The following is a 99512-nucleotide window of genomic DNA, read 5'->3' on the forward strand; positions in this document are numbered from 1 at the left end:
TCAGGGAGCGGCACTCACCCGTGGAAGTGCGCCCCGGGCAGACGCCCGCGCACTCCCAGCCGCTGATCCCCAACACCACGACGAGGGACACCATCTGGCTGCGCGGAGCCGCGGCGTTGCGGCACCGCTGCCGAGGAGTCGGGCGGCCGCACTCACCGACGAACAACCTCAATACGCGCTGGGCCCGTCACCCGCAAGGAGGGAGATGACAGGCCCTACGCTCAACCCGGGAGCGGCGAGTTCCCCGGGCCTACATTTGAGAGAGGGATCGCTCCCTGTCATGACGGACTCCACCGCGGCGAGCCCTCACCGGATCCCCGGACGAACGACGGGCCGGCTTCGATGGCGGCCCGGGCGGAACGGCCCGGGCCTATCGCGGGCATACGCCGCGCGTAAAGTCGGTCACGGAGGGTGTCACTGATCTCCGACAGTGACTTGATCTGCAAATGGCCGCCCCTGTCGATCAACCCGCGGTTGGCGGGGTTGCTGACCACGAGGCGGACCTTGACCCCGGTCGCGTGCTTGGCCGCCAAGGTGTCGTAGAGGCCGACGTCGTAGCGTGGCAGCGGCGGGCAGGTGCCGTTGAGGTCCTGATGGGAGATCTCGATGTGCTCGCCGGCGCTGCCGATCAGCGACCGCATCGCGCTCTCCTCGGGGTTGGCGATGTCGTAGCCGCGGTCCGCGTTGGTGTGGTCGTGCACGCCGATGCCTCAGGTGGTGACGGGTGCAGGGGACGGATCTGGCTGGTGGGCCGATGCCGGACCCGGATCCTGGATGCCGACAGCGAGGACGGCGACGTCACCTGGGTTTGCGGTGGCCGAGTCACCGGCGGCCACGTCCTTCTCCATGGTCGGTATGCACGCGGCACCCTTCGACGTGGCGAGCCAGACCTTCGTGGGATCGCCAGCGTTGCGGTAAGTCCAACTCCACAGCACATCAAGGTACTTGCCAGCCGATTGGGCGGCCGGGCCGCGGAGGGCGAGGTTCGACGTCTGACACCGGGTGCGGGGTGTCAAGGTAGTCGTCCTTCCAGTCGTTCCTGCCGCCGGCGATCACGCTCTGTCCGTCAACCACCAAGAGCTTGGAGTGGTTCCATGAGAACGAGGTCTTGGACGTGGTCATGGATGCGACATCGAGCGTGATGTCGTTGGCCGCGTCGCCGAGCTTGGCCGACAGTTCGTCGCGGTAGGCCGCCGGCATCACGTGGACGTGGTAGATGCACCGTAGGGCAGTGAAGCGAGCGAGGAGATGTCGACGGTACGGCGTGCCTTGGAGATGTTCTCGGCCATTCTGGCCAGAAGCCGACGGGTACCCGTGCGGTCGACGCAACCGGGGTCGCCCCAACAGACGGGAGTTTGCAGCAACCAGCCGCTCGGGTCATCGGCCGGGCCGTCTCGGCCGTTGCCGCTGGTGCGCTGCCATAGCCGGCCTTCCGTGCCGGCCGAGACGGTGCGCAGGGTCTGTTCAACGGCGTCCAGGTGCGGGGTGGGGAGGCGGCGTGCGCGGGAACGGTGGGAAGCGTGGCGAAGACGGCCGTGAGCGCAAGGGCGCAGGGCGTCAAACGACCAAGGTCGCACAGTTGTTGGCGGGCCAAGGATGGTTCCTCATCTTCCATGGATCTTCACAGACGGGCCGACCACAGAGTCGATCACCCATCGACACGAAGTTACTGTGCCCTCAAGGGACGGTTCGATCGTTGCTCCCCCTGGTCGTGCAGTATGGATATTTCCGCGGAATCCGCTGGCATTCGGCGTCAAGTGGCAGCAGCCGAGGCCCGGTCTTAGCGTGGTGGAATGATCGAGCTTTTATGCCTGACCAAGCGATACGGCGAGAAGGTGGCGGTCAATAATCTCACCTTCACCGTCCGACCAGGTGTGGTCACCGGCTTCCTCGGTCCCAACGGTGCTGGCAAGTCGACGACCATGCGGATGATGCTCGGGCTGGACCGGCCCACCTCGGGCGACGTCCGCATTGACGGCAAGCACTACGATCACCTCAAGGATCCGCTGAAGTATGTCGGTGCCCTGCTCGACGCCAAAGCGATGCACGGTGGACGCAGCGCCTACCATCACCTCCTCTGCCTGGCCCAGAGCAACGGCATTCCGAAGAGCCGGGTGAACGAGGTCCTGGACACCGTCGGTCTCACGACGGTCGCGAAGAAGAAGGCGAAGGGGTTCTCGCTCGGCATGGGGCAGCGGCTCGGTATTGCGGGCGCGCTGCTCGGCGACCCGCGGATCCTGATGTTCGACGAGCCGGTGAACGGCTTGGATCCCGAGGGCATCCACTGGATCCGTAACCTGATGAAGTCGCTGGCCGCTCAGGGCCGGACGGTGTTCGTGTCCAGTCACCTGATGAGCGAGATGGCGTTGACCGCGGACCACCTCGTCGTCATCGGGCAGGGGCAGCTCCTCGCCGACACGTCCATGGCCGAGTTCATCCAGCAGAACTCGCGGTCGTTCGTCCGAATCCGCACCCCACAGCGGGAGCTGCTGCTCGACGTGCTGCACGAGGCGGGGATCACCGTGGTCGAGTCGGGCGGAGAGGCGCTGGAAATCGGCGGCGCCGAGACCGAACGGATCGGCGAACTGGCCGCGAAGCACCGGATCGTCCTGCATGAGCTGAGCGTCCAGCAGGCCTCCCTGGAGGAGGCGTTCATGCGGCTGACCGCGGAGTCGGTGGAGTACCACGCACATCTCGAGACGCCCACCGGTCAGGAGCGGTGGGACGACGGCAAGGAGAGGAGCTGACCATGACGGTGATCCAGGTCGTGCGGTCCGAGTGGACCAAGATCCGTTCTGTTGCCTCGACGATGTGGACGCTCTCCCTCGCCTTGGTGATCACCATCGCTCTGGGCATGCTGATCGCGGCCCTGTCGAATCACGAGTTCGACAACATGAGCGACAAGGCCAGGCGCTCCTTCGATCCGACGTTCATCAGCTTCGCCGGGATGAGCCTGGGGCAGCTCGCGATGATCGTGTTCGGCGTCCTCGTGGTGTCGAACGAGTACAGCACCGGGATGATCCGTACGTCGCTGGCAGCCGTGCCGCGGCGTGGAATCCTCCTGTTCAGCAAGATCGCAGTCGCTGCCGGGCTCGCTCTCGTCGTCGGCACGATCACCACCTTTGTCGCCTTCTTCATGGGGCAGTCCATGCTGGGCTCGCACAGAGCGTCGATCGGTGACCCGCACGTCCTGCGCGCGGTCATCGGCGGCGGCCTCTACATGACCCTCATCGCGGTGTTCTCGATGGGGGTTGCCACCATGCTGCGCTCGTCGATGCTGTCGCTGGGCATCCTGATGCCGTTCTTCTTTCTGATCTCCAACATCCTGGGCAATGTCAGCGCGACCAAGAAGATCGGACGATTCCTCCCCGACCAGGCCGGCAGCAAAATCATGCAGGTGGTCACCCCGATCAGTGACGACACTCCGTACGGGCCGTGGGGCGGCCTCGGCATCATGGCTCTGTGGGTCCTCGCGGCGCTGGCGGGCGGGTACGCCGTGCTGAAGGAGCGAGACGCGTAGGAAGCCGGACCTGGACGGCTTCTTCGAGAGCCGCGTGAGAGCCGCCCCGTCCCGTCGCCGATACCGGCCTCGTCTCGCCACCCGTGGCGCCTCCCAGCCCCGGCGCGGCGATGGCGCTGAACGCCATGGGCAGGACCCGTAGCCTCCCTCGCGCCTGAAACGCCGGACTCGCGGCCCCTCGCCAGGACAGGTCAGGCGGGCCGGCCACATCCGCCCGGGGCAGCGCTCCCCCTGCGAAGCCTGAACACCGGCTTCCTGGAAGGTGTAGGGAATACCCACATTGCCCCTCGTGGCGAAGTCGGCACACTGGAACCCGGATCAGGCACCGGATCTTCGTTGAGCCGACTACCCGACCGAGGGCGCCGTGATGCTCCTGGCCTCTGGCTGCGTCCTGTACGGATGGTTCCCTCGTCAGCGGGGCGGCGCTCGATATGTACCGACGCCGGTCAATGCTGTCTCGCGAAAGGCCACTCATGTTCTCGGGGAACGGCCGTCATCGTCGGCCCGGCCAGGCTCAGGACATCCCCGTCGCGGCTGAAGCGACCGGCTCTGTCACCACCACCCCGCACATCGAGGCCGGCGGAACCGGCCCGGTCGGCGGAACCGCAGAGGACCGGGGTGCCGGGACGTCCTCGTTGTCGGCCCGTCAGCTGACCGTCACAGTCGAGCGCGGCAACGGCCGAAGACGAACACTGCTGAACAACGTGAGCTTCGCGGTGCCGAGGAAAACCCTGATCGCAGTCGTCGGCCCTTCCGGGTGCGGAAAGACCACCTTGCTCCATGCTCTGACGGGCAATCAGGCACACGTCAGGGGCGAGGTGCTCTACGAGAACCAGAACCTCCGTGAGCGATTCGCGGAACTGCGCCGGCACATTGGACTCGTCCCTCAGCACGACATTCTGCACCCACAGCTCACGGTGCGGTCCGCGCTCCGGTACGCGGCCGAGTTGCGCTTCCCTCGCGAGACGGAGCCGGTGGAACGCCACCGACGGATTGACGAAGTGCTGACTCAGCTCAGACTCGACCCGCACGCCGACCAGCGCATCACCGCGCTCTCCGGCGGGCAGCGCAAACGCGCCTCGGTCGCGGTGGAACTCCTGACCAAGCCCTCGCTCATCTTCCTGGACGAACCAACCTCCGGCCTGGATCCGGGCATGGACCGTGATGTCATGGAGCTGCTGAGGGGACTCGCGGACGGCGGCCGGACCGTGCTGGTGGTCACCCACTCGGTCGGCGGGTTGGAGCTGTGCGACAAGGTGCTCGTCTTGGCGCCTGGCGGATCCCTGGCCTACTTCGGTCCCCCGGACGAGGCACTCAACTTCTTCGGGCAGGCGACATGGGCCGACGTGTTCTTCGCCTTCGAACAGCGCCGTGACCACGACTGGTCCCGCACGTGGCACGAGCACGAGCAACTCGTTGCTGCTCAAGCTGCCCCACCGCACGCGACGACCACGACGCCCGAGGCCGTCGCCATGGCGGGACTGCCCAAGCCGCCTCACTGGACGGCTCAGCTGTCCGGGCTGATCCGTCGGCAACTGGCGGTGATGACCTCCGATCGGAGGCTGATGGGCCTGATGATCCTGCTACCCCTTGTCCTGGGCCTGGCCAGCACCGTCATACCCGCGGACTTCGGCCTTCGCAGGGCACCTGACGGCACATCGAACCCCGAGGCCGGCACGATCCTCGCTTCCCTAGCCATCAGCGTCTGCTTCATGGGAGCCGCGAGCTCCGTCCGTGAACTGGTCAAGGAACGGGCGATCTATGAGCGGGAGCGAGCCGTAGGTCTCTCCAGATCCGCCTACCTCATATCGAAGATCACTGTTCTGGGCCTGCTCTCGGGCTTCCAAGGAATCGTTCTCTGCCTGCTTGGTTTCCTACCGCGGGAAATACCGCCCCGGGGAATCGTTCTGACGGGCACCCCGATCGTCGAGATGACCTTCGTCATGGCAGCGCTCGCGTTCACCTCGATGATGTGTGGCCTGGTCATCTCGTCGCTGGCGAGAAATGCCGAGAGCACCATGCCCCTGCTGGTCCTGTTCTCCGTGCTCCAATATCTGTTCTCGGGTGTCACATTCCGTCTCTTTCACAATCCCGGCGTCGAACAGGTGGCTTGGCTGGCGCCATCGCGCTGGGCCATCGCATCGGAGGGAGTGACGGTCGATCTCGGACAGTTGCTCGGTCCGATGGACAAGTCGGCACCTTCAGCCACCGACCCTCTATGGCATCACGCGCTCGACCAGTGGCTCACCGACATGTGTGTGCTCCTCGGCATAGCACTGGCCTGCTACCTGGTCACGCTCCGGCTCCTGCACCGGCACGAACCGCCTGCCACACGCAATCGCTGAGCGATGGGTTCGCCGGATACCGGCAGCGCGCCCGTGAGCGGTCGAAAAGTGTTAGCTCCGACCTCCGCCCCCGTCCCTCAACGTTATGATCAGAGCTCACGGTCACCGTGGCACTCACCCATCGTCTGGGGAGATGCCAGCACTCTCGCAACCATCGCGATTTCTTCTTTCACCCGCATAAGCCGATGAAGTTCCACCGCATCCAGTCTGATTATTTTCTCAATAGAATCCGGTGAAAGCCCTAACGACTCAAGCTCGGAGTACGAGCTTCGTCTGTAGCGCAGCATGTAGATCTCACCCTCCACTTGCCGGTAGGCCTGGCGCGCCAGAAGGCGGGGATGAGACACAAGTAACCACTGGTCCCGATGATGTGCAGGAAGTAGGTCCCACAGCCATCTGATCGCCGTTCTTTCCCAGTCGGGAAGGGTTGGCCTCATAACTTCCGCGGGCCATGGCGACAAGCTTTGATTTCCATCAATTCCTAGCATGCAGGGCCTCCGAAGATACGCCGTTGGTATCTTGATCAAGCATGCATGATCTAAACTCTGGCCGCTCGCCACCCACTCGACCGCGTGATGGTCGGCCTGCTGCGCGAACGACAACACGTCACCCCTGCGGGTGAATATTTCGGCGTCAGGTGCCGCAAAGGGGTACCTAAGACAGGATTCCCACTCGCGCGATTGGAAGAGCGTGAAGATGATGAAACGTGCCAGGGCGACTGTTGTCGCAGCTGCAGCCGCCATCGCGATGTCTATGACGACGAATGCGTCAGCCTCGACGAACTTCTTTCTGCTTCGAACTGAGGCGCGATTTGCGCCACCCATGGCGTTCATCCCGTCTCCTGCCATCACGTATGACATGAGCCTGGTGCCGGCATCCTCGTACATCCAGGTCAAGGAGTTCGCCGAAAACGCTTCGACCGTCGTCGGACTGCGGGTTCGGGGCTTAAAACCGAACCACACATACGGGGCACACGTGCACACGAAACCATGCGGTGCCCGTCCTGACGACTCCGGCCCCCATTACCAGAGTCAACTTGACCCGCACCAGCCCTCCGTCGATCCCGCTTATGCGAATGGGAAGAACGAAGTCTGGCTAGACTTCAAGACCGATCGTAATGGGAAAGCCAGCGCCGTCTCGCGGCACAACTGGCGTTTCCGGTTCGGGGGGACGGGGTCTGTGGTGATCCACGAGCACGGGACCGCTACCGGTCCTGGTGAAGCGGGCACGGCCGGCGCACGGGTGGCCTGCTTCACTGTTGCTTTCGGTTGATCCCTGGCCTGAACGCAACGCCGGTGCGCATACGGGCGGCGGCGTCACGGTAAGTTGGTCACCGTGACGCCGCCGTGGTACACATGGAAGATCAAAATGCGAAGACAGGCCCGGTGGACTTCTGCAGTTCGCAGGAATTTGTGAAGGTCTTCTCGTATGAGACCTTCTTGCCCCGCCACCAGCCTTGGGCAGTTACCGTCACAGGCTTGTACAGCTTGTAGCAGATGCCAGTTGGATTGACGTTGAGTTTCTCAAAATCCCCTGCTACCGACTTCAGCGTCGCACAGGCTTCGCGGGCCTGCGCATGCCAGACGCTCCACGTGGGATAACAACCCAACAGGACCGTCCTGTCCGGCGGCGGCGTGGGCTTACGGTCGGACTGAACCTGCGTCAACACCAGAACGGTGACAGGAGCGCTTTTCACGTCGCCGGTGGATGACTCGTCAGCCACGGCAGAGGCCGGCGGCAGCAGGGCAGAAATTACCGCAGCGGCTGAGGCGACAGAAATCGCATAGGTGCGCATATAAAGTGTTCCTCCTCACGGAATCAAATCATGGACCGTGCTTCCCCAAAGCCTCGCATCGGGAGGAAACGTACATCTACGAGAGCTGCACGCTCTCTGTGCATGACGGTGAGCGATCCAAACGAGTGAGAGACTCTGGCCTCGCCACTTTTACGTTCTTGATGACGGGGCCGACGCGCAAATGATTTCCGACTGAAGCAGTCGATACGCCGTGAGCGTTCAGAGAGGAACGCCACGTAATAGCGATCGCCACGAACGTGACGTGCTCGCCGATTGATCGTTGACTGGTGTGCGTCGCGTACGCAAGGCGCGGGTCGGGCTGACCCACCTCCCCAGCCCGGCCCGCGTGCGGTCATGGCACCCCTCACCGGGCGACCCGCCAGGCCTCTGCGGCGGCTACGGAGCCGCGATGCCAATCGGGTGACATCCGGCGTCATACACCCCTTCGGAAAGACTCTTCCGTGTGGGACGAGGTGTGCTTGGAACCCTCCTTCCTCCGCAGGGTCCCGTACTCTCTCACTTCGCGGTCAGGGGAGTACGGGACCCATGGGCCGTACTCACGCAGCTCGCTTGCCCGAAAGCTGTCACGCGGTGGCGTGGTGAAGAGACTCAAAGCCCGGTTGACGGTGCGTCGCGTGAAGGCGACGCGACAGCCGCCCTGGGCTCGAATGTGTTCACTCATCCGTTCCTCACCTGTCCGTTCCTCACCCATTTGTTCCTCCCCATCGGTCGGTGACGGAAATGCCGCCGTATGCCGTCGGGACGGACGATCACCTCGTCGTGGCGGTGGTGTGTCCTCGTACGGCTCTGGGCTGTTGCGTCCGGCCCGGAGCCGCGATATCGCCGTTCGTCCCCCGCATGTTCCGGAGTCGTTGCGACGGCCGACGGCACGGTCGTATGACCATCAGCTCCTCCGCCGTCCAGAGCTTCCGCCACACAAAAGCGCCTCTCCGTGGACTGACTGGGCTGAATGGAGCAGGCGCACTCTCGGACGGGTGGCCTTGAGATAGCTCAGGCGGCGAGCGTCATAATATGCCTATTTAAAGGGACTTTATGAGTAAGTTCCCGACTTTCAGGAGGTTATGTTGTACGACAACGGTTCGCAGCTTGCGGTGACCGGAGCTGGTGCGTCCGTTCTGGGCATGACGTTCGGCCTGGGCTGGTTCACACTCCTCGCGGCGATTCTGGTAGTGAGCGGCTTACTGGGGCTGACTGCCCTCCAGAGCTGGCACAGGCAGCACTGATAGGGGTGGCGGGGTCGTCATGAGGCTGAAGCGTTCAGGATGTCGTACGAACCGGTACAGACGGCCACAGCAGGTGGATTCAACAGGGCGTACGAGTCCGTCCAACTGCCCGCAACGGCCGCCCGAGGCAAAGGTCGCGGCATCTGGAATGTGCGGCCCATTCGTCTGTGTTGCCGACCTCGCCACTCTCCGCACGCCTCAGGCCGCGGCCGGTTTGTTCCAGTCGCGGCCTGAGGCCGCCTACGGCAACCGCGTTATGCGCGCGGCTCGTTTATGAGGGTGGTTCGGATGTCACGCGTACAAAGCGAATCTGGAACGGCCATGACACGGCATCCAGGTTTATACCTGACTATTTCTGGCTTATGGCTGTGCTTGTTCGCAGCGTTCATCTGGTCGATTGAGCCGGAGGTACAGCGGGCCTTCACACAGTCCAAGGGGATCGGACTGACAGTCGTAGCCAGCGGCTTGTTCATCGGCTACTTCTGGCTCAATGGCCTCAAAGACCTGGTGTACACCATCACTTTCCATCGTCACCGGGACCGGCTGCTACCGCAAGTCTCCGCCACCTCGCGGGAGTCCGGCGACTGGCCGCAGACGATTCTGGTGTACTGCACCTGCGACGACTTCGGTGCGGAGTCGCTGGAGGCGTCCATGCGGCAGGATGCGCCGGGAGTACGAACGGTGATCCTGGACGACTCGAAGACCGACGCCTACCGCCGCGAGGTGGATGCCTTCGCGGCAGCGCATGGCCTGGAAGTGATCCGACGCGGTGATCGTACCGGTTTCAAAGCGGGGAACCTCAACAACTTCCTACGCCACACGGACTTTGACTACTTTGTCATTCTGGACAGTGACGAGATTATCCCCCCGGATTTCGTTGCCCGCTGCCTGGACTACTTCGAGCACTACTCGAACGCGGGTATTGTGCAGGCCAATCACGTGGCCACTCGGAACAACAACACCTTCATGAAGCGCTTCTATCCCGGGGTGGCCACGCACTGGCTTGCCTACCAGTCTGTCAAGAACCGGTATGGGTTCCTCTCCTTGCTCGGCCACGGCGCCATGGTCAGCGCTGCCTGCTACCGGGCGACCGGCGGGTTCCCGCACCTGGTGGCCGAAGACCTTTGCTTCAGTATTGAAGCCCGCTCAGCCGGCTACCTGACCGTGTTCGCACCGGATATCGTCTGCGAGGAGGAGTTCCCGGTCTCCTACCTGGCGTTCAAGCAGCGTCACAACAAGTGGACCCAGGGCAACATGGAGTTCATCAAGAAGTACACGCGGCGGATCATGTTCAGTCCGATGCGGTGGTTCGAAAAGCTGGACATCTTCCTGTTCACGTACAGCCTGCCGCTGACCAGCCTGTTCAGCCTCTACGTTGTCATCAACGTAATGGTGCTGCCTGCGGTCGGCTACTCGGTGCGTTGGCCGCTGTGGATGCTGGTCCCGACGGTGGCTTTCATTCTCGCTCCGATGCTCAACGACATCCTCAGCCTCCGCAAAACCATGCGCGCCGACCGACTCGGGTCCTATCTGTTCCACTCGGCACTGCTGTTCGGCTCGATGTTCTTCACCGGCCTCCGCGCATCCTTCAAATCATTGTTCGGCTCGTCGGTCTTTCTGGTCACCCCCAAACAGGGCACTCGACTCACCTGGCGTCAGGCCCTGCGTTCCAACTGGCAGGACCTGCTGTTCGCTTTGGCACTCACCGGGGCCTGTTTGTGGTTCACTCACAGTGTTCTTCCGGTGCTGCTCATCGTAGGGCCTGCCGCTACCGCGTTGTATCTCGCACGGATGCACATGCGCGGCCCGCAGAAAGCAGGGGCTGGTCAGTGATCCGCATCCGCATTCCCCGACCGGGGCGCACTGCGCGGGCGCTACTCGTGGCAATGGCTGGACTGGCCCTTGCAACAGGGCTGGCTTTGGGCGGCTACACCGCCTGGCTGGTGTGGAGCCACAGCCCCCAGCCCAGCCTGCGTGAGCAGGTACGCACCGACCGGATCGAGCACGCCCTGATCCACAGCTCGCTCAGCCCCTCTCCGAAAAGCAGCACGGATGCCGACGCAGTGATGCGCATCCCTGTCCTCGGCAAGCATTGGATCTATCCCGTCTACAACGGCACTACGGATAAACAATTGGCCAAGGGGCTGGGCCACTACAGCGGCACTGCCGGCCCCGGCGAAATCGGCAATTTCGCTGTGGCCGGACATCGCTCTTCGATGTCGGGGTTCGAGCCCTTCGCCGACCTCCCTGACCGTGTCGGACCGGGTGACCAGATCATCGTGACGGCCCCGACCGGCCGCTACACCTACACCGTCACGAGCACTGAGCATGTCTCCCCCGACGCAGACTGGGTCCTCCGTCCCGACCAGGGCCACGGCTCCGACCCGAGGGACCGCTTGATCACTCTCACGACCTGCACACCTCGGTATGGGAGCACCGGCCGCTTCATCGTCTATGGCCGGCTCACCTCGCACCGGGTACCGAAGTGACATCGGCCCGGTCGACATCTTATCGATATATCGATGAACGGCGCCGTCACGATCCCCTGCACGGAAGACCGCGTGAGCAGGCTGAACGACCGCTGAAGCGCCGCACCGGCGTACGCCTTCAGACCCCGGGCATCAGCGAAGCTTCTCCGGTCTCGTTCCCGGCCTCGGCCAGGGCGCGGACACCGGCCTTCACGTTCGGCCCGGAAAGCCAGCGCATCAACACCATGGCGTAGAGCGGATCAGGTAAATCGATCGGCTAACGAGAATGCCGACTGTCACACGGCTGTATGCAGTGCTTCCAGAACTTGGCGTGGGCCGGGATCCTGACAGCGGCGGCGCTTGTGATCGCTGTGCCGTCGTGTGCGTTGCTGTCCCTGTTCTGTAACCTTCCAAGCTATTTTCTTCGGAGCTGTCGGCTCTGAGCGAAACTGTATCGTCAGACGCGCTGCCCGCGGCATCTCCGCTCTGGCGCTGCGGGCAGCTTGGACGCCCCCCCATCAGCGGCGCATTGGGCGGACGGGAACGCTCGTCCTCGTCGGCTCCCGCGGCTTGGAAGTCTTTGAGCTTTCCGCGGCGATACTCCCGGCAGGCATGGCACCGGATGAAGCACACCGGTGACTCATCGCACCAGTTGAAGGACACCGGTGACTCGCAGGCTCAGCGAGGTGGAGGTGACCAGCGTGATCGCGGTCTCGTCTTCAGGGCCCCGCTGTGCTGATCCCGCGTCCGGCGTTGGGGCCGCGGCGGCGGTGCCCGGTGAAACCCCGACGACATCTGAGGGCTACTCCGGATCCCGAGCTTCGTTCCGCCGGGCACCGCGGTCACCGTAGCGCTGTACAGGTGTGGCTGATAAGCGGGAAGGACCGTGTGCCTTCGTTCGAGTGTGGGCCTGCCTGGCTGACGGAGACTCTCCGCATGTGCGGCGGCTCAGCATCTGTCGCCACACCCATCGTCGCGATGTCCCGGCCCGGTCCGCTGTCTCCGCCCTGTCGGCTTCTGGCCCACGGCTTCGGCCGGGGGCTGAAACGCAGCCGCCCACTCCATGAGTATCCCCTCGCAGGTCCATGTGTCCGAGGGCGATGGGAGGTGTCCTGTGGCGGGACGGGGACCGGCCGTGGACGGGGTTCGGGCCTCGAAGCACAGGAGGGTGTGGATCGGGTGCCAGGCTCTGTCTCGTCGTCTGGATCGGACCGCCAGACGACGCCGTCCGGGTGGTGAAGGACGGCCGTGGCATCGTCGGGTGTCGGTGGCTGTGCGTTGCCCCGGACGTAGACCGCCCGGAGTCCCAGGTTGCGCGGCCGCGTCAGGGCCCGTGCACGGTTCGCGGCGTGCACGAGTACCCGGACTCGTGACGGCTCCCCTTCCTCCGGCAGGCGGAGTCGGCTGTGGACGGGGCAGCGATAACGCGACCACCACGTCGCCGTTCGGAAGCTTGACGAATCCCCCACCGGCCATGCCGGTGTGCTCTCTCTTCATGGGACTGTGTGTCGGCGACAGATTCTGCCCAAGCGTTCGAATGCGTTCGACACGGCCCTGAAGCACTGGACTGTGGGTCCCGGACGTCCTGGCTGGCCGCTGTGGGCATCCGGCACGCCGGGAAGCGACGAGACCTGAGTGGCAGCGTCAGCTCGCCGAGAGCCTCTTCCCGACAGGGGAGGTGGCCTCGCTGCGCTCGGCGTCCGCCACGGGTGGCGCGCTGCATCATTCGGTGACCGAGGGGGCGGCGCACTTCCTCACCTGACGGGCGGCCGGGCCCCGCGAACGATCAGGTGCCCGCACGGACGCGGAACCCGACAGAACCCGATCGGAGCGCGTTTGCCGGCCGGAACCTGAGGGCCATCGTGTCGCCGACACCACTCCGGAAGAGGTGACACACATAACATATGCGGCTTTCCGCGTGCCGAGTGAGCCGTTCGCGGGTCCAAAGGGGCATACAGGCTTCTCGCCGACCAGGCAGAACCCACCAGAGACTTTCCCGCCTGCAAGGCAGGGTTCACCCCAACACCCCGTGAGGGAACAGATCGAAATGACCACGCTCAAGGCACCACCCACAATTCCGGGCGTCCAGACCTCAACCAGCTCCTGGTGCCCTGACTGCGACGGCCACCCCAGTGAGCGTATCGCCGTCTTCCCCGCGGGAAGCACGCGCGCCGGCCTGATGGCCGACCAGGCCGCCGCCGCCCATGGTCATGGCGCCCACGTCCACTTCGTGCCACGCGGCGACCTGTTCGCCGTCGTCGTGCCGGTCGCTGCGGCGCAGTGAGCCTATTCGGCGGTGCCTTTCGAGGATGAGGGCTGCTTGTCCTGATCACCAGGTCCCGGGTACAACTTTTTCCCCCGAAGGCGCATCCTGAAGAGTGACGGACATCAACCCATTCGCCGATGGAGGCGAATATGACATGTTTGCTCACTTACGACACTGGTACCGGCGAACCGCTGCCACAGCACTGACCGCTGTTCTCATGGGCGGAGCGTCAGCAGGCGCCACCTGGGCTGTGACGGCGACACGAGCACCGGAAGGGCTCCGTACCTGCACTGTGAGCGACCTCTATGTGTCGATGGGCCGCAAGGAAGGCGCGGCGGGTTCGGTGTACTGGCCGATCCAGTTCACCAACACCTCCACCACCAGCTGCGGCCTGCGCGGGTATCCCGGTGTCAGTGTGCTCGACACCGCACACCATCAGATCGGCCCGGCTGCTTCCCACTCCGGACGCCGCTATGCGCTCGTCACCGTCGCCCCAGGTCACACCGCTACCTCGGTCATTCGAACGGCCAACGGCCCCATCGGCGGGCCTTGTCTGCCCATCGGAACGTACCTGAGGGTCTATCCGCCAGCCTCCTATCGTGCAGTCCTCGTCCCCGCTCAATGGACGCTCTGCTCCCGCCTCTTCGAGGTGGGTCCGGTCGGCACCCAGGGCGCCATCTGACGACCGGCACCAGCCGACGTTCCCGAGCGGACGGGGTGCACCGTGTCCAGCAGCGTGGTCCGTCCGAACCCGGCAGCCGTCCTCGCCACGGAGCCAGGTCGCGCCGCATAGGACGCACGGCGCGGGCGACCCGCCGCGGTTCAGGATCCCTTACCCCTTCGCCGTCCCCGCGGACTGGGCCGGGCGAGAGGGCGTCGGTCTGTGTCCGTTCCTTCCAGCGGTGGGTCCCAAGACCACCAGCAATCGTCGTCCCGCACGGCAGCGGCCATCTGTCTGAGCTTCGCAAGGACAAGCCGACAGTCGACGGCCGCGTCATGCGGGCCGCCGAGCGGCTGGCTGCGGTAGGCCGCCTGCTTGACTGACCACAGCCCTCGCCACACGGCGTAGGGCATCATTGCGTCCTCCCACCGGCAGCGAGCCAACCACTCCTCAGCCGCCCTGTGGTCGCCATGATGGCGGATCAGTTCGCGCCGGAAGACAGCGCGGGCGAAGGCAGCGTCGTACGACACCAGCGTGCGACCGTGGAGCACATCGGAAAGGACAGGCAGCAGCTCCCCGAAGGCAGCAGCCCCGGCTACGCGTTCCCGCGTGATGCCGTGCATCTCCAGTGCCGCGGGCTCGATGGCGGCGCGGGGCTGCAGGTACTCGTCTAAGACCACGGTCTCGTCCCGGTTCATCGCGGCAATCTGCACCGCAAAGGCGTTGTCAAGACCCGTGGTCTCCACATCGACCACCAGCAGCGAGTCGTCAGTGAGCAGATGACGGGCCCAACGTGTAACCTCCGCACGCTCGCGTGGCCAGGACGAGGGCCGCCGCATGGCGCGGATCGCGTCATCCAGACTGGCGTGCCCTTCCCGGATGGCCAGCACTCGCCACACAGCTGCCGCGTCACCATCCGGCTCGGCGCTCACGGTACCCAGATACCGGCCGGCACCGTAGGCGGCCCAGATGAGCCGGTCAGCGCCGGCGGGGCGGACGAACTGCACCTCGTGCTCATCCACACGACGGGTGAACAGGTCCTCCTGCCCGTCCGGCTCCACGAGGGTCACCGTGCTCCCCTTCCCCGGCCGGCCCGGCCGTGCCATGGATGATCAGAGAAACTGTACGACCGGACAGTGGGGAATCGTGGTCCAGGACACGGCGGTTCGGGGAAAGCCGAGCCCTGACACGAAGGCACAGCGGCGGAATCGGCGAAGCGGTACCTTCCTGGTCCACTGTCACCAGGACGTCCGGGGCCCCGGCACGGGCTGCAACGCATGCGAACAAGTCGCAGCGCCTGTCGGAGACAACCAGCAACTCGCGTTCACGCCTTGGACGGCTGCACGCTGATGCCCTGGCTGAGCCGATGACGTGCTCCCCCGCCCCTTCGCCGGGGACAGCTGCAGGCCAAAGTCGGCCAGGCCGCTTGTCACTTGAGCCAGTGCGCTGCGAGCGGCGTGGGGCGCGAGTCCGAGATGGTGTGTGGCGGCTGCGACCGCAGCCTCTACGTCTCCATAGATCATGAGGAGCTCGATGAGCCGGGCGGTGCCGGTACCGACCTGGAACTGCTCGTTGATCTGTGGGGCGTGTATCAGCGCTATGTCGGTGTTGTACAGCAGCACAGGCATCTCCGCCCCGGCGAGAGTGAGGTCGACAGCCTGTGTGTACTGGTCCGCCGCAGCGGTCAGGCGCTGCGGAAAGCCGGAGACTTTCAGCTGGGTCAGGCCTCGCGAGGCCGCTGTGCGGAGTGCTTCCAGGGCGTATAGGTAGCGGGACAGCCAGGGGCGCTCCTGATGAGCGATGCGCAGAATCGGTGTGGGGACGGCGCCGGCGAGACAGCCCGGGCAGCCGGAGCCGGGCGCTCGTCTAGAGGCGGACCATGTGGCGGTCAGGTTTGCGAGGCCATCGGTTACGACGCCGAGGGGCCTGCCCTGAGGGGTGGTGCTGGCCTGGCCGTCGGCACGGATGAAGAGCCGCTGGTGCGGGCCGCCACAGGCGTGGGCACCACCCAGGGCACATAAGTCAGCCAACCGGATCATCGGGTGGAGCAGTGCGGGAGGGAACACGCCGTGCCGGTGGGCCTGGTCCGCGTGAGCCAGAAAGGTGAAAAAGTCGTTCTCGCTGGTGATCCGTGCGAAAGTCGGACCGGTTGTCTCGAGGTAAGGGGTGAGGATGTACTCCTGCACCTTCACGACGAAGATGTCCCCCACCACAAGCTCGTCGCCGGGAGCACTCAGCGAGCCCGTGCAGGGAGCGACGATGGCTTCACCGGTTCCCGTCGGAGTGTCGGAGGAAGGGGAGAATAGCGCGGTACCTTCGTCGCACAGATCACTGTCGAGGATGGCAGGCAGTAGATCGGCCGACTCGGCGATGATGGTCCGCATGGGCGGGCCGCCATAAGGAACCGTGCGGGCGCCTGAATTGCCACACCCCCAGGCGCTTAAGTGACATAAGATGCATCGCACTCTTACCACCTATAGATACTCGAACCTTTGGGTGTATTCCGCCTCCACACAATTGCGCACGCAGTGCGACGGCGGTGCAACCGCAGCCGCGAGGGGTGGAGTGAACTCCGGCTTCCCCGAGTGGCCGCTGATCGAGGGACAGCGGCCAGGTGTGACGAACGACGCGCTGGACCCGATGTGCGCGATGTCACGCTCAACCCGCTGGGCAGATAGCCCAGTTGGCGACCGGTCCACGCTGATTCACCCCTCGGCAGGGTTGCGAAGCGACTGCTGCCCGAGAGGGCTCGGCGATCTTCTCGTGGCCGGTTGCGATTCTCCTCCCTTGCTTCAACCGATTGAAGCACCGTTCCACCACATGGCGCGCTTGCGGATCCGCTGGCCGAAGGCCGAGACCCACCGTCGCACCCGGCCGTGATCGGCCATCGCATCCCGGACACCGACTGCACCTCAGGTCCTTTGTCCGCTGCATGGCGCGGTGCGGTGCGGTGCGGTCGCCACCGGCAACGACGCCGACGCCGGGATGCCGGCACCGGCAAAGCGGCCGTCCCCCGGCATCGACCAGTCGTTCCCCGTCGGCGTCAGCCAGGACGGCCACGGCTTGAGCCGAACCACTCCGCAGCCGAGCCAGGCGTGCCGACGTCCGGTGCACGCCGTCACTGTGAGGGGCGGCGCTCACGCGTGGCGAACCTCCACATACCTATGGCACGGGTCACATGTGAGCGCTCCAGCGTAACGCCCCGCTTTTTACCGCGTCGTAGAGACGGCCAATGCGTACGGCGGTCGCACATGGAAGGAACACACAATGTCTGACGTCGGCATGAGCCCTGCCACACTGCTGGCCACGCTGCTGCTGGCTCAGCGCGCGGCAGAGGCGGCGGAGACGGGGGTCCAGCGAGACCTTCTCGAGGCGGTGCTCGCGGCACAGCCCGAGGACACCGAACGCCTGGGCACGCAAGCGAAAGACGTGAGCCTGGATCTCGCCACCCGGTATGTGCTCGTCGCCGTTCACGTCGTGGAAGCGAGAGCGGAGCGCTCCTCCGCGTGGGCAGCGGCGTACGCACAGCGGCACCACGGCTTGACCACACGCCGAGGGGACTGGCTGATCTTCGTGCTTCCCGGCGACGCCCCCCAGGCAGCAGCTGACCGCGTCGTGACGGAGCTGAGCCGCGCCATCGGCCACCCGGTCACCGCCGGCGCGGCCGGCCCGATAAGGTCACTCCATACCGTGGGTGACGCCTACCGCGAGGCCCTCTACTGCGCAAGGGTATTGCTCGCGCTCGAAAGGAACGGTGACGCGGCCGCAGTCGAGCAGTTGGGGTTTGTTGGATTACTGGCCCGAGAAAAACCCGCCCTCGAACCCTTCATCGAAGCGATGATAGGGCCTCTCCTCAGCTATGACGCGCGCCGAGGGACGGCGCTACGGGCCACCTTGCAGGCATACCTGGACAGCGGGCAAAAACTCAGCCGGACTGCGACGAACCTGCATATCCACATCAACACCGCTGCTCAGCGGCTGAGTCGGATCACTGCGATTCTCGGCCCCGGCTGGCAGGAGCCGCAGCGCCTGCTCGATATCCATGTGGCCCTGAGACTTCATCAAACGCGGCAGGCGATGGTCTCCCATCAGTTCCCTCCCCCGTGATCCGACTGTCACAAAGACGCCTCGTGTGGGCCCGGGCCCACACGAATCGGGTGCGACCATCCCGGTCCGGCGGACGGAGCCGGCAGTTGCCTGGTAGGTGGCGGAGGTCTGCCAGGCCCTGTGACCTCCGGACAGTGCGCTACATCTTCTCCCCACCGACATGGAGCCACGATCCGGGACTCCGACGGATGTCGGGCCATACTTGAGCCCGTACGGCCCTCAGCGCTTCGGCTGGGCAGGTGCCGCTTTTGCTCGGCCCGGGGGGCAGCAGACGCCAAATTGTCCAGTCGGATTGAAGGTGGATCAGATCGGTTCCGGCTTCCCATAATCCGCCTACTCTCCTTAATTCAGGAAACCAGCTCCAGGTCCTTCGCCCGACAGGCGCCGGCAGTGCAAGATGCCTAAGCACTGACCTGCTGTTTCACAAGCATGATGCAGCATTGGACAGGAGGAGATGAAGCAGTGGTGGAACAGGAAAAGCCCGTCGAAGAGCTGGCGTACGCTCTCGCGCAGGCCCTGGACGAGTGGAGCGAGTGCCTTAAAGAGGTGATGGAGGGAGCGGGGCCCTCCCGGTCCGGGCTCGTCACCCGCCTGTGGAACGCGGACCCGAAGATCGACAACCCTCTCATCGGCCACTGGCTGCTCGGCCGAGATCAACTCCTCGGCGAGAGCAAGAGACAGCGCCGCCTGCCGACCGTCCAGGACACCGCCCGAATCGTGGAAGCCTTCCGGGACTACCCGTTGGCCCAACGCCGGCGAATGATGGGAATCGCCAAGCGGATCGAATTCCACAGGGCACAGTTACACAAGATCGAGGGCCAGCAATGGCGAAGCGCGGTCGTCACCGTACTCAAAGCCCCGGCACAGCTCGGTGCGCCGGTGCCGGCCGACGCGGCGTTCCCGCCGGAGTCCGAACCCCAACCGCCCCTCGCCTCTGAGGCCATGCCGATGCAGGCCCCTACGCCGCCCTTGACCACCACCCACGCCGTAGCGAGCGCGGACGGTGTGCAGCCCGCAAGCGGCCCGACCACCTCGCCGCCGGCCGCGGAACCTCCTGCTCTCGCTGCATCCAGTTCATCGAGGCGCACGACCGTGCTCATGGTGGCCATCGGCCTGCTGGTCGCCCTGCGCTTCGCTGCGAGGGGACGGTCCGGATCAACCGACCCAAACGAAGCCCGTGCTTTCCTCTGACCGAGGTCGGTCCGACTGACGACCCGTTGGACAAGTGCCTGTTCCGTCGGCGTGCCGCTGAGCGCGAACGCCGACGGCACAGATGTTGACCGCCCGGACGAGCCGTTGACGTCCGGGGTCCCCTTGGCGTCCGCCCGCGCTTGCAGCACGGCACACCCGCTCGGGTCAACTGGCCAGGGATGGGCCGACTCCCGCACGACCAGCGGCGTCACCGAGCCCTCACCCGTCCGGGGCACCTGAGCGTCACCCCCAAGAAGGCGTGATTCTCTGGTTTCCAAACGTCCTCCCGGAGCGGATCCGGTCTCTGGCGACGTATCCACCGCGCGCGGACAAGAAAGAGGAACGGAGACACAAGAGAGGAAGATCGGGAAATGCAGAATGAGAACGTCCAGATGAAGGACCAGAGAGCACCTTTCGATCAGCCTTTAAGGCTAGACAGGCGGCTGGTATCCATCCCCTGCTCGAGTCGGTTTTCGCGCCTGTACATGAAGAGGAGTTGGTTGAGCTGAGTACGGAGTCGGCATGGTGGATGCGGCGGTTGACACGCCGTCGAGGGGCGACCATGAGTAGCGCGGGGGCCGCCCGGCGGCAGCCGTCCCGGCCAGGGACAGCACCGTGACTCCCGGGAAGCACTCTGGGGCACCCGGCGGCGGCGAAGCACGGGGGCAACACCCGGGCAGTGCTCAAGGGCCGGAGGAAGCCTCCTCCAAGCCACAGAAGCATCGCTCGCTGTGGAAGGAACTGCCTGTCCTGATCGGCGTCGCGCTGGTCCTGGCGCTGCTCATCAAGACATTTCTGCTGCAGGCGTTCTTGATCCCATCGGCCTCGATGCAGAACACACTGCAGGTGGGTGACCGCGTCCTGGTCGACAAGCTGACCCCGTGGTTCGGCTCCGAGCCCGAGCGTGGCGAGGTGGTGGTCTTCCACGACCCGGACCACTGGCTGGCCGGCGAGCCGACGCCTCAGCCTGGCCCTGTGCAGAAGGTCCTCGGCTGGATCGGTCTGATGCCGTCGGCGGACGAGAAGGACCTCATCAAACGCGTGATCGGTGTCGGCGGGGACACCGTCGCGTGCAAGGGCGTGGGCCCACTGCTGGTCAACGGCCGTGCGCTGAACGAGCCGTATGTGTACGCCGGTGACACGCCGTGTACGTTCGACAACCTGGGAGGCCAGTTCGAGGTGAAGGTCCCCAAGGGCTACATCTGGGTGATGGGCGATCACCGGCAGGACTCGAGCGACTCCCGGTACAACCAGTCCGACGTCCACCATGGGATGATCCCCCTGAACAAGGTCATCGGCCATGCCGTCGTCGTCGCCTGGCCGGTCAACCGCTGGAACACCCTGCCGATCCCGGACACCTTCAACCAGCGTATGAGCAGCCTGTCCGGCGCATCGCCCCGGGGGCCGACCGCACGGCAGGCAACCGGCGTCGGCGCGGCACCCCGCGGCCTCAATGCTCCGGAGAAAGCGACTGCGCCGACGGGTGGGGGGCGCTGACGTCACGAACGTCCGGTCCGAACCGCGCACATATGTACGCACACGGTCCAGGGAAGACACCCCCGCCGTGGCGCGGATGATCGCGGTACACCGGTGCGCTTCCCGCCTCGTGACGTCCTCAGTTCACCGCCCCGCCCGTGCACGGGGCACCCACCTCGGGTGTCTGCTTGCCCCCGACGTACCTCTCGAAGAATCGGTCGACGCCAGGGTCACTCGCGCTCGTCACCGTTCGCTGGTGGCCCCACGCGGTGAGCATGATGGGGTCGTTCTGGTTCTCGTACGGGCTCATCATCGTGTAGGGCGTCTTCTTCACCTTTGCCGCCAGCGCGTTCACATCGGCCTGCTTGGCCTTGCTGTTGTACGTGATCCAGACCGCGCCGTGCTCGAGCGAGTGCACGGCGGTCTCGTTCCTCACGGGCTTGGTGTAGACATCGCCGTCGCAGTTCAGCCATACCGGGTTGTGCGGGCCGCCGACCGGGGGATCGGTCGGGTACGTGACAGTTCCGGTGACGTGATTGCGGGCCAAGGGACCCGACCAAGTCCTCACACCATCATCGCCGGTGACAAATCCCCCGGACGTCTTGATGCTGTCCGCCGCTGCGGCGGGGGGGCCGGAGTGCGGCTGCGGGGTACCCTGCGCGCGTTGTTGCTGATCCCTCACAGGTTGCAGCGAAGGCGTCTGCGACGCGAACTGGCGGGCGGACGCGTTCGTCGCAACGATTAGCATAAATCCTGCAGAAACGGACGTGGCAATGGCTCCGGCCCGCAGCACCCAATTCCACCCCAATACCAGTTCTCCACACTGCTTCATATGACGTACCATCGCTTCATCCTTCTTACATGCCAGATTAACCTGGGCGACCCCATTGCCACATGGAGACTCCAGGGATTGTTTGAGAATACTCGATGCATCACGCACAATCGAAATAGCACGATAATTCATCTATCGCCGTTTCAATACCCATGCCTTGAGTCCGGCCTGCCGGAGGTGGAAGGCCATGTCACTCGGCGTTGATGGAGGATGAGCGGCGTATGAGGCCGTGCGCCCTGCAGCCTTTCAACAGCAGCGGTTCGGCAAGATACGAGCCGCTCTGTCCGGTGACCCAGGTGGTCAGCGCCGACTTGGTCGTGGCGCTTCCCTTCTGATGGTTTGTTGCCGGGTTCCTGGTGTGCATGGTGATGCGCAGGTCGCGGCCAACGGGCCATGGCAGAATCCGGGCATGGGTGCTATGGCACATGGCAACGATTTACTGCCGGCCGGGTCCCGGATATTCGTGCCTGGTCGGATCCGCGCTCGCCCGCCGCTTGACAGCCGACGGCTACAAAGTGGTCACCGCGGGGCCGGGACAGGCTGCACCTCCGTGATGCGGCGAGAACGGCGGCGTATCCGCGCGGCGTGCGCCCGGACGCGGTGGTGCTGGCCGCCGCGTAAGTGGGCGGCATCATGGCCAACAGCAGGTATCCGGTGCAGTTCCTCGAGGACAGCCTGCGCATTCAGCTGAGCGTGATCCCCGGTGCACACGCTGCGGGGCCGCCGAATGCTTTTCCTGGGATCCTCCTGCAGCTACTCCAAGCATGCTCCCCAGCCCATCCGCGAGGACGACCTGCTGACGGGCCCGCTGGAGCCGACGAACGAACCGCACGCGCTCGCCAAAATCGCCGGGATCGCGCCAGATGCAGTCCTACCGGCGGCAGTACGGCGCGTCCTACATCGCCGCCATGCCGACAAACCTCTACGGCCGGGTGACAACCTCGATCTGGAGACCTCGCACGTCCTGCCGGCCCTGATCCGCCGCTTCCACGCGGCCAAGAGCAACGGGGCGGACGAGGTGGTGCTGTGGAGCAGCGGCACGCCGCGCCGAGAGTTCCTCCACGCCGACGACCTCGCAGCAGCTGCACGGTCCTGCTGCGCCGCTACGACGCCGATGAGTCGGTCAACGTGGGCTGCGGCCAGGATCTGACCATCCGCGAACTTGCCGAGACGGTGCGGGATGTCGTCGGCAGGCCGCCGCACGTAGCCGTGGAGCCCCCGCCACGCACAATCGGCGGTCAAAGACGACTCGTAACCGACCGGCCCCGCCCTCGCGCGGAAGCGAGCACAGCCAAACCACCGGCCGGCGAGCGGCCTCTCTTCAAGGGGACGCGAACACCGCCCGGCGAGTGCTCTCGACCAGGCCCCGTCGTACGGTCCGGCGCATGGTGCGCGAACGCGGCGGATATACGCAGGTCTTTTGCCAGGTCGACCGTCCCGGCGGGCTCTGCGTGCCGGTCGTGATGCCCGTTCGCACCAGCATGGGCGAGCGCAGCCGTGTCTCGCCATCCCGTTGGACGCGCGGAACCGCGGTCGGGTGGGCAGTCACAGGTATGGGTCGACCGTCACATTGTTCGTTACCGAAGGCTTGAGCAACGCCACGTCACGCAATGCCGAGGTGAGGGGGCCAGCCTGGAACCGGGATCTGATCACTGCCGAAGTTCAGCAGCCGCCATCCAGGCTCGACGTCGTACTGCATCAGCAGCGGCACCGAGGTGACCGTCGCGTCCAAGCCAACGGCACCGGCGGCCGGAATCGACAGCAGCCTGACAAGCATCACATCAGGGGCCACGAACTCCGGGTTGGCCTTCACCCCCCAGGAATCCTGGTCGATGACCGGCGATGCGGTGTGCATGACCTGTGTGCGTACGAAGCATGTCCAGAGCTCATGGTCGACCTCGTCCTCGGCGAATGCCTCGGCCACCGCGTCCGGGTCGTAGCCGCCGACGCGCCCCTGCTCCAGAAGTGGCATCAACCAGGCCTGAGACCAGCAGCGACGCAATGTCGGATGTGTCAGGCGCCATGTGGCCCGCATGTCCTGGTCGATCCAGTACGTTTTCGCGAACGCCCAAGCCGCGTTCATCACCGGCACTTGCGTCACGTACATCGCGTAGTTGTGGTACATCTCATCGTTCTCTCGGCCCAGAGTCCTGCCCCCATACCTGGGCCGGGATACACGCCCCGTCGGTTCCAGGAAGAGGCGACCTCTCGGCAGGTGAATCCATTGGGCAGGCCGAGGCGATGTCCACGACAGCGGCGCGGACTGCCTCTTCGGCGGCGGATGGTCGCACACAGGTCCGTCATGACGCCGCCGGCCGGTCGAGTGGAACCGTGGATGCGGACGCGCGCGGCCCGGCCCTTGCCTGGCAACGACAGGAGAGCACGACCGGCCCTGCCGGTTCCCGTTGCTCACGGGAAGACCAGGGCTGCGGCGACGCACGCACAACACCCCACGACGCTGAGCGACTTCTTCGTGGCGCCCAGCGTCCCGGCCCAGCTCGTCTGCTTCGCTCATGAGCGGCCGCCCCCTCTGCCCGTCAAACCGCTGTGCCGGCCGTTGATGCTACCTACCGTGTCGCTCGGGTACACCCTGGGTCAGCTACCGTCACTCGGTCGAGCCACTTAGCGAACATCATCGGGGACGGCAATCCATAAAGCGAAGGCCTCGACCGGTACTTGGCGATGTGCAGGCGACCACCGCGCCGACAGACACCCGCGACGCCTGGCAGGTCCCCGCGGGAGCACTCGCCGAAACGATCCGGCGTCTCACCCGGCACCGGGCCGCCCGCCGAACCGATGCTCAGCGGGTGCCGGCCGCGACCAGAACGGATTGCTCCTCGGTCCGGCGAGTGCGCTGATGGGTACACGGGCAGAGCCATCTGCAGGGGCGCCTGCCGGGGCCACACCGCACCGCCGCGACAATGACACCTGCGAGGTCGGTCATCGTTCCGACACGATCATCCAGGGTGGGGCCTTTCGTGCCGGCGCACTGCTCGTGGTAGCCCGCGCGGCACGGGTGGCACATGCCGCGTTCACATGTACACCAACGATAAAAGCCGTTGGGGTGGGCGTCTTCAATACGACGGAGTGCGGGCGTCCAGGCGTGTGAGCGCACCCATGCGGCCTCTTCCTGGCTCATCGGCGAAGGCGCGCCCAATGGGACGGCGTCAAGAAAGCCGGTGATCGAAGTACTGAAGGATCGCAGCCACGTGGTCATGTCTTCTCCGAGGCAGGCGGTAGGCCGAATCGGCGATCAGGCTAGAGCGTCGACGGCCTTTCCGCGTGAAGGCGGAAGGAGAGGAATACCATGCATGAAGTTACAACTATGCGTCTGATCCTCGCCGTACGGACAAGGTTTGCCGCGAGATGGTGGCAAGAACCGAACACATGCCGCCCCCTCATGGGTGAATCGCAGGCACACACATGAGAGGCCACACACCCTCCGCTGACCCGCTTCCATGCAGCTGATGGAACGGCGGGGCGGGAAGGTTCGACCCACCGGTGCAGTCGGCAAACCATGGGTGGCAATAGGGCCGAATTTATTACGCCTATTGAGGGATTTGTCATCATATGTCCTCCATCGCACCCTCCTTCTATGTGAGCGCCGAAACGCTGCCGGGCTGGGCGCGGCCCATCGCGAGTCAGGGCACCTACGTCAGACCAAGGAGTAGTGATGCACCCCCTACCGCCTCGCTGCCGACAGCTCCCCGGCTCAGGCCGGAGCAACGGGGCTGCGTGTGTGTGCGCACCGGCTCATCACCCCGTCACCGGTCTGGCGGACATGCGGCCCACGACAACACGGTGTTCCCTTCGACGAGAGTGAAGGACCGCCGACGACCGGCGGGGGTCTCGCGGTTACGGACCCCGTCGACGCGCGATCCGGCCCGCGGCCACAACGGTACGTATCTCTGAAGGAAAGCCAATGAACATTGTTGTCATGGGACAGGGCTACGTCGGCCTCCCTCTGGCCATGGCTGCCGTCGAGGCGGGCCACCACGTGATCGGCTTCGAGGTCGATGAGCACCGCTGCGAGCAGCTGCACTCCGGTGCCTCCTACATCGGAGACGTCTCCGACAAGACGCTCCAGGCAGCGCTGAAGTCCGGCCGGTATCAGCCAACGGGCGACGAACAGCGTCTGGCCGGCTTCGACGTCGCGGTCATCGCTGTACCCACACCACTGAAGGAGCGGCTGCCGGACCTCAGTGCCGTCCGGCTGGCCACAGAGACGCTGGCGCGGTACGTGCGCCGTGGCGTCACCGTCATCCTGGAATCCACGACCCACCCAGGGACGACCCGCCAGGTCGTGCTGCCACTCCTCGAAGTCCGCTCCCGGCTCCGGGCCGGGATCAGCTTCCATCTCGGATTCAGCCCGGAGCGCATCGACCCGGGCAACGAGCAGTGGACGTTCGCCAACACCCCGAAGATCGTTTCCGGGCTCACCGAGGAATGCCGCGAACGGGTGCGGGAGTTCTACGCCGGCATCACGCAGGATGTGATCCTGTCGAACAGTCTCGAAGAGGCCGAGTTGGCCAAGGTGTTCGAGAACACCTTTCGGCACGTCAACATCGCGCTGGTCAACGAGTTCGCCCGGGTGGCCCATACCCTGGGCGTGGACGTCTGGCACACCCTCGACCTGGCCGACTCGAAGCCGTTCGGGTTCACGAGGTTTACGCCCGGCCCCGGCGTCGGCGGTCACTGCCTGCCGGTCGATCCGGTGTTCCTGAGCCATCACGTCAGGACGAAATACGGAGAGCCGTTCCGGCTGGTCGAGCTCGCCCAGGACATCAACGAGGCACAGCCGGGCTATGTGGTCAGCCGCCTCCAGGACGCTCTCAACACTCGGCATGGCAAGGCGCTCAAAGACGCCCGCGTCCTGGCCCTCGGGCTCGCCTACAAGCCCGGCGTCGCCGACGCACGCCAGTCACCCGCCGTCCAGGTCGTCACGGAGCTGAAACGGAAGGGCGCTCATGTCGACGCCGTGGACCCCCACGTCACCGGCACGGTCCACGGCCTGTTCACCCCTCTGCCCTACCAGGACTACGACGCCGTCGTGCTGCTCACCGCGCACAAGCAATTCGACCTCGCCCAGATCGCCGCGGAGGCGCCCTACGTGCTCGACACGCGGGGTGTCATGCCGGAGGCCCCACATGTCGAGCGGCTCTGAGAGCCTGATCAACCAGGAGAGACCATGTACAACGGATTAGCTCATACGGGTATCGGGGCAATGGTGCTGACCTTCGCCGCCGCGGCGATGAGCGCTGCCGGGGCCGTGCTGCGCTTCTTCTTCTGGAACGGCCAGGGATGACCCTGACGGTCGCCGTCCTCATCCCCGCGCACAACGAAGAAGCGACGATCGGGGAGCTGGTCCGGGCTGTCCTGGACCAGCCCTACCCCATCTCCCAACTCATCGTGGTCGCCGACTCGTGCTCGGATCGCACTGCCGAGGTCGCCCGCGAGGCGGGGGCCACACTCGTGCTGGAGACGACGTTCAAAGACAAGGCGAGCAATCAGAACGCCGCGCTTCCCCACGTCACCGCTGAAGTGATCGTCGGCTTCGACGGCGACTCCCGGCCCGAGCCGGACTGCATCAGCCTCATGCTGGCCGACCTCGAAAAGGGCTACGACGCCACGTGCTCGTCGATCCTTCCGATCCAGGAGACCGGCTTTTTCATCGAAGCACGACGTTTCGCCTACAGCCTCGGCAGCCAGTGGTGGCGGCTCTCCCAGCGGCGGGTTGGCCGCATCCAGGTGCTCACGGGCGCCTCGTACGCCTTCCGTACCGAGGTCGTACGGGCCGTCGGAGGCTTTCCCAACGGCCTGATCAGCGCCGACATGGACATCACCTGGAAGCTGCACGAGCACGGCTACAAAACCTGGTACACGGACAAGGCGCTGACCCTCACCGTCGACCCGGCGACATGGAAGGAGTACAAGGCGCAGATGCCGCGCTGGGCGGCCGGTTACTTCCAGAACGTCGCGCGCTACCGGCGCTTGATGTTGAACTGGCGCTCGCTGCTTGTCGTGGGAACCGCCCTGTTCGACCTGGTGACGCTGTGGTGGTGGGCCTTCGTCGTCATGTACAACCTCGTCACTTGGCAGCACCTGTCCATGTTCCATTACATGGGCTACTGGTTCTTGGCTCACAGTGCGCTGACCATGTACCTGGTCTCACGAGTCGTGGGCTGGAAGAAGGCCTTGCTCGGGTTCGCGCCCTACACGATTTTGAACTTCTACAACAAGTATCTCTACAGCAGGTCGATGCTCCGCGAGTGGCTCCTCGGCAGACACTACGCCTGCGTGGACGAGGAAACCGAGGCACTCACTCCACAGGGATGGCGTTCTCACAGGGAACTTGGCAACGGCGACTTGATCGCGGCGTACGACGCCGCGACCGATACGCTCAACTGGGAGCCTGCGACGTTCACCCGCTATGACGTCGCCGAGCAGTTGGTCGCGGTCGAGCAACTGTCGTGCAGCCAGCGGCTGACCGAGAAACACCGGATGCTCGTGTGGACCGAACAGGACGGCATCCACGTGAGGTCGGCCAAGGACGCCGGCAAGGAATGCAAGGTGCCACTCGCGGCGCCCTGGTCACTGCGGCGACTCGAAGGACCGGGCGAGAGTCTGGCGGCGTTGCTCGGATGGTTCACCAGCCGGGGCCGATTCGACGACGGCAAAGCCGTCATCAATCCCTCCGGGACAGCGGACACGCACAAGGCCCGGTCGATCCGCGATCTGCTTGACACCGCCGGCGCCGAATGGCGTGAGCTGTGCCCTGAATCCGTTGGGGCGCCGTCGGTGTCCGGCCCGCATGCGCAGTCCGAGTACGTGGTCAACGGTGCCGTCGCCCGATGGCTCAGCACCGTCGCGCAGACCGGAACCCTGACCTACGATGTCGTCTTCGGCTGGCCCCAAGCCGAGTGCCGTGCGCTCCTGGAGGCGCTGGCCGACAGCTCCGGCACGCGGCAGCACGACAACGGGTTCGGCTTCGTCCGGAGGGATCGCGCCGAGGCGGAGATGCTCCAGTGTCTCGCGATCCGGTGCGGCTTGCATGCCAAGGTCCGGCTGCGCCGGAGCGACGGGGCCTGGCTGACGCACGTCAACACCAATCGCTGGGTGCGCCTGCGCCCGGAGAGCCCCAACGAATCCCTCTCCCTTCCCCGCGAGACGTACGTCGGAATCGTGTGGTGTCCGACGGTCCGCACGGGATTCTGGCTGGCCCGCCGCAACGGCATGCCGTTCATCACGGGCAACTCCTGGACCGGACGCACCGGCAGGAAGACCGTCATCACCCCGATGTCCCCCCGCCGCCGCTTCGTCCTAGGACAACTGGGCACCATGGCAGGCGCCATCGCGGCCGCAGCGGGCGGATGGCTCGGCAACACGATCCTGTTGGCGACGGGCGGAGTCGCAGCCATCGGAATCCCCATGTCTATGATCTGTTGGCGCACCGACGGAACACAGTGTGAGTCCGATGCACTGCCTCTGCCGGAGATCGTCAGCAATGCCTGCGGCCCCGTCCCCGTCGACAAGTGATCCGTGTCGTGTGCGCACGGGCGTGTCGTCGGCCGGAGCCGGCGGGTAGCTGCTGTACGGTGTCGGCGTCCTTCATGGCCTTGGTTCCCTCTTGAAGGTCCGCGTGGGCTTTCCCAGCGCACAGGTGAACCTGGGCATTTTCGTCGATCCGAAAAGCAGGATGACCGCGATCGCCACGATCAGCAGGCGCCGGGGCTCCAACCCGTTACGGTGCTTCTCCCCTGTCCATTCTCTTCGCTGGAGTGCAGTACGGCTGAGGGCGCGCGGATGACGACAACGGACCACCGGGCCACACCCTCCTCCGACCAGCACCAGCACCAGGCCGAACCGCCTCGTCCTGATTCCTCACGTGGCGGCTACAGGTCACCGCGACGCCAACGCAGCTCGCTGCGGAAAACGCTCGGTATCGCGCTGTCCCTCGCGATACTCGGCGTGTCCGGAATGGGCTGGTTCTACCTGAGGCTGAGCGGCAGCATCGGCACCTTCGACGGGGCAGGTCTGTCCCACATTCGCCCCGACGCCGTCTCCGCCGGGGGTGAGAACGTCCTGATCATCGGCTCTGACGCGCGCAACGACGGGAACAGCGCGCTGGGCGGCGGCAGCAAGGACGACAGCGGTCGTTCCGACACCACCTTCCTGCTCCACATCCATGCCGACCACCGGCACGCGACAGCGGTGTCGATTCCTCGGGACACCCTGGTCACCGTGCCGCCGTGCAGACTGCCCGACGGCACGTGGACGAAACGCCAGGTCGACGTCATGTTCAATTCGGCCTTCTCTGTCGGAGAGACGATGTCCGGCAATCCGGCCTGCACCCAGAACACGGTGGAGAAGCTCACCGGACTGCGCGTCGACCACACCGTGGTGCTCGACTTCAAGGGCTTCGCGGCACTGACGGACGTGGTGGGCGGTGTGCGGGTGTGCCTGCCGAAGAACATCTACGAGAGAGACCTCGACCCCAACCGCTCCACTCGGGGCAAGCTGTTGTTCAAGAAAGGTGCCCAGGTCGTCTCCGGGGAGAAGGCGCTGAGCTATGTGCGCATCCGGCATGGCATCGGTGACAGCTCGGACTTGGGGCGCATCAGGCGTCAGCAGGCCTTCGTCGCCAGCCTCGTGAGAAAGATCCGGCATCAGGGGCTGACACCGGCCAGTCTGCTGCCCCTCGCGGAGGCCGCGACGAAGTCGATGACCGTCGACCCGGGTCTGGGGACCGCGGACAAACTCATCTCGTTCGTCATGTCGCTGAAAGACATCGACCTGCACAACATCAAGTTCGTGACCGTACCCTGGCGTTATGACGGGCCGCGCGTCGCGATCGTCCAACCGGACGCCAACGAGTTGTGGGCCGCCCTCAAGGCCGATCACACCATCGACGGTGCCGATGCCAGTGGCGCGCATGCCGCGATGACACCGTTCGCACATGCCCAGTCGAATGGCACCAAGGGCAACGGCATCAGCGTCGCGGTCCACAACGGCACCACCGTCTCCGGCCTGGCCCGAAGCGTCGCGATGACGCTCACCGAGCACGGCTTCAATGTCATCAACGTCGCGAACGCCGACCGTCAGGACCATGCCACCACAGTGATCCGGTATGGCCGGGGCCTGCGGAACGAGGCGCAGACGATCGCCGGGCTCTTCCCCAACGCCCTACTCGAACCGGTCCGCACGTCAGGGATCGACGTGATCCTGGGCCGGTCCTACGGCGCCTCGTCCATGTCCGGCCAACCCGCCGTACCCCCTTCGGTGGCCGACGGCGCCCGGTCGGCCGATGACGACCTGTGCTCCCATCTGTCGTACGGCTGACGCTCGACCATGGCGATCCACCTGAGTGGCGGTCCGCCCTACCGGCCTGCCAGCCAGGCCGAAGGCGTGCCTGGCAGCACATAGCCCACGGCAGAGGCGCGGTGCTCGACGAACCGGCTCAACGCGTCCGATTGATCCAGGCGCTCCTGCACGCGTGTAAAGACAGCAGGGTCACGCATGTAGGCGAGAAACAGGAGCCCCTGGTCATCGGGCCCGTTGTCGTACGAGTATCCGCGGCGCAACATGCGTGCGCCGCCGTCGAATCGGGGGTTGGCCAGACGCACGTGGGCGTCTGCGGGGATGATGTAACGGCCTTGCGGGGTCTTGGCGTAGAGATCCACCCGATCGTGCTCGCGGTGTGCCCCGAGTGGGGCGCCCGTGCGGCGAGCGCGTCCCATGACCGCTTCCTGACCGGCGCTTGGGAGCGCCCCGAAGGCGGAGACGTCCATGTGGATACGTCGGTAGACCAGGTAGGTGCTGCCGTCGGGGTTCCAAACCCAGCGCTCCGCTTCGGCCCCGGCCGGGTTTTCCGTACCGTCCTTGAAACCGAAGAGGTTGCGGGGTGTCTCCCCGCGGGCGTGCGGGGGCAGAAATCCACGCTCGTGCCAGCGATGCTCCAGCAGGCCGGCGGCGGAGGTGGTGAGTCGGCCGGAATGCTCTTGCAGCGCCTCGTGATCGTCGCCGCACAACTGCACCAGGATGTCGCCGCCCCCGCGCTCGGGGTCGAGTCGGTCACGGGGGAACGGCGGGATCTGCCGGAGCCTCGCTGGGGCCGCGAGGCCGAGTGTGCGGTAGAGGGACGGGCCCAGCGCCACAGTGCGTGTGCTGGCGCCAGGGAGAGGAAGTGCTGACCACTGGTTCAGAGCCCTGCGCACAGCCGCATGTCCGGCTGAACCACGCCGATGTCCTGCCAGGTCATAGCCCGTGACGAGGACGTGCAGGGGCTGGGGTCCGTTGACGCCTTGCTGCCGGACCGGCGCTGTTCGCTCATCGGAATGCGCCGTGGAACCATGGCCCTCGGCCGATGCCGGTTGTTCGCGTTGCCGCGCTCCGCCTGCGCAGCCGGCCGAAAGGAATGCGAACGCCGTGCCGGTTGCGAGGAGCGAGCGGCGGGTCGGTTGAGGAGATTCGGAGGGCGTGCTGGTCACCGGCGCTCCAGGGTTTGTCGCGCGAGGAATGCGAGGTTGCCGGCAACACTGCCCATGAGCCGCAGGGACGCATGGGACATGCGTCCCTGGGCGCGCGACGGCCACAAGGGCGCAGAAGGGCGATCATGAGCTGCTGCGGCAGGCCTCACGCTACACCTGGGCCCCATGCGATTCCTCGTCACGAAACACCGCGTGCCTCGCGCCGGCATCACCTCGCCAGGTCTCCTGGTTCTTGTCCTCGGCCTTCTGGCCGCCCTGCTCGGGCTGGCAGCGTGCGCCGCACCAGTGGCCGGCGGCCGGCTGGGACCCATGGGTCAGCCCGCGGTTTTGCGGGTTCCTGGTCAGTTCCGGTCCATCCAGGCGGCATTGAATTCCGCTCAATCGGGCGACACCGTGCTGGTCTCTCCGGGTGTCTATCGGGAGAGCGTCACCATCCACAAACCTCGGATCGTACTGAGGGGGACCGACCGCTCAAAGGTTGTCATCGACGGCGAGTTCAAACGCATCAACGGAATCACCGTCACCGGCGCGGCGTCCGTCGTCGAGAACCTCACCGTGCGCAACCACCTCGCCAACGGGCTGCTGTTCACGGGTGTCACCGACAAAGCCCTGCAGGGCGCGGGCGCAGGTGGCGCAGCGAACTACGACCCCTTGGACACGATCAAGTACCCAGCGCTGCACGGCTTCCGCGCCTCGTATGTGACGGCGTACGACAACGCTCTCTACGGCATCTACGCCTTCGACGCGCGTGACGGAGTGATCGAGAACTCCTACGGTTCGGGACAGGCGGACTCGGGCATCTATGTGGGCCAATGCAATCCCTGCAACACGATCGTGCGGAACAATGTGACCGAACACAACGCCGTGGGAGTCGAGGTCACGAACGCCTCGAAAGGCCTGTACCTGCTCGGCAACACCATCCATCGCAATCGCGTGGGGCTGACCGTGCTCTCCAACAACCTGGAGGCGCTGGGACCCCAGCACAATGCGGTCTTCGTCGGCAACACGGTCAGCGACAACAACGACGACCGCAGCCCCGAACAGGCCGACGGTGGCTTCGGTATCGGAGTCGGCATCGGTGGCGGTACGCACAACATCTTCGAACACAACAGGATCGAGGGCAATCACGCGAGCGCCTTCGTCGTGCAGGACGTGCAGGGCTATCCAGCCGTCGGAAACGAGATCAAGAGCAACGCCGTGGGCAGCGATCAACTGGGCCTTGTCGTGATGTCGAACCGCACCGGAAACAATTGCTACAGCGACAACGGCCGCGCACGCACGAGTCCTTACCCGCTACCCCATGTCCTGACGACCTGCCCGGGACGCAACGTCGCCTTGCGCGTTCCCGGCCGTCTGCCGACAGTTGGCTCGGTTCCGCCAGGGGTTTCCTTCCGCGACGTCGCACCTCCTCCTGCACAGCCGGGCATGCCCGACGCCGCCCATGCGCCGGCCCGCCCGGCGCTCCATCTGCCGGGGAAGGTCGACCTGGCGGAGTATGGCTTGCCCCAGCCGCGTCGCTGATCCCGCCGCGGGAGGAGTGGCTTCCTGTCTGCCCCTCCTCCCCATCCGGCGGCTGCCGCCGTCACCGGACGTGCTGTGACATCCCCCGCCAGGGCGCGGCAGGCACCTTCGCATGAGCCTCATGACCGAGGAAGTCCATGGTGACGGGCTGCCTGGTGCCCTGGCCCCTGATCTCGAGACGGCCGAGGTTTCCGTCCTCATCAACCCAGTACGTCAACGGGGAGGAGGCGGCCATCCGCTGTCGCGGCGCCCCGGCCCCGCCGACGCGCCGCGGCCGGGGGCGCGGACCGGAGAAGCGTGTGTACGGCTTGCCGCGCAGCGTGCTCTCTCCAAGACGCCGGGCACCGAACTGGGCCAACAGCTGCGCGTTGTCCGGCCGGTCCTGCCCCAGCGCCATCACCACCCGCAGCGCGGTGTCCAAGGTGTACCCGGCGTACGCTCGTGGTGACCAGAGTCGGGCCGGCACCTTCTCGGCCGCCTGTACGATCTGCGCGGACCTCGACGAAGGAGACGTACCGCGCGACCCGAGAGCAACGGCCACACCACTGCTGTCCCACGCGACCAGTCCCGTTTGCTGCTTCCGGCCGGGCGCCCCGGCGACGTACGTTCCCACTCCGCGGTGAGTGCCGTAGTCGATCAGCCCGCGCACCTCGTAGGAGTCCGTACCGTCGTCGATCTTCACCGTCACTGACTCGGGGCTGGCCTCAAAGGCCTTGAAACGCACCACGGCCAGCCGCTCGGCCTCTGAAGACGTGATGGCCCGTGGCTTGTCACGAGCCCCACCGGTACCTACGAGTGCCAGAGCACAGCAGGACACCCCAATACCGAGGGCCACCCCCAGAACCCGCAGGCGTGAACGGCGCGTCAGCCGCTGTAACGGACGGATAAAGAACCATGTGCGCATGGAAACCTTTCACGAAAAGACAGGAATTGATATGAACGGCCTCTGATTACGACACGGCCGTGAGCTGTCTATCGCAGATACTCCGCCCCAAATCAACGACCCCGCTCCGGTCGAACCGCGCCGTTAGCCATTGAGGTGATCAGCCATCACCTGTGCGGGGATGGCCGGCGCCGACTCCGCTCATCCCAACGCACCCGATCCCTGAGCGCACCGGGGCGCACCTGAACAGCGCCGACCAGCCGTCGCTCCGAGATACGCGGACTCTATCCTCAAAATGCGCACGAACACCCATGGACCAGGGTCTCCCGCCCGTTCGTTCACACCCCGCCCATCAGAGTGGACAGGCAGCGGTCGATGGCTGGCCCGACCTGTTCCTGTCCCGTAGCCACCGCAGCGTACGTACGCAGCAGGAACGAACGCAGGCCATCCGTTTCGAACTCGAGCAGCGCCATGCCGTTCGATCCGTAGAACTCAAGCATCGTCATCGACGGCCCGCAGGGCCAGATGTGGACGTCCCCCTCGCCGACCACAGCAGTCAGGCCCTCCCACAGGAGGTCGCGGGCGAAACTCCAAGTGATGTCGACGCCGCTGAGCGATACCTCGGCTGGAAAGTCCATATGGATCGCCAACGGGTCCGTGGAGGTGTACCTCAGCGTCGTGGGGGCCGGGAACTCCGGGTCCTCCAAGGTGATCAGACGGGCGCGGACCGGCTGCTCAAGAGTGATATCCATGGTCGTTCTCCGCTTTGTGGCCGGACCGGCCGAATGACGTGCTCTGACGAGCGTAGATTTCCCCTCCCCATCTACAGGATGTCCGAAACAAGGCGGTTTGAGTGGGATCGCCGCTCTCACACGCCGCCGCGCTCCGGAGCATGTGCCGATCCGATGCGGCGAAGCCGTCACCGCCCCGTCGAATCCCGCGGAGCCGGGCCCGAGCCCACGGCATCGCCACGACGCCGTCATGGATGGTGTGGCGGCCGGGAGCCGAGCCGCAGGTACCTCCTACGCCTGAGGGCGGTGCCGCCTGCGGTACCGAAGATATTGAGTGACTTACTGAATAAGTTTCCATCGCCGGGTTCCGAGAAACATCGCGTAGTCACTTCTCAGTCCGTCTTACATGGGGCCGCCGAAGGGCGAGAGTGAAAATTTCCGTACCGCACGATCCATCGGTTTCTTCGGCCCTCTTCACTCGTTTACAGTCTGCAGGCCATGGTGCGGAACAGCTCACGCTGCGCTCGCTCGGCTTAGGCCATGACGGTCCATGGCTCTTGAGAGACAAGAAGGAGAAAGCAGGTGACGCACAGGAGGACGCTGGGTCTCCGCTCCGGCTCGACCTCTGCCGGCTCGAGCCAGCATCCCCCTGAGCCTGTGCGACAACGCGGCCACCCAGCACGACCTGGCACTCGGCAGCACTCTCGGCTCCTGACCACGTCACGCACCGGTCAGGGCGTGCCCGTGCGCATCGGCTACTGACTCGCTGCTGGGCCCCAGGCTGACTTCTACCTTCTTCGAGTAGGAAGACAACGACAGTGCGACAAACCCTGAGCAGGCGCGTGGTCATGGCCGCCGCCGCGACAAGCGTCCTGGTATGCGGCTCCGAGGCGCATGCCGCCGCCCAACTGCGGGGCCCCACCGTGGACTTGCCCGACATCCTGTCGGGCAACACGGTGGAACTGCCCTCGGACGTACCGGCGAACGCCTGTGACACCGCGGTCGACGTGGTCGCCGCACAGTCTGCTGCTTCGCACAACACTTGCGCGCATGCGCCCAACACCCCGGCCCCGGCCGGCCGGAACCCGGGTGTCGCGGGCCCACGAGCCCACCGGCCGGAGAACAACAGCCCGGTCACGCCCCCGCATCACCGCCCCTCCGCTCCGCCCACGGCACAGTCGCCGGGTCGAAGCCCGGTCGCCCCGACGGTCTCGAACACCGAGACTCCTGTCGCACGGACAGGACCTCTGCTCTCGGGTCTCCCTCCGGTCACCCCGACAACGCCCTGGCCCACACATCAGGGTCCTGCCCCCGAGGTGACGCCTCTGCCGACGGGTCCGCTGGCATCGCAGCCACTGGCAGCGACCCCCCTCGCAGCGACTCCCCTGGCAGTAACGCCGCTGGCGACGGCACCCCTCTCGGCACTGACCGGCTCGTCCCCTCTCACATCCACGCCTCCAAGTCTGCGATTGCCGACGGACCCCGTCGTAAACCTCACCACCCCGCTCGACCCCAGCACCTCACCGTCCACGCACCAATACCCTGCCGCGCCAACGGCACCTGGGCCCACACACCGGGGCTCCAGCTCCACCCCCAGGTCGGCCTCTGTGCCCCGGACACAGCCGCAGGCGCCCAGCACCACCACGCCGTCGGCTCCGCCGCACTACAGCTCAGGGCTCCCGGGCACCCCGGTAACGGCGGCCGCCCCGCCACAGTCTCAGACAGCTCAGCGCGTACCCTCCGCCCCCAAGGCGCCCCTGTCACCGTCTCGGGACCCCCACACTCGAGCCTTCGTCACCCCCGTACTCCCCGCGACTCCGATCGCGCCTGCGACGGTCCACCATGCCCCGGGCACTTCGGTACCTCCCGCTCGACACTCGCCGCGGCCCGGAATGGCCAGCACCGGAACCGAAGTGCTCCTCACAGGCTCAGCCGCTGCTGCCGCCCTACTGACGGGGGGAGTCATCCTCTACCGTCGCGAGCGAGCCTCGTCGCGTTGACGGCGGGAGAGTAACTGCGGTCGCCGGCGGCCACCCGAGTCCCATACGGCACTCCATGGCTGCCGGCGAGGGCCGCCTATTGCGTAATCGACCCCTTCTCCACCGGGGACCGGAGCAGCGCCCTTACCGGGGCGCCTCCACGAGCAGCATGAGGTACCGGCGTGTACGAGAATTCGCCGAATTTATCGCTAGGTGGAAGAATCCCGCCCTCCGCCATGGTCAGGGCAATCTCCGTGATGCGCTCGCTGGCCTTTCCATCACCAAAGGGGCAAGGCCTGTTGACCAGAGCGCGCGCCAGCTCACTCTTCGCCAGAATCCGATTGATCTCTTCCGAGATTTCACGCCGGTGACTCAAGCGAACAGCGAATCCGGCAGCAATCGCTTCAGGTCGCTCAGTATTTCGCCTCACTACAATCAGAGGCTTTTTGATAACCGTGCACTCCTCCTGAATGCCACCTGAGTCTGAAATAAGTAGGCGAGCCTGACTAGCCAGCGCAAGGAAGGTCGAGTAATCAAGGGGAGGAACATGTCGAATTTTCGAAAGTCGATCGGTCAGTCCGAAAGCAGTGGCACTTCCGGCTGTCCGTGGATGCACCGGGAAAAGCACCGGGATGGGGGCTTCGGACAACGCATCAAGGATTTCTGAGAGCCGCTCGGGGTCGTCGGTATTTTCCGGGCGATGGATCGTTGCGAGAATAAATTCATTCTCGCAGAGCTCATACTTGGCAAGGATCTCTTTGGACTCTTCCAGCCCGGGCAGCGATTCACACGTGGCCTCTACGATGGTATTCCCCGTGACCCGCACCGAATACAGCGGAATCCCTTCGGAGATCAGATTAGCAGCATTCCACGACGTGGGTGCACAATGAATATCCGCTAAGACGGAGACCAGGCGCCTGTTGATTTCTTCCGGCATGGATCGATCGTTGGAACGGAGACCGGCCTCAACGTGAAGAACTGGAATTCCGCAGTAGTTGGCCGCTTGCGCTCCAGCCAATGTAGAATTTGTATCCCCCTGCACAATGACCAGCCTCGGCCTCGTCTGCCGGAAATAATCGGCGAGTTGATAGGTCGCACTCGAGATCTGAACGCTGCGGTGCGTCCCACTGATACCACTCAATAGCAAGTCCGGTGGCGGCAGCTTAAAACCGTGAAAGAAACTCTCACACAGTTCCGCATCATAATGCTGGCCGGTATAGAGAATTGAGGCGCGTGTTCCGAGATTACGGATCACTCCGGCCAGTTTGATGATTTCTGGACGAGTGCCCATGACTACTGCGATGTCATTTTCTTCGTACATGAATGATCAGCTCCAGTGTCGCCTTGCTATACGTGGACCTCAGCTGTGGAAAAGGTGGCTCAACTCATCGATCTCTTTATAGAGGTCTTCGCACGAACTACAGCCTTTGACATGTTGCATCACCTCCTCCGATGCACTCTCCCCGAGCCGTCCACGAGAAAAGGCGGCCAGCCGGCTCACGTAGTACGAACACTGGCTGGGGTATCTCTTCTGGTCCAGATGGACACTCAGGTATGCCTGCCTCAAGCCCTCCTTCGCCCTGTATGCAAGGGCCGCGACGCTGTTCGGGCTGACACCCATCATGTTCGCAATCGCGGCAGGCTGCTGAGATTGCACAACAGTGCACCACAGAACGGCTCTCCATCGTTCGGACAGGGACCCAAGCGCCTCTATCACCAACCCGTATTCATAATTCTTGAGAGCTTCGGACCCCGCCGATTCTGCGTACTCCATTTCATAGAGACTCACGTCGGGTACATATACCTGCCGACCAGCACTTCTCCCCCATTCGGCCACTACGTTGCGCAGGACCTTGAGGAGATAACTTCGAAAGGAACTGGACGGGCCACCGCCCGATCTCAGCGCCTGCAGCACCCGAGAAAATGCCTCGGCCACGAAGTCCTGCACCGTGTGGGCATCATCGGCGTACATCGACGCAAGCCGAGTAGCCGCATTTCGGTGCCGGAGGAAAAGTACGCCAAAGGCCTCCGTGTCGCCTTCGCGCACCGATTGAGCCAGTTCCTGATCGCTGGACTCCACTGCTTCTGATTCGGAGGCAGCAGCACGGACCGAGCTACGGACCTGCGGCGTGCTGTGTCTAGTTGAATATGACATTACGGCTCCTGAATGAAGACTCGCCGCGAACAGACCCCACGGCCGGCCTCGATCTCGACTAGATATGCGCAGGGGGACGCACGGCCCGCGAGGAAGCCCACTGAATTCTCGGCTCGAAGGAGACCATTAAGGAGATCTCGAAGGCTGGCTCAGCTCGCTCTTTATCCGGAGCGTATGCATGCAAATACGGCCAGCGGCCAGTTCAGGACCGGTGCATCAGCCACTGGTGGAAGAGCCATGGGGTTCGAGCTCTCGAGGGAGATACTCAGCACTGGACTGAGCAAGGACGACGGCTACGAGCGCCGAACGAAGGAACAAGGAGCCGATCCAGGACATCAACGCGTTGGCTCCCATGATCGCAGCGGTGGATTGCCACCCCTTTATAGGTCCTCCACCTCTTCCTGACGCCACTCCACGCCGTGCAGACGGCGGAAGATGCCACCTCCTGGAGCAGGGGTGAATGACATCATGCTACGAACGCCGTGCTGCTCCTTGGGTAACATCACTCGACTGGTGCACAGACACCCTGCCCCACGACCGGGGCCACTGATGACAACATCATGATCGGCGCGGCACTGTCCGAGCGGGCCGCACCCGGGCCGGTATCACCTCGTCTGCTCACACGCCGTCATGCATCGGTCTCAAGCTCCTCTCCTCGATATGAAGCACACATCCCGCCGTCACGAGCACTTACCGGCAGCTGTACCGATCCACAGTGCCTGAACCTTGCCGACGACATGAACGGACTGCTCATATGCAGGGGGAACACTTGGCTCATGAATCCGCCCTAGCCAGTAAGTCGCAGATGCCCTATCGCCGTTGCGGCTACAGCGGTCTACATGTGTCGGCCATCTCTCTGTGCCTGCCGCTCAGCGCCGACAGGCGTCAACCGGGTCTTCAAAAATCCCTGGCACCACGGGCTTTTGATCGCGGCATCACCCACTTCGACCTGCCCGCTTCCTGGACGGGGCGAAGAGCTGTTCCCGGCAGACGAATGACGGATGCGCTGGCGGGTCTGCGCCGCCAACGTGATGAGGTCGTACTCGCAGCGCATGTCGGCTTCGAAGGCCGACTGGGCCAGTCATTCGGTTTCGGTTCTCGCAAGCAGTTGATGTCTTCCCTCGACTCCATTCTGCGTGGGTTATCGCTGGAGTACGTCGACATCCTTTACTCAGATCGCTATGACCCCAGCACTCCTCTCGAAGAGACCATGGGAGCCTTGGTTTCGGCAGTGAACCAGGGAAAGGCCTTCTATATCGGGCTGGCCAGCTATGCGCCGACAATGGCCCGTCGGGCCATTGAGATTCTGTACAAGCTCGGCAGTCCGCCCATCGTGTGCCAGGCTTCATTCTCGTTGCTCAACCCCTGGGCGGAAGAAACTCTCCTGGATCTTCTGGATTCCTATAGTGTCAGTTTCATCGCCGACAATCCCTTGGCCAATGGATTACTGGACACGACAGGATTCCCGAATGCACACCGTGATCGGGGACAATTGGTGTGGCCGATGGGAGAGCCCCCGAATATCGAACTCTTGAATACGGTTGCCGCAGCTCGGGGCCAGACCCTCGCTCAGTTGTCTCTGAGTTGGGTATTAAGGGATCGTCGCGTGTCCTCAGCCATCATCACCCCCGAATCCCTTGCACAGCTGGACGAGTTCTGCGCGGCAGCAAATCAGACCTTCTTCACTCCCGCAGAGCTCGAGGCGATCACCGTCTCTATCGGCACCGGCAGGTAGCAGCTCGGCACGGACGACACCAACCCTTCCACCCTATTATCTGAATAGTTACGAATTTTAGTTCAATTCACTTTGCACGGGCCAGCACAGCGTTGAAGGACTACGATGACCCACGCACGACCTGCCTACTCTGTGAACGTTAGGGGGGTGACCCTAAGTCTTGATCTACGCGTCCTTCTCTTACTGAATGAACGCGACGAGTGGGAACTTCCCGGAGGTCGCCTTGAACTGGGTGAAACACCAGAGCAGTGTGTGGTGCGTGAAATCGCCGAGGAATCAGGGTGGCAGACGGTAGCGGGGCCCCTCCTGGACGTCTGGTCATCTGAGCAGGAGCCCGGCCGAAGTGTCCTCACCGTGACCTACGGATGTCCTGTACTGACACCTCATGCCGAACCCCTGCTGAGTGACGAGCACCAGCAGTTCGGTCTGTTCAGTCCCCATGAGCTGCACCGGCTCAATCTGCAGGAGGGATACAAGAAATCCGTCATGACCTGGCTCAAGACTCCCCCAACAATTCGTCTGAGCAGCGGCCAGGTGATGTTCATGTGCGGCCGATCAGACATCCCCGCCATGTACTGCGCACATGGATAACCCTGTCGTAACAGAGCGACGGGAAGCGAACTGTTCTGGCACTGCTGAGTAGATCTACCGCTGATCAGCGGTGCTCTTCTTTCACCGGAGAACGGTCACCGATCATGAACTATCTCATCACGGCACTCCTGCTCTCCTGGTCTCTCTCTCTGGCCTCCTTCTGTGCATATTTCAGCATCTGGTATGTCGCCGTGTCGAAGCGAGGAAGGGCTTCTTCGGAGAAGCAGCAGGTGGTCATGCGCAACCCGCGGCTTCAAGAACCTTCCCCACGGCAGGTCGCACCCCCCCATACCGTGGTTGTCCCCCGGCAGCGAGACAACACCTCCTGCAGCGGACAGTGATTCGGCTTCGACGACCTGCGTCATGATCCGGTCGGCCCAGGACCGCTTCGCGGGACACACAACGACGAGGGACAGGATCCTGGCCAGAGCAGGCCGTGAGCACGTGCGCTGGACCTCTTGCACCTGAGGGCCTGGTGCCCCGCTGAAGCGCCTGGCAGGGGCGGCTTCTTAGCGCACCGCGCCCGACGTGCGCCGACGGCGGCCGAGTTGCACACCTGCGCCGGCCATGGCGGCGGCTGCGGCAACTCCCGCTCCGACAGCCGGATTGATCATGGGGATCGCCAAGATGTTCGTGTTGGCGGAAGAAACGTTGTTGTCGGTGTTGGAATCCGGATCGACTCCGTCCACGGTGACAGTGTTCGTCAACCGAAAGCCGGTCGGGCCGGCAGTGCCCGTCACATAGACAATTGCGCTGGAATTCGGGGCCAAGCCGCCACCCTGGCACACGATAGTGCCGGCGTACATCCCGCAATTAGCGTCAGAGCTGCTGACACTGGCGTTGAACAGCCCCGTCGGGACCTGGTCGGTGAGCGTCCACCCGGATGACGCGCCGGGACCGTAGTTCGTCACGACGATCTCGTATTTGACCGCGTCTCCCGCATTCTCCAGCGCGGGACCGGCCTTGGCGACGGACAGGTCGACACCGCCCGCGGCCGCTACGGCTTGCGGAACACCCAGCAGCCCCAACGCGCCCGCAGCACCGCCCACTGTGAGCGCGATGCCGAGCATCCGCCTTGAGTGCTTCTTCATATGTCTTACTCACCTATCGGATTGAAGGGGCCCTTCCATACATCATCGGAAGGGGTTTGTTTATAAGATCCTCACGCTTCCCCTCCATGACGGTCGGCCATCCAGACAGGTGATCGTTCCTGTGAAGCCATCGTCACGACCACCTCCGGCGCACTCGAATCCGTCGTGCTCACCGTCGGTTCGCATGACGTTCCCGAGTCCGGCATCGGCCCCCCAACCGCAGCCGTCGCAGGTGAGCACTACGCCGTCTTGCGTACGCATGAGACGCCACGGCGGATGGGTATCGTCGGACGATCATCCCACGTGATATGGCTGAACCAATTGCCCAAAATTCTCCCCTTGACGAGAAGCAAGAAGCGGGTCTGCTGCTGCCTTCCCGAATCATGAAAGGCATTACGACTCCCGGAGGTCCAATCGATGAGTAATACATCCGCCGATCTCAGCGGCCCATCCACCAAGGAAAACCCTTCCTCGACCGTCGGCACCCAGGCCCGAGTGCTTCACGTCGTGGATCCGCTCGACGAAAACACGCTATTCGCCCTCACTGAATATCTCACCGCTACCCAACACCTGGAGCATTGGGTGCTGGCAGAGTGGGACGCATGCAAGTCTTCGACACTTCCGGCGGATGCGCGGATTGCAGGGATTGCATCCTTACCCGCCGGGAATCGAGCCCGCTTACGTGCCATCACCGACGCTTACCTTGCATTCAAGCCCGATTGGGTGCATGCGCACTCCTTCAATGCCGGTGCATACGTCCGCCTGGCAGTCAATATCCCGACCGACTCCATTGTTTACAGTCCGCACTGCTACGCATTCGAGCGCCGAGACCTCACCAGGACGGCACGAATCCTTAATGCCACGTGCGAGTATCTGCTCGCACCGCGTACGGGCACAGTGGCCGTATGCAATCTCCGTGAAGCACATCTGGCGGCTCGTCTGCACCGCACCGGAAAGATCGTCCACGTACCGAACGTGCCGCGCACAGACGCCCTCGATCCGTCGGAAGTGTCATCCCCTCCGCCGGCGGCGCCCGTCGCCGTGGCGCTGGGTCCGCTCAGCCCTCAGCGAGATCCTGCATTTTTTGAGGCTGCGGTGACCGCCATCAAATCAAACACCACGTGGATGTGGATCGGGGATGGCGAACCTCGTTACAGACGCCTCCTTGAGCAGGCAGGAGTCTGTGTCACAGGCCCGCTGCCTTCAAGGAACGTACTCCGGCTGCTGCGAAGAGCCGATGTGTATGTGCACACCGCGGCGTGGGAGGGCAGCTGCGACACTCTGTTGCAGGCGGTACAGGCGGGTTTGCCCATCGCCGCCCGATCGATCCCCACGCTCCAGGCTCTCCGGCTTCCCGGCCTGGCTTCCCGTCCAGAGGAGCTGGCCGCTACGGTCCAGCGTCTTCTTGTATCCGCCGCCGACCGCCATCTGTATTCCGAGAGTGCCAGACGCGCCTTCCACAATCACACCCCGGACACACAAGCCGCTCGTCTGCGTGAGCTCTATCAAACGAGCAGATGACGACAGCGCCTCCTGCCTGGAAGGGGGGAGGCGGGTAGGGGGCACCTGGCTGCAGGGAATTAGCCGACCTGCTTGATCGACCGTGGAGACATCAGCAGATCTCGATCGATGCGTTGCGGTGCGATAGTGATTCGATACTGAAACCATTGTTTCATCGGTAGTACGGAAGAGAGTGATAATGCTGACAAAACTGGGAGCGCTCCTCGGAGCAGTTGGACTCCTGACCACAGCGGCTTTCCCTGTTTCCGGGCACAGAAAGTTTCAAGATTCCACCGACGGCGCCTTCCTCAAGGAAATGCTGCGCAGCGTGAACATGGTTCGGGCCAGGCACCACGCACCTCCGGTACGACTCGATGGCAACCTCACAAAATACGCGGAGTCGAGGCTGCGGGAGGTGTCGCAGGGGCACAGACTGGCCAAGGGGCACAAAGGACTTCGTTCGCGAACGGGAGAAGTTCTCTACTGGTCCAGCACCACTCGCAGGCCCTCCGGATCCGCAGACGCCCGTACCGCTGTCGACCGATGGTACGCAGAGGTATCGGCATACGATTTCAATTCCCCTGGGTTCAGTCCGCGCACAGGCCACTTCACGCAATTGGTATGGAAGGGCAGCACACGCATTGGAGCCGCACGCGCAGTGGGTAGCGGGCGGGATCATTACGAGACCTACATCGCAGTTGAATTCGAGAATCCGGGCAATATCATGGGAGGATTCGGGCGGAATGTATTTCCGCTCAGGCATGAGAGGCACGGGTTTCGCCGCTGAACGCAGACCACTGGCAGGCCACCACGCGCGTCTACGGCTGTCCCTGCTGTTGGTGACCGGGAACACCGGAACATCGGGAACACCGCAGATGAAGCGGTCTTTCACAGCGAAGTCCAACGAACCTCTGCTGTCCGTTGTCCAGGAACACGGCGGCTAGCGCCGGCTCGTACCCGTGGCGGGCACGCCGTCCGGGTCGTGATCGCTGTGCCGCATTACGGTGTTGAATCTTTTCCTATGGCGTCATCATTCGTCCCTCGAAACCTCCTTTCGAGCGAGAGGCGCCCGGGCAGCGGGCGTCGCTGTGTCAGAAAGGCCTGAGATGCATCCGAATCCGACATCTCGTCGTCCCGGGCCGCAGGTGAGTGTGCTTCCCGCCGATGAGCAGCCACCGGTGCCGCCCTTCGGTCTCGGAACATCACGGCCGTCTCAGCCGCCCTACCTCCGGCTCCTGCTCGCTGCTGCTCTCCTTCTCACCGCGGTTGTGCTCTTCGGCTTCAACGAGTGGTTCCGCTCGGCCGAGGCCGCGGCGGGCGAACACGTCATCGGGTGGGTCACCACGGGAACCACCGCCCTGGACTGGGGTGAGGCGGTGACCTTCTTCGGTCTCGGCACGCAGCACGCGATGGGTCTGCGGATCACGGCAGGATGCAGCTCGGCGATGCTGATCATTCCGCTGCTCCTGGTGGGTGCCGGGTTCATGCTCAGCCGTCGTTCCACCATTTCCCGCATTCTGGCGGGAACCGGGATCGGGGCTGCCGTGCTCATCGTGACGAATCAGGTACGCATCGGTTTGATCGCCTCGTTCTTCCAGAAGTGGGGGGAGGAAGGCTTCGGCTGGGCACACGCCGTGGTCGGCTCGCTCCTCAGTCTGGTGGGAGTGGCTGCCTCGGTGACGGCCCTGCTGCTCGTCGCGATGCGACGGCCGCGGTCGAACGACCGACTGAACGGATCGCCACAGTGAACCATTTCCAGGAGAGCGCCTTCGTCGGCCTGGCCATGGCCCTCGCGCTCGTCATCAGCGCGACCTTCACCGTCTACGTGATCCTTCTGGTCATCGCATACCTGCGCACCAAACCGCAGCCGCCGGGCGACGCGAATGACTTCTCATGGCACTTCTTCATCCCGTGCCGGGACGAGGAGAGCGTGATCGGCGACACTCTCAACTATCTCCGCGAGCACTTCCCCGACGTGCACCTGTGGGTCATCGACGACGACTCCGACGACGAGACCGCCGGCATCGTCCAAGACCATACCGAGCGTTCGTCCCATGTGCATCTCGTGCAACGACGCCGTCCGTACGCCCGTACCGGCAAAAGTCACGCACTCAACGCCGCTTACCAGGCGCTCGACGAATGGCTGCCGGCTGACATGGACCGCACCTCGGTCATCGTGGCTGTCTTCGACGCGGACGCACGTCCCTCGACCAATGTCCTTGGTGTGTGTGCGGGGCCGAGCCTGTTCGGTGACGCGGAGATGGGCGCGGTGCAGATCGAGGTCCGCATGGTCAACCGGAACGTCCGTAAGCCGTTGCCGGGCGGGACCAAGTTGCAGAACTGGTTCGGACGTACGCTCGTCCGGCTGCAGGACATCGAGTTCCGGGCGGCGATCTCCGCCATTCAGGTGTCCCGCCGTACGACCAAGAGCGTGTGCATGGGTGGGAACGGCCAGCTGAGCCGGATGAGTTCGCTGGATGAGATCGGTGGCAAGGCGCGTGAACCCTGGCGCGGTTCGCTGCTGGAGGACTTCGAGCTCGGTCTGCACATCCTGCTGGCGGGCTTCCGCACCGGCTACGCCACCGAGGCCTGGGTGGATCAGGAGGCGCTCTACAGCCTGCCTCGCTTCATGACACAGCGGACCCGTTGGTGCCAGGGAACCATGCAATGCATGCGTTACCTGCCCAAGGCATGGCGCTCGCGTCACCTGACCAACTCCGGGGTCGTGGAGATCTCGTACTACCTGATCCAGCCCTGGCTCTGGCTGGTGGGAACGGTGATCTACCCACTGCCGATCCTGATCTTCCTGAACAACCTGGTCCAGTATCCGGAGCCGACGCTGTCCTTCCTCCGGTCCGGCGGTGCGGTCGAGTTCTCGCTCTATCTGATCTTCGGTATCGCACAGTTCGCGGTCTGGGGCTATCTGTACCACCGGCACTGTGAACCCTCGCTGGGGCTGCTCCGCTGCATCGGGTGGGGTATTGCCTACGCCATGTTGATCTACCTCTTCTACGTCATCGCCTGGCGCGCCTTCGGGCGATTGTTGATCGGACGCGCCGGCTGGGCCAAGACACGACGCAACGCCGAGGTGCTCGTCCTCGGACAGCCTGTCGCCAAAGACGCTTGACGCGCCCGCGGCCATCCCATTCCGCGACCACAAAAGATGATGGACATGCGCAAATACCCCGTTCTGCTGGGTGCTGCCGGGCTCGCGTTACTGACCGGCTGCACGGCCGCCAATTCGGCACCCGCGGCCCTGCCGAGTGTCATGCAGGCTGTGGGCACCTGCCACACCTTCCGCACGCCGCAGGAAATGGTGCAGCCCAGTGATATCGCGCCACCGGTGCCCTGCGACCGACCGCACCGCAGTGAGACCTTCGAGGTGATCTCCTTCCAAGGTCAACTCGCCACGCCGCCGGAGCGGCCCGATCCGGAGCAGCTCCAGGCGTACGCGCTGGACCACTGCGACGTCCAGGTGCTCAGGCAGTACCTGGGCGCCGGGCCACGGGACGCCACAACGTTCTCCATCTGGCCGAGGTACCCGACCCGAGCAGAGTGGGCCCGGGGTGTACGGACCCTGCGCTGCGACGCCGTTCCCCCGGTGCGGGAGGCCAAGGACGGGCCGCTTATGGCCTTCCCCATTCGGGACGTGCTGAAGAAGCCGGATTCCTCGGCCGTACGTGACTGCTGGTACGGCGACATGGCGGTCACCTGCGATCAGGGGCATGACCGCGAGGAGGTCAACGCCTGGCTTGACCTCGATGGAACAGTTCGCTTCGCGAACGCCCAGGCGGCAGCTGCCAAGGTGTGCAAGCCGTTCGTGGAGGAGTTCCTCCACGAACGGCTGAAGGGCGCACCAGAACTCGCGATCAAGGCCAAGACGCCGAGCAAGGACGAATGGACGAGGGGCGTCAGAACCGTGAAGTGCGGGGTCGGCCCGGCCCAACCCGGCACCGCCATCGTCGGCACTCTCAGCGGGAGAGCGAAGGGACAGGCATGACTACGTACTATGCCCGCGCTGTTCTGGCCAAGGCCTCCTTACGCCTGACGGTCAAAGAACCCGGCCGCCCGGCGGTACGGACAGTGGCCGTGATCGCGGGGGCCTTCTGGGCGATCGTGATGCTGCTGCGCCTGCTGTTGGGCGGGGTGGTCGGCATGGGGGACAACGGCGACGCCGACCGGCTGCTCTGTGTGTTCGGCGTGGTGAGCAACCATCCCTGGAACGTGGAACCGTCGGCCTATGTCTTTCCGACGTGGGTACCGCACACCTGGTACGGGGAGACGTGCGGTGCGCAGGGTTCGGGTGAACCGTACTACTCGTCGCAGCAGTTGGTGCTGGGTCTCGCCAAGGCCCTGACCCCGGTGCTCGGTCTGCCGGGCGCGCTCGACCTGAGGGCGGTCGGACTGCTGCTCGCGCTGGCGTTCGGCGCGATCATCGCTCTGCTGGTCGTGCTGCTGCCGGGCCCCATGTGGCTGCGGCTTGCGGCGACCGCCGGCTTCGGCATGGTCGTGTGCGACTCGGCGTTCGCGGACTTCTTCATCTCGCCTTTCAGCGAGCCGGCCGGGCTCGTCGGCATTCTGCTGCTCTGCCCGTCCCTGCTCCTGTTGTGGCGACGCCCCACCTCATCGCTGGGCGGAATCGCGCTGACCACGGCCACCGTGCTCTTCGCCATGACGTCCAAGCCCCAGTTGATCTCCTTGCTTCCGGTCACCATGCTGGCGCTGCTGTGGATCCCGAGCGCTCGGTACAGGGGCGAGAGCCAGGCCGTCGCGGGTGGTAGCCGGCCACAACCGTTGACGCGGTGGCTGGCGTCGCGCTGGCCTGCTCTGATCGCTTGTGTCCTGCTCTGCGGGGTCGCCGTCGGATTCGCCACGACACAGCCCAAACGGCTCAACCAACTCGTCTGGTACGACGCCGTGTTCAAGGAGATGCTGCCGCACAGCCTCGATCCGGTGGGGGATCTGCGGGCGCTGGGCGCGGATCCGCGGCTCATCTCCGCCATGAACAGCACGATGATCTCTGAGAATTCCGCCGCCCGGACCCCGTTCTGGGACGACTACAAGAAGCACGTCACACCTACCAAGATTGTGCTGCACTTCCTGGAGAACCCCAGCGAGGTGGTTGCCATGGGGGCACGCGGGGTGCAGGGGATGACCCAGCTGAACCTCGAATACCTCGGCTCCTACCCGGCCGACTCCGGTCATGCGCCCTACGCCAAGGAGCATCGGATCGCGGTAGTGAGTGAGATCTTCGGCGGATTCGCCGTGCTGCCGGCCCTCATTCCTCTGCTCTGGGTCGTCACCCTCGCGCTCGGGGCAGCACTCGCCAGCCGGACCTGGGCTCGGCATTCGGCACGGGCGGTGGGCCGAATGACGGTGTGCCTGGTACTCGCCTTGGTGCTCCAATTCTGGACAGTGGTACTGACCGAGGGAGCGTCCGACCTTCACAAGCACATGATCTTCGCCGACTTCCTGACCGCTCTATGCATGCCGCTGGCCCTCCTCTGCCTCTGTCTGCTGTTCCGAAAGAGATATGTGGCAATTCCCGAGCAGACACAGAGGGAGCCCGCGGCGTCTCCCGAGGAGACACAGAAGGAACAGGCAGCGCCTCTCGAGGAGACACAGAAGGAACACGCAGCGCCTCTCGAACAGGCTCAGGGCCTGTAGCGAAGGCAATGGTGCCGGGGACCACTCGTCGAAGATCGGTCCCCGGCACCGCCGTTCACGGGCGCTTGTTTCGGCGTTGTCTCAAAGATTGGGACCGCAATAACAAGGCGCCCGAGACGAGAAATCCAACAGCCAAGAGAATGATCATACTTGTGTGTTCCACACCGGTCCCCGCCATTGCGCCACCTCCCCCGACGATGCCACCCAAGCCGCCGCCGATGCCTCCGTACATGGCTGATTCTCCCTCTTGATGTCACGCTGCCTACTACCCGCCACCGAGGAGCGGAAGCCCGCCGGGGCGACGCCGTTTAAAAGACAGACGCCTCATCAGCTCGAACATGACGCGTCTGTGCGGCGGTTGTGCAACGACCGGAAAACATTGAAATCTCGGCACGACAACACCCGGGTCTGGGAAGGGGCGCAGGCCTGAAATCCGTGCGGATGAAGCCACTCCGACAGGGTGAGGTTTCCTGCCACATGGCCTTCGTCGAGTCATATCCACCGGCCGTCACCCTCTAGGCAAAGCAGCGGAGAAAGCACGCGATGAGTGCGACCCGAGAAACGCTGCACGAGCGGAGAGATTGCCATGTCTGACATCAGTTCACCCTCTGGTGAGCGCCAAGAGTCACATGACGCAAAGGGACACAACCATCGAGCCCGGCAAGTCATTCTGATCGGAACGATGGTGGCCTGCACGGCGGGGCTCGTCACCACGTCGTTGTCGTCATTCTCGCCGCCCAAGACAAGTGCAGCGGCATATCCCCCCTCGATCGACGCACAGCAGAACGCGCCTGCCTCTACTCCGCCGGACACGGCGAGCGAATCCCCGCTTCCCAGCCCGAAGCAAACCGCTCAGCACAAGAGCGAACAGCGGAGAACGCAACAAGGGGACGTCGTTCCGGCCCGCTACGCCGTGGACGCCGATCCGGAGTTCATCCCCGCTCTGGCCCTGATGGCCTATCGCCGTGCCGCCTACGAGCAGGCGAGCCGAACACCGGCCTGCCACCTGCCGTGGACTCTGCTCGCCGCCATCGGAAAGGTTGAGTCCAACCACGCACGGGGAGGCGAGCTGACCGGCGACGGCTTCACGGCGTCACCCATCCTCGGGCCGGTGCTGGACGGTACTTCCTTTGCCGCACGGCCCGACTCCGATCAAGGCAAAATCGACGGTGATACCAAATGGGACCGAGCGGTTGGCCCCATGCAATTCATCCCCCCGACGTGGAAGCGCTGGGGCACCACCACACGGCGGACCGGCGCTGCCGATCCGAGCAATATGTTCGATGCCAGTACCTCGGCTGCTTCCTACCTGTGCGCCCACAACCGCGATCTCAACGATCCACTGCAGCTGAACCAGGCCATCCTCAGTTACAACCACTCGGAGAAGTATCTCCGCGACGTCCTGGCCTGGAACTCCGCCTATGTCTTCGGACGCCCGTACGTGGGCACGGACATGTCCGGCGTCGGCAACGGCCTTACCGGTCCCGCCAACGTTCAGGACAGCCCGTCGGCACGCCCCGCCTCACCGGCGAAGGCAGTGGTTTCCGCCCTGCGCAAGGGCGCCCGCCAGGTCGCCAAGAAGATCTCCGCCCAGACCGGAGCCAGGTCGAGCACGTCGTTCAAGGCAACGCCGCAGCCGACGACCCTTCCGTCGCAGCGCGCAACCGCCTTCCCGCAGCCGGAGCAGGCCGGCGCCAGCCCCTCCGTCACCCCCGTGCCACCCGTCCGACTGCCGGTGCTCTCCCCCCAACCTCCAAGGCAGCCGCTGCTGGAAACGCTCCTCCAGGCGTCGAAGGCACCGTCCCGGTCCCGCGCCACCCCGTCGCCCTCCCCCGCCCAGCAGGGCGCAACGCAACTTTCCAGCCTGGTGCGTCGCCTTGGAGACGCGCTCCCGTCATCGTCACTGCTGCGGGGGAGCCTTCCCACTGAAGTGCCGGGCGTATCGGCACTCACCGGCGAGTGATGCCCTCATCCGCACAGCGATGAGTTGAACTCGCGTCCGGGTCGCCCCGCCCGCCGATGCCGTATCCGGATGGGCGGGGCCCTGGTACTGCTCGCGGGCCCCATGTCGACGCCTGTTGCGGGTAGAACTGGCGCAGGCGCCCCTTGGAGTCCTTGAGGCAGGCGAGCACGCTCATGGGGTACTCGGTGATCCAGTAGCTGAGGATCGCAGCGGGGATCGCCGTGACCAGCACGACCACGGCGGCCATGGGGAAGCCGGCCCGACCGGTGGGCAGGATTCCCGCGTGGTACAGCCCCAGCATGGTCGGCTCGTGCCAGATGAAGAGGCTGCAGCTGATCAGGCCGAGACCGGTGACCGTACGGGCCGCCAACCATCACGAGGCAGGTCCTTTCCAACGGGACAGGTCCTCTAGCTCTGACACGGGACCGCCGTACGTGTAACGCTCCTTTTTTGTTGTCGACGCGAATGTGACTGCGATCACAGCGAGGGTGCGTCCACGGAATTCCCTTGGACCGGTGATCCCTATTCCCGATCCAATCGGGTGAGCTTTCACATCGGTCCGTTACCGAACCTGAACACGACAGTTTGCCGTTTCGGCACCGCGCTTTTCGTTACTCTCAGAGGAGAAGATGTGGGATCCGCTGTCAGCTTCGAGGAGCTCGATGAGCTGTGCGGGGAGGAGTTGCCCGCGCGGATCGTGCTGTCCACGGTGATGACAGCAGGTGGTGACAAGGGTGGGTACCCGATGCTCAGGGACACGGCTACCACGGTGGCCTTCGCATGCCAGTACCATGAAAATCCGGCGTATCAGTCTTTGCTGGCTATGATCGGCCTCGTTTCCACTCCTCCTCCGAGTTACACCATGATCTGCATGCCCGCCAGTATCGTGGCTCATTCATGACCGCAGAGGGTCCGTCATCAAGTCGACAGCGCCGCCATTTTCCTCACGGATGAGCCGGAAGGCCACCTCCGACGCCTTCGCGTCGGCGGCCGGGTCCAGCTATTCCAGGACTGCGTGACCGACGACTTCGCCGCGTCGGGGTGGCTGTCGGACAGCCGCCCGGCTCCGTCGTACCGCGGCCCCGACGACAAGGCACTGCTACCGCAAGACGCCAAGGGAGCCCCATGGGAGCCAATACACCAGGCGCAATACACGACGTGCGGTGACTGCTCGAATCCGGCGCAGATGATCACGACCCCGCAGCAAGGTGTCTGCGGCACCCAAGTCAGACCGGGCTTGCAAGCTTCCGAGCATGATCACATCCTTCTTCATACAGCGAGGCAACAACGCGGAGCACCATCGCCCTGACAGACAGCTTCGTCGAGTCAGCACGGTCAAGTCGGCGCTGCGCCAGCCGAGTTGCGCCTCGGCCCCTCCTGAGAGGCCGGCTCTCCAATGACTTGGACACGGCTTGTCAGCGTCTGTTACGGCCGGCCCTTGCCTTTTTGTGCGCTCTCGGTCTCACAGATGGGTGAAACACACTTCGCAGACCGCGTACTGCGCAGCGGGAACCGTAGTCTCGGGCCAGAGAGCGCTTCCCGTCCGAGAGAGCGGGCCACCGGATGAGCACACAGGTCTTCGACAGCAACGACTTGGAACGGACTGAGGAATTCCTCTGCCATGTCTACGCCAAGATGCACATCGCCAGCGCCACCCCGGCACCCAGCCGTACGGCATTCCGCCGGCTGGTGATGCCCTCGGTGACCGTTGACGAGCTCAGGTTGGACTTCGACATGAGCTACTCCGCCACTCCACTGGGCAGGATCGCGCTGTGCCTCATGCACGAGGGCACCATCCAGACCCGCTCTCTCGGAGACGTCGCTGATGTCGTCGGCCCGGGTGACCTGGTCTCCTTGGCCCCGCCCGGACTGCCGTCCACCGGGCGAGTCCACGCAGCCCGGTACAACCTCACCCTGCTGGATCCGGGCCTGCTCGCCCAGGTCGCGGCGTCTGCCGAGCGACGAGGGTCCCAGCCGGTCCGCCTGGCCGGACACCGGCCGCACTCCGCAACCGCGGCCCGTCAGCTGCAAAACACCATCTGCTACCTGCGCGACCAGGTGCTGGCCGAACCCGCTGTCGCGGACCAGCCTCTGATCGTGTCCGCCGCAGGACAACTGCTGGCCGCGAGCGTGCTGTCGGCCTTCCCCAACACGGCGTGCACCGACCCCACCGGATCCGACCGCAAGGACGCACACCCCGCCACGCTCCGACGAGCTCTCGCCTACATGGACGAACATGCCGACAGACCCATCACCCTCGCCGACATCGCCGCCGCAGCCCACGTCACGATCAGGTCCTTGCAGTACGCCTTTCGCCGGCATCTCGACACCACTCCCCTCGCCCACCTTCGCCAAGTACGCCTCTCCCGCGCCCACGAGGAGCTGCTGGCCGCCGATCCCTTCAGCGGCATCACGGTCATGGACACGGCCACCCGATGGGGCTTCTTCCACATGGGGCGCTTCGCCGCTCTCTACCGAGAGACCTACGGCCGATCGCCACGCCAGGCCCTGGCCGACACAGCGGCATCCCGGTCCGGGCGTGCTTCAGCCGAGCGGGGCACCAAACCCGGCACACTCAATCTGACGGCCTGACGACCGCCAGTACGAGGACGCGTGCGCCGCTCATGGAGGAACCGATGAGAAGCAACAACCCTGTCTTCCGGCGAGGGTTCTCGCGCGACGACAGCGATGCGGGATCCGGCACCGGAGCGGCAGCCAATCCGTATCACCACGGCGGCTCGTACGGCCACGGCGGCGCCAACCCGTACGTGATCACGGCCCAGCAGACACACGGGGCACGTCCAGCCGGACCGATGACGATGGATGATGTCGTCGCGCGCACCGCGATGACCCTAGGCACAGTCGTCGGCGGCGCCCTGCTCGCCTGGTTCGCGCTGCCGATGTCTTCCGCCGGCTACGGCTTCGCGGTCGGAGCGGGTCTGGTGGCAACGCTTCTTGGCCTGGCCCAGTCGTTCAAGCGGACCCCCTCCCCCGCTCTGATCATCGCCTACGCGGTCTTCGAAGGTGTGTTTCTCGGAGTGATCAGCCGTTTGTACAACGAATCATGGCAGGGCGTCCCGCTGCAGGCGGTACTGGGTACGACGGCTGTGAGCGCCGGCATGCTCCTCGCCTACAAGACCCAGCTGATCCGGATCACCGAGCGCTACTACCGTATCGGCATGGCCGTCGCGATCGGCTTCGTTCTTCTGACGGTGGTCGACGTGCTCTTCGCCGCATCCGGCAGTGACCTGGCACGTGGTGGTGGACTCGGCGTCTTCGTCGGAATCGTCGGCGTCCTGCTCGGTGCGTTCTTCCTGTCGCTGGACTTCAAACGGATCGAGGAGGGCATCCGCTATGGCGCGCCTCGCGACGAGTCATGGCTGGCCGCCTTCGGTCTCACCCTGTCGTTGGTGTGGGTCTACCTGGAAATGGTGCGGCTGATCACTCTCCTGCGCCGCGACGACTGACAGTCAACCGTCAGACACCGACTCGGACACGCGGCCCACGCCAGGGCCTGTCGAAGGGTCGTGTTCCGAACGGGGGCTGTCGAAGGGGTGTGTTCCGAGCCGGCCGGCTTCCTAGGCGTCCGGCCGCACCACTCCGAGGATGGGCATCGCCCCGGCACCGGAGACCGTCACCGTACGGCCCGGACGCGGGGCCTGGATGATCTCGCCGCCGCCGGCGTACATCGCGACATGGCTCGCATCGTGGAAGTAGATGATGAGGTCGCCGGGACGCATGTCCTTGATGTCGATGTGTTTGAGCTGCTTCCACTGCTCCTGCGAGGTGCGCGGGATGGGATGGCCGGCCGCCGCCCACGCCTGTGAGGTCAGACCCGAGCAGTCGAAGGAGTCCGGGCCCTCCGCGCCCCACACATAGGGCTTCCCGAGCTGGGCCGTGGCGAACTGCACCGCCAGCCTGCCCTGTGCGGAGGCCCGCCCGCTGACCTCCTTGAGGATGCCCGTTCCCAGCCACGTGGCCTGCGCCCGGCTGGCGGCCTCCTCCTCCAGCTTGGCCAGCCGCTCCCGCTCACTCTTCTCCAGCCGGGCCTCGAGCGTCCTGGCCTGCGCGATCTGTTGCTGGATTCTCGTTTTCGCCGCGGCCTTGGCCTTGCGGTCGTCCTCCAGCACCTTCCACTGTGCCTGGGCGTCCACGGCGTACTGCTTCAAGTCCTCCTTGGTGCGGGTCATTTCGACCATCACCTTCTTGGCCGCCCGCTGTCCCTGAAGGATCGTGCCGGCTCCGTCGAGGAACTGCTGCGGATCGTCGCTGAGCAGGAATTGGGCGGTGACCGGCAGCCCACCGGTGCGGTACTGGGCGCGTGCCGCGGCACCGGCCGCGTTCTTCAGACCGGCCAGCTTCTGCTCAGCCTTGCCGATTCGCTTGGACAGCGCGACGACGCGCGCCGACTGCTTCTTGGACGCCTCCTCCGCGGCGTCGTAAGCATCCGTGGCGACAGCCGCGTCGTGGTAGAGCTTGTCGAGCTTCTCTCGGACGGCCTCAAGGTCCGTGTTGTGCGGGAGTTCCGAGGCAGCCGGGGGCGGGGGTGAAGCCGGCGTCGGTCCTGGGCTCGTGAACGCCGTGCCAGACGCCGCCACCACGGTGACCGCGCAGATAACTGTCACGGTCGTTGCGACGATGCCACGCTCGCCCGGTCCCATGCCACCTCCGCCTCATATCGGCTTCACCCTCAGTGAACCTATAGATGTCCACAGAGTGCGGCTATGACGGAACGTAATATGGCAGGAGGAGGCGGATTTCCGATTCCCTGCTTGACCGGCGAGTGGATCCCCCTTTAGACAGGAGCTGGCTGAACTCTGTCCACGGCCCCGACCGGAGGTCCCGGTTCGTAGGCATCAGGCAGATCGGACAGATGGTAGTGATCCCGGCCAAGCAATGCGTTGATGACGATTGCGCTGCGCAAGGCGCCCAGGCCGACGTTGGGCCTGCCAATGCCAGGCGTGTGAATTTCCGCCTTGTGCACGAACAAAGATCCGCTGATTTGTGACGTGAGAGCGACTCGGAAGCAGGAGTCAACGCCGTAGCAACCGGTGGGTTCCCATTCGATGAAAGGAACCAGCGGGTCAAGGTAGGCCGGAGGAGGAGGCACGTCACCCCTTGTCGTATTCGACAGAAAAGAGCCGTACGCGTCGCCTCCGGAGGCCCTGCGCTCATGAAAGAGAGCGCAGATCTTGGCAATCGTCTCATCGTCGACCGGCGCGTCGCGCTCCGGATCTCCCCACGAGTACGCGGGCGGGGCGGAAGCCGACCAGTGGGGCAGCCAGAAGACTCTGTCCAAGGAAGTGGGAAATCGGACAGTTGCCACTGGCCCCGCACCGAGCACGACACTGACGGCTCGCTCCACCGTTTTACGCCCGCGCGAATCCATGTGTTCGACGTGAAAGAGCCTGTCCCCCACGTCCCACCGGACAGACTGGACCGCTCGGCCGAACAGACAGGAAGGCAATGAATCGACGACCCACCGGCAATAGCGATCCCACTCGTGATGCGAGATATGAAAGCGCTTCAGCGATAGAAAAGGAAACAGGAGATCATGGGCTCTCAAATACGCAAGGAAAGACCATCGACTGGTGGGATGCACAAGGGTGACAAGATCGGAAAGCATGGAAATACAGGCCTGCGCCCCCTCGGATCCCAAGCCGGCGTTCCAGGCGAATCGGGGCTTCGCCTCCAGAAAGAGGACACTGAGGTCGGACACAGGTTCGGCAAGAGCGGCCAGGCTCGCATTGAACGGATCGATCCCCACGCCGATCAGATCATACGGTTCAGCCTCTTCACTCATTATATTCCTTACGCATGCAGGGGGCCGGGTTCAGTAATGCAGCAATGTACTCATGCGGCCGCAGGAGTAAGCGACGCAAAACCAACCGTCGCACCGCGAGTTGGTGACCCGGCATCAGAGCGTCACCCGCAATGGTGACCGACCACGCACGCTCCGGCCCCGACAAGGGCATGCAGCGGGGCGCTCGCATGTGACCGGGCTCACCATCACAGCCTCCGTTGCGTCGCGTCCAACCCCATGAGAGGTCACCGCGGCATGCCTTCACCAGAGGTGCTGCATGAGCCTCAGCCCGGGTCGCGCAACTGGCAGACGCAACCGCCTTAAAAGCGGTACAAGTGCGGGTTCGAATCCCGCCCCGGGCGCCCACACCGGGCGTGCCGGTTGACCGCGCCCGGTGCCGCCGGTGATCCACGATGGGTCTGACACTTCCTCAAGCCACTACTCTCCCAGAAGCAAGTCAGGGCACGGCCTTCGGGGAAGGAACATCGTTGGTGGAACTGGTCGATCGCGTCGACCAGCTCGCTGAGCTGGAACACTTGGTCCGCTGCGCACGGGGCGGGACGAGTGGTGTGGTTCTCATCGAGGGCTCCGTGGGCCTGGGGAAGACGGCACTGCTCACCACATGGACCGCTCAGGAACGTCTTCGCGGTGTCCAGGTTCTGACAGCGCGCTGCTCCGCCGACGAGCGGGATCTTCCGTTGGGCGTCGTACGCCAGCTTTTCGAGGAGACGCACGGAGCCTCGCATGTCCCCGCGGCCGGAGCCGTGCCGGCGCCACCCGCACTGTTCGAGACCTTCGATGCCCTGCACCGGACGATCCGAGAACTGGTCGTGGACCAGGCGGTGGTGATCGCCGTAGATGATCTCGAACTGTGCGACGAACAGTCCATCCAGTGGTTCGGCTATCTCGTTCGGCGCCTGGAGGGCTTACGCGCTCTCCTCGCGGCCACCTCCACGGCACCCATGGCGACCATGTCTGCCTCTGCCGGGCAGTTCGGCCGCGCGCTGTTGAACCATCCCCGGTGTCGACGAGTAGCGCTGCCCGCGCTGACCACCGCAGGTATCGACCGGCTCCTCGCGCGGAGCAACGGCACGCGGCCGCACGACGGCCCGTCCGGGACGCACCAGGCCCATACCGGCCTCGCCGACCTGTTGCAGGCTGCCACCGGCGGAAACCCGCGGCTTGTGAACGACCTGATGGGTGCTCTGCGCAGGCCACAGTCAGGCATAACTGGCCCCTCGCCGGAGGAACTCGCCGAGCTGGCGAGCCGATTACGGATACGGATGACGCATGCCCTGATCTACCGGGAGCCGGCGGAGACCGTGACGCTGGCCCGATGGGCGGCCGCCGTCGGCGAAGGCGCAGACGCGCGCCTCGTTGCCTCCCTTGCGGGACTGGACGAGCGGGCCGCGACCGCGGCTCTCGAAAGCCTCGAACGCATCGGCGTGGTCCTGCCCGGCGCCCCTGGCATCACCTTCGCCGACGCCGCCATCAGGGCGGCCCTGGAGGGCGAGGTCACCATGGCCGAGCGGTCCGCGCTCCGGCTGCGCGCCGCCCGGCTGAGCCATGACGCGGGCGCGGGCAATGAGCAAGTGGCCGAACATTTGGTGCGCGCCGTGGAGCTGATTGCCGAACCGTGGGTGGTTCCCGCCCTGCGTGCCGCCGCGGGTGACGCGCTCCGCCGTTGTGCCCCTGAGGACGCCGCGGCATACCTGCGCCGCGCACTGCGCCAACCGGTGTGCGAACAGGAGCGCGTAGAACTGCTCTCCGAGCTCGGCCGTGTACTGCTCTACCGGGATCCTTCCGTCGCCTGTCGGTACCTCAGCGAGGCCATGGCCATCGCTGAGGATCCCGATCGGCGGGGCCGGCTGGCCGCCTTGCTGTCCACTGCTCACCTGTTGTGCGGACGGCTCGGCACGGCTGTCGACGTTCTGACCGACACCGGGGCCGGTCTCTGGCCCGCGGTCGCCGCTGACGAGGTAGCCGGCCACGCTCCGCTGGTATGGCGGGAGATCGAGGCATTGCTGCGGGTCCGGCGCACGCTGGCCCGGGCCACCGGGGCGCAGTACCGCCCGCCGGCCACGGTGAGCTCACGGGCCGTGACCATCACGCAGGCCACCCCTCGTGAATTCGCGGTGGGTGACGAGGCCTGGCGACTGGGAGCCCAAGCTCTGGAGGCGGCGCTGACCGGGCGCTCGGCCTCACATACCCGGGCGTTGGCCCGCCAGGCGTTGCGGAACGGCCTCATGGTCCGCGAGGGTTGTTCCGAACTCGCCTACTTTGTGGGACTCGGCTTGGTGTGCACGGACGATCTCGGCGACGCCGAGAGGGTGTTCACCGAGATCGAGACCGAAGCGGAACGAACCGGCGCACGCATCCTGCAGGCGGCGGCCGCGCTCGGACGTTCCATGGTGCATCAGCGCCGAGGGGAGACACGAGAGGCACTGGCCACTATCGCCCCGGCGGTCGACGAGCTCTTCGAGCTGCCGCCCAGCTGCTTCCGCACCAGTGCGGCCGCTCACATGATCACCGTACTGCTGGACTGCGGCCGGCTGGAGGAGGCGGCCGACCTCGTCCGTGCTACGGCCGGGTACCACGGCGGTGGCGACATGGACGGTTGGGAGAATGCCGTGCTCAGTCTCGCCGACGGTCGACTGCGGGCGGCGACCGGGGACTTACAGGGAGCGCTCACCCAAGTACTGGAATGCGGACGCCAGTTGGAGCGACACGGGCTTGCAAACCCGGCGCTGCTGATGTGGCGGTCCGACGCCGCGATCCTGTATGCCACGCTGGGCGAGCGAGAACCGGCTCGCCGCCTGGTCGAGGAGGAGCTGCAGCTCGCCGAGCGGTGGGGAACACCCCGGGTCACCGGGCGGGCGCTGAGGGCCCTGGGCGTCGTCATCGGCGGGGAGGAGGGCCGTCGCGCGCTGGCGGCTGCGGTCGCTCGCCAGGAGGAAGCGGGCGCCAAGCTCGAGCTGGTCCGTAGTCTGATCGACCACGGGGTGGCCGAAGTAGCCGTCGGCGCACTCGACCGTGGACGTGCGCAGCTGCGCCGCGCCGTCGACGTGGCGCACCAGTGCGGGGCGGTCAGACTCGTCGAGCGCGCTTATGCCGAGCTGACCAACTCGGGGGCCAGACCGCGCAATTCGGGCAGCGGCCGCTGGTCCACGCTCACCTCCAGCGAGCTCCGGGTGGTCCGTATGGCCGCGGCCGGCGCCCGAAACCGGGAGATCGCGGCAAAACTGCACGTCACCGCGCGCGCCGTGGAGCGCCATTTGACCAGCGCCTATCGCAAACTCGGGGTATCCGGCCGGGCCGACCTCGCAGAAGTCCTCCATCGCGGCTGACCGTGAGCCGGCGGCGGCCTCCACGCGAGGGGCGCTGTGACCCCGGTCTCCAGTCCCTCTGGCGGCGCGCGGGCCGTTCGTTGTTCGGTGACCGAACCTCAACCTCCCGCGTGCCACACCATTCTCGCCGCAACTTGCCCCTCCCATTAATTGCATGGTTTCGTTCCCTTCGACGCATCCCCAGTTTCATTGCGTCATATTCGAAGGGATGAGCATGAGTTCGGCATCGCCGATGTCGCTGACGGCCTATCAACGGGACATATGGGCAGCGAGTTCCCGAATTCCCGATGCGTCCAGTTTCAACATCGGTGGCGCCTTGCGGATCTCCGGTACGCCCGATTTCGATATCCTGGAGGCGTGCTGCCGGAGAGCCTTGCGGCGCAACGATGCGTTCAAGCTGCGCTTCACAGAACGCGATGGGTACCCCGTACAGTGGATCGAAGAAGGTACTCCTGAGATCCAGATTATCGATTTGTCCACTCAGGATGATCCGCAGGACGCTTGCCTGGCGTGGATGGAAGACGTTGCCCGCCGCCCCTTCGATCTACATGGTGGAAGGCTCTTCGACATCGCGTTGCTCCGCGAGAGCGAGTCCGTCGGGTATCTTTTCCTGACGGCTCACCATATCCTTGTCGACGGATGGGGCTTGGACCAGTTCTCGCGTCAGATTCTCGCGGACTATGCGCACGTCGTACGGACTGGATCCCCCCTGGAGATCACACCACCCTCGTACCTGGCCTTCGCCGAGGGCGAGGCTCGTTACCGCGATTCGCCCCTGTGGCATCACGACCTGGAATTCTGCCAGGGTATTTTCGCGGACTTCTCCCCTCCGCTCTTCACCGCCAAGACACCGGACGACGCCCCGGGCCGTATCCGCCGCAGCGCCCGCCACACCTTCGTGCTTGAACGGAAGATCATCAACCGGGTCCGCGAACGGAATGGCTCCTTCTTCGCTTTCTTCACCGCGGCACTGGCGACCTATCTCTCCCGAGTGCATCGCAGCGAGGAGGTCGGGATCGGCATTCCGTTGCTCAATCGCCGCGGCATGGCGGCGAAGCAGACGGTCGGAAACTTCGCCAGCATGCTGCCGCTCCGTGTCACCGCACGCGGCGAACAGTCGATGCAAGACATCGCCGATCAGGTCGAGACGTCGTCATTCAGGATGAAGCGCCGTGAGCGGCTGGCCATCGGGGACCTGCTGCGGGCTCTGCCGCCGCACGACAACGGCCCCCGGCGCCTCTTCGACGTGACGGTCTCCTACCTGCGGCTGCCCAACGCCGAAAGTGTTCCAGGGCTTTCGGTCGACAGGATCTCCCTGCCGCACGGCCGACACCAGGACACGCTGACCGTCTACGTCCGGGAGTTCGACGACGCCGGCGACGTCCGGGTCGACCTCGACTACGCGCTCGATGTCTTCGACGAGGACTTCCCGATCGAGGCGGCGGCTCGGCACATCGAGACGCTACTCAAGCAGGCGGTGGACCAGCCCGGGGAGCCGGTGGCGAATCTGCCGATGCTCTCCCCGCGGGAGCACGACGAACTCGTCCGAGTCCGGAACTCGACCGAGTCGCCCTATCCGGCCAAGACGCTCCATGGCCTCTTCGAGGAGCAGGTCGCCCGCACGCCCGACCGGATCGCCGTCGCAAGCAACGATGCACACACGGCGTTAACCTATGCCGAACTCGACGCCCGGGCCAATCAGGTCGCCTGGAGACTGCGCGCGGAAGGGGTGCGCCCCGATGACCGGGTGGCCGTACTCGTCGAGCGCGGCCCGAAGCTGCTGGTGGCGCTGCTCGGTGTGCTGAAAGCCGGCGGCGCCTATGTGCCCGTCGACCCGGCGTACCCCGCGGACCGCATCCGCTTCCTGCTGCACGACAGCGGTGCCAAGGCCGTCCTGACCACCGGCCGGCTCGCTCGTGGCGGGGACGACTCGGCGCTGTCGTCCGTGGTCCCCGGAACTCGCGTGATCACTCTGGACGCTCTGCGACGGGGCCCGGACGGCCCTCTCGAACCGGAGGCGGGACCACGCAACCTCGCCTATGTCATCTACACCTCCGGTTCCACCGGGCGGCCCAAGGGCGTGATGGTCGAGCACCACTCAGTGGTCAACCGTCTGGCCTGGATGCAGAAGCGCTATCCGCTTGGTGAAAGCGATGTACTGCTGCAGAAAACGCCCAGCTCGTTCGACGTATCCGTGTGGGAGCTGTTCTGGTGGGCCATCGAGGGGGCGCGCGTGGCCTTCCTCCCCGTGGGCGGGGAGAAGGAGCCACGAGACATCCTGCGCGCGATCGCCGGACGACGCGTCACCGTGGCGCACTTCGTGCCGTCCATGTTCGGCCCCTTCCTCGACCTGCTGGAGAGCGACCCCGCTCTGCCGTGCACGGTCGCACGGCTGCGCTTCATCTTCTGCAGCGGTGAAGCCCTGCCACCCGAACTCGTCGAGCGGTTCCACCAGCTGTTCCCACGCGCCGGGACGACGGGCCCGCAACTGGTCAACCTCTATGGCCCGACCGAGGCCACTGTCGACGTGTCGTACTTCGACCTCGAACCCGGCCACGGGGCCCCTGGTGCCACCCGGGCGGCCGGGCCCGTTCGGAGGGTGCCGATAGGCCGGCCGATCGACAACATCCGGCTGTACGTGCTGGGCCGGGACGGCGAACCGCAGCCGGTCGGCGCGCCCGGCGAACTCTGCATCGCGGGTGCCGGCCTGGCCCGCGGATACCTGGGCCGTCCCGAGCTGACCCGGCAGAAATTCGTGGCGGATCCCTTCCACCCCCGCGAGCGCATGTACCACACGGGCGACCTTGCCCGCTGGTTGGCCGACGGCACTGTGGAGTTCCTCGGCCGTATCGACGAGCAGGTGAAAATCCGCGGCAACCGCGTGGAGCTCGGCGAGGTGCAGAGCCGGCTGGCTGCCTTCCCCGGGGTACGGGGCGCGGTGGTCGACGCCCGGACGTCCCGCTCCCGTGGCGTGCACCTCGTCGGATACTACGTCGCCGACGAGGACAGCGACCCGGCGCTGCTGCGCTCCCATCTCGGTGCCACACTTCCGGATTTCATGATCCCGGCACACTTCGTACGCATCGGCCGGATTCCGCTCACCCCGAACGGCAAGGCGGACCGTCGCGCGCTTCCCGCTCCGCCGCGTACCGGTGCCACGGCGGATACGCGACCGCGGGATGCGGCCGAGGCCACGCTCGCCGCCGTCTGGAGTGAGGTGCTGGACGTGGACTCCGTAGGGATCCACGACAATTACTACGCGCTGGGCGGGGACTCGATCCTGATGCTCAGGATCCGTGCGGAGGCTGAGAGGCGGGGGCTGCGCTTCGGGCTCAGCGACATGTACCGCCACCCGACGGTCGCCGAGCTGGCCGCTCATTCGTCCGCGGTCCCGGCGGGCGCGGAGTCGGCGGCCTCCTGGCCGAAGCCTTTCGATCTCGTGCTCAGCGTGGACAGGGCCGGTCTGGCGGAGGTTGAGGACGCATACCCGGCCACCCGGCTCCAACTCGGAATGCTGTACCACAGCCGCGAGCACGAGGACACGACCGTCTACCACGACGTCTTCCGCTACACCCTCCGACTTGACTGGGACGAAGCAGCATTCCGGCGGGCCCACGGACGATTGGTGGCCCGTCATCCGGTCCTGCGCTCCTCGTTCCGCCTGTCCGGCTTCTCCCAGGCACTGCAGATCGTGCATCGCCAGGGTGACGCCGGCGAGAGTCTGGAGATCGCTGATCTGCGCTTGCACTCTCCCAAGGCGGCCGAGGCCGACGTACGAGCGCACATCGAGCAGCGGCGCAGCCACCCATACGTCTTCGACAGGCCCCCGTTGTGCTTGTTCCGCGTGCACCTCCTGCCGTCCGGCGCCGTGGACCTGGTCTTCAGCTTCCACCATGCGCTCCTGGACGGATGGAGTGTGGCCCATTTGATGCACGAACTTCTCCAGGACCACCTGCACTCCATCGGCAAGGACATGGCACCGGTACCCGACACTCCCGTGCCGCCGTTCGCGGCCCATGCGCTCGACGAGCGACGCGCCCTGGCCTCCGAGGAGAGCCGGCGATTCTGGAACGATGCGCTCGGCGACGCACCGCTTGCGTGCCTGGACACCTTCCGGCCGCACGAGGCTCCCGGCGACACCGGCACGCTCGTACGGCGCATTGCCCTGCCCGACCGGCTCACCGCAGCGGTGCACGGCTTCGCCGGCGCGCACGAAATGCCGGTGAAATCCGTGCTGTTCGCGGCGCACTGCTTCACGCTGAAACTGCTGCAGGGCTCTGACGAGGTCGCTACAGGACTGGTGACCCATGGCCGCCCGGAGCACGCCGGCGCGGAACGGACCGCCGGGCTCTTCCTGAACACAATCCCGGTGCGGCTCGGCGGCACCGCGCGGACGTGGCTCGAAGCCGCCCGTGAAGTGGAGAGCAGTGAGCGCCTCAGCCAACCGCACCGGCGTTATCCGCTGAGCGCGATCCAGGCGGAGAGCAGGGCCCACGCCGGGCTGCAGACCGCGTTCAACTACGTCAACTTCCATGTCCTCGGGTCGTTCCTGCGCTCGGCCTGCGTGCGTCTGGAGGGTGTCGAAATCTGGGAACAGACGAACTTCCCACTGCTGGTGAACGCGATCGCCGACCCCCGGGACGGGCATCTGGAGCTGCGGATCGACTGCGACGGCCGCGTGTTCACCGCGTCCCAGGCCGACCTGTTCGGCCGCCGCTACGCCGAGATCCTTCAGCGGATGGTGCAGCGCCCGGAGGAAGAGCCCGGCTTCGGCTTCCTGGCCGAGGAACCCGGTGACGTCGTGGGCCTTTTCGAGCGTCAGGTGCTGCGCACACCCCGTGCGGTCGCCGTTTCCATGGCCGGGGAGCGGTGGACGTACGAGGAGCTGGACCAGGCCTCCGACCGGTTCGCACGACGGCTGCTCTGCCTCGGTGCGCCGCCCGGGGCCCGTGTCGGCATTGCCGTGGACCGCTCACCGGCGATGGTCGCCGCGGTTCTGGGCATCGCCAAAGCGGGTACCGCCTGTGTTCCGCTGGACGTCGGCTACCCCGAGGAGCGGATCGCCGAGACTCTCGCGCAGACACGGCCGTTCCGTGTCATCGCACACGCGCGTCATGTCCATCTGGTGCCGGAGGAAACCGACGTACTGTCCGTCGAGTCAGTCCTTGCGCCGACAGGACATGGCGCGCCCTCGAGCGAGCCGCCGTTGCCGCCCATCGCCCCGCAGAGCACCGCGTATGTGCTCTTCACGTCCGGCTCGGCGGGCCGGCCGAAGGGGGTGGCCATGCCGCACCGCGCCCTGGCCAACCTCGTGGCATGGCAGAACCGCGCACCGAGCGGAGCTGTCGGGGGCACCACGCTCCAGTTCGCCCCGCTGGGCTTCGACGTCTCGTTCCAGGAGATCTTCTCCACACTGTGCGCAGGCGGCACCCTCGTGCTGGTGCCCGACGAACTGCGCCGCGACATGCCCGAGCTGCTGCGCCTGCTCGACCGGGAGCGCGTGGATCGGGTCTTCCTCCCTTATGTCGCCCTGCAACAACTCGCCCAGGCCGCCGACGCGTTGGACCTGTATCCGCGCCGCTTGCGGGTCGTGGTCTCCTCCGGCGAGCAGCTCCGGGTGACCGAGGAGATCCGTCGGTTGTGTGCCGCGCTGCCCGGCTGCCTGCTGGAGAACCAGTACGGGCCGACGGAGACCCATGTGGTGACGAGCTTCCCAATGTCGGGCGATCCCGCCCGGTTCCCCGACCTCCCCCCGATCGGACGGCCCGTGGACGGCGTCGACGTGCAGGTACTGGACGACCAGCTGCGTCCCGTGCCCGAGGGCGGGAAGGGCGAGATCTATATCGGTGGTGCCTGCCTCGCCGACGGCTACGAAGGACAGCCCGAACTGACCCGGGAGCGCTTCGTCCCGCATCCCCAGGGCCCGCCCGGTGCACGGCTCTACCGCACCGGCGACCTCGGTCGAGTGCTGCCCGGCGGCTCCGTCGTGTGCCTGGAGCGGGCGGACGCCCAAGTGAAGATCCGCGGCTTCCGGGTGGAGCCCGGCGAAGTGGAGCTGGCCATCAGGAATCTCACCGAGAACCGGCCGGCCCTGCGCGAGGTCGCGGTCGTACCCCGCGGGCCAAAGGACGCCCCCGCCTTCCTCGCCGCGTTCCTGGTCGGTGACGAAGCCTCGCTCGACCTCGGGGAACTCGGGCGGCGGCTGTGCGCCGCGCTGCCCGACTACATGGTGCCCTCGCAGTTCACATGGCTGCCGGGCCTGCCGCTGACGCCGAGCGGCAAGCGGGACGATGCCGCGCTGCGCGCCATGGCCTTGGAACCGGCGGTCGCGTCCGCCGAGCACGTCCCACCACGCGACGGATACGAGCACAGCCTGGCCGAGCTGCTGGCCGAGCTGCTCCAGATGCCGACGCCGGGGGTGTACGACGACTTCTTCGAGCTCGGCGGCACGTCGTTGTCGGCCATGCGGCTCGTTACGATGATCGAGAAGCGGTACGGTACGCACATCCCGCTGTCCGCCTTCATCGAGTCACCGACAGTCGCCGCGCTCGCCGACCGGCTGCGTCTCAAAAGCGCGGTGCACAGCTTCGACCCCCTGGTGCCGCTGCGCACATCCGGCACCAGGCCGCCCCTGTTCTTCGTCCACCCCATCGGCGGCAACGTGCTGTGCTACGCCCGCCTGGCGCAGCGGCTTCCCGAGGACCAGCCCGTCTACGCCCTTCAGGCGGCAGGGGCCGAACCGGGAACGGAGCCCCTCCGCAGCATCCCCGACCTCGCCCGCAGTTATCTGGACGCGATCCGGCGGGTCCAGCCCGACGGCCCGTACAGGCTGGGTGGCTGGTCGTTCGGCGGCTTCGTGGCCTTCGAGATGGCACGCCGGCTGAAGTCCTCCGGGGAGGGCGTCGACCGCCTCGTGCTGCTCGACTCGATCACCCCCGGAACATTCCGGGATGTGGCCGAGGAGCAGTTGTCCGAGTGGTTCCTGTGGGAACTGCTCCGGCTGGACAGCTCGGGTGACGCCCCGGTGCCGGCCCTCCCGGCGGCGCTGAGCGAGCAGGAGCGGTTCGACCACATCCTGCGCCGCGCGGTGGACGGGGGCGTCTTGCCTCACGGCGCTTCGACCGCCTTGGTACGCCGTCTTTTCGAGGTGTTCCGGGCCAACTGGCAGGCGCTGCTCGACTACCACCCGGACCCCTGCGACCAGGACCTCACGCTGCTGCGCGCGACTGCGCCGCTGCCCTCGGCACTGGAGCCGGCGCACAACGCCGCCGGCAGCGCGCACCGCGACCCGGCAAACGGCTGGAGGGCGTGGACCAGTGGCCGTGTCGACGTCGTCGACGTCCCCGGTGACCACCTCCAGCTCATGGAGGAACCGTACGTCTCCCTCGTCGCGCGACGTATCCGTGAGGTGACCAGGTGACCCGAACCGGGACAGGAAGGAGCGACGGCGGCATGGGGCGGGGCCGGGTGCCCAAGGCGATCGTCATCGGCGCGGGGATCGGCGGCCTCACCACCGCTGTCGCCCTGCGCCGCGTGGGAGTCGACGTCGAAGTGTATGAACGGGCTGGCGACCTCTGGCCGGCCGGCACCGGACTGTCACTCATGAGCAACGCACTGACCGCCCTGCGCTCCATCGGCATCGACCTCGGGCTGGAACGGCGGGGACGCACCATTGAGACCTTCCTGTTCCTCGATGCCGCCGGACGCCCGGTCAGGAAGCTGCCGCTCAAGAAGATCGGCGACCGGCTCGGGGCACCGAATGTCAACATCCACCGGGCCGATCTGCAGCAGGCCCTCCTTGAGGAGCTCAGCGACAAATCCATACGCCTCGGCGCGTCCGCGGTGGGCTTCACACCCGTGGAGGACGGTGTCCGGGTCCGGTTCACGGACGGGCACGAGGCACACGGCGACGTGTTGATCGGCGCCGACGGCATGCGTTCCGTCGTACGCCGTCAGCTGGCGGGGCCCGAGGAGCCACGCGAACCCGGGTACATCTGCTGGCTCGCGACAACGCCTTTCTCGCACCCACGGTTCACCGACGGCTGTGTCCGGCACTACTGGGGGCCCGGGCAGCGCTTCGGACTCATCGACATCGGCCACGGGAAGGCGTACTGGTGGGGCACGAAGAACATGCCGCCGGCCACCGCACGCGCATGGAACGGCGGCAAGGACGAGATCGCCCGGGCCTACACGGGATGGGCGGACGAAGTGCGCGAGGCGATCCGGGTCACGCCCGAGCACACGATCATCAGCGTGCCCGCCCAGGACCGCCCCTTTCTCGAACGCTGGGGGGAAGGCCCCGTCACGCTTCTCGGAGACGCGGCCCATCCCATGCTGACAAGCCTCGGCCAGGGCGCGGGCACGGCGGTGGAGGACGCCGTCGTCCTGGCTCGCAGTCTCGCCTCGGCAACCGACCCACAGCAGGGCCTGCGCGTCTATGAGTCAATGCGCCGTGCCCGGGCGCGGCGGATGGTCCACCTCTCCCGCAGACTCAGCATGATCGAGCAGTACGAGCGCCCTGTGCCACGCATGCTGCGCGATGCCTACCTCCGCTGGGTGCCGGCGCCCGTTCTGTACCGGCAGAACGCGTCCCTGTTGACTTTCGCTCCCGCCTGGCAGGACCAGGGCATTCCCGGCTGATCAGCGTCAGGTGCCCGGCTTGCGGCCGTAGACGAAGACGTCGTCGCCCTTCTTGAGCCGGGACCAGTACGCCTTGGCGTCCTTGGGGGTCATGTTGACGCACCCGTGGGATCCCGGCGGGTTCCACATGCTCAGGCCCACCGAGTGGAAGGCCTGGCCGCCGTCGAAGAACTGGCTGTAGGGCATCGGCACGTTGTAGAGGGTCGAGTAGTGGTCGATGTCCCGCCAGTAGATCTTCTTCAGGCCGGTGCGGGTCTCGTAGCCGTCACGGCCGGTGCGCACGGGCACCGGCCCGTAGACGAGCCTGCCGCCGTCCTGGATCCAGCTGAGCTGAAGCGTGAGGTTGAGGCAGGCGATCCGGCCCTTGCTCACCGGGCATGCGCCGTCCTTGTTCGGGTTCCCGACGGCTTTCTGCTTGTTCATGAGGTCCATCACGCCCCAGGTGACGGAGCCGGCGTAGCCGATGTCCGGCGTGATCCCGTGCTTGTCCTGGAAGGCCTGGACGGCCTCGCAGTCGGCGGCGGACTGCTTGCCGTCGACCGGCCGGTCTAAGAACGCCTCCACCTGCTTCTGGTAGGGCCCTGTCAGGGTCGTACAGCTCAGGGCCATCGCGGGTACGGTGTCGAGCGCGAGTACGGGCGGTGCCATGAGCCCGGCGATCACGAGAGCAACCGCGCCATGTCTGTGTATACCACTCATGAATGATCTCGCCTTTCGCGTGCACCATTCACATCCGACATAAAATTGAATCACGAAATCAGTGATCAAATGTGTGGCCCAGCTGGCGGCGTGCCAAGCGGAAGACCCCCCCGAGCAACTGCAGGACGACCATGGTCAGCCCGGCGATCGGCAGGATCAGAAACATGACCTGAAGCGCGGAAGCCCCGACGACAACATAGTCTCCGGAGGCAGCGGCGTTGATCACCAGCTCTTGGATCCGCTGCCAATCGACCCGGATGAGACCGGGGAGTTGAAACACGAGATACCCGAGTTGCAGGGCAAGTGCCGGAATTACACAGACGACCCAGATTGTCACCATGGCTTGGGGCCACCGTTTCAGAGCCCGGAGCCGTTCATCCGGTGTCCGCCGGAAAAGCACTCGCCGGATGATGGGACCGATGTACTTGAATAGATCCGGAATGCCGACCAGGTCGGAGATGATGTAGTAGCCGTCGAACCGGAGTGTCGGCAAAAGCTGCTGGAAGATCTCCAAGTTGACGGAGAGGATGGCCACCAGCAGGGGCTGGAACCCCGTCGCCGCATAGGCCAGCACCAGGACGTTGACGAAAATGGCGTTGAAGTAGACGCCGCCCAGGTCCGTACGGATACGCCCACCGCGTCCCAGCCGGTAGGAGTTGGTGATGTCGGTGTAGAAGGCCGGCCACACCAGGTACATGCCGCACCCCATGGCACCGGGCCGCACCCCGCTGTACCGGCATGCCGAGGCATGCCCCATCTCATGGAACACGCACGAGACAATGGCCAGGAGCACAACGAGCATGAAGGCGGCCGGAGAGAAGAGTACGGCCTTCAGCGCGCCAACGGTGTCTTGCCTCCAGAACCAGACTTCTCCCCCGAGGAAAGCCGACATCACGAGCAGAACCGCCATCGGTCGATGCAGCCACGCGAACAGTCCGGAGAGAAACCATGTCACGCTCTCCGAAAGCACCTGCTTCCGGAACCGGAACGCGAGGAACGGCTCGGCTTTGGCGGTGGGTGGAGGAGGTGTGCCGTCGCAGTAGGTGGTGATCCCGAGGGGTGCGAGTTTCTGGTCGACAAGAAAGGTCACGTGGTCGGCGGTGAATCGCCGCCCGGATTCCCTGCTGAGTGCCTCGGCAATCTCAGCCACGGTGGGGCGGCCACCACCCAGCATCTTGGCAACGGAGTACAACAGGGCGGGGAGACGGACCAGTTGCCCGTCGGGGCGGGACACCAGCTGCGGCGGCTCACGGTACCCCGAGCCCTCGAACTCACCTACCAGCTCCGTGCCCTCGACCAGGGAGGGCCTGGCTTGCCCGTTCGTTCCGGACCGCTCTCCTTCCAGAGTTGGGGTGTCATTGTCGGTAGGAGCCAGTGGCCGTTGACTCATGGAACTCTCCAAGACGCAGGGTTGGGACAGGGCACATGGACGCCCCCACGGCTCCGCCTCGACCGCCACGCCCCTGGACGACCGCTGGCATCCTGCTTCCCGTCGTCGGCACCGCTTGCTCCTCCGCGTGCCGTCCCGCACCACGGGCTCCGGTGCCGCGCCCGGGGCCATCCGACCCGTCTCGGCGTCCCGCTCTGGTGACCTCGAGCGCTCTCGGCCCCAGGGGCCGCGCCAAGCACCGCCCCGGTTCACACGTGAGTTCAGGCCGTGGTGGGCGGGGGACCGGGTGGTGGCACGGACGACATGGAGCAGCCATCGGCAGGTGGCGGGAACGGCGGTAAGCCTTCTTCGACTTGCGTGCGGGGCACGTGGCGATGACCGCGACGACCGGACCGCTGGGGCAGGGACAGCAGCCATGGGAGACGAATCCGCCGAGCCGGCGAAGCCGAGCCGCACGTCCTGCGCCGGTTGGGCGACGGGCCAAAGTGGTCACGCGATGGTCGGCGCGGGCTCGACGCAACGTGCCGACGGCCGACAACGGCGGCTCGACCCCACGGTACTCAGCAGGGACGACCCTGAGCACGGCGACTTCCCCTTCCCCGTTTCCGGCCGGCACGCTCTCGGCTGGTACGAACGCGCCAAGGATCAAGAACAACCATCGCCGGGTAGGCCGTCAAGTCACCGCCCGCGTACCGACGGTGCCGAGCAGAGCCGGCGGGGGTACGTTGCGTGCCGCAGCACTCCCTCCGCGCTCCGAGAGGAAGGCAGGACGTTTCCGGCGAGTCGGCGCCGCTACGTCGGCCGACGCTCCGGGGTGACCGACGCCGCGCCCCAGCAGCATGCCGCTGGGGCGGTCGGCACCCCCGCATCAGGCAACGGCTGACACGGGGATCGGTTTGCGAAGGGCCGCGGACAAGCGGGGAAGGGCGACATTCCTTCCCCGGCCAGTCTCCGACGTGGAAGAGCTAGCAGCTCAGGATCAGTAGCTCCTGATGGTCGCCGGCATACACGTGAGGCTGGGCACGGTGCTTTGACCCTGGCCGATGGACTGGCAGGTCGACTGAACCGTGTCGCTGTGCTGGCTGCCGCCGAAGAGACCGCCGAACACGCCGCCGAAGCCGCCGCCGGCGCCGCCGCCGCCTGCGGCAGCAGCGCTGGCGCTGCTCGAGCCACCGTCGGCGTCAGCTGCCTCGACCTGATGGCCGTGGCCGCCGGCGAAGCCTAACGGCACGACCATGTTGCCCATGACAGTTCGCTCGGGCAGCACTTCGCCCACAAGCAGGTCCAGATCCTCAAAACGGATTTCAGTTTCCATAGTTTCCTCTTCTCGCGTTGTTACGCTTGCCCCCCGTTCTTAAGATACATCTGGGGCCGGATTTCGACGTTTTTGAAGCACGCGGCCAAATAAATCATCCGGTTGGACGGTACGGCTACTCCGTTCGGTCCTCGAGTTCCGCTGACCCGGCGCTGCTCCGGTGTCCTCCGGGTGACGAGCCGCTGACCGACGCGCGTGTCACACAGAGCCAGTCGGATCGGCGGCTTGGCCGACGGCACGGCGAAAGCTCCGATGGGTCTGGTCATGTCACCCGCTCCACCGGAGCTTCGCTGCGTCCGAATGGTCCTTCGATGTCCAGAAGGATTTCAGGGGCAGCACACCGACTGCTGTCGGCTCAGCAATACCACCAGCTCGGGGGAAAGGCGAAGTCTCCAGGCTTGCTCTTGGATGTGATTGACGTTGCGATGCTGCACAGGTCATTCGCTGCCGTGTTGGGATCGACCTCGCGCTGCTTCTGCTCGAAATTCGTGATGTCCGTGGCGGTCCTGGAAATAAGTCCCAGCGGTTCCGTGCCCGGGCCCGCCAAACCTTCCATGCACGTCGCACTCGTGGGAGGGCAGTCAGAGATGTTCTTCTGGCCGCCCGCAGCAGCAGCGCACGCCGGAGGGGCCGATTGACCCTTGGGTGGGCTGCAGGGGTCGTCGGCGTAGGCCGTGGACGTGACTGGAATGGTGAACGCGGCCAGTCCGACGGTAACAGCCAGCATGCCGCGGGCGAGTGCACATCGATACATCAAATACTCCCAAGGTGTTCCAGAGCGGTGTGGTCAAGTTGAGGATGCAGAAGGATCAATCACTTTTTCCTGGAACGCACGGCGCTTTGTCTCTGCGGCTTCGCCGCGCGGAGCGGCGAGGGGAGCGCTCTGGGCTGCCCCCATCCGTTGGGCCGATTATCGAGGCAGGCGCCCCGTGGAGCAGTGTAGGTCTGCGCCACGAACGAGCTCGATTGCACGATTGACGGCTCGTCGACGACGACATCCTTTACGTACTTACTGGTACCAAGGGCCTTCAGAGTGCCCTTGACTCGGTGGCCCGTGTCCTGGTACCCCCAGACGAGTACATCGCCTGCCGGAGCAATTGCGTCGACGCTGTTGTAGCTCTCGACACTGTTGTCCCAGCTTCTCCGATCATTACGAGACGCAGACGATTCGTATTCCTGATCGGATCCTCTTGTGCCCGTATTCTGACCAGAAATATCACCCCTGAGCGTCCCCGAGGTATCACTCTCGTCGGTATTGGAAGAGGTCGCCTTCATCATTTCATTGTCGTAGCTTCCATTGTTCTTCGTGATTTCTTGGGTGCCCTCCGCCTCGCCAGAAAGCTCGAACTGGGAGGTGTTAGAAACCCGTCCCGTGTTTGTCGTTCTACCGCTGATCGTCCCTTCGACGTTGTCGGTGATTCTCGGCATGAGCCTGATACTCCGCCGAACGTCGACGTCTTCGTCGGTGCAATTCAGGAAGGCATTTCCTACCGAAATGACACCCCCCCGATATTCCTGCACTGAATCAACGATGAATCTGCATCCTTTACCCTGCTGGCAAAGGTCGGTAACCTCTTTGGTCGATGCCAGGGGCGTGTCGCCGTCAAAAGCCTGCGCCTTCGGCATGGTGCGGTCGTTCTTGTCCGCGGCACTCGCTGGATCGGCAGCGAGAGATACAACACTCAGGGAGATCAGTGGGACCAGTAGCGTGTACAGCGTCTGGATCCGGAGGGGTGAAGTAAGTCGTGTCCGTGGGGTGCCATTGCCGTTCAACCTGTTCTCCTTGCCATTCGCCTTGCTCGAAACTCCCGGCCACCGGCGGCTAGCGGTCCTTCAGCTTCAGCAGGAAGCTTCTGGACGCCTTCATGTCTGACTGCGGAGGCACGGAGAGGATCGCGCTCCGGATTTGCGGCGTAATGGCTGTCGGCCGGTCTGAAGTACACATGTTGAATTCGGCATCCGTCATGGGGCCGGTGCGCTGGTACCAGCGGTCGGGGAGCGTATCGGACGGAACATCGAACGTCGAGAACAGCTTGTAGCCATTACGAGGGCTGGTGAAATAGCCAACGACTCGTTGCCGGGCAGGCTCGAGTTCGATCCAGCTCGCTTCCCCGGGTTGGATTGTGGGAGCGACCGACCTCCTCACATCCCTTTTCCAGGTCCACGAAGCATTTGTGGCTTCCTCAACCCCTCGCCCGACCTGACCCGCCAACTTCGGCTTGGCTTCCGAGATGTCATCCGGCGGAATCATCACCAGATCATTCTGAGAGTAGTACCGAGAGATACTGTCAAAAGGCTTCTCTGTATAATTCAGGTCTCGATCGTCATTAAATGAGTTCCTGCCGCAGTTGAGGTGAACCTCCCCGACCACCCTAGCCTTGTCGTAATACTGATAAGAAGATTCGGGCTCCATCGTGAAAGCACACTGAGTGTCGCTGCCGTTGCAATAGTCCACCGCCGCTTGGATGGAGAGTGGGTCATTCTCGTTGTAGGCCGCTGGAGCAGGCAGCGCTACCTTGGGGAGCGTGGTGTCCGGGGGAGCGGGTACTCGTGTCGCGCGCACATTTGCAAGCATGGGGCCACAAGAACCGCTGCCTTGTGGCATTTGCGAAGAGAACGTTACCTGCACGTTGTCCTTGGACGCGGTGAGTGTGTACGTCCTGTTCAATTCCCAGTTCTGGGTACCAACGGTCGGTGTGCCTTTCGTAGTCAATACCTGACTGTGCTGACCATCGTCGATGGTGAACTTCTGGCCGTTCTGCACCTGGCCGAGCGTGCAACCCGTGTATGTGCTGGGACTGTCGTCGAATGTAAGAGTGACTTTGTCACCGGCATGAGTGCCCCACAGATTCATGTACAACTTGGCGGGGCCGCCCCCGAAGTTGAGGTTCGCAGCCTGAACCTGGTTCGGGTGCTTGGCCGCATCCACAGAGATCGTCGTGCCATTCCCGCCCCAATGGGCCGGCGGAACAAAATTCCAGTTCGTGCCGATCACGTGTGGGGTTGAAAAGTCGCCATTGGGTACCGGTACGGATACCGATGACTGGGCCGAGGCGGGAGGCGCTACGCATGGCAGTGCGAGAGCCAGTGCCGCACCCAGGCAGGTCCCGCCGCGCAACCAAGTCAAAGATTTCATGATTGTCTTCCTATGAATATTCAATCCGCACGGGTGCACCCGTCCGATCGATGACGTAAATTGACCCTACGTTACGGAGATCCACCTGACTGCGCGGAATTCCTCTGACCTGCCGACTGATACTTCTGCTGCTCGAAATCCCGATGCCCGCATCATGGTCGGCAATAAATTCTGTCACTTCTTTATGTGGGCACCAGCGCATACGGAGAAAGCTGCAAGGGGATTCCTCTCTCGTGCGCAGAGCGCCGCTACGCCAGACAGCGACGAGGGCGTGGGCCAAAGTCATTCGCCAAGCTCTTGAACTGGCATATAGATGAGGGTGCGCGCGATGCGGGGCTGACGTGCTGATCATCCGGTTGGACGCGCCGCTCATCCGGTTGGCGGAGCGACAGGCCTGCCCCCTTACTGGTCGCACGGCGGAACCGGCGTGATGGGAAAAGGCCTTGTCAATGTCGTCGCAGCACAATCACGGACAACATGTGTCGGTTCGGCACCCAAGGCCGGAACAGCCCTCCACCGGCTTGGGTGCCGACTCCGGCGGCAACGGCTTGACCAGCGACCACAGTTCGCCGGTGACGATCCACGGCCGGAACCGTCGCCTCCCCACGATCTGACCAACGACCGGACAAGCCAACGGTCACATGATCGAAAGCATGTGTGCCTCAGCGGGCCGGCGGGCGTCGGCCCAGAAACCACCCGTACGGCAGACATCCAGGGTGCCCATTTTCCCGTTGACTCAGCCATGAGCCATCTCCTGCCTGACGCTCCTACTCCGATCTACGACGCCCTGTACGCTCAGTGGCAAGCGAACTTCCGTACGGTGCCCGGCGAGCGAGGACCGGATGACCACTGGGGCCTGCCCTCCTTCCGAAGCAACACCCCGGCCGAACACCTGGTACAGCTTCCGGGCCGAGGTGTCCTTTCACCGGTGCCGTGGCAACGGGTCGGCCATGGCCTTCGCATGGGCATCCCCGTACCCGCGGCTCCGCTAGCACTCGAGCCAGCCGGCTGGTGAGGCCTGGGGCGGCGTGCTTTGCGGCCCGACTCAACCGCTGCTGGGAGCCGACCTCCCGTACACACGTGTGGGGCGCTCATGCAGTAGGCGAGTTCTCGGCGCGTTCACGGACGTAGGCGGGGCGCCCTGCACCGGTTCGTGCCGCACAACCGGCCGCGAGGAAGCACTGTGTCCGACCGCCGCCGTTCAGACTGCGGCAGCCGTCCCCATCGCGCGGCTGCCACCTCGTCACACGTCTGCGGCAGCCGGCCGTGATACGGGTGCCTGATGCGGCCTGGGACACATCCGGTCAGCCGTTGAACCGTCTCGTCACCGATCCCGCCGCCAACTGCGCAGGAGACGGCATCAGTTGCGTCCCTCAGAAGTGCTCGTTCCGGTCCTGCGGCAGTGATCAGGGAGCTCGGGGGCCGGTCACCACCGGGCCGTTCTCGGCATCCTGCGGAGTTGCCACGGGCAGGAGCGCGGCCCCCGCGAGGAGTGCGGAACTCACGGCGAGGACGGACAAGAACACAAGCGGACGCAGGTTACGGGTTCTGATGGGCTGCTCGACGAGGACATAGCTCAGCGCGGCGAGGGCGAGGGCCGCGATGAACCCCGTTGCGGCGCGGGCACCGTGGGAAAGATCCGGGAATTCGACGCCGAGGAAGATCCAGACGGGCCAGTGCCACAGGTAGACGGCATAACTGCGCAGGCCCACCCATTGAAGGGGCGCTGAGCACAGGAAGCGGGAGAGCGCACCGGGAGTCGTGTGCGCGAGGGCATTGATGACCACGGCCGCGGCGAGACCGGCCATCGGAAGCTGCCACATGTACAGGTCCGCGGAGTCGATGTCGGCCGTGGCCCACTGAACCGCCAGCACCGCGACGGAGATCGCGGTGAGCAGTGCGGTCACAAGGGTGGGGACGCGGACCGGGCGGAGCGCCACGGCGGCGCCGAGCAGCAGTGCGCCGGCTCGGGCGTCCGTGCCGAGGTAAGCGCGATCGGGGGCGCCTGGAACGTACCAGTGAAAGGCAAGGATGTAACTGATGCCGGCAAGGACGACCGCGACGGCGGCCAGAACACGGCGCGGCATCCTCACGGGCAGGAAGGTGAGTGCCGCGGCCAGGACAAGCGGCCACAGCAAGTAGAACTGCTCCTCGACGGCAAGGGACCACAGGTGGTTGAGAGGAGCGGCATCCAGACCGACGGACCAGTAACCCACGTGGGCGGTGATCGCATACCAGTTGGAAAGGTAGGTGAGGGCCGCCAGAGTCTGCCCGTTGACCGTGGGGCGCAGGCCCGGAGGGTCCTCGATCAGCATCCACACCTGTACCGCCGCCACCACGAGGAGCACGGCCGGCAGGAGGCGTTTGGCACGGCGGTACCAGAAGTCGAGCCGTACGGGGCCTGGATTCTGCTCCCGCTGGGCGAGCAACAGTCTGGTGATCACGAACCCGGAGATCACGAAGAACAGGTCGACGCCCAAGAACCCGCCTGACAGGGCGAGTTGGTAGTGAAAGGCGAGGACGCCGAGAACGGCCAGCGCTCGCAGGCCGTCGATCGACGGGATGCGGGAGGTGCCCCGGGGCTCCGCGTGCACGTCACCGGTGAGCCGCTCCGGGGCCACGCCCAGTTCCGTCAGTGGGCGATCGGTCAGTGCCGTCGCCCTTCTCATGCCGAACCTCATGACCACCGGTTCAGCTTTCAGCTCCGACGAAGACGGTGTTCAGGGCCCAGGTAGCGATCCGGTCGCGGGCCTTGGGTGCCAGGTGCCGCGTCGGGTCGTACACCGAGATGCCGTCGATCACCTTGGGACATGTGGAGTCGCTGCACAGCTGTCCCGCGACGTCGAGAAGGCTGACATCCGCGCGTTGCTGGTCGACTCGTCGCAAGACCTGGTTCATCACCAGGGCGGAGGCCCGGTAAGGAGAATCCGCGACCAGTGGCGAGGTCATCAGGTAAACGGGCTTGTGCGACGCGGTGAGCAGGTCCACCGCGTGGTTGAGGTGCGCTTCGAAGGCCACCCGAGCCGCCGCCGAGGTCAGGTCCTTGGGCTGCTCCTGCGCTTTCAGGCGCTGCGGCTCGACGTCCCAGTAGCCGACCATGAGCACTGTGGCGTCGGGCCGGAACGTTTTCAGATACGACGGCCACTTCTGCGGCCACTCACGGCATCGGGCGGGGACGTCGTCGCCTGCGGGAAGCCTGATGCCGCAACCGCCCAGGCCCGCGTTGACGACGGTGGTGTGGCCGGAGACGACGGCGCTCATTCCCAGGGCGAGGTTCGCGGCCCAGGAATCCCCGACGACCATGATCGTCCTGCCGTTTGACGCTCGGCTGAGGTGTGCAGGAGCGATGCCGAGCGGAGGTTCGGCGCGGCCGGCTTGGGGATCGGGAGCCCGCTTTTCGGCTCGGGCCATGGACTCCTGCTGGCCGGGTTGCTGGCTCGAGCAGCCCGCGGCCGCGAGACCCGCCAGGCAGAGAATCGCGGCGAGCACGCGGCCGGGGCGGTAGAGGGTGCGGCTCATCAGTCGAACTTCACATACGGGGTGATGTTGCCGGACATGTTCGGGCTCAGCGTCCCGATCTCACCGGCACATCGAGCCGAGTGGTAGTAGTGCATGGTGTTGTTGGTGACATTGATGGCGTAGAACGGAGGTTGGTTTCCTCGCAGCGTGTAGCAGTGGCCGGACTGCGGATTCGCTAATGAGGAGGACTGAACGCCACTGCCGTCGGGGCTCCAGTAGAGGCCTCCGGTAGTAGCCATGGCAGTGGTCGGCAGCAGGGCGGTTACGCCCATCGCGGTTACAGCGGCAAAAACCTTGAGCTTCATATCGGGTGCCTTTCGACAAGGGGTTTCTGCGAGGCAGGAGAGGTGGTTTCTCAACCCTGGTAGTCAGGCTGGAACATCTGGTTGAGAATCCAAGCGCCGAGTCGCATCTCCGCTCCGTGGGTGGTGTGCCAGGTCTGGTCGTACACCGGGATGCCATGAATGGGGGACGGGCAGGCGTTGTCATTGCACAATTGATCACGAAGGTTCAGCACATGCACATTCGCATGAGTACGGGCCACGTTGTCGATCAGATCGTCCACCACCCGCGCCGAGGCGTCGAGGCGTGGGGCGTTCATGACATAGACGGGAGTGTTGCGCACGGAGAGAATATCGACAGCACGGTTGAGATTCTCCGCAAAGCGGGCCCGCTGATCGGGGTCCGTCAAGTCGCGAGGTGGAGCGTCCCAAGTGACCTTCCGGGGCTGTGAGTCCCACTGGGCGACCATGAGGAACACCGCATCAGGGCGGTATGTGTCCATCAGCTGCGGCCACAGGGTGGGCCATTGGTTGCAGGCGGAACCCTCATTGTCCGCCGTGAACCGGATCCCGCATCCCCCGCGGCCCTTGCCGTAGACGGTCGTACCGGGCGAGGCGGCACGCATGCCGGCCTCCATGTGAACCGACCAGGAATCCCCGACCGAGAGCACCCTCTTCCCGGCGGCAAAAGGTGTCACATGTGCCGTACCCAAGGGCGGCTCGGCGCGGATCCCGACCCGCGCCGAGCTCGCACCCGGCAGGTGCTCTCCTGTAGGCGTGGCCGAAGCGATGGACGCAAAGGCCGGCCACAGGGCCAGGCCTGAAGTAGCCAGCGTGATCCCCAGTTTGAACTTGTTCAGCTTCATGCCATCATCCCCGGATCGTCAGCGCCGAATTCTTTCTCGTATACATAGTCAGCCGAAACAGGATTGCTCGCTCAGAGCCATCCGGTGACCGCAACGGAGCGTCGCGCCGCCCATCGGAAGCTGGTCCGCGCGATTCGGGCCACGCGAAAACCCACGCTATCGAGGCGTCTGGCGGCCGCCGGGCCAGACACACCACGGGTTACGGTCATCGGTCCCTCTAACGGCCGAAGCAGTAAAGCTTTCCCCCAGCTGTGATTTCACGAATCGCAGGCTCCAAGGGGCGCCGTCGTCCGATCGAGTGTCAGATCAGGCCGGTGACGGTGACCGTGACGCGAGTACGCCCCCCGATTCCGGGCGAGGTGCGCACTGCCCTCTCCACTGCGGCACGTACGGCTCGGGTCACGTCGAGAGCTCGCCGACCGCGCCGCAGGACGACGCTGACGTCGACCGTCAAGGTCCCGGCAACGCCCTCGCGGCGCACGCGTACGGCGGACCTCGCGGCTTCCCTGTCGAACTTTCCGTCGGCCTTCGCCTGATCCGTCACGCGGCCCACGACCGAGGCACGCAGGAGCCCGGCGAGTCCCGGGCGCAGGAACGCGACCCCGGGTACGTCGACGACGGCCTGCGCGATCCGCTCCGTCAGCTCCGCGGAATTCCCAGCCGCCGTCACCTCGGTCCTCCGTACTGCGGGACCTCGTCGTACACATCGGCAACGGCCACGTCCACCGAGCCGACCTCCATGCCCAAGGCACGTTCCGCCACGGCCAGCACCCTCTCCCGCACCTGCTCCGCGACCCGCTGGAGGTCAGCGGTCACGGCGACCACGACTTCGATGCTCACCGCCACCGGACCCCGTGTGCGCTGGGAAGTCGCGGCGCCCGAGCCGGGCGGTGCGACGCGGCAGCTGCCCGCACGGACATCCGGCAAGGAGTCCACCGCCGCGCGGAAGACCTTGGCGGCCGCCGCCTCTACGATCCAGTTGTCCTCCGCGGGGGCGCCCAAGGGCAGTGTCCTGCCAGGGCGCAGTTCAAGTCGTACGACGTCCATCACCCGGTCCACGAGCGCGCTGGCGTCGGCCTCGGGAGGATCCTCCATCCGCGCCTCGTCCACGACGTTCTTGAGCTGGTCAAGTTCACGCAGCGCGCCGGAGCAGTACGGGCATGTTCGGGTGTGCGGATCGTCCAGGCCTTCCTCCCGCTGGCGCCACACGTCGGCCAGTTCCCGACCGCAGGCCAACCGCTCGTCGTCGGAGAGTTCCTCGCCCGCCATCCCATCGGCCGAGCCGGAGTCCGGTTCGTTCATCGCCATGCGACCATCGCCTCCGTCAGCTGGCGTCGCGCGCGGAAGACGCGTCCACGGACCGCCTCCTGACTGATTCCAACGATGTCCGCCACCGCCTCGTACGACAACCCGTTCAACTCCCTGAGCACCCAGCACACTTTCTGTTCGGGCGAGAGAACTTCCATGGCCTGCGTCAGGGCTTCCACAGCGGCCTGGCCCTCCACCGCGCGCGCCGGGGAGACCTGGTGTTCGGGAGCGACGGGCTCGGGCACGGCTTCGAGGGCGGCAACCGGCCGCCGCGCACGCAATGTGTTCAGGCACTTGTTGGTCACGATCCGATACATCCACGTGCCGAATGCGGACTCCCCGCGAAACTCCGGTAATTTCCGCCATGCGCTGACGAAGGCCTCCTGTACGGCGTCCTCCGCCTCGGTCCTGTCCCCGAGCAATCGTGTGGCCATCTGCAACAGCATGGGTCCGTGGTGGCGCACCAACGCTTCGAAAGCCTCCTCGTCACCCTCTCCCGCCCGCACAGCCAGCAGGGTGTCCTCGCGCCCTTCGCCCTCCACGGCGTCGGGCGGTCTGTCCCACTGCCCTGGCACTAATGATCTCCTCTCTCCCTCGGGCCCCTTCCGCCGACCTTGCGTCCGACCCTGCGGACGGACGTGCGTGCAGCGGCAGCGGCAGCGGCAGCGGCAGCGGCAGCGGCAGCGGCAGCGGCACGCTATCCACGAAGTGGGAAAAACCCGAGCATCGCGTAATGAAACAGCTCTGAACGTGTCGAGTTAGGTGATCGCGCAGAAAGCCATTTATCCAGGAGGCACACCGATGAAGACACCGGACCCGGATCCGGCACCGGCGACCGGCGGCGGCCGGGCGCCGGCCCCTGATGTCACGGCCATGCCCGTCAACACCCGCGATGCCTCCGAGAGCGCAGACGCGCAGGGCAGGACCACCATCGCCGACGTGGTCGTCGTGAAGATCGCGGGAATGGCGGCCCGGGAGATCCCGGGTGTGTACGACATGGGCGGCGGCCTGTCCCGCACGATCGGGGCGGTTCGCGAGCGAGTGCCGGGCGGGCGACCGAATGTGGGGCGCGGAGTGAAGGTCGAGGTCGGCGAGCGACAAGCCGCGGTCGATCTCGATCTGGTGGTCGAGTACGGGGTGCCGATTCCCGATATCGCCCGTGCCGTACGGGAGAACGTGATCTCCGCCGTGGAGCGGATCACCGGCCTCGAGGTCGTCGAGGTGAACGTGAACGTCGACGACGTACGCCTCCCGGAGGACGAGATGGGCGCTGCGGCAGACTCACGTGTGGAGTAGGCCGTAACGCCGTCGCGACACAGAATGCGGCCGGCTTTTCACGTGGGGCACGGCCGGTCTGCCGGAGATAGACGAGAAGAAGTGAGGAGACCGGTGAGCAGAGCCGAAACAGGTCTGTTGGCGGGCATGTCCCTGGGTTATGCGGGCTGGTTCGGCGGCTTCACGGCATTCCTGCTGGTGGCCGCGTTGGGGACGGTCGGCTGGATCGTGGGTCGCCTGGTGGACAGCGGAACCAGTCCGTTGGAGTACTTCGGGCCCCGGGACAGTGGGCGTGACGAGTCCCGCGACGCCCCCGGTACCGGGCGGCTGCCGTGAGCACGGCCACGGCCGGAGCAGGTACGGTGGCGCCCGCCGAGCGGGGCCGGACCGTCGTCGCCGACCGGGTGGTGCGCCGCATCGCCGAGCGGGCCGCAGCGGAGGCTCTGGCCGTGGGGGACGTCGGCGCCATCAGGGCGAAGGTGGCGACGAGCGGCGGACGGGCAGTGCTGGCGGTCGATCTCACGCTGCCCTACCGGCCCGCGCTGGGTGAAGCCGGCGACCAGGTGCACGACTATGTGGCCGAGCGTACGGCGAGACTCACCGGGCTCAAGGTCTCCCCCACGCGTATCCGGGTACATGGCCTGACGCTGCGCGCCGAGCCCGGCTCGAGGGCGACCATGCCGGTCGTGTCCTCGGGCGCTCAGGACACGACCGGGCAGTGGGCGGGGCGGATGTGGTCTGAGCGCCGTCTGCCCGCAACGCTGGCAGCGGTGCTGGGCACCCTGGTGTGCGCGGCAGCGCTGTACGAGGTCGTGTCCGTGCATGTCACGAGGTACGCGCCCGTCTCCTTGTGGTCCCGATTGCTGTCGTGGCTGTCCACTCACGGCCCCGGCGACTCCACTCTGGCGCTGGGCGCGGCCACGCTGCTGCTCGGGCTTGAACTGATTCTGCTCGCGGTCACGCCCGGCCGGCGCGGCTCACTCGGGATGAGGACACCCGACCGGCACATGCGCGCGGCGCTCAACCGGGGGGCGGCCGAGTCGCTGGTGCGTGACGCGGTTTCGGACGTGTCCGGGATCTCCCGCACGCGGGTGAGGGTCAGAGGCCGTCGGGCAATGGTTCGCAGCGTTGTGGAGTTCGGCGACCGTGATGCAGCGCACGAAGCGGTGACGATGGCGGCACAGGAGGCCCTGGCCGACTGCGGGTTGAGGCACACGCCACACCTGCGGGTCCGGTTGCGGACCGCGACGGGATGGCAGCCCGTCGAGCGCCAAGGTGGCCCGCCGCAGGACCTCACATCCGGAGGAGAATTACCATGAACCGTTTACGCGGCGGCGTCAACAGAGTTGCTCTGGCTTGTGTCGGCATCCCTCTGACGGCGACGGGCGTCGTGCTCGGGGCCGCCGGCGTCGCAGGCTGCGACCGATTACCCTCCTGGTGGCCTGCGTGCGCCCCCGGCTCGGTCTGGCTGGATCGGGGAAGGCTGGCTCTCTGGCGCGACCACGAGTGGTGGACACCGGTGGTGGTGACAGCGCTCGCCACTGTCCTGCTGCTCTGTCTGGGCTGGTGCGCACTCCAGGTTCGCGGGGGCCGGTTACGCATTCTGCCGCTCGGCCTCGACCACGTCACTCTCTCGGGCTTCGCCCTCTCCGACGCCGTGGAACGAAGGACACGCGACCTGCCTGGCGTGGTGCAGGCACGCGTGCGCCTGCTCGGGCGCCCGGACCGGCTTCGCCTGCGGGTACATGTCGTCCTGGCCCCAGAGGCCTCACCCTCGGCCGTGGTGTCACACTTCGGCGCACGTACTCTACCCGAGGCGCGCGAGGCGGCCAGACGTCGTGTTGACGCGGAGGTGCGCCTGCGAACACGCCGACATCGGATCCGCCGCGTCCACTGACGAATGCCTCCAACAGGGCATCGACGTCGGCTGAGTCCGCAGGATGCGGCGCCCCCGATGGGCGCATCCACCAATAGCGCACCACAGCGATCGTTCGACAGGTAATAGCACCGGCGCGATCCCCCGAAAGCTGGATGTCTTACTGTGCGTGAGGCTCGTTAGGTGACCGTGGCTTGGAATGAAACGGCTCCGACCGGGAAACAAGCGTTCGCCTCAAGCGGGACAGAATCTACTGCTCAGGAACCGCGGCCGCTCGCGTCAGTCGCGCCGAACTTTCCTGGGAATGCGGAAGCCTGGTTCAGCCTCGCCAGTGAGCGAGCACGTATCCAGCATTGCGCAGATCTACTCGAAGACGTCCTCCACGAACTCCGCCAAGCGGAGGCCGAGCACACTCGCACGAAGGATCTGTTCCGTGACAAAATGGGAGGAGCCGGGCATGGATGAGTTTCAGAACAGATACGATCCATATGCCTCGCAGTTTAGCCACGGTGTGCAATACGACGCGCCGCGGGCCTATCATTGCGGTGAATGCAGCGCGCATCAGAGGCATCATTGCTGGCACGGCCTGGACACCACGATGACAGGAGGTGGATGGGATCCGGATGTGGAATTGGCTCAGATGCTGAACATGAACCCCGGCATGAATTCCACCTATTCCGCAAACATCGGACACGGACAGGGTATGCCCAGCCCTCCAGTCGACCTCCGGCAGCCCCTCCCCCGATACCGCAGCCATGCGGGCAAACGAAGAGTCAAGCCGACCGCCATTTTGATCGTGGTCATCATCGCATGCACTGCTTCCATGCTTGGGTGGTCAATTTCTTATTCGTACGATCAGCTTCGCGCCGTCGCTTCGTTGTTCATGCCGGACAGGCTGGCACGATGGTGGCCGTGGATGCTGTACGGGCCATGGCTCTCCGCCGGCCTGTCGATTATGCGCGCCTCCCTGCAGCAGCGGACCGCTCGATGGTCCTGGACCATCCTCGTGACCGCTTCCGTGGGGGCGGTCGCCCTGTGCATCGGAAATTCTTCCAAATCTCTCCTGATGATGGCTGTCTCCGGAATTCCGCCCATCACTGCTCTAGCCTGTTTCCAGGAGCTCGTCACGCAGTTCTCATATCGCTACCGCCCTCAGCACGCCATGCACACCACAAAGCGATCCAAACAGGCGTAGACAGGGCGCCGACGCACTGCGGAGCAGTCCCTCCCTCAAGCCAAGGGGAACAGCGGAACAACGGGAACTCCCCAGGTCAGACCCCCGTGGGTCCAGACCGCCCCACCCACTCATGCGTGACACCGAAGGGGAACGACACCCGACCGAGCGACTCACGATCCTCAAGACAGTGATTGCCGGCAGCTGTCCAGCGGCCACGACGGCCACTCCACAGGCGGTGGACACGCACAGTATGAAGCGGCACAGATTCCTATATGTTCAAGTTTTTGCACATCGTAAGGCTCCGCCGAGCCGCAAGAAGGAAACGTCAATACTCTGGTCCAGGGCCGGAGGGGCAGCGCTCGAGTACGAGCGACACGATCAGTCAGGCCACCCGTGCGCGGCTGACCGCGGCACTCAACGAGCAGATCTCGGTTCCAGTTACCCTGCGTTACAGCTCTGCCGACCCGCTGGCCGTTCACGTCGATTTCCCCGCCCTTGTTTCCAGTGACGGCCAGGACATGACCTGGACTTTCGACCGCGAGTTGCTGGCGAATGGCCTGTGCCGCCGCTCCGGCCTGGGGGACGTACGTATCCGGCCCTTCGGCCGGACCTGTACGATCATGGAATTCCGTAGCTCTGAGGGCAGAGCCGTATCCAAGTTCGACACGCCCGCTCTGATTCGTTTCCTCTTGCGCTCGTACGCTCTGGTCGAGCGCGGCAGAGAGGATATGGGCCAAGCCATCGAAGAAGGATTGGCTGCTCTGCTGGACGGGGTCTAAGACATCATGGTCGCCAACGCCTCGACTGCGCCACGGGCTCACTGAGGGGTTTTTATCCCGGTGTTTTATCCCGGAATCTGGTGCTTGGTCTGTGGTGTCGGATCGCGCCAGGAGATGGTGTTCTCGCCGGTGAGACGGCGGGCCATGAGGTCGGTCATGGCAAGGTGAATCATGGCTTCGGAGCGGGTGGACAGGGTCTCGTAGTCGCGGGCGAGACGTCGGTGGAGCATCAGCCAGCCGTAGGTCCGCTCGACCGCCCAGCGCTTCGGGATGGGGGTGAAGCCCCTGGTCCCCGGGGTGCGGGCGGTGATTTCCATGTCGATGCCGAGGGTGGCCGCGTGCTCGACGAGGTGCTGGCGGTAGCCGCCGTCGACCCACACCTTGCGGATGCCGGGGTGTTCGGCGGCGACCAGGTCCAGGAGCCGGGTGCCGGCGACGGAGTCCTGCACGCTCGCCGCAGTGACCAGCACGGCCAGCAGGAGACCGCGATCCGCCGCCGCGGATGCTTTTCCCGCCGGCCGCCCTTTGGCCCGACGCGCAGCGGGCAGCAACGGATCGACCAAAGCCCACTGATCGTCCGTCAGATCTGACGGATAGCCCCCGCCAGTCACATCAGGCCCAACGATCCCTCAGATCCAGGACACGGAAGACCTCAAACGCGGTCTGACGGACCCTGAAATTCTTCCGTTCCCGCCCCTCGCGGCGGGAGAAGCCGAGGGCAGCCCTCCCTCGTCGCCTGAGCTCGGGTGTTCCCGTTGTTCCGCTGTTCCCCTTGATTGATTGAGGCACTTCCCACCGACAGGAGGATCCGGCACGCAGTCGAGCGATAGTCACAGCAGTCTGCACAGTCCGGTAGCCCGAAGACATAAAAGTCTTCGGGCTACCGCTTCTTGGAGCGAAGCCCGTGCCGAGGAATCAGGGCAACCGCTCCACTCCCCTGACACGGCCCCTTCCCAAACGCCGGGCCAGGAAATTTATAATCCGCGCTCGACTTCCCCTTACCGTGCATAAAGAATCCGCGCATTGATGCGTCCGTGTGCAATCGTATCCCAGAAGCCGACTCGAAACCACCAACGTCAAGCAGATTCACCGTCGGCGAGGTCTTGCCATCCTGTAATATCCTCAGGTATTCACTTTCAATGGATATCCCCTGAGTCGCAAGAGCATCTCTTGCGGCATGGGCGCGCTCACTGATTGGCTACTGCCAGCCCGTACATCATCAGCCACAGCAGACCGATGGCAGCGAGGACGCGGTCATGCAGCACGACCTCTTCGGGTTCGCCGGCTGTACCGCGGTCGGCGAAGACGGCATAGCGCAAGATCGCGAGGATGAACGCGACCATGGACAACTGTCGCCAGGGAAGGGCACCGGTATGCGCAACGCCGGTGTTTTCGACAGTCCACAGGCAATAGGCAAGGACAGCGACCCCGGCAGCCATCTGCCACACGAAGCGCAGGTAGCCGACGGTGTATTCGGTCAGCAACGCGCGCGTGGCGCCTGCTTTTTCGGCCATCTGTACGGCTTCCGAGTAGCGCTTGGCCGACACCATGAATAGCGCTCCGAACCCCGTCGTGATCAAGAACCAGCGCGATAAGGGAATACCGAGGGCGAACCCACCGATCATCGCCCGCATCAGGAAGCCGGTCGTGACGACGACGAGGTCGACGACCAGTACGTTCTTGAGGCTGAGGCAGTAGGCCAGTTGCATGGCGAGATACACGGCCAGTTCAGCAGCGACAAGAGGCGGAGCCAGGACCGCTGCGACGACGGGCGCCAGCACGGCGAGGCCGGCACCGACAGCGTACGCGACAGCCACGGGGACTTCTCCCGCCGCAATCGGGCGGTGGCACTTGGTGGGGTGCGCTCGGTCCGCCTCGGCGTCACGGGCATCGTTGATCAGGTATACGGCGGCGGCGCAGACGGTGAAGAGGACGAAGACCAGGGCGAGGTGGGTGACCGCGTGCACCGACAGCAGTCGGCCTGCGGCGGCGGGTGCGGCGACGACCAGGGCGTTTTTGACCCATTGCTTGGGGCGCGCGGCGCGGATGAGGCCGCCCAATAGACCGCCTCTACGCGCGGGTGCAGCTCGCGGAGTGTACGTGGCCTCCTTGAGCTCGAGCGTGTCAGTCACTGACGGCTCCCCTCATCCAGCGGGCGCCGGCACACGCCGTGAGCACCCCAAGGGCCGCTCCCGCAGCCACGTCGGAGGGGTAGTGCACCCCTACGACCAGGCGCGAGAGACACATCGCTGCAGCGAGCGGCGGGACCGCGTAGGCCCCCAGCGCGCCGTAGAGGACTGCGGCCGCGGCAGCAGAGGTCGCATGGGAGCTCGGCAGGGAGTGCCGACCGGCCGTGCGCACGCGGGGTGTGATGTGTCCCGGACGCGGACGTCGCACGACCTTTTTCACGGAGCTGCTGACCAGGTGCGCGCCGGCGGTGAGCGCTGTGCCACGTAGCCATGGGCCTCGCCGTGCGCCGTCTACGGCGGCCCCGGCAAGGCCCACCATCAGCCACAGTGCGCCGTGCTCACCGGTCCGTGACAGCACGCGGGCCACACCGGCCACACGCGGGTCGTCTCCGCACGCGTAGACGGCATGGAGCAAGCGGCGGTCGACGCCCCATGCGCTTCCGCCACCCATCTCACGGGGGTGGTTGGAGTTGAGTTCTAAGTGGTCCATGTGAACTCACTGTTCACGTCAACATCGGCAGAACTCTGGTAATACTCAGCGAAATCGCGTTAATCACCCATTCTGCGCATAGAAACATGTTTTAGTGACTAAAAATATTGCTTGCATCATCGCCCGCCGCACCGCTGCCGGGCGTCTGCCCACACCGGCTGACGAACCTGCTGATGGTTCTCGACGGGTTCCCGCCGATCACGCCTTGCTCGATGAGCCTCATATGATCATGCGATATTTCACCACCTCGAATAGATCAACCTTCCACCGAATGCGTGGTGTGGATTAACGCTACGAAGAGCCACAGGCTTTATAAAGGGGGTTGCAGCCCATCACGCCCTCATTGGAGCCCTACGGTGATGCCCTGGTACGACGTGTCAGCCCAGCTCCTTGCCCACTTCCGCGCAGGACCCTTCCGAGAAGCAGAGCAGTTACGTCTGCTCGGGCCGCTCCCTACCTCAATCATGTGTTGAAAGCTTATGAAGCGCAGTCAGCTGTACAGGTCTGCCCCTGGGCTCTAGGCATGCCCGGGCCCACGCCATTCCTGCCGTTTCCTGAATATGCCGAGCGCCTGAAGCACACGCATTGACTCTCATCCAGGAGCCGTCTTGTCTTCATCGACCAGACTTGACACAACACCCGCCGCCCAGCCGGATCGGCACGATGCCGGCCCTGCGACGGCGCAGGTCAGCGATCAGGAGTTGACTCAATTAGTAAGAAACGGTGACACCGAAGCTTTCGCCGAACTCTTCAATCGTCATCGCGGCGCCGCCATTCGATTGGCCTCCATGCATGCGAACGACGCGTATACCGCCCAGGATTTTGTTGCCGAAGCTTTCGTCCGCGTCCTGCAGGCGCTCAAATCCGGGGGTGGGCCCTCCGCCTCCTTTCGGAGCTATCTACTGAGGGTCTTGCGTAATCTGGTGACGGAATCGGCAAGGAGCACAGGGCGTCAAGTCTCCGTGCCGGATGTGAGCGTTTACGAAACTGAGTACGCGGCTCCGGCAGGGAACGAAGCGCTCAAAAACTATAATCATAGATTGGCGTGGGAGGCACTTTCGTCACTGTCGGAGCGTTGGCGCACCATCTTGTGGTGCACGATCGTGCATTCCCAGCAACCGGCGGCCATCGCCAACCAGATGGGGATCAGTCCGAACAGTGTCGCAGCCTTGTCCTACAGAGCCAAAGAAGGATTGCGACAGGCCTTTCTCGCCGTACACCTGAATCAGAAGAGCTATTCCGTCCACTGCTCATATTACGTCGGCCGCCTCGCCGCATACTCCCGCGGGCGGCTCGGTAAATACGGATCAGAAGAGATGACACTACACCTCAAGGAATGCGACATCTGTTCCGCCCTTTATCAGGAGATTGACGAACTGAACCAGCTCCTCCCCGCCTGAGTCCAGCTATCGTCAAAGACGTGTGTCCTGTTTGTACACCGGGCCGCAAGAAAAGGTATGAACTTGATCCACCTGGCGATCCGGCAAGCCATCAAGTCGGAATGTCGCCATAAAGTGGGAGCCGTACTGGCAGCAGGTAGCCGCGTCGTCGCCGCGAGTCCCAATAAATACCGGAACTCGCCACTCATCGATCACCGCAACAGCACGTTCCATGCGGAGGACGCCGCACTCCGCCGCGCCCGGGGGGCTCCGGTGAGTATGGTGTTCGTGGCGCGCGTCAACGCGGCGTACGTGCCCATGCTTGCGCGACCGTGCCCGCGCTGCGTCGTCAAACTCGCTCAGGCCGGAGTCATGAGGGCCTACTACACCGCCGGTCCCACCGGAATCGGGGTGTTGGAGATCCGACCGAGATACCACCTGATCGGCTGAACTGACGTCACCTCAACGGGCACCCAGGGCGCCGAAGGGCAGCACCTCGACACATCCTTCGCCAACTCATGTGGCAGGCAGGACAGTCGATGTCGGCCCGATACTCGCACGTGCCCGAAAGCAAGCCCCGCAACCAACCGCGGAGAATCACCACGACAGCTCTATGCCGAGTTCCTGCATGGCCGGCGAGGGGGGGCCGCCTTCGGAGCGCTCCGTCTTTCGGCCCTTGTCTCCAGGCGCGAGAGTGCGCGGATCGATGGCTTCCGCCGGAGCGCTGCTGGCATAGAGACCATCGGGGACGCTGTCCCGGTCATGGGGCAGCAGCCAGAAGACACGGCGTCGGAAGGTCCCCGACGAGCGTGAAGGTCTCGCTTTGGGACCGAGCTGGGCATATCCGACCATGCGGCCGTCGCGGTAGTAGGCGGGCCGCCCCCGACGGCTGGGGAGTCTGTCGAGGCTTTGCCGGACGTAATCGAGGCCGGTGACGTCCTCGAGCCAGACGAGCTCTGTCTCGTGGCTGATCTCGTCGTCGTCGATCAGTGAACTCATGCCTTCACCTCATCGGCGAGCAATCCGATGCCCGGGTAGTATTTGCGCGAGTTGGACAGGATCATCTCCTTGGGTGAGGCAAGTCCAGCCAGTTCACGCGCCCGTTGAGCGAAGGCCCGGGACGAGATGGCCGTCGCTCCTTCATGCTCGCACCAAGTTCTGTAGGCCGCGTACAAACTGGCTTGTTCGACCCGGTGATCGGGCCCGATGACGCAGCACTCGTCGAAGAACCTCCCTGCGTGGTCTTCAGTCTCGGCGTATGCCGTGGTCGCGATGCGGACTCGTTCAGGACCGGTCAGGTCTCTGTCACCACCAAGGTAGCGGCGAGCACCGTCGATGAGCCAGCCCAGGATGCCGGGACCTTCCTCAGTGACCAGGATGTCGGCCAAATTATCGATTTTCCGGTCGTCGGCGACCACACGCTCGAAGGGGATCAGCCGCATACGGCGCCAGAACGCAAAGCCGCCCGTGCCGACTTCAGGCCGGTGATTACCCAAAAGCCAGAGTTTGTGTGTGGGTTCGAAGCTGAAGAAGTCCTGCCGCATGCGGCGTGCCTTGATCCGGTCGCCGCCGGTCAGGAGTTTGACGCGGGCCTCGTCGAACCTGTCGCCCGGCTTCACCTCGGAGCAGACGATGACCCGCCTGCCGTGCAACTCGGCGAGATCCGTGGGATGGCCTTCGTAGGGGCGTGCCATGAGAAATCCGGGCGGGGCCGCGTCGGCGTAGTCGCCGAGCAGCTTCATGAGCACATCGAGCAAGACGGACTTACCGTTTTTGCCCGCCCCGAACAAGAAGGGCATGACCTGACCACCGACGTCACCAGTGACGGAATAGCCCAGCAGCAGCTGAAGGAAGCGAACCATCTCCTGGCCCTCGTCGTCATCACCGAAGGTGTCGGCCAGGAACCGTTGCCAGCGAGGGGTTGGTACCTGCTGGGGGCCTACCGTCGTGGAACGGGAGTGGAAGTCCTTGTTCGGATCAGGTCGCTTCATGGCGCCGGTGCGCAGATCGACGATGCCAACGGGCGTGCACAAGGCGTAGGGGTCGGCGTCCAGAAGCGCGGCGTTCAACACCATGCCAGGAGCGGATTTGGCCTGGGTGAGCATGGCGTTGATGCCGGAGGTGGACAGAGCCCGGCGGCGGTGCTGTTGGAGCGCTTGAGTGGTGTGGAGACCTCGGGGATCGGTGACCGCGATGTTCTCGGCGAGGTCGCCCGCAGCCCACAGGACGGTGTCGTCCTCGTCGGTCTGCCAACGGGTTCCGTCCCACCGATACCAGCCCAGACCAGGTACGTGCTGATAATCACCGGCATAGAGCTTGACGAAGAGCTTGGCCATTCCTCGATCGGTGAGTGTGTCCGGCAGCAGACCGCTCGCGGTCGCCTGGTCGGCGATGGGCTTGTGGTCGACCGCCGACAAGGTGGCCAGGGAAGTCGGTTTCTGGGCGAGGATCTGGGCGGCGACTGCCTGGGGATCGAAGCCGAACAGGGCGTCTCCGTTGCCGGGGACCGTCACGAGCGCCTCCCCAGGTAGAGAGGACGCTGAGCTCCGGCGGACAGACCGATGCGAATGATCCCTTCCGCGCGGCGCTCCTGACCTGGCCGCACGGCAGCTGCCACGTCGCGCAGTGCCTGCTCGGCCTCGCTCCAGGACAGGTTCCCCCCGGCCACCAGTCCGCCGATCGTGTAGGCGGCGCGGTTGAGCGCGTTCGAGAAACCGGCGCCTTCACTGACCCTGCCACACGCGGCTACGTCGTCCAGCACCGATCTGAGTAGCCCCCGCAGACTGGAGCGCCCTCCGCCGGCGGCCATGACGGCCTGTTGGGCACGGGGAGGCGCGGAGCGCGGCACGGTGATCGATCGAGGAGTGCCCACATGGCCGGTGCGCTCCAGTTCCTGGGCGAGCCAGGCAGGGAGGGGGGCAGGATCGCGGGCGCCGTCAAGCGGAGTGTAGACGCCCGCGCGGGTGCTGGTACCAGGTGCAACGATGTAGCCCCCGTGGGCGCGGATGTCGACTTGCCAGGCCAGGGCGCGCCCTCCGCTGGAGCCGACGGAGCACAGCCAGCGACGGGTGTCGGCGATTCGGTACCAGATGTGGAGACCCCCGGAAGGCGTACGCACGCGAAGGGTGCCCACGTCGTCGGCCGGAGTCGGTTGGTTGCGCAGGGCCGCCAGGACAGCGAGCGTGTGGAAGCCGTTTCGCAAGCCGGTGAGATTGACCCGGTCGCCGATCTGGATACCGGGTAGCAGCCTGTCCCGGGCCGGGGGCTGCGCAGGGTGGGCGTCTACGTCGATGACCACCAGGCGGGCGGGGCCACAGGCCACTCCGACACCGAGTTCGGGATAGGTGCCCCACCAGTTGTCGATGCGCCGGAGATCCAGGGTGGCGGCGTGGAAGCCGTGGCACCAAAGGCCTGCAGTCAGGCAGGCACAGCGTGCCACTGTGTGTCCCGGGGGGCGGCAGGCGGCGCAGTTGGCAGCCGGCGTCTTGCGTCCGGAGGCGAGTGGATGGACGGGCCAGCCTTGGTGGGCGCACCATCTGGCGATCGTCAACGGATGTCGAGCGACGACTGAGGACCGCGCGGACTCCTGCCTTGAGTCGCTCTGGGGAAAAGGCAGCTCAGCAGGCATGTAATCCCTCTATCAGCGACCGAAGCGACTCAACGACGGACGCAGATTAGCGAAATCGGGGTGAAGCGGCTCGGGTCGGATACGATCGTGCAGCCACACCGATAATGTGATCGACAGGCCGACTATTCAGCTACTGAGATCGGCGACAGTGACCGAGAGCGTTCGGTAATCACCTCCGCAGCCAGGTAAAACGTCCCAGGTCAGGGCCTGTGCCCTGGGGCAACAGCGACCGAAGCGACTGAAGCTCTCTATATATGAACGCGTACACACACAAGCAACCTCTTCATATACAGAAAGATCCGGTCGCTTCAGTCGCTGCCAGAAGACCCACCTCCCTTGTGACCTGCGGTTTCCTTCTCGCAGGACCAGCGACCGGGCGATCCGCCCGGCCGTCGGCCTTCGGTCGCTGCCGGATGTCCGTGCCACGCGCTGACAGCGACTGAAGCCTGTCGGCCCCTGGTATTACGTAACCGCATGGATGACGAAGACCACCCCATAGGGTCAAGGTCGAGCGTTTGTACCAGCATTGGCGCATGGCATCTGCTTTTCCTGCAGCGCGGGACGAGCGCCGGGGCACTCTGCTGGACGGCTGACTGACGCCTCTGCTCAGGACACTGGTCCACTGGTCAGGGCTTCTGACACGATCTCAACGATCCTCAGCCGGGGCAAGGATCGACCCCCGAACGGTCTCTGCGGAAGAGCCAGGGCTTGCCGCCGCCTTTCAACGTCGGCCTGGCGCCGGTCGTTTGCACCGACCGGGCTGGCGACACGCGTCGCCGGGTGGGTCAGCTGGCTAGCCCCGTTCCGCCCCAGAGCCCGCTGCGCAGGCAGCCGTGGCCGGAAGCCACTCGCTCGGCCGGCCAATCACCACGATGTGCTGCGACCGCGCGCTCGCTGGCCACATGAATTGCCCTTCGCCCCACATGAAGGCGGTGCGACACTGGGTAAAGATCAGCAGGTGGATCAGGGACCGTTCCCGTTCCCGTTCCCGCCCCGTCCGGACGCCCCGAGCTGGTCCAACGCGTTCACTGCGTTCCGAGCCCCAAGTAGTCGAGTCCTGTACAAGAGGAGATGGTTGCGTGACTTTCGTGGAGCTGAGCGAGCCAGAGCAATGGCTCGTTGAATTCCTCCGCCGTGAGTCGCAGGCATACACCCAACTCCCCCGCTTATCAGATTCTCGGTATTCATGTACGGCCGAATTGTTTCTGGACTGCGGACGGTTCTTCACTCCTGCCTCGGCGGGGCAAGCTCCGCGAGGTTCCCGTGTCGGGGGCGCCCCCAGGAATGCACCAGCGACCGGGGCCTCCGCCCCGGGACTGCTCTATGTCGAGGGGTGGGCCTGGGGCGCCAGGCGTCCAGTGATCCGCTCCTGGAGCGCAACCTCCGACGGTCTCGCGCAGGAGGTGACGTGCCTCCGGGAGGCATACGCCTACCTCGGTCTCCCGCTGAGAGCCGAGGCCATGGTGACGCTTGCGGTGCAGCAGAACGTGCCTTTGCTGCACGGAGATGGGATGCTCACCGCTACGGCATTGCAGTGGCTGCGAAACGGCGTGCCGGAAGGGGTACTGGCGGATGCCGGTCGTCCTGTGCCAGGCGGCGCCAATGCTCTCTGCGGCTGAGGTCTCCGGCCCTCGCTCGCCAAATCGTCGACCAGGTTATGCCCCGTTTCCTGTCCCTTGCCCAGCACAGGTTTTTTCGGGCCAACATCCCAATCCTTGCGGGAAGCCACCCGGTTCCCTTTCATTCAACGTTCCCCCACGAGGAACATGAGTTCGGGAAGCCCAAAGGGTGACACCTGACACGACGAGGTCGTTGACAGAATTGTCCACGTTTCTTCTATAGAAGCCGCGTATGTTGGGCAATACCTTTCCTCCTGCTTGTGGGAGCTTCTATGTTCGGCATCCACCCACAATCGTGGTGCGCTGAGCTGTGTTTGACGCATGCGCGTGCCGGCGCAGCGCAAGGCCATGAGGTACCAGTCGTGCCGAGTCCGACGGATGCCCCCGCAGGCTCCCGGACTTCTGCTTCCTTGCGAAAGAGCTCGTACCGCCATGCGGCCGGTGTGCCGAACCGCGGGTCAGGTTTAACGCCGGATACCCGGAGAGGAGGAGACAGATGACGCCTTTCCCTCCACGCGGAGAGACGGAGCAGGCAGCCATTCTCCTGAGCGACGAGACGTTGCCCACCCGAATCACTTTCAGCTTTCCACGTACGCCGGTGGAGCCTGGTGCGACACCTGCGGCCATGGACCTCATTCAAGTCGGCGAGGTCCGGCGGATCTGCGGCGCAAAGCTGCGGGGTTGGGGGCTCCAGCGCTACATCGACCCCGCTCTGTTGCTTCTGAGTGAACTGGTCACCAACGCGATCCAGCATGGGTGCGGGCACACCATTGGTGTGCGTCTTTCCTGCTGCGCCGGTGAGGTGAGGATCCAGGCCTGGGGTGGGCCCGTCACCGCGCTGACGGCCCGCGCACCCGACTCTCTCGACGAGCACGGCCGTGGCTTGTTGCTCGTAGACAGCATCGCGGACGCCTGGGGCGTCAACGATGCCGGATGGGTCTGGTGCAGCATCATGACCAATCCCACGCTGAACTGAGGGAGACCCAGCAACTACTGACGGCCCGTCAGAACATTCCTTTTGCCTTCATTGACCGCTTGCATGTCCCCGGCAGGGTTGTCGCGGTGCAACCTGCACGGGATGTCACCTGTTCAGATCACCCGTTCGTCACGCTAAAGGGACAGCATGCTCATTGATGCATATACCCCTTCAGGACGGATAGGTGAGCAAGACAGATGAACAGGAAACTCACCAAACGACTACTGATGGTTGTGCTCACACTCGCGGTCGGGGGCGTGGTGGAAGACGCCCTGGTGGGCGCCCCGCAGGCCATGGTGGCGGCTCCGGATGGCTTCACGTGTAACGGGCAGATCTTCCAGCTGGCCGGGTCCACCACTGCGGTCAGTCTCTACCAAGGCACAGAAAGACCAGGCTTCATCGCCTTCTCGAAGCTCGGGCCGACCGGCCCCGCCTACAACGCGGGCGGCGTAGATCCCAAGACCCGGTACATCTTCGCCATGAGCCAAAACAGTGATCACCTGTTACGGATCAACAAAGCCGGTTCACTCACCGATCTCGGTCCGATCGCCGGCCTGCCCGACAAGCCGAACTACCACAGTGGCGGTTTCGACTCACAGGGGAACTTCTACGTAGCCGGGGACAAAACTCCCTTGTACAAGATCGACGTAGGAAAGCGGAGAGTTGTTTCCAAGGCCCGCTTGAGCTCACGTTTGGGTCCCGGGATCGGCGACATCACGTATTCCGCCGGGTACTTCTGGGCCGCGACGGCGCACGGCAAGGTTCAACGTATCAATCCTTCCACCGGAAGGGTTTCGACCCTCTCCAGCCCGGTGTCGTCGTCGGCGAGTACAGGTCAGGGCGGCGCCTTCACCTATGGAAACAACGATCTGGGGTTCTTTGACCATGGGCACACTCTGTATCGCATCGCCGTGAAGAACCCGGGCAGTGCCGCCCCCACCCTCACGCTTCTGTCCTCACAAAGGGTGACCACACCCCACGCAGTTGACGCCGCAGCGTGTTTCGCTGCTTCTGCGGACCTGGGAGTGTCGAAGCGGAATCCAGCTGAGGTCAACGCCCACGGCACGGTGAGCTATGGCATCAGAGTGCTGAACAACGGCCCGGCCCCGTCGTCGGGTTGGACCGTCCAGGGCACCCTGCCCAAGGGACTGCGCAACCCTGCCGTCGCCGACCCGGGTTGCAAGATCGTCAATCGGCAACTCTCCTGCACGGGGGGGAAGCTGGCGGTCGGCGACGATGCCGTCATCACCGTGACGGGTATTGCCCCCCGGTCCCGCGCTGGAGGCGCGGGAGGCGTCAGACTGGACGGCATCGCCTCTGTCTGGGGCAACGACTTCGACCCGAGGCCCGAGAACGACACCACGGCCGCCGCCACCAGAGTGATCGCTGTACCACTGATCGACCCGTCCGTCGGCGCGGCCACCACCGCCGCGGTGAGCGCGATCTGCATGAGCATCGCGCGCCGCCTCCGGCGCGGAGGCAAGAATGTCAGATGACTCGCGCGTCCGTAGGTTCCTTAACACCGTGTCCTACGTGGTGAGGCGGACGAGTCGCTTGTAGCAGCAGATGGCGGCGGCGAGACCGAGAAAGGCCAGGTAGTTGCGGGGATTTC

General features: G+C 65.1%; 76 protein-coding genes, 1 tRNA gene and 4 pseudogenes. 43 read left to right on the plus strand and 38 right to left on the minus strand.

The window, feature by feature from the left end; translation table 11 throughout:
• Nucleotides 1–278 precede the first annotated feature (278 nt).
• Together ACZ7HQ_RS37150 and ACZ7HQ_RS37155 are read right to left on the minus strand one after the other, a co-directional pair.
• Nucleotides 279–701 carry a phospholipase D-like domain-containing protein gene (locus tag ACZ7HQ_RS37150; RefSeq protein ID WP_470999653.1) on the minus strand — a complete coding sequence of 141 codons (423 nt, stop codon included), beginning with the start codon at nt 699–701 and terminating at the stop codon, nt 279–281.
• A 235-nt stretch (nt 702–936) separates the two neighbouring features.
• Nucleotides 937–1203 carry a hypothetical protein gene (locus tag ACZ7HQ_RS37155; RefSeq protein ID WP_470999655.1) on the minus strand — a complete coding sequence of 89 codons (267 nt, stop codon included), beginning with the start codon at nt 1201–1203 and terminating at the stop codon, nt 937–939.
• A 590-nt stretch (nt 1204–1793) separates the two neighbouring features.
• On the opposite strand from ACZ7HQ_RS37155, the gene ACZ7HQ_RS37160 reads away from it, so the two are divergent.
• The 3 genes from ACZ7HQ_RS37160 (at nt 1794) to ACZ7HQ_RS37170 (ending at nt 5865) form a co-directional block, all read left to right on the plus strand.
• A complete protein-coding gene (locus ACZ7HQ_RS37160) occupies nt 1794–2747 on the plus strand; it encodes an ABC transporter ATP-binding protein (RefSeq protein ID WP_470999657.1) in 954 nt (317 codons plus the stop codon).
• Between the two features lie 2 nt (nt 2748–2749).
• The gene (locus tag ACZ7HQ_RS37165) at nt 2750–3520 is read left to right on the plus strand and encodes an ABC transporter permease (protein WP_470999659.1); all 771 of its coding nucleotides are present in this window, start codon (nt 2750–2752) and stop codon (nt 3518–3520) included.
• A gap of 473 nt (nt 3521–3993) precedes the next feature.
• On the plus strand, nt 3994–5865 hold the full coding sequence (locus ACZ7HQ_RS37170) for an ATP-binding cassette domain-containing protein (RefSeq protein ID WP_470999661.1): 1872 nt from the start codon (nt 3994–3996) through the stop codon (nt 5863–5865).
• A gap of 89 nt (nt 5866–5954) precedes the next feature.
• Here the strand turns inward: ACZ7HQ_RS37170 and ACZ7HQ_RS37175 are convergent, their stop codons facing one another.
• A complete protein-coding gene (locus ACZ7HQ_RS37175) occupies nt 5955–6752 on the minus strand; it encodes a hypothetical protein (protein ID WP_470999808.1) in 798 nt (265 codons plus the stop codon).
• On the opposite strand from ACZ7HQ_RS37175, the gene ACZ7HQ_RS37180 reads away from it, so the two are divergent.
• Entirely contained in the window at nt 6724–7137 is a 414-nt protein-coding gene (locus tag ACZ7HQ_RS37180) for a superoxide dismutase family protein (protein ID WP_470999791.1), read from the plus strand. The genes ACZ7HQ_RS37175 and ACZ7HQ_RS37180 overlap by 29 nt on opposite strands.
• Nucleotides 7138–7228: 91 nt before the next feature.
• Here ACZ7HQ_RS37180 and ACZ7HQ_RS37185 read toward each other — a convergent pair whose 3' ends face one another.
• Complete coding sequence (locus tag ACZ7HQ_RS37185) at nt 7229–7660, minus strand: SSI family serine proteinase inhibitor (protein ID WP_470999663.1); 432 nt, start codon at nt 7658–7660, stop codon at nt 7229–7231.
• A gap of 1082 nt (nt 7661–8742) precedes the next feature.
• Between ACZ7HQ_RS37185 and ACZ7HQ_RS37190 the strand changes: the two genes are divergently transcribed.
• The 5 genes from ACZ7HQ_RS37190 to ACZ7HQ_RS37210 all read left to right on the plus strand — a co-directional run bounded on the left by ACZ7HQ_RS37190 (nt 8743) and on the right by ACZ7HQ_RS37210 (nt 14320).
• The gene (locus ACZ7HQ_RS37190; protein ID WP_470999665.1) at nt 8743–8904 is read left to right on the plus strand and encodes a hypothetical protein; all 162 of its coding nucleotides are present in this window, start codon (nt 8743–8745) and stop codon (nt 8902–8904) included.
• Nucleotides 8905–9276: 372 nt separating this feature from the next.
• Nucleotides 9277–10737: a glycosyltransferase family 2 protein gene (locus ACZ7HQ_RS37195; protein ID WP_470999667.1), complete on the plus strand. Its 1461-nt coding sequence runs from the start codon at nt 9277–9279 to the stop codon at nt 10735–10737.
• Nucleotides 10734–11393 (plus strand): sortase, encoded by a 660-nt coding sequence (locus ACZ7HQ_RS37200; protein ID WP_470999669.1) that lies wholly within the window; start codon nt 10734–10736, stop codon nt 11391–11393. The genes ACZ7HQ_RS37195 and ACZ7HQ_RS37200 overlap by 4 nt, the downstream gene beginning before the upstream one ends.
• Nucleotides 11394–13419: 2026 nt before the next feature.
• Nucleotides 13420–13656 carry a hypothetical protein gene (locus tag ACZ7HQ_RS37205; protein WP_470999671.1) on the plus strand — a complete coding sequence of 79 codons (237 nt, stop codon included), beginning with the start codon at nt 13420–13422 and terminating at the stop codon, nt 13654–13656.
• 94 nt (nt 13657–13750) lie between these two features.
• Nucleotides 13751–14320, plus strand: a complete 570-nt coding sequence (locus ACZ7HQ_RS37210; protein ID WP_470999673.1) for a DUF4232 domain-containing protein — start codon at nt 13751–13753, stop codon at nt 14318–14320.
• A 140-nt stretch (nt 14321–14460) separates the two neighbouring features.
• Here ACZ7HQ_RS37210 and ACZ7HQ_RS37215 read toward each other — a convergent pair whose 3' ends face one another.
• From ACZ7HQ_RS37215 to ACZ7HQ_RS37225, 3 genes and pseudogenes are all read right to left on the minus strand, one after another.
• Complete coding sequence (locus ACZ7HQ_RS37215; protein ID WP_470999675.1) at nt 14461–15369, minus strand: 3'-5' exonuclease; 909 nt, start codon at nt 15367–15369, stop codon at nt 14461–14463.
• Nucleotides 15370–15537: 168 nt separating this feature from the next.
• Entirely contained in the window at nt 15538–16773 is a 1236-nt protein-coding gene (mpaB, locus tag ACZ7HQ_RS37220; protein WP_470999677.1) for a daptide biosynthesis RiPP recognition protein, read from the minus strand.
• 256 nt (nt 16774–17029) lie between these two features.
• Nucleotides 17030–17131, minus strand: a pseudogene (locus ACZ7HQ_RS37225) (IS5/IS1182 family transposase); the annotation flags it as partial.
• Between the two features lie 435 nt (nt 17132–17566).
• Here ACZ7HQ_RS37225 and ACZ7HQ_RS37230 point away from each other — a divergent pair.
• From ACZ7HQ_RS37230 to lepB, 3 genes are all read left to right on the plus strand, one after another.
• On the plus strand, nt 17567–18406 hold the full coding sequence (locus tag ACZ7HQ_RS37230) for a PucR family transcriptional regulator (RefSeq protein ID WP_470999679.1): 840 nt from the start codon (nt 17567–17569) through the stop codon (nt 18404–18406).
• A gap of 462 nt (nt 18407–18868) precedes the next feature.
• A complete protein-coding gene (locus ACZ7HQ_RS37235; RefSeq protein WP_470999681.1) occupies nt 18869–19597 on the plus strand; it encodes a hypothetical protein in 729 nt (242 codons plus the stop codon).
• 615 nt (nt 19598–20212) lie between these two features.
• Nucleotides 20213–21094: a signal peptidase I gene (gene lepB / locus ACZ7HQ_RS37240; RefSeq protein ID WP_470999683.1), complete on the plus strand. Its 882-nt coding sequence runs from the start codon at nt 20213–20215 to the stop codon at nt 21092–21094.
• 118 nt (nt 21095–21212) lie between these two features.
• On the opposite strand, the pseudogene ACZ7HQ_RS37245 reads toward lepB, so the two are convergent.
• Both ACZ7HQ_RS37245 and ACZ7HQ_RS37250 read right to left on the minus strand, forming a co-directional pair.
• Nucleotides 21213–21677, minus strand: a pseudogene (locus ACZ7HQ_RS37245) (DUF3105 domain-containing protein); the annotation flags it as partial.
• Nucleotides 21678–22098: 421 nt separating this feature from the next.
• A pseudogene (locus ACZ7HQ_RS37250) lies at nt 22099–22269 on the minus strand (GDP-mannose 4,6-dehydratase); the annotation flags it as partial.
• 339 nt (nt 22270–22608) lie between these two features.
• Between ACZ7HQ_RS37250 and ACZ7HQ_RS37255 the strand changes: the two are divergent.
• Nucleotides 22609–23055: an NAD-dependent epimerase/dehydratase family protein gene (locus tag ACZ7HQ_RS37255; RefSeq protein ID WP_470999685.1), complete on the plus strand. Its 447-nt coding sequence runs from the start codon at nt 22609–22611 to the stop codon at nt 23053–23055.
• A 453-nt stretch (nt 23056–23508) separates the two neighbouring features.
• On the opposite strand, the gene ACZ7HQ_RS37260 is transcribed toward ACZ7HQ_RS37255, so the two are convergent.
• Nucleotides 23509–24030 carry a hypothetical protein gene (locus ACZ7HQ_RS37260; protein WP_470999687.1) on the minus strand — a complete coding sequence of 174 codons (522 nt, stop codon included), beginning with the start codon at nt 24028–24030 and terminating at the stop codon, nt 23509–23511.
• Nucleotides 24031–24705: 675 nt separating this feature from the next.
• The gene (locus ACZ7HQ_RS37265) at nt 24706–25122 is read right to left on the minus strand and encodes a DUF6248 family natural product biosynthesis protein (RefSeq protein WP_470999689.1); all 417 of its coding nucleotides are present in this window, start codon (nt 25120–25122) and stop codon (nt 24706–24708) included.
• Between the two features lie 705 nt (nt 25123–25827).
• On the opposite strand from ACZ7HQ_RS37265, the gene ACZ7HQ_RS37270 reads away from it, so the two are divergent.
• The 3 genes from ACZ7HQ_RS37270 (at nt 25828) to ACZ7HQ_RS37280 (ending at nt 31244) form a co-directional block, all read left to right on the plus strand.
• Nucleotides 25828–27069 (plus strand): nucleotide sugar dehydrogenase, encoded by a 1242-nt coding sequence (locus ACZ7HQ_RS37270; RefSeq protein ID WP_470999691.1) that lies wholly within the window; start codon nt 25828–25830, stop codon nt 27067–27069.
• Between the two features lie 137 nt (nt 27070–27206).
• Complete coding sequence (locus ACZ7HQ_RS37275) at nt 27207–29441, plus strand: glycosyltransferase family 2 protein (protein ID WP_470999692.1); 2235 nt, start codon at nt 27207–27209, stop codon at nt 29439–29441.
• Nucleotides 29442–29708: 267 nt separating this feature from the next.
• Nucleotides 29709–31244, plus strand: coding sequence for an LCP family protein (locus tag ACZ7HQ_RS37280; RefSeq protein WP_470999794.1), 1536 nt, complete (start codon nt 29709–29711; stop codon nt 31242–31244).
• A gap of 38 nt (nt 31245–31282) precedes the next feature.
• On the opposite strand, the gene ACZ7HQ_RS37285 is transcribed toward ACZ7HQ_RS37280, so the two are convergent.
• Nucleotides 31283–32497, minus strand: coding sequence for a Dyp-type peroxidase (locus ACZ7HQ_RS37285; protein ID WP_470999694.1), 1215 nt, complete (start codon nt 32495–32497; stop codon nt 31283–31285).
• A gap of 60 nt (nt 32498–32557) precedes the next feature.
• Here ACZ7HQ_RS37285 and ACZ7HQ_RS37290 point away from each other — a divergent pair, with 60 nt between their 5' ends.
• On the plus strand, nt 32558–33913 hold the full coding sequence (locus ACZ7HQ_RS37290) for a right-handed parallel beta-helix repeat-containing protein (RefSeq protein ID WP_470999696.1): 1356 nt from the start codon (nt 32558–32560) through the stop codon (nt 33911–33913).
• Nucleotides 33914–33974: 61 nt separating this feature from the next.
• Here the strand turns inward: ACZ7HQ_RS37290 and ACZ7HQ_RS37295 are convergent, their stop codons facing one another.
• Nucleotides 33975–34601: a hypothetical protein gene (locus ACZ7HQ_RS37295; RefSeq protein WP_470999698.1), complete on the minus strand. Its 627-nt coding sequence runs from the start codon at nt 34599–34601 to the stop codon at nt 33975–33977.
• 533 nt (nt 34602–35134) lie between these two features.
• Nucleotides 35135–35548 (minus strand): SsgA family sporulation/cell division regulator, encoded by a 414-nt coding sequence (locus tag ACZ7HQ_RS37300; RefSeq protein ID WP_470999700.1) that lies wholly within the window; start codon nt 35546–35548, stop codon nt 35135–35137.
• Between the two features lie 827 nt (nt 35549–36375).
• Between ACZ7HQ_RS37300 and ACZ7HQ_RS37305 the strand changes: the two genes are divergently transcribed.
• Nucleotides 36376–37527, plus strand: a complete 1152-nt coding sequence (locus ACZ7HQ_RS37305) for a chaplin (protein ID WP_470999797.1) — start codon at nt 36376–36378, stop codon at nt 37525–37527.
• Between the two features lie 76 nt (nt 37528–37603).
• On the opposite strand, the gene wecB is transcribed toward ACZ7HQ_RS37305, so the two are convergent.
• Together wecB and ACZ7HQ_RS37315 are read right to left on the minus strand one after the other, a co-directional pair.
• Nucleotides 37604–38827: a non-hydrolyzing UDP-N-acetylglucosamine 2-epimerase gene (wecB, locus tag ACZ7HQ_RS37310; protein WP_470999702.1), complete on the minus strand. Its 1224-nt coding sequence runs from the start codon at nt 38825–38827 to the stop codon at nt 37604–37606.
• A gap of 39 nt (nt 38828–38866) precedes the next feature.
• Entirely contained in the window at nt 38867–39586 is a 720-nt protein-coding gene (locus tag ACZ7HQ_RS37315; RefSeq protein ID WP_470999703.1) for an RNA polymerase sigma factor, read from the minus strand.
• A gap of 844 nt (nt 39587–40430) precedes the next feature.
• Here ACZ7HQ_RS37315 and ACZ7HQ_RS37320 point away from each other — a divergent pair.
• Nucleotides 40431–41396, plus strand: coding sequence for an aldo/keto reductase (locus tag ACZ7HQ_RS37320; protein WP_470999705.1), 966 nt, complete (start codon nt 40431–40433; stop codon nt 41394–41396).
• A gap of 147 nt (nt 41397–41543) precedes the next feature.
• Nucleotides 41544–41987: an NUDIX domain-containing protein gene (locus ACZ7HQ_RS37325; RefSeq protein WP_470999707.1), complete on the plus strand. Its 444-nt coding sequence runs from the start codon at nt 41544–41546 to the stop codon at nt 41985–41987.
• Nucleotides 41988–42496: 509 nt separating this feature from the next.
• On the opposite strand, the gene ACZ7HQ_RS37330 is transcribed toward ACZ7HQ_RS37325, so the two are convergent.
• Nucleotides 42497–43078 carry a DUF11 domain-containing protein gene (locus ACZ7HQ_RS37330; protein ID WP_470999709.1) on the minus strand — a complete coding sequence of 194 codons (582 nt, stop codon included), beginning with the start codon at nt 43076–43078 and terminating at the stop codon, nt 42497–42499.
• 417 nt (nt 43079–43495) lie between these two features.
• Between ACZ7HQ_RS37330 and ACZ7HQ_RS37335 the strand changes: the two genes are divergently transcribed.
• The 7 genes from ACZ7HQ_RS37335 (at nt 43496) to ACZ7HQ_RS37365 (ending at nt 52208) form a co-directional block, all read left to right on the plus strand.
• Nucleotides 43496–44599: a glycosyltransferase family 4 protein gene (locus ACZ7HQ_RS37335; RefSeq protein WP_470999711.1), complete on the plus strand. Its 1104-nt coding sequence runs from the start codon at nt 43496–43498 to the stop codon at nt 44597–44599.
• A 295-nt stretch (nt 44600–44894) separates the two neighbouring features.
• Nucleotides 44895–45365 carry a CAP domain-containing protein gene (locus ACZ7HQ_RS37340; protein ID WP_470999799.1) on the plus strand — a complete coding sequence of 157 codons (471 nt, stop codon included), beginning with the start codon at nt 44895–44897 and terminating at the stop codon, nt 45363–45365.
• Between the two features lie 364 nt (nt 45366–45729).
• Nucleotides 45730–46326, plus strand: a complete 597-nt coding sequence (locus ACZ7HQ_RS37345) for an archaeosortase/exosortase family protein (RefSeq protein WP_470999713.1) — start codon at nt 45730–45732, stop codon at nt 46324–46326.
• Nucleotides 46323–47705 (plus strand): glycosyltransferase family 2 protein, encoded by a 1383-nt coding sequence (locus ACZ7HQ_RS37350; protein WP_470999715.1) that lies wholly within the window; start codon nt 46323–46325, stop codon nt 47703–47705. The genes ACZ7HQ_RS37345 and ACZ7HQ_RS37350 overlap by 4 nt, the downstream gene beginning before the upstream one ends.
• 45 nt (nt 47706–47750) lie before the next feature.
• Nucleotides 47751–48578, plus strand: a complete 828-nt coding sequence (locus tag ACZ7HQ_RS37355) for a septum formation family protein (RefSeq protein WP_470999717.1) — start codon at nt 47751–47753, stop codon at nt 48576–48578.
• An 83-nt stretch (nt 48579–48661) separates the two neighbouring features.
• Entirely contained in the window at nt 48662–50245 is a 1584-nt protein-coding gene (gene wsfD, locus ACZ7HQ_RS37360) for a glycan biosynthesis hexose transferase WsfD (RefSeq protein WP_470999719.1), read from the plus strand.
• Nucleotides 50246–50831: 586 nt separating this feature from the next.
• Nucleotides 50832–52208, plus strand: a complete 1377-nt coding sequence (locus ACZ7HQ_RS37365; RefSeq protein WP_470999721.1) for a lytic transglycosylase domain-containing protein — start codon at nt 50832–50834, stop codon at nt 52206–52208.
• Here ACZ7HQ_RS37365 and ACZ7HQ_RS37370 read toward each other — a convergent pair.
• Entirely contained in the window at nt 52195–52578 is a 384-nt protein-coding gene (locus ACZ7HQ_RS37370) for a hypothetical protein (protein ID WP_470999723.1), read from the minus strand. The genes ACZ7HQ_RS37365 and ACZ7HQ_RS37370 overlap by 14 nt on opposite strands.
• 171 nt (nt 52579–52749) lie before the next feature.
• Between ACZ7HQ_RS37370 and ACZ7HQ_RS37375 the strand changes: the two genes are divergently transcribed.
• From ACZ7HQ_RS37375 to ACZ7HQ_RS37385, 3 genes are all read left to right on the plus strand, one after another.
• Nucleotides 52750–53109 carry a hypothetical protein gene (locus ACZ7HQ_RS37375; protein ID WP_470999725.1) on the plus strand — a complete coding sequence of 120 codons (360 nt, stop codon included), beginning with the start codon at nt 52750–52752 and terminating at the stop codon, nt 53107–53109.
• Between the two features lie 662 nt (nt 53110–53771).
• Complete coding sequence (locus tag ACZ7HQ_RS37380; RefSeq protein ID WP_470999727.1) at nt 53772–54800, plus strand: helix-turn-helix transcriptional regulator; 1029 nt, start codon at nt 53772–53774, stop codon at nt 54798–54800.
• Nucleotides 54801–54844: 44 nt separating this feature from the next.
• On the plus strand, nt 54845–55675 hold the full coding sequence (locus tag ACZ7HQ_RS37385) for a Bax inhibitor-1/YccA family protein (RefSeq protein WP_470999729.1): 831 nt from the start codon (nt 54845–54847) through the stop codon (nt 55673–55675).
• A gap of 111 nt (nt 55676–55786) precedes the next feature.
• On the opposite strand, the gene ACZ7HQ_RS37390 is transcribed toward ACZ7HQ_RS37385, so the two are convergent.
• On the minus strand, nt 55787–56869 hold the full coding sequence (locus ACZ7HQ_RS37390) for a C40 family peptidase (protein WP_470999731.1): 1083 nt from the start codon (nt 56867–56869) through the stop codon (nt 55787–55789).
• 134 nt (nt 56870–57003) lie between these two features.
• Nucleotides 57004–58011, minus strand: a complete 1008-nt coding sequence (locus ACZ7HQ_RS37395) for a SidA/IucD/PvdA family monooxygenase (protein ID WP_470999733.1) — start codon at nt 58009–58011, stop codon at nt 57004–57006.
• A 287-nt stretch (nt 58012–58298) separates the two neighbouring features.
• Here ACZ7HQ_RS37395 and ACZ7HQ_RS37400 point away from each other — a divergent pair.
• The 4 genes from ACZ7HQ_RS37400 to ACZ7HQ_RS37415 all read left to right on the plus strand — a co-directional run bounded on the left by ACZ7HQ_RS37400 (nt 58299) and on the right by ACZ7HQ_RS37415 (nt 69998).
• Nucleotides 58299–58373, plus strand: a tRNA-Leu gene (locus ACZ7HQ_RS37400).
• A gap of 129 nt (nt 58374–58502) precedes the next feature.
• Nucleotides 58503–61358, plus strand: coding sequence for a helix-turn-helix transcriptional regulator (locus tag ACZ7HQ_RS37405; RefSeq protein WP_470999802.1), 2856 nt, complete (start codon nt 58503–58505; stop codon nt 61356–61358).
• A gap of 214 nt (nt 61359–61572) precedes the next feature.
• A complete protein-coding gene (locus tag ACZ7HQ_RS37410; protein WP_470999735.1) occupies nt 61573–68778 on the plus strand; it encodes an amino acid adenylation domain-containing protein in 7206 nt (2401 codons plus the stop codon).
• The gene (locus ACZ7HQ_RS37415; RefSeq protein WP_470999737.1) at nt 68775–69998 is read left to right on the plus strand and encodes an FAD-dependent monooxygenase; all 1224 of its coding nucleotides are present in this window, start codon (nt 68775–68777) and stop codon (nt 69996–69998) included. The genes ACZ7HQ_RS37410 and ACZ7HQ_RS37415 overlap by 4 nt, the downstream gene beginning before the upstream one ends.
• 6 nt (nt 69999–70004) lie before the next feature.
• On the opposite strand, the gene ACZ7HQ_RS37420 is transcribed toward ACZ7HQ_RS37415, so the two are convergent.
• From ACZ7HQ_RS37420 to ACZ7HQ_RS37475, 12 genes are all read right to left on the minus strand, one after another.
• A complete protein-coding gene (locus ACZ7HQ_RS37420) occupies nt 70005–70697 on the minus strand; it encodes a L,D-transpeptidase family protein (RefSeq protein WP_470999740.1) in 693 nt (230 codons plus the stop codon).
• Nucleotides 70698–70755: 58 nt separating this feature from the next.
• A complete protein-coding gene (locus ACZ7HQ_RS37425) occupies nt 70756–72087 on the minus strand; it encodes a zinc metalloprotease (protein WP_470999742.1) in 1332 nt (443 codons plus the stop codon).
• 979 nt (nt 72088–73066) lie between these two features.
• Nucleotides 73067–73402 (minus strand): hypothetical protein, encoded by a 336-nt coding sequence (locus tag ACZ7HQ_RS37430; protein WP_470999744.1) that lies wholly within the window; start codon nt 73400–73402, stop codon nt 73067–73069.
• Between the two features lie 813 nt (nt 73403–74215).
• Nucleotides 74216–75028, minus strand: a complete 813-nt coding sequence (locus ACZ7HQ_RS37435) for a hypothetical protein (RefSeq protein ID WP_470999746.1) — start codon at nt 75026–75028, stop codon at nt 74216–74218.
• A gap of 196 nt (nt 75029–75224) precedes the next feature.
• Nucleotides 75225–76397: a hypothetical protein gene (locus tag ACZ7HQ_RS37440; protein WP_470999748.1), complete on the minus strand. Its 1173-nt coding sequence runs from the start codon at nt 76395–76397 to the stop codon at nt 75225–75227.
• Between the two features lie 1547 nt (nt 76398–77944).
• A complete protein-coding gene (locus ACZ7HQ_RS37445) occupies nt 77945–79207 on the minus strand; it encodes an acyltransferase family protein (protein ID WP_470999750.1) in 1263 nt (420 codons plus the stop codon).
• 22 nt (nt 79208–79229) lie between these two features.
• Nucleotides 79230–80057 carry a DUF459 domain-containing protein gene (locus ACZ7HQ_RS37450; RefSeq protein WP_470999752.1) on the minus strand — a complete coding sequence of 276 codons (828 nt, stop codon included), beginning with the start codon at nt 80055–80057 and terminating at the stop codon, nt 79230–79232.
• Nucleotides 80057–80362, minus strand: coding sequence for a hypothetical protein (locus ACZ7HQ_RS37455; RefSeq protein WP_470999754.1), 306 nt, complete (start codon nt 80360–80362; stop codon nt 80057–80059). Before ACZ7HQ_RS37455 ends, ACZ7HQ_RS37450 begins: the two co-directional genes overlap by 1 nt.
• A 50-nt stretch (nt 80363–80412) precedes the next feature.
• Nucleotides 80413–81204 carry an SGNH hydrolase domain-containing protein gene (locus ACZ7HQ_RS37460; protein ID WP_470999756.1) on the minus strand — a complete coding sequence of 264 codons (792 nt, stop codon included), beginning with the start codon at nt 81202–81204 and terminating at the stop codon, nt 80413–80415.
• Nucleotides 81205–81505: 301 nt separating this feature from the next.
• Nucleotides 81506–81874 (minus strand): Asp23/Gls24 family envelope stress response protein, encoded by a 369-nt coding sequence (locus ACZ7HQ_RS37465; RefSeq protein WP_470999758.1) that lies wholly within the window; start codon nt 81872–81874, stop codon nt 81506–81508.
• On the minus strand, nt 81871–82512 hold the full coding sequence (locus ACZ7HQ_RS37470; protein WP_470999760.1) for an Asp23/Gls24 family envelope stress response protein: 642 nt from the start codon (nt 82510–82512) through the stop codon (nt 81871–81873). The genes ACZ7HQ_RS37465 and ACZ7HQ_RS37470 overlap by 4 nt, the downstream gene beginning before the upstream one ends.
• Complete coding sequence (locus ACZ7HQ_RS37475; protein WP_470999762.1) at nt 82503–83087, minus strand: RNA polymerase sigma factor; 585 nt, start codon at nt 83085–83087, stop codon at nt 82503–82505. Before ACZ7HQ_RS37475 ends, ACZ7HQ_RS37470 begins: the two co-directional genes overlap by 10 nt.
• A gap of 226 nt (nt 83088–83313) precedes the next feature.
• Between ACZ7HQ_RS37475 and ACZ7HQ_RS37480 the strand changes: the two genes are divergently transcribed.
• The 5 genes from ACZ7HQ_RS37480 (at nt 83314) to ACZ7HQ_RS37500 (ending at nt 87619) form a co-directional block, all read left to right on the plus strand.
• A complete protein-coding gene (locus ACZ7HQ_RS37480) occupies nt 83314–83808 on the plus strand; it encodes an Asp23/Gls24 family envelope stress response protein (RefSeq protein WP_470999764.1) in 495 nt (164 codons plus the stop codon).
• Between the two features lie 93 nt (nt 83809–83901).
• The gene (locus ACZ7HQ_RS37485; RefSeq protein ID WP_470999766.1) at nt 83902–84123 is read left to right on the plus strand and encodes a hypothetical protein; all 222 of its coding nucleotides are present in this window, start codon (nt 83902–83904) and stop codon (nt 84121–84123) included.
• A 26-nt stretch (nt 84124–84149) separates the two neighbouring features.
• Complete coding sequence (locus ACZ7HQ_RS37490; protein WP_470999768.1) at nt 84150–85106, plus strand: DUF6286 domain-containing protein; 957 nt, start codon at nt 84150–84152, stop codon at nt 85104–85106.
• A gap of 1014 nt (nt 85107–86120) precedes the next feature.
• Nucleotides 86121–86858: a DUF2637 domain-containing protein gene (locus tag ACZ7HQ_RS37495; protein ID WP_470999770.1), complete on the plus strand. Its 738-nt coding sequence runs from the start codon at nt 86121–86123 to the stop codon at nt 86856–86858.
• Nucleotides 86859–87112: 254 nt separating this feature from the next.
• Nucleotides 87113–87619 (plus strand): SsgA family sporulation/cell division regulator, encoded by a 507-nt coding sequence (locus tag ACZ7HQ_RS37500; protein ID WP_470999773.1) that lies wholly within the window; start codon nt 87113–87115, stop codon nt 87617–87619.
• Between the two features lie 65 nt (nt 87620–87684).
• Here ACZ7HQ_RS37500 and ACZ7HQ_RS37505 read toward each other — a convergent pair.
• From ACZ7HQ_RS37505 to ACZ7HQ_RS37515, 3 genes and pseudogenes are all read right to left on the minus strand, one after another.
• Nucleotides 87685–88110 (minus strand): annotated as a pseudogene (locus ACZ7HQ_RS37505) (transposase); the annotation flags it as partial.
• Nucleotides 88111–88806: 696 nt separating this feature from the next.
• Nucleotides 88807–89751: a decaprenyl-phosphate phosphoribosyltransferase gene (locus ACZ7HQ_RS37510; RefSeq protein ID WP_470999775.1), complete on the minus strand. Its 945-nt coding sequence runs from the start codon at nt 89749–89751 to the stop codon at nt 88807–88809.
• A complete protein-coding gene (locus ACZ7HQ_RS37515) occupies nt 89744–90259 on the minus strand; it encodes a phosphatase PAP2 family protein (protein WP_470999804.1) in 516 nt (171 codons plus the stop codon). Before ACZ7HQ_RS37515 ends, ACZ7HQ_RS37510 begins: the two co-directional genes overlap by 8 nt.
• A 647-nt stretch (nt 90260–90906) precedes the next feature.
• Here ACZ7HQ_RS37515 and ACZ7HQ_RS37520 point away from each other — a divergent pair.
• Together ACZ7HQ_RS37520 and ACZ7HQ_RS37525 are read left to right on the plus strand one after the other, a co-directional pair.
• A complete protein-coding gene (locus tag ACZ7HQ_RS37520) occupies nt 90907–91698 on the plus strand; it encodes an RNA polymerase sigma factor (protein ID WP_470999777.1) in 792 nt (263 codons plus the stop codon).
• A 57-nt stretch (nt 91699–91755) separates the two neighbouring features.
• Entirely contained in the window at nt 91756–92127 is a 372-nt protein-coding gene (locus tag ACZ7HQ_RS37525; protein ID WP_470999780.1) for a deaminase, read from the plus strand.
• 147 nt (nt 92128–92274) lie between these two features.
• Here ACZ7HQ_RS37525 and ACZ7HQ_RS37530 read toward each other — a convergent pair whose 3' ends face one another.
• From ACZ7HQ_RS37530 to ACZ7HQ_RS37540, 3 genes are read right to left on the minus strand one after another with little or no spacing between them, the layout of a single operon-like run.
• Entirely contained in the window at nt 92275–92676 is a 402-nt protein-coding gene (locus ACZ7HQ_RS37530) for a DUF6009 family protein (RefSeq protein ID WP_470999783.1), read from the minus strand.
• Nucleotides 92673–94190, minus strand: coding sequence for a DNA primase family protein (locus ACZ7HQ_RS37535; protein ID WP_470999785.1), 1518 nt, complete (start codon nt 94188–94190; stop codon nt 92673–92675). Before ACZ7HQ_RS37535 ends, ACZ7HQ_RS37530 begins: the two co-directional genes overlap by 4 nt.
• A complete protein-coding gene (locus tag ACZ7HQ_RS37540; protein ID WP_470999806.1) occupies nt 94187–95221 on the minus strand; it encodes a bifunctional DNA primase/polymerase in 1035 nt (344 codons plus the stop codon). The genes ACZ7HQ_RS37535 and ACZ7HQ_RS37540 overlap by 4 nt, the downstream gene beginning before the upstream one ends.
• 2199 nt (nt 95222–97420) lie before the next feature.
• Between ACZ7HQ_RS37540 and ACZ7HQ_RS37545 the strand changes: the two genes are divergently transcribed.
• Together ACZ7HQ_RS37545 and ACZ7HQ_RS37550 are read left to right on the plus strand one after the other, a co-directional pair.
• Nucleotides 97421–97900, plus strand: a complete 480-nt coding sequence (locus ACZ7HQ_RS37545) for an ATP-binding protein (RefSeq protein ID WP_470999787.1) — start codon at nt 97421–97423, stop codon at nt 97898–97900.
• A gap of 197 nt (nt 97901–98097) precedes the next feature.
• Nucleotides 98098–99396 carry a DUF11 domain-containing protein gene (locus tag ACZ7HQ_RS37550; RefSeq protein ID WP_470999789.1) on the plus strand — a complete coding sequence of 433 codons (1299 nt, stop codon included), beginning with the start codon at nt 98098–98100 and terminating at the stop codon, nt 99394–99396.
• Nucleotides 99397–99512: the final 116 nt, after the last annotated feature.

The sequence above is a fragment of the Streptomyces sp. NPDC037290 genome (assembly GCF_055603245.1).

What these genes read in the sequence shown, in the direction of transcription:
- ACZ7HQ_RS37160 (WP_470999657.1), top strand. Translation starts at nt 1,794, where the DNA reads ATGATCGAGCTTTTATGCCTGACCAAGCGATACGGCGAGAAGGTGGCG.
- ACZ7HQ_RS37165 (WP_470999659.1), top strand. Translation starts at nt 2,750, where the DNA reads ATGACGGTGATCCAGGTCGTGCGGTCCGAGTGGACCAAGATCCGTTCT.
- ACZ7HQ_RS37170 (WP_470999661.1), top strand. Translation starts at nt 3,994, where the DNA reads ATGTTCTCGGGGAACGGCCGTCATCGTCGGCCCGGCCAGGCTCAGGAC.
- ACZ7HQ_RS37180 (WP_470999791.1), top strand. Translation starts at nt 6,724, where the DNA reads ATGAGCCTGGTGCCGGCATCCTCGTACATCCAGGTCAAGGAGTTCGCC.
- ACZ7HQ_RS37175 (WP_470999808.1), bottom strand. Translation starts at nt 6,752, where the DNA reads ATGTACGAGGATGCCGGCACCAGGCTCATGTCATACGTGATGGCAGGA.
- ACZ7HQ_RS37185 (WP_470999663.1), bottom strand. Translation starts at nt 7,660, where the DNA reads ATGCGCACCTATGCGATTTCTGTCGCCTCAGCCGCTGCGGTAATTTCT.
- ACZ7HQ_RS37190 (WP_470999665.1), top strand. Translation starts at nt 8,743, where the DNA reads ATGTTGTACGACAACGGTTCGCAGCTTGCGGTGACCGGAGCTGGTGCG.
- ACZ7HQ_RS37205 (WP_470999671.1), top strand. Translation starts at nt 13,420, where the DNA reads ATGACCACGCTCAAGGCACCACCCACAATTCCGGGCGTCCAGACCTCA.
- ACZ7HQ_RS37230 (WP_470999679.1), top strand. Translation starts at nt 17,567, where the DNA reads ATGTCTGACGTCGGCATGAGCCCTGCCACACTGCTGGCCACGCTGCTG.
- ACZ7HQ_RS37260 (WP_470999687.1), bottom strand. Translation starts at nt 24,030, where the DNA reads ATGTACCACAACTACGCGATGTACGTGACGCAAGTGCCGGTGATGAAC.
- ACZ7HQ_RS37265 (WP_470999689.1), bottom strand. Translation starts at nt 25,122, where the DNA reads ATGACCACGTGGCTGCGATCCTTCAGTACTTCGATCACCGGCTTTCTT.
- ACZ7HQ_RS37270 (WP_470999691.1), top strand. Translation starts at nt 25,828, where the DNA reads ATGAACATTGTTGTCATGGGACAGGGCTACGTCGGCCTCCCTCTGGCC.
- ACZ7HQ_RS37275 (WP_470999692.1), top strand. Translation starts at nt 27,207, where the DNA reads ATGACCCTGACGGTCGCCGTCCTCATCCCCGCGCACAACGAAGAAGCG.
- ACZ7HQ_RS37280 (WP_470999794.1), top strand. Translation starts at nt 29,709, where the DNA reads ATGACGACAACGGACCACCGGGCCACACCCTCCTCCGACCAGCACCAG.
- ACZ7HQ_RS37290 (WP_470999696.1), top strand. Translation starts at nt 32,558, where the DNA reads ATGCGATTCCTCGTCACGAAACACCGCGTGCCTCGCGCCGGCATCACC.
- ACZ7HQ_RS37300 (WP_470999700.1), bottom strand. Translation starts at nt 35,548, where the DNA reads ATGGATATCACTCTTGAGCAGCCGGTCCGCGCCCGTCTGATCACCTTG.
- ACZ7HQ_RS37305 (WP_470999797.1), top strand. Translation starts at nt 36,376, where the DNA reads ATGGCCGCCGCCGCGACAAGCGTCCTGGTATGCGGCTCCGAGGCGCAT.
- wecB (WP_470999702.1), bottom strand. Translation starts at nt 38,827, where the DNA reads ATGTACGAAGAAAATGACATCGCAGTAGTCATGGGCACTCGTCCAGAA.
- ACZ7HQ_RS37330 (WP_470999709.1), bottom strand. Translation starts at nt 43,078, where the DNA reads ATGAAGAAGCACTCAAGGCGGATGCTCGGCATCGCGCTCACAGTGGGC.
- ACZ7HQ_RS37335 (WP_470999711.1), top strand. Translation starts at nt 43,496, where the DNA reads ATGAGTAATACATCCGCCGATCTCAGCGGCCCATCCACCAAGGAAAAC.
- ACZ7HQ_RS37340 (WP_470999799.1), top strand. Translation starts at nt 44,895, where the DNA reads ATGCTGCGCAGCGTGAACATGGTTCGGGCCAGGCACCACGCACCTCCG.
- ACZ7HQ_RS37355 (WP_470999717.1), top strand. Translation starts at nt 47,751, where the DNA reads ATGCGCAAATACCCCGTTCTGCTGGGTGCTGCCGGGCTCGCGTTACTG.
- ACZ7HQ_RS37365 (WP_470999721.1), top strand. Translation starts at nt 50,832, where the DNA reads ATGTCTGACATCAGTTCACCCTCTGGTGAGCGCCAAGAGTCACATGAC.
- ACZ7HQ_RS37380 (WP_470999727.1), top strand. Translation starts at nt 53,772, where the DNA reads ATGAGCACACAGGTCTTCGACAGCAACGACTTGGAACGGACTGAGGAA.
- ACZ7HQ_RS37385 (WP_470999729.1), top strand. Translation starts at nt 54,845, where the DNA reads ATGAGAAGCAACAACCCTGTCTTCCGGCGAGGGTTCTCGCGCGACGAC.
- ACZ7HQ_RS37390 (WP_470999731.1), bottom strand. Translation starts at nt 56,869, where the DNA reads ATGGGACCGGGCGAGCGTGGCATCGTCGCAACGACCGTGACAGTTATC.
- ACZ7HQ_RS37395 (WP_470999733.1), bottom strand. Translation starts at nt 58,011, where the DNA reads ATGAGTGAAGAGGCTGAACCGTATGATCTGATCGGCGTGGGGATCGAT.
- ACZ7HQ_RS37410 (WP_470999735.1), top strand. Translation starts at nt 61,573, where the DNA reads ATGAGTTCGGCATCGCCGATGTCGCTGACGGCCTATCAACGGGACATA.
- ACZ7HQ_RS37420 (WP_470999740.1), bottom strand. Translation starts at nt 70,697, where the DNA reads ATGAGTGGTATACACAGACATGGCGCGGTTGCTCTCGTGATCGCCGGG.
- ACZ7HQ_RS37425 (WP_470999742.1), bottom strand. Translation starts at nt 72,087, where the DNA reads ATGAGTCAACGGCCACTGGCTCCTACCGACAATGACACCCCAACTCTG.
- ACZ7HQ_RS37430 (WP_470999744.1), bottom strand. Translation starts at nt 73,402, where the DNA reads ATGGAAACTGAAATCCGTTTTGAGGATCTGGACCTGCTTGTGGGCGAA.
- ACZ7HQ_RS37435 (WP_470999746.1), bottom strand. Translation starts at nt 75,028, where the DNA reads ATGCCGAAGGCGCAGGCTTTTGACGGCGACACGCCCCTGGCATCGACC.
- ACZ7HQ_RS37445 (WP_470999750.1), bottom strand. Translation starts at nt 79,207, where the DNA reads ATGAGAAGGGCGACGGCACTGACCGATCGCCCACTGACGGAACTGGGC.
- ACZ7HQ_RS37450 (WP_470999752.1), bottom strand. Translation starts at nt 80,057, where the DNA reads ATGAGCCGCACCCTCTACCGCCCCGGCCGCGTGCTCGCCGCGATTCTC.
- ACZ7HQ_RS37455 (WP_470999754.1), bottom strand. Translation starts at nt 80,362, where the DNA reads ATGAAGCTCAAGGTTTTTGCCGCTGTAACCGCGATGGGCGTAACCGCC.
- ACZ7HQ_RS37460 (WP_470999756.1), bottom strand. Translation starts at nt 81,204, where the DNA reads ATGAAGCTGAACAAGTTCAAACTGGGGATCACGCTGGCTACTTCAGGC.
- ACZ7HQ_RS37470 (WP_470999760.1), bottom strand. Translation starts at nt 82,512, where the DNA reads ATGGCGATGAACGAACCGGACTCCGGCTCGGCCGATGGGATGGCGGGC.
- ACZ7HQ_RS37480 (WP_470999764.1), top strand. Translation starts at nt 83,314, where the DNA reads ATGAAGACACCGGACCCGGATCCGGCACCGGCGACCGGCGGCGGCCGG.
- ACZ7HQ_RS37495 (WP_470999770.1), top strand. Translation starts at nt 86,121, where the DNA reads ATGGATGAGTTTCAGAACAGATACGATCCATATGCCTCGCAGTTTAGC.
- ACZ7HQ_RS37500 (WP_470999773.1), top strand. Translation starts at nt 87,113, where the DNA reads ATGTTCAAGTTTTTGCACATCGTAAGGCTCCGCCGAGCCGCAAGAAGG.
- ACZ7HQ_RS37515 (WP_470999804.1), bottom strand. Translation starts at nt 90,259, where the DNA reads ATGGGTGGCGGAAGCGCATGGGGCGTCGACCGCCGCTTGCTCCATGCC.
- ACZ7HQ_RS37525 (WP_470999780.1), top strand. Translation starts at nt 91,756, where the DNA reads ATGAACTTGATCCACCTGGCGATCCGGCAAGCCATCAAGTCGGAATGT.
- ACZ7HQ_RS37530 (WP_470999783.1), bottom strand. Translation starts at nt 92,676, where the DNA reads ATGAGTTCACTGATCGACGACGACGAGATCAGCCACGAGACAGAGCTC.
- ACZ7HQ_RS37545 (WP_470999787.1), top strand. Translation starts at nt 97,421, where the DNA reads ATGACGCCTTTCCCTCCACGCGGAGAGACGGAGCAGGCAGCCATTCTC.
- ACZ7HQ_RS37550 (WP_470999789.1), top strand. Translation starts at nt 98,098, where the DNA reads ATGAACAGGAAACTCACCAAACGACTACTGATGGTTGTGCTCACACTC.